82 protein-coding genes, 1 tRNA gene and 2 pseudogenes are annotated in these 92,838 nt (G+C 59.5%); 43 read left to right on the top strand and 42 right to left on the bottom strand.

The window, feature by feature from the left end; translation table 11 throughout:
* Positions 1 to 82: 82 nt before the first annotated feature.
* Positions 83 to 817 carry a ComF family protein gene (locus tag HU739_RS26645; protein WP_186550841.1) on the bottom strand — a complete coding sequence of 245 codons (735 nt, stop codon included), beginning with the start codon at positions 815 to 817 and terminating at the stop codon, positions 83 to 85.
* 90 nt (positions 818 to 907) lie between these two features.
* Between HU739_RS26645 and bioB the strand changes: the two genes are divergently transcribed.
* The 10 genes from bioB to HU739_RS26595 all read left to right on the top strand — a co-directional run bounded on the left by bioB (position 908) and on the right by HU739_RS26595 (position 13,311).
* Positions 908 to 1,963, top strand: coding sequence for a biotin synthase BioB (gene bioB, locus HU739_RS26640; RefSeq protein WP_186550843.1), 1,056 nt, complete (start codon positions 908 to 910; stop codon positions 1,961 to 1,963).
* Between the two features lie 72 nt (positions 1,964 to 2,035).
* On the top strand, positions 2,036 to 3,214 hold the full coding sequence (gene bioF, locus HU739_RS26635; RefSeq protein WP_186550845.1) for an 8-amino-7-oxononanoate synthase: 1,179 nt from the start codon (positions 2,036 to 2,038) through the stop codon (positions 3,212 to 3,214).
* On the top strand, positions 3,207 to 3,938 hold the full coding sequence (locus HU739_RS26630; protein ID WP_186550847.1) for an alpha/beta fold hydrolase: 732 nt from the start codon (positions 3,207 to 3,209) through the stop codon (positions 3,936 to 3,938). Before bioF ends, HU739_RS26630 begins: the two co-directional genes overlap by 8 nt.
* Positions 3,931 to 4,740 carry a malonyl-ACP O-methyltransferase BioC gene (bioC, locus tag HU739_RS26625; RefSeq protein WP_186550849.1) on the top strand — a complete coding sequence of 270 codons (810 nt, stop codon included), beginning with the start codon at positions 3,931 to 3,933 and terminating at the stop codon, positions 4,738 to 4,740. Before HU739_RS26630 ends, bioC begins: the two co-directional genes overlap by 8 nt.
* Positions 4,737 to 5,417, top strand: coding sequence for a dethiobiotin synthase (gene bioD / locus HU739_RS26620; RefSeq protein WP_186550851.1), 681 nt, complete (start codon positions 4,737 to 4,739; stop codon positions 5,415 to 5,417). Before bioC ends, bioD begins: the two co-directional genes overlap by 4 nt.
* A 108-nt stretch (positions 5,418 to 5,525) precedes the next feature.
* On the top strand, positions 5,526 to 5,822 hold the full coding sequence (locus HU739_RS26615; protein WP_186550853.1) for a pyrroloquinoline quinone biosynthesis protein PqqE: 297 nt from the start codon (positions 5,526 to 5,528) through the stop codon (positions 5,820 to 5,822).
* 274 nt (positions 5,823 to 6,096) lie between these two features.
* Positions 6,097 to 7,902 carry a phenylacyl-CoA dehydrogenase gene (locus tag HU739_RS26610; protein ID WP_186550855.1) on the top strand — a complete coding sequence of 602 codons (1,806 nt, stop codon included), beginning with the start codon at positions 6,097 to 6,099 and terminating at the stop codon, positions 7,900 to 7,902.
* A gap of 192 nt (positions 7,903 to 8,094) precedes the next feature.
* Positions 8,095 to 9,384 (top strand): GGDEF domain-containing protein, encoded by a 1,290-nt coding sequence (locus HU739_RS26605; protein WP_186550857.1) that lies wholly within the window; start codon positions 8,095 to 8,097, stop codon positions 9,382 to 9,384.
* A gap of 90 nt (positions 9,385 to 9,474) precedes the next feature.
* Positions 9,475 to 11,271 carry an acyl-CoA dehydrogenase C-terminal domain-containing protein gene (locus HU739_RS26600; protein ID WP_186550859.1) on the top strand — a complete coding sequence of 599 codons (1,797 nt, stop codon included), beginning with the start codon at positions 9,475 to 9,477 and terminating at the stop codon, positions 11,269 to 11,271.
* 261 nt (positions 11,272 to 11,532) lie between these two features.
* Positions 11,533 to 13,311: an acyl-CoA dehydrogenase C-terminal domain-containing protein gene (locus HU739_RS26595; protein ID WP_186550861.1), complete on the top strand. Its 1,779-nt coding sequence runs from the start codon at positions 11,533 to 11,535 to the stop codon at positions 13,309 to 13,311.
* Between the two features lie 228 nt (positions 13,312 to 13,539).
* Here the strand turns inward: HU739_RS26595 and HU739_RS26590 are convergent, their stop codons facing one another.
* Positions 13,540 to 14,454 (bottom strand): LysR family transcriptional regulator, encoded by a 915-nt coding sequence (locus tag HU739_RS26590; protein ID WP_186550863.1) that lies wholly within the window; start codon positions 14,452 to 14,454, stop codon positions 13,540 to 13,542.
* A gap of 169 nt (positions 14,455 to 14,623) precedes the next feature.
* Between HU739_RS26590 and HU739_RS26585 the strand changes: the two genes are divergently transcribed.
* The 4 genes from HU739_RS26585 (at position 14,624) to HU739_RS26570 (ending at position 16,800) form a co-directional block, all read left to right on the top strand.
* Positions 14,624 to 15,907 (top strand): aspartate aminotransferase family protein, encoded by a 1,284-nt coding sequence (locus tag HU739_RS26585; RefSeq protein ID WP_186550866.1) that lies wholly within the window; start codon positions 14,624 to 14,626, stop codon positions 15,905 to 15,907.
* 104 nt (positions 15,908 to 16,011) lie between these two features.
* A complete protein-coding gene (locus HU739_RS26580) occupies positions 16,012 to 16,248 on the top strand; it encodes a type II toxin-antitoxin system RelE/ParE family toxin (protein ID WP_186550868.1) in 237 nt (78 codons plus the stop codon).
* Complete coding sequence (locus HU739_RS26575; protein ID WP_186550870.1) at positions 16,226 to 16,546, top strand: helix-turn-helix domain-containing protein; 321 nt, start codon at positions 16,226 to 16,228, stop codon at positions 16,544 to 16,546. Before HU739_RS26580 ends, HU739_RS26575 begins: the two co-directional genes overlap by 23 nt.
* A gap of 95 nt (positions 16,547 to 16,641) precedes the next feature.
* Positions 16,642 to 16,800, top strand: a complete 159-nt coding sequence (locus tag HU739_RS26570) for a YqaE/Pmp3 family membrane protein (RefSeq protein ID WP_003228885.1) — start codon at positions 16,642 to 16,644, stop codon at positions 16,798 to 16,800.
* Between the two features lie 110 nt (positions 16,801 to 16,910).
* Here HU739_RS26570 and HU739_RS26565 read toward each other — a convergent pair whose 3' ends face one another.
* The 12 genes from HU739_RS26565 to HU739_RS26510 all read right to left on the bottom strand — a co-directional run bounded on the left by HU739_RS26565 (position 16,911) and on the right by HU739_RS26510 (position 29,869).
* Positions 16,911 to 18,719, bottom strand: a complete 1,809-nt coding sequence (locus HU739_RS26565; RefSeq protein WP_186550872.1) for a S9 family peptidase — start codon at positions 18,717 to 18,719, stop codon at positions 16,911 to 16,913.
* Positions 18,685 to 19,845 (bottom strand): pyrroloquinoline quinone biosynthesis protein PqqE, encoded by a 1,161-nt coding sequence (pqqE, locus tag HU739_RS26560; protein WP_186550874.1) that lies wholly within the window; start codon positions 19,843 to 19,845, stop codon positions 18,685 to 18,687. Before pqqE ends, HU739_RS26565 begins: the two co-directional genes overlap by 35 nt.
* Positions 19,817 to 20,092 carry a pyrroloquinoline quinone biosynthesis peptide chaperone PqqD gene (gene pqqD, locus HU739_RS26555; RefSeq protein ID WP_186550876.1) on the bottom strand — a complete coding sequence of 92 codons (276 nt, stop codon included), beginning with the start codon at positions 20,090 to 20,092 and terminating at the stop codon, positions 19,817 to 19,819. Before pqqD ends, pqqE begins: the two co-directional genes overlap by 29 nt.
* Positions 20,089 to 20,841 (bottom strand): pyrroloquinoline-quinone synthase PqqC, encoded by a 753-nt coding sequence (gene pqqC, locus HU739_RS26550; RefSeq protein ID WP_042606685.1) that lies wholly within the window; start codon positions 20,839 to 20,841, stop codon positions 20,089 to 20,091. The genes pqqD and pqqC overlap by 4 nt, the downstream gene beginning before the upstream one ends.
* A 138-nt stretch (positions 20,842 to 20,979) precedes the next feature.
* Positions 20,980 to 21,891, bottom strand: a complete 912-nt coding sequence (gene pqqB / locus HU739_RS26545; RefSeq protein ID WP_186550878.1) for a pyrroloquinoline quinone biosynthesis protein PqqB — start codon at positions 21,889 to 21,891, stop codon at positions 20,980 to 20,982.
* A gap of 81 nt (positions 21,892 to 21,972) precedes the next feature.
* On the bottom strand, positions 21,973 to 22,047 hold the full coding sequence (gene pqqA, locus HU739_RS26540) for a pyrroloquinoline quinone precursor peptide PqqA (RefSeq protein ID WP_003444522.1): 75 nt from the start codon (positions 22,045 to 22,047) through the stop codon (positions 21,973 to 21,975).
* Between the two features lie 156 nt (positions 22,048 to 22,203).
* Positions 22,204 to 24,615, bottom strand: a complete 2,412-nt coding sequence (gene pqqF, locus HU739_RS26535; RefSeq protein WP_186550880.1) for a pyrroloquinoline quinone biosynthesis protein PqqF — start codon at positions 24,613 to 24,615, stop codon at positions 22,204 to 22,206.
* Positions 24,616 to 24,653: 38 nt separating this feature from the next.
* Positions 24,654 to 25,448 carry a carbon-nitrogen hydrolase family protein gene (locus HU739_RS26530; protein WP_186550882.1) on the bottom strand — a complete coding sequence of 265 codons (795 nt, stop codon included), beginning with the start codon at positions 25,446 to 25,448 and terminating at the stop codon, positions 24,654 to 24,656.
* Between the two features lie 12 nt (positions 25,449 to 25,460).
* Positions 25,461 to 27,143, bottom strand: coding sequence for a flavin monoamine oxidase family protein (locus HU739_RS26525; protein ID WP_186550884.1), 1,683 nt, complete (start codon positions 27,141 to 27,143; stop codon positions 25,461 to 25,463).
* A 226-nt stretch (positions 27,144 to 27,369) separates the two neighbouring features.
* Positions 27,370 to 27,831, bottom strand: a complete 462-nt coding sequence (locus HU739_RS26520; protein WP_186550886.1) for an Lrp/AsnC family transcriptional regulator — start codon at positions 27,829 to 27,831, stop codon at positions 27,370 to 27,372.
* Between the two features lie 162 nt (positions 27,832 to 27,993).
* Positions 27,994 to 28,734 carry a hypothetical protein gene (locus HU739_RS26515; RefSeq protein WP_186550888.1) on the bottom strand — a complete coding sequence of 247 codons (741 nt, stop codon included), beginning with the start codon at positions 28,732 to 28,734 and terminating at the stop codon, positions 27,994 to 27,996.
* A gap of 373 nt (positions 28,735 to 29,107) precedes the next feature.
* On the bottom strand, positions 29,108 to 29,869 hold the full coding sequence (locus tag HU739_RS26510) for a hypothetical protein (protein WP_186550890.1): 762 nt from the start codon (positions 29,867 to 29,869) through the stop codon (positions 29,108 to 29,110).
* A gap of 426 nt (positions 29,870 to 30,295) precedes the next feature.
* On the opposite strand from HU739_RS26510, the gene HU739_RS26505 reads away from it, so the two are divergent.
* From HU739_RS26505 to HU739_RS26825, 4 genes and pseudogenes are all read left to right on the top strand, one after another.
* Positions 30,296 to 30,604 carry a type II toxin-antitoxin system TacA family antitoxin gene (locus tag HU739_RS26505; protein ID WP_186550892.1) on the top strand — a complete coding sequence of 103 codons (309 nt, stop codon included), beginning with the start codon at positions 30,296 to 30,298 and terminating at the stop codon, positions 30,602 to 30,604.
* Positions 30,562 to 31,080 (top strand): GNAT family N-acetyltransferase, encoded by a 519-nt coding sequence (locus tag HU739_RS26500; RefSeq protein WP_186550894.1) that lies wholly within the window; start codon positions 30,562 to 30,564, stop codon positions 31,078 to 31,080. Before HU739_RS26505 ends, HU739_RS26500 begins: the two co-directional genes overlap by 43 nt.
* A gap of 592 nt (positions 31,081 to 31,672) precedes the next feature.
* Positions 31,673 to 31,795 (top strand): annotated as a pseudogene (locus HU739_RS26830) (lysozyme); the annotation flags it as partial.
* Between the two features lie 63 nt (positions 31,796 to 31,858).
* Positions 31,859 to 32,076: pseudogene (locus HU739_RS26825) on the top strand (tyrosine-type recombinase/integrase); the annotation flags it as partial.
* A 120-nt stretch (positions 32,077 to 32,196) separates the two neighbouring features.
* Here HU739_RS26825 and HU739_RS26495 read toward each other — a convergent pair.
* The 5 genes from HU739_RS26495 to rpsU form a co-directional block, all read right to left on the bottom strand.
* Positions 32,197 to 32,273: transfer RNA gene (locus tag HU739_RS26495), tRNA-Ile, on the bottom strand.
* Positions 32,274 to 32,288: 15 nt separating this feature from the next.
* Positions 32,289 to 36,035, bottom strand: a complete 3,747-nt coding sequence (locus HU739_RS26490) for a bifunctional diguanylate cyclase/phosphodiesterase (protein WP_186550896.1) — start codon at positions 36,033 to 36,035, stop codon at positions 32,289 to 32,291.
* Positions 36,036 to 36,161: 126 nt separating this feature from the next.
* Positions 36,162 to 38,006: an RNA polymerase sigma factor RpoD gene (rpoD, locus tag HU739_RS26485; protein WP_186550898.1), complete on the bottom strand. Its 1,845-nt coding sequence runs from the start codon at positions 38,004 to 38,006 to the stop codon at positions 36,162 to 36,164.
* A 67-nt stretch (positions 38,007 to 38,073) separates the two neighbouring features.
* Complete coding sequence (dnaG, locus tag HU739_RS26480; protein ID WP_186550949.1) at positions 38,074 to 40,038, bottom strand: DNA primase; 1,965 nt, start codon at positions 40,036 to 40,038, stop codon at positions 38,074 to 38,076.
* A gap of 486 nt (positions 40,039 to 40,524) precedes the next feature.
* On the bottom strand, positions 40,525 to 40,740 hold the full coding sequence (rpsU, locus tag HU739_RS26475; protein WP_002551877.1) for a 30S ribosomal protein S21: 216 nt from the start codon (positions 40,738 to 40,740) through the stop codon (positions 40,525 to 40,527).
* Between the two features lie 199 nt (positions 40,741 to 40,939).
* Here rpsU and tsaD point away from each other — a divergent pair, with 199 nt between their 5' ends.
* The gene (gene tsaD, locus HU739_RS26470) at positions 40,940 to 41,965 is read left to right on the top strand and encodes a tRNA (adenosine(37)-N6)-threonylcarbamoyltransferase complex transferase subunit TsaD (protein ID WP_186550900.1); all 1,026 of its coding nucleotides are present in this window, start codon (positions 40,940 to 40,942) and stop codon (positions 41,963 to 41,965) included.
* A 23-nt stretch (positions 41,966 to 41,988) separates the two neighbouring features.
* Here tsaD and plsY read toward each other — a convergent pair whose 3' ends face one another.
* The gene (plsY, locus tag HU739_RS26465) at positions 41,989 to 42,558 is read right to left on the bottom strand and encodes a glycerol-3-phosphate 1-O-acyltransferase PlsY (RefSeq protein ID WP_186550902.1); all 570 of its coding nucleotides are present in this window, start codon (positions 42,556 to 42,558) and stop codon (positions 41,989 to 41,991) included.
* Positions 42,559 to 42,632: 74 nt separating this feature from the next.
* Here plsY and folB point away from each other — a divergent pair, with 74 nt between their 5' ends.
* The gene (folB, locus tag HU739_RS26460; protein WP_186550904.1) at positions 42,633 to 42,989 is read left to right on the top strand and encodes a dihydroneopterin aldolase; all 357 of its coding nucleotides are present in this window, start codon (positions 42,633 to 42,635) and stop codon (positions 42,987 to 42,989) included.
* Positions 42,980 to 43,498, top strand: coding sequence for a 2-amino-4-hydroxy-6-hydroxymethyldihydropteridine diphosphokinase (folK, locus tag HU739_RS26455; RefSeq protein WP_186550906.1), 519 nt, complete (start codon positions 42,980 to 42,982; stop codon positions 43,496 to 43,498). Before folB ends, folK begins: the two co-directional genes overlap by 10 nt.
* A gap of 84 nt (positions 43,499 to 43,582) precedes the next feature.
* Here folK and HU739_RS26450 read toward each other — a convergent pair whose 3' ends face one another.
* The 11 genes from HU739_RS26450 to HU739_RS26400 all read right to left on the bottom strand — a co-directional run bounded on the left by HU739_RS26450 (position 43,583) and on the right by HU739_RS26400 (position 57,700).
* A complete protein-coding gene (locus HU739_RS26450) occupies positions 43,583 to 44,812 on the bottom strand; it encodes a multifunctional CCA addition/repair protein (protein WP_186550908.1) in 1,230 nt (409 codons plus the stop codon).
* Between the two features lie 63 nt (positions 44,813 to 44,875).
* Entirely contained in the window at positions 44,876 to 46,438 is a 1,563-nt protein-coding gene (locus tag HU739_RS26445) for a SpoVR family protein (RefSeq protein WP_186550910.1), read from the bottom strand.
* Complete coding sequence (locus HU739_RS26440) at positions 46,435 to 47,706, bottom strand: YeaH/YhbH family protein (protein WP_186550912.1); 1,272 nt, start codon at positions 47,704 to 47,706, stop codon at positions 46,435 to 46,437. The genes HU739_RS26445 and HU739_RS26440 overlap by 4 nt, the downstream gene beginning before the upstream one ends.
* Positions 47,707 to 47,826: 120 nt before the next feature.
* A complete protein-coding gene (locus HU739_RS26435) occupies positions 47,827 to 49,749 on the bottom strand; it encodes a PrkA family serine protein kinase (protein WP_186550914.1) in 1,923 nt (640 codons plus the stop codon).
* 296 nt (positions 49,750 to 50,045) lie between these two features.
* Positions 50,046 to 50,375 carry a thiosulfate sulfurtransferase GlpE gene (gene glpE / locus HU739_RS26430; protein ID WP_186550915.1) on the bottom strand — a complete coding sequence of 110 codons (330 nt, stop codon included), beginning with the start codon at positions 50,373 to 50,375 and terminating at the stop codon, positions 50,046 to 50,048.
* Between the two features lie 33 nt (positions 50,376 to 50,408).
* Positions 50,409 to 51,290 carry a symmetrical bis(5'-nucleosyl)-tetraphosphatase gene (locus HU739_RS26425; protein WP_186550916.1) on the bottom strand — a complete coding sequence of 294 codons (882 nt, stop codon included), beginning with the start codon at positions 51,288 to 51,290 and terminating at the stop codon, positions 50,409 to 50,411.
* A complete protein-coding gene (apaG, locus tag HU739_RS26420) occupies positions 51,290 to 51,670 on the bottom strand; it encodes a Co2+/Mg2+ efflux protein ApaG (RefSeq protein WP_186550917.1) in 381 nt (126 codons plus the stop codon). The genes HU739_RS26425 and apaG overlap by 1 nt, the downstream gene beginning before the upstream one ends.
* 112 nt (positions 51,671 to 51,782) lie before the next feature.
* A complete protein-coding gene (gene rsmA, locus HU739_RS26415; RefSeq protein ID WP_186550918.1) occupies positions 51,783 to 52,601 on the bottom strand; it encodes a 16S rRNA (adenine(1518)-N(6)/adenine(1519)-N(6))-dimethyltransferase RsmA in 819 nt (272 codons plus the stop codon).
* Positions 52,598 to 53,587: a 4-hydroxythreonine-4-phosphate dehydrogenase PdxA gene (pdxA, locus tag HU739_RS26410; protein WP_186550919.1), complete on the bottom strand. Its 990-nt coding sequence runs from the start codon at positions 53,585 to 53,587 to the stop codon at positions 52,598 to 52,600. Before pdxA ends, rsmA begins: the two co-directional genes overlap by 4 nt.
* Complete coding sequence (surA, locus tag HU739_RS26405) at positions 53,584 to 54,906, bottom strand: peptidylprolyl isomerase SurA (protein WP_186550920.1); 1,323 nt, start codon at positions 54,904 to 54,906, stop codon at positions 53,584 to 53,586. Before surA ends, pdxA begins: the two co-directional genes overlap by 4 nt.
* The gene (locus HU739_RS26400) at positions 54,881 to 57,700 is read right to left on the bottom strand and encodes an LPS-assembly protein LptD (protein WP_186550921.1); all 2,820 of its coding nucleotides are present in this window, start codon (positions 57,698 to 57,700) and stop codon (positions 54,881 to 54,883) included. Before HU739_RS26400 ends, surA begins: the two co-directional genes overlap by 26 nt.
* A 130-nt stretch (positions 57,701 to 57,830) precedes the next feature.
* On the opposite strand from HU739_RS26400, the gene HU739_RS26395 reads away from it, so the two are divergent.
* Genes HU739_RS26395 through HU739_RS26385 form a run of 3 tightly spaced genes read left to right on the top strand, consistent with a single transcriptional unit; the run spans position 57,831 to position 60,287 of the window.
* Complete coding sequence (locus HU739_RS26395) at positions 57,831 to 58,850, top strand: aminoglycoside phosphotransferase family protein (RefSeq protein WP_186550922.1); 1,020 nt, start codon at positions 57,831 to 57,833, stop codon at positions 58,848 to 58,850.
* Positions 58,847 to 59,518: an N-acetylmuramate alpha-1-phosphate uridylyltransferase MurU gene (gene murU, locus HU739_RS26390; RefSeq protein ID WP_186550923.1), complete on the top strand. Its 672-nt coding sequence runs from the start codon at positions 58,847 to 58,849 to the stop codon at positions 59,516 to 59,518. Before HU739_RS26395 ends, murU begins: the two co-directional genes overlap by 4 nt.
* A gap of 1 nt (position 59,519) precedes the next feature.
* Positions 59,520 to 60,287 carry a TerB family tellurite resistance protein gene (locus tag HU739_RS26385; protein ID WP_186550924.1) on the top strand — a complete coding sequence of 256 codons (768 nt, stop codon included), beginning with the start codon at positions 59,520 to 59,522 and terminating at the stop codon, positions 60,285 to 60,287.
* Positions 60,288 to 60,410: 123 nt separating this feature from the next.
* On the opposite strand, the gene HU739_RS26380 is transcribed toward HU739_RS26385, so the two are convergent.
* Entirely contained in the window at positions 60,411 to 61,400 is a 990-nt protein-coding gene (locus tag HU739_RS26380; protein WP_186550925.1) for an alpha/beta hydrolase family protein, read from the bottom strand.
* A 74-nt stretch (positions 61,401 to 61,474) separates the two neighbouring features.
* Between HU739_RS26380 and HU739_RS26375 the strand changes: the two genes are divergently transcribed.
* The 10 genes from HU739_RS26375 (at position 61,475) to trpE (ending at position 74,017) form a co-directional block, all read left to right on the top strand.
* The gene (locus HU739_RS26375; protein WP_186550926.1) at positions 61,475 to 63,871 is read left to right on the top strand and encodes a PAS domain-containing sensor histidine kinase; all 2,397 of its coding nucleotides are present in this window, start codon (positions 61,475 to 61,477) and stop codon (positions 63,869 to 63,871) included.
* An 84-nt stretch (positions 63,872 to 63,955) separates the two neighbouring features.
* Positions 63,956 to 64,585 (top strand): response regulator, encoded by a 630-nt coding sequence (locus tag HU739_RS26370; RefSeq protein ID WP_064390776.1) that lies wholly within the window; start codon positions 63,956 to 63,958, stop codon positions 64,583 to 64,585.
* 338 nt (positions 64,586 to 64,923) lie between these two features.
* Entirely contained in the window at positions 64,924 to 66,048 is a 1,125-nt protein-coding gene (locus HU739_RS26365) for an ABC transporter ATP-binding protein (RefSeq protein ID WP_186550927.1), read from the top strand.
* A 48-nt stretch (positions 66,049 to 66,096) separates the two neighbouring features.
* Entirely contained in the window at positions 66,097 to 67,140 is a 1,044-nt protein-coding gene (locus HU739_RS26360) for an ABC transporter substrate-binding protein (RefSeq protein WP_186550928.1), read from the top strand.
* A gap of 260 nt (positions 67,141 to 67,400) precedes the next feature.
* A complete protein-coding gene (locus HU739_RS26355) occupies positions 67,401 to 68,648 on the top strand; it encodes an ABC transporter permease (RefSeq protein ID WP_186550929.1) in 1,248 nt (415 codons plus the stop codon).
* A gap of 12 nt (positions 68,649 to 68,660) precedes the next feature.
* Positions 68,661 to 69,485 carry an ABC transporter permease gene (locus tag HU739_RS26350; protein WP_186550930.1) on the top strand — a complete coding sequence of 275 codons (825 nt, stop codon included), beginning with the start codon at positions 68,661 to 68,663 and terminating at the stop codon, positions 69,483 to 69,485.
* 228 nt (positions 69,486 to 69,713) lie between these two features.
* Positions 69,714 to 70,862 carry an iron-containing alcohol dehydrogenase gene (locus tag HU739_RS26345; RefSeq protein ID WP_186550931.1) on the top strand — a complete coding sequence of 383 codons (1,149 nt, stop codon included), beginning with the start codon at positions 69,714 to 69,716 and terminating at the stop codon, positions 70,860 to 70,862.
* 114 nt (positions 70,863 to 70,976) lie between these two features.
* Entirely contained in the window at positions 70,977 to 71,651 is a 675-nt protein-coding gene (rpe, locus tag HU739_RS26340) for a ribulose-phosphate 3-epimerase (protein ID WP_007918813.1), read from the top strand.
* Positions 71,648 to 72,466 carry a phosphoglycolate phosphatase gene (locus tag HU739_RS26335; protein ID WP_186550932.1) on the top strand — a complete coding sequence of 273 codons (819 nt, stop codon included), beginning with the start codon at positions 71,648 to 71,650 and terminating at the stop codon, positions 72,464 to 72,466. The genes rpe and HU739_RS26335 overlap by 4 nt, the downstream gene beginning before the upstream one ends.
* A 69-nt stretch (positions 72,467 to 72,535) precedes the next feature.
* On the top strand, positions 72,536 to 74,017 hold the full coding sequence (trpE, locus tag HU739_RS26330) for an anthranilate synthase component I (protein WP_186550933.1): 1,482 nt from the start codon (positions 72,536 to 72,538) through the stop codon (positions 74,015 to 74,017).
* A 171-nt stretch (positions 74,018 to 74,188) separates the two neighbouring features.
* On the opposite strand, the gene estP is transcribed toward trpE, so the two are convergent.
* The gene (gene estP / locus HU739_RS26325) at positions 74,189 to 76,096 is read right to left on the bottom strand and encodes an esterase EstP (RefSeq protein ID WP_186550934.1); all 1,908 of its coding nucleotides are present in this window, start codon (positions 76,094 to 76,096) and stop codon (positions 74,189 to 74,191) included.
* Between the two features lie 408 nt (positions 76,097 to 76,504).
* Between estP and HU739_RS26320 the strand changes: the two genes are divergently transcribed.
* The 4 genes from HU739_RS26320 (at position 76,505) to HU739_RS26305 (ending at position 79,816) form a co-directional block, all read left to right on the top strand.
* Entirely contained in the window at positions 76,505 to 77,098 is a 594-nt protein-coding gene (locus tag HU739_RS26320; RefSeq protein WP_186550935.1) for an aminodeoxychorismate/anthranilate synthase component II, read from the top strand.
* A gap of 9 nt (positions 77,099 to 77,107) precedes the next feature.
* Positions 77,108 to 78,157 carry an anthranilate phosphoribosyltransferase gene (gene trpD / locus HU739_RS26315; RefSeq protein WP_186550936.1) on the top strand — a complete coding sequence of 350 codons (1,050 nt, stop codon included), beginning with the start codon at positions 77,108 to 77,110 and terminating at the stop codon, positions 78,155 to 78,157.
* Positions 78,154 to 78,993 carry an indole-3-glycerol phosphate synthase TrpC gene (gene trpC / locus HU739_RS26310; RefSeq protein ID WP_186550937.1) on the top strand — a complete coding sequence of 280 codons (840 nt, stop codon included), beginning with the start codon at positions 78,154 to 78,156 and terminating at the stop codon, positions 78,991 to 78,993. Before trpD ends, trpC begins: the two co-directional genes overlap by 4 nt.
* Before the next feature lie 121 nt (positions 78,994 to 79,114).
* Complete coding sequence (locus HU739_RS26305; RefSeq protein ID WP_186550938.1) at positions 79,115 to 79,816, top strand: lipoate--protein ligase family protein; 702 nt, start codon at positions 79,115 to 79,117, stop codon at positions 79,814 to 79,816.
* Here HU739_RS26305 and crp read toward each other — a convergent pair.
* Positions 79,813 to 80,457 (bottom strand): cAMP-activated global transcriptional regulator CRP, encoded by a 645-nt coding sequence (gene crp / locus HU739_RS26300; protein WP_186550939.1) that lies wholly within the window; start codon positions 80,455 to 80,457, stop codon positions 79,813 to 79,815. The genes HU739_RS26305 and crp overlap by 4 nt on opposite strands.
* A gap of 236 nt (positions 80,458 to 80,693) precedes the next feature.
* Here crp and HU739_RS26295 point away from each other — a divergent pair, with 236 nt between their 5' ends.
* Both HU739_RS26295 and speD read left to right on the top strand, forming a co-directional pair.
* Positions 80,694 to 81,116: an OsmC family protein gene (locus HU739_RS26295; protein WP_003228794.1), complete on the top strand. Its 423-nt coding sequence runs from the start codon at positions 80,694 to 80,696 to the stop codon at positions 81,114 to 81,116.
* Positions 81,117 to 81,353: 237 nt separating this feature from the next.
* A complete protein-coding gene (speD, locus tag HU739_RS26290; protein ID WP_034155105.1) occupies positions 81,354 to 82,148 on the top strand; it encodes an adenosylmethionine decarboxylase in 795 nt (264 codons plus the stop codon).
* 117 nt (positions 82,149 to 82,265) lie between these two features.
* Here the strand turns inward: speD and coq7 are convergent, their stop codons facing one another.
* From coq7 to hemJ, 6 genes are all read right to left on the bottom strand, one after another.
* Entirely contained in the window at positions 82,266 to 82,913 is a 648-nt protein-coding gene (coq7, locus tag HU739_RS26285) for a 2-polyprenyl-3-methyl-6-methoxy-1,4-benzoquinone monooxygenase (RefSeq protein WP_186550940.1), read from the bottom strand.
* Positions 82,914 to 83,108: 195 nt separating this feature from the next.
* On the bottom strand, positions 83,109 to 83,447 hold the full coding sequence (locus HU739_RS26280; protein ID WP_016772924.1) for a histidine triad nucleotide-binding protein: 339 nt from the start codon (positions 83,445 to 83,447) through the stop codon (positions 83,109 to 83,111).
* 80 nt (positions 83,448 to 83,527) lie between these two features.
* Positions 83,528 to 84,316 (bottom strand): SDR family NAD(P)-dependent oxidoreductase, encoded by a 789-nt coding sequence (locus HU739_RS26275; protein WP_186550941.1) that lies wholly within the window; start codon positions 84,314 to 84,316, stop codon positions 83,528 to 83,530.
* Between the two features lie 61 nt (positions 84,317 to 84,377).
* Positions 84,378 to 85,328 (bottom strand): DUF805 domain-containing protein, encoded by a 951-nt coding sequence (locus tag HU739_RS26270; RefSeq protein WP_186550942.1) that lies wholly within the window; start codon positions 85,326 to 85,328, stop codon positions 84,378 to 84,380.
* 76 nt (positions 85,329 to 85,404) lie between these two features.
* Positions 85,405 to 86,373: an NAD(P)H-dependent flavin oxidoreductase gene (locus HU739_RS26265; protein ID WP_186550943.1), complete on the bottom strand. Its 969-nt coding sequence runs from the start codon at positions 86,371 to 86,373 to the stop codon at positions 85,405 to 85,407.
* Between the two features lie 33 nt (positions 86,374 to 86,406).
* On the bottom strand, positions 86,407 to 86,835 hold the full coding sequence (gene hemJ / locus HU739_RS26260; protein WP_186550944.1) for a protoporphyrinogen oxidase HemJ: 429 nt from the start codon (positions 86,833 to 86,835) through the stop codon (positions 86,407 to 86,409).
* A 134-nt stretch (positions 86,836 to 86,969) separates the two neighbouring features.
* Between hemJ and argC the strand changes: the two genes are divergently transcribed.
* The gene (gene argC, locus HU739_RS26255) at positions 86,970 to 88,004 is read left to right on the top strand and encodes an N-acetyl-gamma-glutamyl-phosphate reductase (protein WP_186550945.1); all 1,035 of its coding nucleotides are present in this window, start codon (positions 86,970 to 86,972) and stop codon (positions 88,002 to 88,004) included.
* A 168-nt stretch (positions 88,005 to 88,172) separates the two neighbouring features.
* The gene (erpA, locus tag HU739_RS26250) at positions 88,173 to 88,523 is read left to right on the top strand and encodes an iron-sulfur cluster insertion protein ErpA (RefSeq protein ID WP_007918905.1); all 351 of its coding nucleotides are present in this window, start codon (positions 88,173 to 88,175) and stop codon (positions 88,521 to 88,523) included.
* Between the two features lie 69 nt (positions 88,524 to 88,592).
* On the opposite strand, the gene HU739_RS26245 is transcribed toward erpA, so the two are convergent.
* Together HU739_RS26245 and HU739_RS26240 are read right to left on the bottom strand one after the other, a co-directional pair.
* Positions 88,593 to 89,684: an anhydro-N-acetylmuramic acid kinase gene (locus tag HU739_RS26245; RefSeq protein ID WP_186550946.1), complete on the bottom strand. Its 1,092-nt coding sequence runs from the start codon at positions 89,682 to 89,684 to the stop codon at positions 88,593 to 88,595.
* Positions 89,685 to 89,687: 3 nt separating this feature from the next.
* Positions 89,688 to 91,112, bottom strand: coding sequence for a peptidoglycan DD-metalloendopeptidase family protein (locus HU739_RS26240; protein ID WP_186550947.1), 1,425 nt, complete (start codon positions 91,110 to 91,112; stop codon positions 89,688 to 89,690).
* 212 nt (positions 91,113 to 91,324) lie between these two features.
* On the opposite strand from HU739_RS26240, the gene tyrS reads away from it, so the two are divergent.
* Positions 91,325 to 92,524 carry a tyrosine--tRNA ligase gene (tyrS, locus tag HU739_RS26235; protein WP_186550948.1) on the top strand — a complete coding sequence of 400 codons (1,200 nt, stop codon included), beginning with the start codon at positions 91,325 to 91,327 and terminating at the stop codon, positions 92,522 to 92,524.
* Positions 92,525 to 92,838 lie beyond the last annotated feature (314 nt).

Here is a 92,838-nt window from a genome sequence, read left to right as displayed (position 1 = left end):
AAGGGTGGATCAGTCAGCATAGATGTAAGCAGTGCGGACGCTATCGCGAGCAGGCTCACTCCTACACGGGATATTTTGGGCTTCAGGCGCCGGGTTTCGGCGTGCGGGCGAGGCAATACACATCTACCCGCGCCGCACCTGCATCCATCAACAACCGCGCCAGCGCCTGAGCAGTCGCACCGGTGGTCAGCACATCATCCACCAACGCCCAATGCCGCCCCTTCACATCGGCATCAGGCGCCAACGCAAAGGCGTTGCGCAAATTGCGTTGGCGCGCCTTGGCATCCAGATCCTGCTGGGCATCGGTGTCCACGATCCGCCGCAAAATCTGCTCTTCATACGGCAAGTCCAGCGAAACACTCAACCAGCGCGCCAGCATCGCCGCCTGGTTGAAGCCGCGTTGACGCAGGCGTTTACGCGCCAGCGGCACCGGCAATAACCCGTCAGGACGAGGCAGGCCTTCATCGAAGCGATGTTGCAGGTATTGCCCGAGAACGTCGGCGAGCAAGTGACCAAACGGCCATTTCGCGTTGTGTTTAAAGCGTGTGATCAGGCTGTCCACCGGGAAGCCATAAACCCAAGGCGCGGCGACCTGCTCAAAGGCCGGCGGCTCTAGCAGGCACGCTCCGCATGTCATCCCCTCTGCGGCCAACGGTAAAGCGCAGCTCTGGCAATGGTTACCGAGCCAGGGCAGTTCGCTTTCACACGCCACACACATTGGCATTTGTGCTTCGGCGGGCTCATCGCAGAGCAAGCAGGTCTGTATGTTTTTTAAACAGATGTAAACCGTACCTTCGTAACGTGGTTGACAGTGCATGCGTCTTCCTTAAATATGCCGAACATCCGTGTAGCGCCTGTGGGTATTCCATTCCCGCAGCGCCAGCCAAGCATAACCAAGGAACTCCCCATGAGCGCGAGCACCACCGCCACCCTGCGTCACGACTGGTCACTGGCCGAAGTCAAAGCACTCTTCGTACAGCCATTCAACGACTTGCTGTTCCAGGCGCAAACGGTGCATCGGGCCCATTTCAACGCCAACCGCGTGCAGGTCTCGACCTTGCTGTCGATCAAGACCGGTGCCTGCCCCGAAGACTGCAAGTACTGCCCGCAGTCCGGGCACTACAACACCGGTCTGGAAAAAGAGAAGTTGATGGAAGTGCAGAAGGTCCTTGAAGAGGCGGCACGCGCCAAGGCCATCGGCTCGACGCGCTTCTGCATGGGCGCGGCGTGGAAACATCCGTCAGCCAAAGACATGCCGTATGTGTTGAAAATGGTTGAGGGCGTCAAAGCCCTGGGCCTGGAAACCTGCATGACCCTCGGTCGCCTCGATCAGGAACAGACCGAAGCGCTGGCCAGGGCCGGTCTCGATTACTACAACCACAACCTCGACACCTCGCCGGAGTTCTACGGCAGCATCATCACTACCCGCACGTACAGCGAGCGCCTGCAGACGCTGGCTTATGTACGTGAGTCAGGGATGAAAATCTGCTCCGGCGGCATTCTCGGCATGGGCGAATCGCTGGATGACCGCGCCAACCTGCTGATCCAGTTGGCCAACCTGCCCGAGCACCCGGAATCGGTGCCGATCAACATGCTGGTGAAAGTCGCCGGAACGCCGCTGGAAAACGCCGACGACGTCGATCCGTTCGACTTTATCCGCATGCTCGCCGTGGCGCGCATTCTCATGCCGCAATCCCACGTGCGCCTGTCCGCCGGCCGCGAGGCGATGAACGAGCAGATGCAGGCCCTGGCGTTTTTTGCTGGCGCCAACTCGATTTTCTACGGCGATAAATTGCTGACCACCGCCAACCCGCAGGCGGACAAGGACATGCAGCTGTTCGCACGTCTGGGCATCCAGCCGGAAGCTCGCGAAGAACACGCCGATGAGGTTCACCAGGCCGCGATCGAGCAGGCACTGGTCGAGCAGAAGAGTAGCGAGCAGTTCTATAACGCTGCGGTTTAAGAACTGCGCGGATTCCTCTGAAGGAATGCAAAACCCCTGTGGGATATGTGTCATTTGAACATCGAGGCCTGCATGTCTTTCGATCTCGCCGCACGCCTTGCTGCCCGCCGCGCGGAAAATCTCTATCGCCAGCGTCCGCTGCTCGAGTCCCCTCAAGGACCCGAAGTGGTAGTCGACGGTAAGCCGTTGCTCGCCTTTTGCAACAACGACTATCTGGGCCTGGCCAATCATCCGCAGGTGATCGAAGCCTGGCGCGCTGGCGCCGAGCGTTGGGGCGTCGGCGGTGGCGCGTCGCACCTGGTGATCGGCCACAGCAGCCCCCATCATGCACTGGAAGAAGCGCTCGCCGATCTCACCGGCCGGCCCCGTGCGCTGCTGTTCACCACCGGTTACATGGCCAACCTCGGCGCGGTCACGGCGCTGGTCGGGCAGGGCGATACGGTGCTGGAAGACCGCCTCAATCACGCCTCGTTGCTTGACGCCGGTCTGTTGTCCGGGGCGCGTTTCAATCGCTATCTGCACAACGACGCGACAAGCCTGGCCAAGCGCCTGGAGAAAGCCACAGGCAACACGCTGGTGGTCACCGACGGTGTGTTCAGCATGGACGGAAACCTCGCCGACTTGCCGTCGCTGGCGCGAGAGGCCAAGGCCAAAGGCGCGTGGCTGATGGTCGACGATGCCCATGGCTTCGGCCCGTTGGGCGCCAACGGAGGTGGCATCGTCGAGCATTTCGGCTTAAGCCGGGACGATGTACCGGTGCTGGTCGGCACCCTCGGCAAAGCCTTCGGTACGGCCGGAGCGTTTGTGGCCGGCAGCGAAGAACTCATCGAAAGCCTGATCCAGTTTGCCCGCCCATACATCTACACCACCAGCCAGCCGCCCGCGCTGGCCTGTGCGACGCTGAAAAGCCTCGAACTGCTGCGCACTGAACACTGGCGTCGTGAGCACTTGCAGACACTGATCCGTCAGTTCCGCCAAGGCGCCGAGCAGATCGGGCTTGCGCTGATGGACAGCTTCACGCCGATCCAGCCGATCCTGGTCGGCGACGCGGGCCGTGCGCTGCGGTTGTCGCAAATGCTGCGCGCGCGCGGGCTGATGGTCACGGCCATTCGTCCACCGACCGTGCCCGCCGGCAGCGCACGGTTACGGGTGACCCTGACCGCCGCCCACAGCGAGGCGCAGGTGCAGCTATTGTTAGAAGGACTGGCCGATTGCTTTGCCCAACTGTCATCGGAGCCCTGCCATGCGTAATCGCCTGATTCTGCTGCCCGGCTGGGGCCTCGGTGTCTCGCCGATGGAACCCTTGGCGGCGGCGCTGCGGGGACTCGATGAACATCTGCAGGTCGACATCGAACCGTTGCCGGAGCTGGACTCCAGTGACCTGCAGGACTGGCTCGATGAACTCGATGAGCGCATCCCTCAGGATGTCTGGCTCGGTGGCTGGTCGCTGGGCGGCATGCTCGCGTCAGGTCTGGCGGCGCGGCGCGGCGAACGCTGCTGCGGCGTGGTGACGCTGGCGAGTAATCCGTCCTTCGTCGCTCATGAACAGTGGCCGAACGCGATGTCCGGGGCGACATTCGAGGCGTTTCTCGCCGGGTGCAGCGCCGATCCTCGGTTGACCCTCAAACGTTTTGCGTTGCTGTGCACCCAAGGTGCGGAAGACCCGCGGGGCTTGTCGCGCTTGCTCCTCGGCGGCGCTCCGAACACCACGGCAAATGTGCTGCTGGCGGGGTTGGAACTGCTTGCGCAACTCGACACCCGTGCAGCCTTGCAGGGCTTTCGCGGCCCGCAGTTTCATCTGTTCGCCGGCCTCGATGCGCTGGTGCCGGCCGAGGCGGCGGCGGCGTTGTTCGCCTTGTTGCCCGATATCGAAATCGGTCTGATCGAACAGGCCAGTCATGCGTTTCTCCTGGAGGACCCACACGGAGTGGCGGGTGCGATCCAGGCTTTTCTACACGAGTGCGGTGATGACTGATTTGTCTTTTGGACAACCGGGTGGCTTGCCTGACAAGCGCCAGGTAGCGGCTTCCTTTTCCCGCGCGGCGGGCAGTTACGACAGCGTCGCCGAGTTGCAGCGTGACGTCGGTACCCAGTTGCTGCAGCGTCTGCCGGCGGCATTGCAACCGTCGCGCTGGCTGGATCTGGGCTGTGGCACCGGTTATTTCACCCGCACGCTGGCCTCGCTTTTTGTCCAGGGTCACGGTTTGGCGCTGGATATTGCCGAGGGCATGCTCAGGCATGCGCGGCCTTTCGGCGGTGCCGAGCATTTTATCGCCGGGGATGCCGAGCGATTGCCGTTGCGGGACTCGACCTGCGATTTGGTTTTCTCCAGCCTCGCGGTGCAGTGGTGCGAGGATTTCGAGGCGGTACTCGGCGAAGCGTTTCGCGTGCTGAAACCGGGCGGGATCTTTGCCTTTACCAGTCTCTGTACGGGGACGCTGATTGAGTTGCGCGATAGCTGGCGGCAGGTCGATGGGCGGGTGCACGTCAACCGCTTTCGTGAATTCGCTCGCTATGAGCAACTGTGTGCGGCCAGCGGCTTGCGCACGCTGAAACTGGATAATCAGCCTCACGTGTTGCACTACCCGGACGTGCGCAGCCTGACCCATGAATTGAAAGCCTTGGGCGCGCACAATCTGAATCCGGGGCGGCCGGGCGGGTTGACGGGGCGAGCGCGAATTCTCGGTCTGGTCGAGGCTTATGAACGTTTCCGTGAGGCGTCGGGATTGCCGGCGACTTACCAGGTGGTCTACGCCGTGTTGGAGAAACCGCTATGAGCGCAGCCTGGTTCATCACTGGCACTGATACCGATGTCGGCAAGACCACCGTCGCCGCCGGGTTGCTGCACGCCGCGCGTGCGGCAGGATTGAGTACCGCAGCGGGCAAACCGGTGGCCTCCGGTTGTGACGTCACGCCAAAAGGCCTGCGCAATGCCGATGCGCTGGCGCTGCTGGCCGAATGTTCGATCCCGCTGACTTATCAACAGGTCAATCCGGTGGCGTTCGAACCGGCGATCGCTCCCCATCTGGCGGCGCGGGAAGCGGGCGTGGCGCTGACCGTGCAATCGCTGCTGGCGCCGATGCGCGCGATTCTCGCGATGAATGCCGATTTCACCCTGATTGAAGGCGCGGGGGGCTGGCGGGTGCCGTTGGCGGACCAGGACAATCTCTCGGACCTGGCGATTGCGCTGAAGCTGCCGGTGATTTTGGTGGTAGGCGTCAGGCTGGGCTGTATCAGTCATGCGTTGCTGACGGCCGAGGCGATTGCCCGCGACGGCCTGCAATTGGCGGGATGGGTGGCGAACATCATCGATCCGAAGACGTCGCGGTTGGAGGAAAACCTTGCGACTCTGGCCGAGCGCATTCCCGCACCTTGCCTGGGCCGGGTGCCGAAACTCAAGGCGCCGAGTGCCGAAGCGGTGGCCGAGTATTTGCAGCTGGATCTGCTCGACTAAGGTTTTCGCTATGAACAGGCACTGTGCCATTAGTGTTTTTGACGGGTGTTTTTCTGGCGCGTCTGCTTCAATGGCCGCCAGTGATCCTTTACAGGGATGAGAGCGACGATGGAAATCTCCGGCAACACCGCTTTTTATGCAGGGCTGAGCTCGATTCAGTCGGGACAGAACCGCGTCGATCAGGCCGCCAGCCAGATTGCCAACAACACCATCGAACGCTCGGTGACCAGCCAGTCGTCCGAAGTTCAGGTCGATCGCCTGCGCGGTGTAGATCGCGCGCAACAGTCAGACCTGGCCAGCAGCGTGATCGAGATGTCCCAAGGCAAGCTTCAGGCGGAGCTGGGTGTCAAAGTCGTCAAAGCCTCTGACGAAGTGCTGGGTACGATCATCGATACGTTTGCCTGACGTTTCGTCTGCTGCTGATTGAACGCCGCGCCTTGTCGCGGCGTTTTTCGTGGTAAGTCCTTCTTGCTCAACTAATCTTCTCTCTGCGCCCGTGGCTCGTCCGAGCCTGCGGCGGTTTGCTGTGTCCGGCGTTTGAAAAAGGCGAAGACGAACGGCAAAAGATCGACGCTTGACAAGATTTCGGCGTAAACGTATGTTTCAAACAACTGTTTGACCGTCACAACAAATCAACGCGGTCGTTCATTCCCGGTTACATCAGCAGAGGTTTATCGCTATGCCTGACTACAAGGCCCCCTTGCGTGATATTCGCTTCGTTCGTGACGAACTGCTCGGCTACGAAGCGCACTATCAGAGCCTTCCGGCTTGCGCAGACGCAACTCCGGACATGGTTGACGCCATTCTCGAAGAAGGCGCCAAGTTTTGTGAGCAGGTACTGGCACCGCTGAACCGCGTGGGCGACCTTGAGGGTTGCACCTGGAGCGAGTCCGGCGTGAAAACCCCGACTGGCTTCAAAGAGGCTTACAAGCAATTCGTCGAAGGCGGCTGGCCAAGCCTGGCGCACGACGTCGAGCACGGCGGTCAAGGCTTGCCCGAGTCGCTGGGCCTGGCCGTCAGCGAAATGGTTGGCGAAGCCAACTGGTCGTGGGGCATGTACCCAGGCCTGTCGCACGGCGCGATGAACACTATTTCCGAGCACGGCACCCCTGAGCAGCAGGAAGCCTATCTGACCAAGCTGGTTTCCGGCGAATGGACCGGCACCATGTGCCTGACTGAACCGCACTGCGGCACCGACCTGGGCATGCTGCGCACCAAGGCCGAACCTCAGGCCGACGGTTCCTACAAAGTCTCCGGTACCAAAATCTTCATTTCGGCCGGTGAACACGACATGGCCGACAACATCGTCCACATCGTACTGGCGCGCCTGCCGGATGCACCGGCCGGCACCAAAGGGATTTCGCTGTTCATCGTTCCCAAGTTCCTGCCGAATGCTGACGGTACCGTTGGCGCACGCAATGCTGTGACCTGCGGTTCGCTGGAACACAAGATGGGCATCCACGGCAACGCCACGTGCGTGATGAACTTCGACGGCGCCACCGGTTACCTGATCGGCCCGGCGAACAAAGGCCTGAACTGCATGTTCACCTTTATGAACACCGCACGTCTGGGCACCGCGCTGCAAGGTCTGGCTCACGCCGAAATCGGTTTCCAGGGTGGCCTGAAATACGCTCGCGATCGCCTGCAAATGCGCTCGCTGACAGGCCCGAAAGCGCCGGACAAGGCCGCTGACCCGATCATTGTGCACCCTGATGTGCGCCGCATGCTGTTGACCATGAAGGCGTTCGCCGAAGGCAACCGCGCAATGGTGTACTTCACCGCCAAGCTGGTCGACATCGTCAAATACGGCGTCGACGAAGAAGAGAAAAAGAAAGCCGACGCACTGCTGGCGTTCATGACGCCGATCGCCAAGGCGTTCATGACCGAAGTCGGTTTCGAAGCCGCCAACCACGGCGTGCAGATCTACGGCGGCCACGGCTTTATCGCCGAGTGGGGCATGGAGCAGAACGTTCGCGACAGCCGCATTTCGATGCTGTACGAAGGCACCACCGGCATCCAGGCACTCGACCTGCTGGGCCGTAAAGTGCTGATGACCCAGGGCGAGGCTCTGAAAGGCTTCACCAAGATCGTCCACAAGTTCTGCCAGACCAACGAAGGCAACGAAGCCGTTCAGGAATTCGTCGCGCCGCTGGCTGCACTGAACAAGGAGTGGGGCGAGCTGACCATGAAGGTCGGCATGGCGGCCATGAAAGATCGCGAAGAAGTCGGCGCGGCCTCCGTGGACTACCTGATGTACTCCGGCTATGCCTGCCTGGCTTATTTCTGGGCCGACATGGCGCGTGTGGCAGCCGAGAAGCTGGCAGAAGGCACAGGCGACGCGGCGTTCTACACCGCCAAGCTGCAGACCGCGCGCTTCTACTTCCAGCGCATCCTGCCACGCACCCGTACTCACGTGGCCACTATGCTGTCGGGCGCCAATAACCTGATGGACATGAAGGAAGAAGACTTCGCACTGGGCTACTAAGCCTTAGCGCTGTCTCATGAAAACCGCTGCTCCCACTGGGGGCAGCGGTTTTTTTTTGTTGATGAATCGCTCAGATAGTCAGCTTTTCGGCCGTTAAAGAGGCTGCATGTGATCTGCATCACATTGTGTGTGCTTAACTGCGCTTTGCAGGCACAATGCCATCTCTTTGATATGACGGGTCGGAGCTTACCCTTGCCGCGTTCTTCCGCTGTACGTTTCAGCCATTTCCTACCATCGCTGCTGTTGTTGCTCGCGGGGCTGGCGGCTGCGTACGTCAAAGACCTCAGCGTGTTTTTCACCTCTCTATTCAACGTGCTGCCGACGCTGGTATTGCTGCTGGGTGGTGCGTATTGCGCGGTCTACCGACGTCAGCGCGAACTGTTTCTGATGCTTACGGTGTACATCGCCTATTTCTTGCTCGACACACAGACCGACTTTTATCGCGATCACGGCAAGGTCCGCGAAGACGCGGCGGTGGTTTTTCATCTGGTCTGCCTGCTGTTGCCGTTATTGTTTGGCTTGTTCGCGGCATGGCAGGAACGCACGCATCTGTTCCAGGACATGGTCGCGCGGTTCGCTGTGCTGTTGGCATTCGGCAGCGTTGCGTTGGGACTCGAGCAAAGTTACCCGCAGGCGTTGCTGCTCTGGCTCTCGGAGATTCGCTGGCCGGCGCTGCATGGGGCGTGGATGAGCCTGATCCAACTTTCCTATCCGGTGTTCATTTCGGCATTTCTGCTGTTGGCCTGGCAATACTGGCGCAACCCGCGCCCCCTGCATGCAGCCCAACTGGTGGGCTTGCTCGGGGTGTTCTGGATGCTGCCGAAAACCTTCATCCTGCCGTTCACCCTGAACATCATGTGCAGCCAGGTGATGTTGATGATCGCGGCGGCCGTGGCGCACGAAGCCTACCAAATGGCCTTCCGCGACGAGCTCACCGGTCTGCCGGGACGTCGCGCCCTCAACGAGCGTATGCAGCGCCTGGGTCGCAACTATGTGCTGGCGATGAGCGACGTCGACCACTTCAAGAAATTCAACGACACCCACGGCCACGATGTCGGCGATCAGGTCCTGCGTCTGGTCGCCAGCAAGCTGTCGAAAATCAGCGGTGGCGGTAGGGCGTATCGCTATGGCGGCGAGGAATTTGCCCTGGTCTTTGCAGGCAAAACTCTTGAGGAGTGTATGCCGCATCTGGAAGTGATTCGTGAGTCGATTGCGTCCTACAGCATTCAGCTGCGTAATCAGGAAAACCGCCCGCAGGATGACCTGCAAGGACGCGCGCGCCGCAGTGGCAGCGGGGCCAGCGCCGTGTCGGTGACGGTCAGCATTGGCGTTGCCGAACGCGTCGAGCAGCGCACTCCGGAAGAAGTGCTCAAGTCAGCCGATCAGGCGTTGTACAGCGCCAAGGGTGCCGGGCGAAACTGCGTGATGGCCTTCGGGCAGAACCGCCGCGGCGCGGTACGCATGGACACCGCTGCGGGTTGAGTGATGACGGCGCATTCAGCGTCCGCACAGTGATTGTGGCGCGTGGTGGCCGGCAGTAGGTTGGAAAAATCTGCTGACGGAGACTCCACCATGCCCGAGTACAAAGCGCCTCTGCGCGACATGCGTTTTCTGATCGATCACGTCTTCGATTTCCACGCCAACTACGCCAATCTGGGCGCGCATGACGCCAGCCCGGACATGATCAGCGCGATCCTCGAAGAGGGCGCGAAGTTCTGCGAGAACGTTCTGGCACCTATCAATCGCAGTGGTGACGAGGAAGGCTGCCATTTCGACAACGGTGTGGTGACAACGCCTACAGGCTTCAAACAAGCCTTCGCACAATACGTCGAGGGCGGCTGGCACGGCCTGGCCGCTGATCCGACCTACGGCGGTCAGGGCCTGCCGAGTTCGCTGGGGCTGGTGATCAGCGAAATGGTCGGCTCCAGCAATACCTCATGGGGCATGTATCCGGGCCTGACCCATGGCGCGATGTCGGCGATTCACGCCCACGGCACCGCCGAGCAGAAAGACACCTACCTGAGCAAACTCACCGCCGGACAATGGACCGGCACCATGTGCCTGACCGAAGCCCATTGCGGCACCGATCTGGGCATTATCAAAACCCGCGCGGTACCACGGGCCGATGGCAGCTACGCGATCACCGGCAGCAAGATTTTCATCTCGGCCGGCGAACATGATCTGAGTGACAACATCATCCATCTGGTGCTGGCCAAGCTGCCGGACGCGCCGGCAGGAACCAAGGGCATTTCCCTGTTCATCGTGCCGAAATTCTTGCCGGATGCGGCAGGCGAAGCGGGCGAGCGCAACGGCGTTTCCTGTGGCTCGATCGAGCACAAAATGGGCATCAAGGCTTCGGCCACCTGCGTGTTGAATTTCGATGCCGCCACCGGTTATTTGATCGGCGAGCCGAACAAAGGCCTCAACTGCATGTTCACCATGATGAACCACGCGCGGCTCGGCACCGGCATGCAGGGGCTGTGTTTGGGCGAGGCGAGTTTTCAGGGCGCAGTCAGATACGCCAACGACCGCCTGCAGATGCGCTCGCTGACTGGCGCCAAGGCTCCGGATAAACCCGCCGACCCGATCATCGTCCACCCGGACGTGCGCCGGATGTTGCTGACGATGAAAGCTTTCAACGAAGGCAACCGCGCACTGACCTACTTCACTGCGCAAATGCTCGATGTCGCCCATTTAAATGCAGATGCCGAGGCGCGTCAGGACGCTGAAGACCTGTTGGCGTTCCTCACGCCGATCTGCAAGGCGTTCATGACCGACACCGGGCTGGAAGTGACCAACCTCGGCATGCAGATTTTCGGTGGCCACGGTTTCATTCGCGAATGGGGCATGGAGCAACTGGTACGAGATTGCCGCATTGCGCCGATCTATGAAGGCACCAACGGTATTCAGGCACTGGACTTGCTCGGACGCAAAGTGCTGGGCAGTCAAGGCAAGTTGCTGCGTGGCTTTACCAAAATCGTTCACAACTTCTGCGCGGCTAATGCCGGACATCCGCAACTGGGCAGCTTCGTTGCGCAGCTTGATACGCTGAATCAGCAGTGGGGCGACCTGACAATGAAGGTCGGCATGGCGGCCATGAAGAACCCGGACGAAGTCGGCGCCGCGTCGGTGGATTACCTGATGTACAGCGGCTACATCATCCTCGGGTATTTGTGGCTGCGCATGGCGCTGGTGGCACAGGTTCAGTTGGAGACAGGCGAGGGGGAGGCGGATTATCTGCGCGGTAAATTGGCGACCTGCGAGTTTTACTTCAAGCGCTTGTTGCCGCGTACGGCTGCCCATCGGGCCGCGATCGAGGCGGGAAGTGATTGCTTGATGACTCTGCCGGCGGAGTCGTTTGCGCTCTGACACCGCTTTTTGTGGCGAGGGAGTTGCTCCCGCTTGAGTGCGCAGCGCTCACCGGTTGGCAGCTGCTACGCATCCGAGCGGGAGCAAGCTCCCTTGTCACAGGTTTCCTTGCAGCACTTCAATGTCGCTTAAGGTTGATGACTAAAAATAACAAATCAGTCACCGGTTGACCCTATGTGTCGCAAAAGTTGTTGGGGTACACTCAGGCTCAACGAAAATATCATTCCACGAACTACCTGTTTAGATCTTGCGAGGTTTGCCATGGCTGACTACAAAGCGCCGCTGCGTGATATGCGCTTCGTCCTCAATGAAGTGTTCGAAGTCGCCAAACTCTGGGCCGAATTGCCGGCGCTGGCCGAGACGGTCGATGCCGAAACCGTTGAAGCGATTCTCGAAGAAGCCGGCAAGGTCACCAGTAAAAGCATCGCGCCTTTAAGCCGCGCCGCTGACGAAGAAGGCTGTCACTGGGCCGACGGCGCCGTCACCACGCCGACCGGTTTCCCACAGGCTTATCAGACGTATGCCGAAGGCGGCTGGGTCGGCGTTGGCGGCGATCCGGCCTACGGCGGTATGGGCATGCCCAAAGCCGTGTCGGCGCAGGTCGAAGAAATGGTCAACTCCGCCAGCCTGGCCTTCGGTCTCTATCCGATGCTGACCGCAGGCGCCTGCCTGTCGATCAACGCCCACGCCAGCGAAGAACTGAAAGCGGCGTATCTGCCAAACATGTACGCCGGCGTCTGGGCCGGTTCCATGTGCCTGACCGAGCCGCACGCCGGCACCGATCTTGGCATCATCCGCACCAAGGCCGAACCTCAGGCTGACGGTTCCTACAAGGTCAGCGGCACCAAAATCTTCATCACCGGCGGCGAACACGATCTCACCGAAAACATCATTCATCTGGTACTGGCCAAGCTGCCGGACGCCCCGGCCGGTCCGAAGGGCATTTCGCTGTTCCTGGTGCCGAAGTTCATGGTCAATGCCGATGGCAGCCTGGGCGCGCGCAACCCGGCCAATTGCGGTTCGATCGAACACAAGATGGGCATCCAGGCTTCGGCGACCTGCGTGATGAATTTCGACGAAGCGGTCGGTTATCTGGTCGGCGAGCCGAACAAAGGCCTGGCTGCGATGTTCACCATGATGAACTACGAGCGTTTGGGCGTCGGCATTCAGGGCCTGGCAACCGGCGAGCGCTCTTATCAGAACGCCGTCGAATACGCGCGCGACCGTCTGCAAAGCCGTTCGCCGACCGGTGCGCAAAACAAGGACAAGGTCGCTGACCCGATCATCGTCCACCCGGACGTACGGCGCATGTTGTTGACCATGAAAGCCTCGAACGAAGGCGGCCGTGCGTTCTCCACGTATGTGGCGATGCAGCTCGACACCGCGAAGTTCAGCGAAGACCCGACCACCCGCAAGCGTGCCGAGGATCTGGTGGCATTGCTGACGCCCGTCGCCAAGGCATTCCTGACCGATCTGGGACTGGAAACCACGGTTCACGGTCAGCAGATCTTTGGCGGCCACGGTTACATTCGCGAGTGGGGCCAGGAGCAACTGGTGCGTGACGTGCGCATCACGCAGATCTACGAAGGCACCAACGGCATCCAGGCGCTGGACCTGGTCGGGCGCAAGATCGTCGGCAGCGGCGGTGCGTTCTACAAGCTGTTCGCCGATGAGATCCGCCACTTCACCGCAACCGCCAGTGCCGATCTGGGCGAGTTCACCAAGCCGCTGAACGACGCTGTCGATACCCTCGACGAGCTGACCGCATGGCTGCTGGACCGGGCGAAAAACAATCCGAACGAAATCGGCGCGGCATCGGTCGAATATTTGCAAGCGTTCGGCTACACCGCCTACGCCTATATGTGGGCGTTGATGGCCAAGGCTTCGCTGGGCAAGGAAACCCAAGACGATTTCTACGCCAGCAAGCTAGGCACCGCGCGCTTCTATTTCGCCCGTCTGCTGCCGCGCATCCACTCCTTGAGCGCGTCGGTAAAGGCTGGTAGCGAATCCCTGTTCCTGCTGGATGCGGCGCAGTTCTGAACCCGTGCGCGCCGTGTAAGCATTTTCTTACACGACGTGCTGCTGTTCTCCCATAGGCGAGGATTGGATCCAGAGCTACTCTACATTTCATGGACGTCGCGCAGGAAGCGCAAAGTAACAACACGGACACGTAGGATTCTGCCAGGGTGGCGGAGTGAAATGGATGTCAGGGAAACAGTCTGCAAAGCCCCGCTTCGGCGGGGTTTTCTTTTGTCTGGAAAAAAGTGTTCAGACCCGTGGATCAAGCGCCGGCTTCACTTCGCGGCTCATCACTTCTTCGAGTAACGTGCGCAGCAGTGCCAACGAGACCTGCTGGCGTTGTACGTCGCGGCACACCAGGCCGACTTGCAGCGGCACCCGTGGCTCGCTCAGCGGTTTCCACAGCAGCGCCTGATCGTCGTACTCCTTTTGCGAGCGTCCCGGCAGCACGGTCGCCAGTTTGGTGTGCGGCAAACTGTCGAGAATCCCCAGCATGTTATTCAGCTCCGCCTGCACTTGCGGGCGACGCCCGAGGCTGCTCAGTTGCGCCTGCCAGATCTGACGGATCTGGAATTCTTCACCCAGCAACAACATCGGCAGTTCCGCCGCCTGGCGCATCGAGACTTTCTTGAATTCGCGCAAAGGATGATCGGCCGGGATGACGAGTGTCAGTTCGTCTTCGTAGAGCTGCACGCCATGCAGACCCGGTTGGCGCGGCGGCAGATAGCTGATGCCGATGTCCAGTGAACCGTTGAGCAAACGCCGCTCGATCTCCAGCCCGGTCAGTTCATAGATCTGCACCACCAGATGCGGCTGCGCCTTGCGCACGCGTTCAAGCATCTGCGGCACGAGGCTGGTGTGCACCGTTTGCAGCACACCGATCGCCAACGTGCGCAGTGCCTGCCCCTTGAAATTGCCCAACGCCTCGCGCGCTCGCTGCAAGCCATCAAGCAGTGGCAACGCGTGGTTGTACAACGTGTGCGCGGCGAGGGTCGGCAAGAGGCGCTTGCTGCTGCGTTCGAACAGACTGACATCGAGGTTTTGTTCGAGTTGGCGGATCTGCTGTGACAGCGCCGGTTGCGAGATCGACAGGCGTTCTGCGGCGCGGCCGACATGACCTTCCTCGTAGACCGCGACGAAATAACGCAGTTGCTTGAAATCCATAAGTAAGGCTTATCGAAAATGCTGGGAAATCGAAATGGCCTGAAGCCGCCCGTGAGCCTAGTCTAAACGCATTCGTAAGGCTTACAGGGCCAGAAAGCGCGATGAATAGCGTTCGCATACCGAGTCTTTACATAGGCAGTTCAAAAAACCTCAAGCGAGGTTTTTATCCATGAATCTGTTCAGTTTGCGGCGTCAGGCGCCGAGTCTTGATGACCTCGCCAGCGAGGTTGCGCAATTGGCAGACAGCGATACGCTGAGCGCCGAGCGGCTGATGCCCAGCGTCGAACGTCCCCGGCAGGTCTTCGTTCGCGGGCAGGGCTCCTGGCTGTGGGACAGTCACGACCGTGCCTATCTGGATTTCTCTCAGGCCGGCGGTGCGAACAGCCTTGGCCATAGCCCTTCGGCACTGGTCAAGGCGATCGCCAGCCAGGCTCAGGCGCTGATCAATCCCGGTTTCAATCTGCACAATCGCGGCATGCTCAGCCTGGCCGAACGCCTGTGCGCCAGCACCGCCAGCGATCAGGCGTATCTGCTCAACAGTGGCAGCGAAGCCTGTGAAGCCGCGATCAAACTGGCGCGAAAATGGGGGCAACTGCACCGCGGCGGTGCCTCGCGCATCATCGTCGCGAAGCAAGGTTGCCATGGGCGCAGCCTGGCGACGCTCTCGGCATCGGACAGCGACAATCTGCACAATCGCTTTGCGCCGTTGCTACCGGGTTTCGATCCGGTGCCCTTCAACGACTTGCCAGCACTGCATGCGGCGGTCGATGCGCAGACTGTTGCGATCATGCTCGAGCCGATCCAGAGCGATGCCGGCGTTGTACCGGCGACCGAGCACTACCTCAAAGGCGTCGAGAGACTGTGTCGCGAGTTGGGCATTCTGTTGATACTCGACGAAGTGCAGACCGGTATCGGGCGTTGCGGCAGCCTGCTCGCCGAGCAGTCCTATGGCGTACGCGCCGATATCGTCGTGCTCGGCAAAGGCCTGGGCGGCGGTGTGCCGTTGGCGGCACTGTTGGCCCGCGGCAAGGCCTGTTGCTTCGCCGTCGGCGAACTGGGCGGCACGCATCACGGCAACGCACTGATAACCGCGGCCGGCCTGGTGGTGCTCGACAGCGTGCACGACCGTAGCTTCCTCCAGCAGATCAACGACCAAGGCCAGCATCTGCGCGCGGGCCTCGCGCGATTGGCGCAGCGCTACGGCCATGGCGAATTGCGCGGCCAGGGCCTGTTTTATGGACTGACCCTGTCCGAAGACTGCGCCGAGGCGGTCGTCCACGCCGCGCTGCACGAAGGCCTGATACTCAGCGCCGCACAAGCCGATTGCCTGCGCTTCACTCCGGCCCTCACCGTCAGCAAAGCCAACATCGATGAAATGCTTCTGCGGTTGGGTCGCGCTTTCTCCCGCGTACGCACGGCACAGATGCAATGCCGCAAGGGGATAGCCGTCTGAGCTGGCAAGCACTGCCGAACTGAAAGAACCGTCTCGCGGTATAACGCACGCCCCACGCCTGATTCTTTTGGCGTGGGGCGTTTTTTTGTGGCCGGGTTTTGCAGATGGGATTTAGAGCTGCTAACCGTCACCGTTCGATTGTCTTGGCAAAGGGCGGGCATTATTGGATCTATCAGGTACTGTTCGCCAAACAGGATCAGAGCAATATCACCCCAATTGAATTAAGGGATTTACGTAAGTTGGCGAAGGTCTATGCGCAACTGACCGAAGAGCAAATCGGAGATTTGTTGGCGATGAAGGAATTTGTGGAGATATTTCATGAGCAAGAAATTCAAAAGTGAAGTCTTTGAATCGATACACGGATCAGCCGGTGCGTTACTTGCTGTCGGAGCCATTAGCAAGGCAACGATGCGGGAGTTCGATGAGTCCTGTCTGGCATCGGTACCTGCAGCGATCCCGGCCGAGGAAATAAAGGCACTCCGCGAGCGCAACAAAGTCAGCCAACCGGTGTTTGCACGGTATCTGAACACCAGTGCATCGACAGTAAAACAATGGGAGTCGGGTGACAAACATCCCAGCGGAATGGCTCTGAAGTTGCTGAGCATCGTGCAGAAACATGGACTGAAAATTCTGGCTTGAGTCTGGTGCAGCTATTGCAGTGAACCCTGACGAACGGCGCTGGTCGATTAGCTTGTATGGCTCAGGCGAGCCAACCCCCATTCAGGAGCTGCCCCATGGATTTCATTCGCATCATCATCGCTATTCTGTTGCCGCCACTGGGCGTGTTTTTGCAGGTCGGGTTTGGCGGGGCGTTCTGGTTGAACATTTTGCTGACGTTGTGTGGCTACATTCCGGGCATCGTGCATGCGGTGTATATCATTGCCAAGCGCTAAGTTCGGCAGCGTCGATTAGATAGCTTTCGCGAGCAGGCTCGCTCCCACACTGGATCTGTGTTGTACATAAGTCCTATGTGGGAGCGAGCCTGCTCGCGAATGAGGCACCGCTAATTCTGAGCAAGCTCTGATCCCATTACCCGCCGATAAAATGTCCACTCCTGTTCCAGCGCATGCGCCTGATTGGTCGCGCGGCGAAAGCCGTGGCGTTCGTCGGGGTAGTAATGCGCTTCGACGCCAATACCGTTTTGCTCGAGCGCCGCAACCATGTCGCGGGTCTGTTGTGGCACGACCACGGCATCCAGCTCACCTTGAAAGAAAATCACCGGCACGCGAATGTTGTTCGCATGCAACAGCGGAGTGCGGGCGGCGTAGCGTTCGGCGTCCTGCCCGGGATCGCCGATCAGCCAGTCCAGGTAATCGCCTTCGAACTTGTGCGTGGCCCGGGCCAATGCGACCGGGTCGCTGACGCCGTAGAGGCTGGCGCCTGCGCGGAAAACCTGCCTGAACGCCAGTGCGCACAAAGTCGTATAGCCGCCTGCGCTGCCACCACGAATAAACGCGCAGTTGCCGTCGATCAGACCCTGTTCCGCCAGGTAGCCGACCACCGCGCAAGCATCCTCGACATCCACCTCGCCCCAGCGCAGGTGCAATGCTTGGCGGTATTCGCGGCCATAACCGCTGCTGCCGCGATAGTTGAGGTCGGCGACGGCGAAGCCACGTTGTGTCCAGTACTGAATGCGCGGATCGAGTATCGGGTAGCAGGCCGACGTCGGGCCGCCGTGGATGAACACCACCAGCGGCGGTTTTGGCTCATCGCTCATGGCCGGATAAAAGAAGCCGTGCGCCTCGCCCGAACCGCTGGGATAGCGCAAGGTTTGCGGGCGGCTGATGCGTTCGTCGGGCAATGGAGCCACGCCACCCGCCAAAACATTCACTGCGCCCGTCGCTCGATCAATGGCAATCACCGCAGAAGGGCTGAGCGGTGACGCGGCGATGCAGTAGATGAACTGCTCATCCAGCGCCAGATGGCGGAAGCGGCTGTAATCGCCGGTGAAGTCCCGATTGCCGAGAGTCAAACGCCCAAAGCCATCTTCGATCCAACTGGCTAGAACGCAATCGCCGACAGGTAACCAGGTGCAGCCGCCCAGTTGCCACGGCGCGGGTGCATGATCGGCTGTGGCACTGGACAGCGCTTGCAGTCCGTCGCACGTTTCGCCCCACGGTTGCCAGAATCCGCCACGATCAGTGAGGCAATACAAACGGCCATGGGCGTCAAAACGCGGCTGCTGGATCGACTCTTCTATCTGGTCGCCGGCGACACAGCGAGGCACGGAAAAATCACCGACAGCGATCATCAGGCGTGTCGAGGTCCACGGCTGATGCGGCCGGCTCCACTCGACCCATGCCAGACGCTGGCCATCCGGGCTGAGCGTCGGCGCCGCATAAAAATCGGCGCCCTCGGCCAGGACCTGCCGTGCGCCGCTCACCAAATCGATTGCCACCAGGCGATGCTGATCCTGCTGCTCTTCGACCGCCAGGATCCGACCATTGGCGAAATGCAGATCGCCATAACGGCAATCAGCCGAAGTCAGCGCTTGCGGCTCACTCTCCAGCGTCTGCCGATACAGCTGTTGATCCGCTTCATTGACGAAAACCACACCGTCAGGCGTCAGACAAAACGCTCCACCGCCGTATTCGTACACACGGCTGCGTACGCTGAAACCATCGGGTGTCAGACGTTTCGCCACGCCGTCGCGCCAATGCCAGATGCGGCAGGCCGCATCCTCGGGGCGATATTCATTCCAGAACAAGCCGTGGGCGCCAAGCTGCAATTCGGCGAAGTCGGTCCCGGCGGCGACGGCCTGGGCGGCGCTGAAAGGCTCAGCCCTTGGCGATGAGGCGCGAGTTTCGTTCATTGCGAAAGGCCAGTTGTTCAATGGTTTGAGTGGCGGTCTCGGCTTCTTCGCGGGCCTTGAGGATCACGCCGTGATGTTCGGACTTGCTGCACACCGGGTCGGCATTGCTGGCATCGCCGGTGAGCATGAAGGCCTGGCAGCGGCAGCCGCCGAAATCTTTTTCTTTCTCGTCGCACGAGCGGCACGGCTCCGGCATCCAGTCGTAACCGCGGAAGCGGTTGAAGCCGAACGAGTCGTACCAGATGTGTTGCATGCTGTGATCGCGCACGTTGGGAAATTGCACCGGCAACTGACGGGCGCCATGGCAGGGCAGGGCGGTGCCGTCCGGGGTCACGGTCAGGAAGATACTGCCCCAGCCGTTCATGCAGGCTTTCGGGCGTTCTTCGTAGTAGTCCGGAGTGACGAAAATCAGCTTGCACGGATGCCCTTCGGCTTCCAGTTTCGCCCGGTATTCGTTGGTGATGCGTTCGGCGCGGACCAATTGTTCCTGGGTCGGCAACAAGCCGACTCGATTGAGCTGCGCCCAGCCGTAGAACTGGCAGGTGGCGAGTTCGACGAAGTCGGCTTCCAGCGCAATGCACAGCTCGATGATGCGGTCGATCTTGTCGATGTTGTGCCGATGGGTGACGAAGTTCAGCACCATCGGATAGCCGTGGGCCTTTACCGCCCGGGCCATTTCCAGCTTCTGCGCGAAGGCTTTTTTCGAACCGGCGAGCAGGTTGTTCACTTGCTCGTCACTGGCCTGGAAGCTGATCTGAATGTGATCGAGCCCGGCCTTTTTGAAATCGCTGATTTTCTGCTCGGTCAGACCGATACCAGAGGTGATCAGATTGGTGTAGAAACCCAACTGCCGCGCTTCGCGAATCAGCTCGGCGAGGTCCTGGCGCACCAACGGTTCGCCACCGGAAAAGCCCAGTTGCGCGGCGCCCATCTCCCGCGCTTCACGGAAAACCTTGATCCACTGCTCGGTGCTCAGCTCTTTGCCTTGCTCGGCGAAATCCAGTGGATTGGAGCAGTATGGGCATTGCAGCGGGCAGCGGTAAGTCAGCTCGGCGAGCAGCCACAGCGGCAGGCCGACTTCAGGTTTTGCCGGCAGATCAGTCAAGGGTGATCCAGTGCTCTGCACGGGCAACCTCCATGAATTGCTCGATGTCATCACCAAGCTCAGGCACGTCGGGGAACTGCTCTTCGAGCTTGGCGATGACTGCGGCAACATCGCGTTCGCCATCAATCAAGCCACCGATCAGCGCGGCGCTGTCGTTCAGTTTGATCATGCCCTCCGGATACAACAGCACATGGCCTTTCTGCGCCGGTTCGTACTGAAACCGGTAGCCGGGGCGCCATTTCGGTGTCCAGGTGCGGTCGAAACTCATAAGGTGATTCCTTTATGCCAGACCCGTTGTTCGGTCACGCTGTGATACGGCGGTCGGTTCAGTTCGTAGGCCATGCTCATGGCATCGAGCATGCTCCAAAGAATGTCCAGTTTGAACTGGAGAATTTCCAGCATGCGCTCCTGGCCTTCGCGGGTCTTGTAATGCTCCAGCGTGATCGCCAGCCCATGTTCGACGTCACGGCGCGCCTGGCCGAGGCGGGTGCGGAAATATTCGTAACCGGCCGGATCGATCCACGGGTAATGCTGCGGCCAACTGTCGAGGCGCGACTGGTGGATCTGCGGCGCGAACAGCTCGGTCAGCGAGCTGCTGGCCGCTTCCTGCCAACTGGCGCGGCGGGCGAAGTTGACGTAGGCATCGACGGCGAAACGCACGCCGGGCAGCACCAGCTCTTGCGAGCGCAATTGATCTGGATCGAGGCCGACAGCCTGGCCCAGACGCAGCCAGGCTTCGATACCGCCGTCTTCACCGGGCGCGCCGTCGTGGTCGAGCAAGCGCTGAATCCACTCGCGGCGGATTTCCCGATCCGGGCAGTTGGCGAGAATCGCCGCGTCTTTCAGGGGGATGTTCACCTGATAGTAGAAACGGTTGGCGACCCAGCCCTGAATCTGCTCGCGGGTCGCCCGGCCTTCGTACATCGCCACGTGGTAGGGGTGGTAGATGTGGTAATAGGCGCCTTTGGCGCGCAGGGCCGCTTCGAATTCGGCGGGGGACAGCGGGGTGTCGGTCATTGCGGTTCTCCGGGGAACAACCGTTGAAATCCTGGGTGTCTATTCGGGCGCTTTCGCGAGCAAGCTCGCTCCCACATTGGATCTGCGGCGTACACAAAACCCCCGTGGGAGCGAGCCTGCTCGCGAAGGGGTCATGCGCTACAGCACAATACTCATGCCATCAAACGCCACCTCAACATTACGCCGAGCCAACTCCGCGCGCTGCGGCGAATCCTCGTCAAGAATCGGGTTGGTGTTGTTGATGTGGATAAGCACCTTGCGCTGCTCGGGCAACTGCTCCAGAACTTCGAGCATGCCGCCGGGGCCGTTCTGCGCCAGGTGGCCCATTTCGCGACCGGTGCGGGTGCCGACGCCACGGCGCTGCATTTCGTCGTCGTCCCACAGCGTGCCGTCGACCAACAGGCAATCGCTGCCCGCCATGATTTCCAGCAGCGGCGCATCGACCTTGCCCAATCCCGGCGCGTAGAACAGCTTGCCACCTGTGTTGAGGTCTTCGACGATCAAACCGATGTTGTCACCCGGATGCGGATCGAAACGATGCGGCGAATAGGGCGGTGCGGCGCTGCGCAATGGCAGTGGGGTGAAGCGCAGGTTCGGGCATGCTGCGACGGCGAAGCTCTGATCGAGTTCGATACGGTTCCAGTTCAAGCCGCCGTTCCAGTGCGTGAGCATCTTGAACAGGGGGAAACCGGTGTTCAGGTCTTCGTGGACCATGTCTGTGCACCAGACCTGATGCGGGCAGCCTTCGCGCAGGCTGAGCAGGCCGGTGGTGTGGTCGATCTGGCTGTCCATCAGGATGATCGCGCTGATGCCGGTGTCGCGCAGGGCGCGGCCCGGTTGCATCGGGGCAAAGCTTTGCAGTTGCGCGCGGATGTCCGGCGAGGCGTTGCACAACACCCAGTTCACGCCGTCATCGGAAAGGGCGATGGACGATTGGGTGCGGGCCTTGGCATTCAGGCTGCCGTCGCGAAAGCCTGTGCAGTTGACGCAGTTGCAGTTCCACTGCGGAAAACCGCCACCGGCGGCCGAACCCAGAATCTGGACGAACATGAACGCTCCATCATTTCAACGCGGAAAATAAAACGCCCCGGCGAGCCGAGGCGTTGCACTGCAATTCTACGTAAGCAGAACTCAGCGGCTGGCGAAGTACATGGTGACTTCGAAGCCGATACGCAGGTCGGTGTAAGCAGGTTTGGTCCAGGCCATGAGGTGTCTCCTTCTGTGGGTTGGGATAGCGCTATCCATAGGTATAGTCCACGGCAGCGCGACGATGTTCCAATTAGTTAGGCGGCTATGTTACTCAAAATTTCAGCGCGATGACCCCTGAATCTTTGAGAAAGCTCTTTGCGGCCTCGGTAATGATCAGTTTGCCGCTTGCCATGGGGCGTCCGGCATCGATTCATTGGCCAGGCAATGCCAACCGCCCTCGGCATTAATCAGACGTTGCGCAGCATCGAGCAAAGCCTGGCGATTCAGCTGCTGGATCGCCGCGACCAACTGCTCACGGTAATCCGACGAATGGCCAGCGAGTTTGCCCTGCCACAGCAACTCGGCAGCATCCTTAGTGGAAAGCGTGGCGTCGTCGAACTGATCGGCGAGGCTTTGGCGCTGCTGCTTGACGCTTGCTTCATCGAGCGTTTCGATCAACGCGGGAATGCCGTTGAAAAACTCCTGAATGTATTCGAGCAACTTGCCCGCCGCAGTCGTCGGCGATTGCCCGCCAAAGACAATCGCAGTCTTGCCGTACAACTGGCGCAGCGCGCTGAATACGGCGTAACCCAATTGCAGTTCGACACGCAGGCGCTGATAAAAAGGCGTCTGGCACAACTGAGCCAGAAGGCGCCATGCTGCTTCATCAGCGATGTCGCGGCTGGCAGTCGGGCAGATCAGCAGCAAGGCGTGTTCGCTGGAGGCCGTGTTGATCTGGCTCCATTGGTACTGGCCTTGGGTGATCGGTGTCACCGGTAGCTGAGTGTCCGGCGTGCCGGGAATGCGGCTCAGCGCCAGACCCATGGCTGACTGGGTCTGTTGATTTAGCCCTAGAGCGAGGCCGTCCCAGCGCGAAGTTGTCCACAGCTGATTGGCGTCATCGCTGGTTTCAATCGTGGGCAGGCATTTTTCCGGCAACGCTTCGAGTAGTTGGCGGATCGGCATCGACGGTATCTGTAGCTCATCGCGCGGCGAAACGGCTTCGATCATCGTCAGACATTTCAGCGCATGCTCAAGGATGCTAGGCATCGGTTCCTGAAGTCCGGTCATCTTCAGCAGCCATTGGTTACCTGCGGCGCTGAAAGACAACTCCACGCCGGCTTCGGACGCGTCTTGCCGGGTTTGCTGCAGACTGCGCTGTAATCTTGAACGCAGATCGACGCTGGCTGCCGCCTCGACCTGCCAACGCAGATAAATCGCGCCTTCATCGCCGCAGTCCGGCAGCGCCTGGCTGAACTGCATAGGCGACCGTTCGCGACGGCTGCGCGAGCGATCCTGGGCGAAGGTGCGCAGGCCACGGTGGGCGCTGGTCTGGCCGCGAATCAGCCCGGCGTTGGCCAGCGGTTCACTGGCGCGCAAGAAAGGATTGGCTGCGGGCAGGTGCCACTGATCGTTGAAGTTATCCACAACGCCGATTTCCCGCAGGATGCGCTCAAGCGCGGCGGCAGCCGATTCGGACAGGCCGAATGCATGCTGCTCGACGTCGATTCGCGCCAGTTGCAACGCGCCGCGGACTTGCTGCTGGCGCTGAAGCAGGGCGGCGTATTCCTCGCGCAACGGCGTCCAGTCCTGACGGGCGAAGAAGCTCAGCCAATCCAGCAGCTGTTCGTGAATGGCGTTCAAGTGCTCGCCGTCGGCATGGAATTGAAGATGCAGCAGCGCTTGCCCGGCAAACTGGTAGAGCGGCGTGGCTTTCAAACCATCGGCCAGTTTTTGCTGGCGCAAGTGCGCGAGCAATCCACCGGTTTTGGCGCTGTTCAACCAATGGCAGAGAAAGGCCATCGCCTCGGCGGATGACTGGGGCAAAGCCTCGAAAGCGAATAACAGGTTCGCGTGAGCGCCAACCTGTTGATAACTTTTCACCGTCAGCGGTGGCGGTGCGGTCTGGGCCACTTTATCCCCAACCGGCAACACCGCTGCGAATTGCCGCGCCAACTCCCGCAATTCATCAATACTCTGCGGACCGACCAGACTGAGGCTCATTTGCCCGGTTCGATAAAACCGCTGATGGAAATCTTTCAGCGCCGACTGAAACCCAGGCGATTCGACCTGCAAGCTGTCCCGATTGCCCGCATGAAAACCGCGCAACGGATGCTCCGCTGGTAAACCTTCATACAAGGCAAACTGCTGTTGCGCTGTCGGATCCTGCGACCAGGCGACGAATTCGGCCTGCAGCACTTCCCGTTCACGCAGTTGATCGTCCAGATTCATACGTGGCCGGGCGAGCATGTCTGACAGACGCTCGAGCCCCGCGCTGAAGGACGACACAGGCAACTCGAAGAAAAAATCCGTGGTGCGTTCGCGGGTGCTGGCATTCACCTGCCCGCCGTGACGTTGCACGTAGGCCATCAGCCCTTCGTCTGTGGGAAAACGCTCGGTGCCGAGGAACAGCAAGTGCTCAAGAAAATGCGCCAGCCCCGGCCATGCCAGCGACACGTCGTGACTGCCAGCGGCCACCCGCAATGCGGCGGCACTGCGCTTGAGGCCCGGCACATGGCGCAGGGTCACGCGCAGGCCGTTGGCCAGGGTTTCAATGTGGGGGCGGGGGTGAGTCGGCGCAGGCATGGGCACTTCCAGAACAGTGAAGTGCCCATGCTAGCGGATTAGCGCCGGTTGAGCGCGTCGTAAAGCTCTGGACGGCGATCGCTGAGATAGCGGTTGGCCTGGCGTGAATCGTTCATCAGTTGTCGGTCCAGTTCGCCAACGATCAACGCTTCGTCCAGACCTGCCAGAGCGATACGGCTGCCGTCCGGCGCGGCGAGGCTGCTTTGCCCGCAGTACTGAATATCGCCTTCATGCCCGCAGTAATTGGCGTAAGCCACATAGCACTGGTTTTCGAAGGCGCGGGCACGCACGGTGACATCGGCGACAAAGTCGAACGGAATCATGTTTGCTGTCGGCACCACAATCAGCTCGGCGCCGGCCAAGGCCAGACGACGAGTGTTTTCCGGAAATTCCAGGTCGTAGCAGATCAGGAACCCAAGCTTCCAGCCGTTCAGTTCAACCACCGGCAACTCCGCATCGCCGGGGCTGAACATAGACCGGTCAAGATCGCCGAACAGATGCGATTTGCGGTAATTGCACAGGCGCTCGCCGTGCGCGTCGATCAGTTGCACAGCGTTGTAAATCTGCCCGTCAGCGGTGCGCTCGGGGTAACCGTAAACGATCGCCAAGCCGGCAGCCTTGGCGATCCGGCCGATCTGCTGCGCCCATTCACCGTTGTAGACCTCGGCCAGGGTGCTGACCGCTTCGGCGCCGATGTTGTAGCCGGTCATGAACATCTCCGGCAGCACCAGCAGATCAGCGCCTTTGGCCTCCATCGCCACTTGATGCAGGCGATGCAGGTTGGCGACGGGGTCGAGTGGTAACGGCGGACATTGGTAAACGGCTACACGCATCAGGGATTCCTCTTACTCGGGCAGGGCGATAGGGCCGATGTCTTTGAACACATCACCCGGGCCGGGGTTCTCTTTATGTGTGGACCCGCCGAAGTGGTTCATGATTCCCCATACCGCATTGAGCGAAGTCTGCACCGCGCCTTCGACCCACGCCGGCGTCCACGACACATCGTCGCCGGCGATGAAAATCCCGCGCTGCTCGGCCGGCATCTCGTCCTGCATGAAGTGCGCGTACATGCGCTGGTTGTAGCGGTAATGGCCCGGCAGCGCGCCTTTGAAGGCACCGAGGAAATAAGGATCGGCCTCCCATGACACGGTGATCGGATCGCCGATGATGCGCGCGGCGATGTCGACTTTCGGGTAGATCTTTTTCAACGCGTTCAACGCCAGCTCAACGCGTTTCTCCACCGGATGCGGGAGCATTTTCAACGCGTCGCTCATCCATGAATACGACAGGCAAATCACCCCCGGCTTGTCGTCGCCGTTGTCGAACAGGTAGGTGCCACGGGTCAGGCGATCGGTGAGGGTCATGCTCATCAGGTCGCGGCCGGTCTCCGGGTCCTTATCCTTCCAGAATGGCCGATCGACCATCACGAAAGTCTTCGACGACTGCATGTAGCGCGTGCGGTCGAGAGCCATCCACATCTTCTGCGAGAACAGGGTTTCGTCGCATTCGATCTGCGTGGTCAGCAGCCAGCTCTGGCAGGTGGTCAGCACGGCGGCGTATTCGCGGGTGTCACCGTTGTTGTCGGTAACGGCGAAGCGGCCACCCGGGGCATGGGCAATTTTTTTCACACCGGAACGCGGTGCGCCACGGTGCAGGGATTTCAGGCTGGTACCCGCGGGCCAATGCACGCAGCGCTCCGGCACATGCCGCCAGATGCCTTGTGGCACCTGCTCGACGCCGCCGACCACCAGGTGTTGGTGATCGTCGCAGTTGGTCATCACTACGCGGAAAATTTCCAGCATGGAGTTGGGAAAATCAGAATCCCAGCCGCCGGTGCCGAAGCCCACTTGGCCGAACACTTCACGGTGCTGGAACGACAATTTGGCGAAGGCTTTCGAGGTCGCGACAAAGTCGTAAAAGGTCCGGTCGTCCCACAGCGGCACAAGCTTGTTCCACAACTCTTTCAGGCGCGGCACATCGCGGTCGCGAATGGCTTGCTGGATGTCGGAGAACTGCGAACCGGCCTCCAGCGCATCCGCCCAAGCGTCTGCCACTTCCTGAAACAATGCTGGAAGATCCTTCAGGCTTTCTGCGTAATAGGTCTCGCCTTCCAGGTCGATCACGGTGCTGCCTGAAGCACCCGTCAGCGGGTTCGGGAAAGGTTTGGTTTCCAGACCGAGCTTGTCGACGTAGTGATAGAACGCCGTGGAAGACACCGGGAAACGCATGCCGCCGAGCTCCGCGACGATGGCGTCGGTGCCGTTGAAGGCTTGCGAGCGCAGACGGCCGCCGAGCTTCGATGCCTCGTACACCACCGGTTTCAAACCGAGTTTCATCAGTTCATAAGCAGCCACCAGACCGGCAATGCCCGCGCCGACAATTGCCACTTCAGCGCCATGGTTATGCTCAGGAATACTGCCCAGGCCGGCGGGGTGCTCGATCCAGTCGTCAAACGCGAAAGGAAAGTCCGGGCCGAAAATCGTGATTGGTTTCTTGCCGTCTGCAGGATGGCGATTGTTCTTGTTCATTGGCTGACCTTACTGGCGACCCGACGCAGGATTCGCGTCTGAGTATAGGAAAAGATGCCAGCCATTCTAGGGAGCGCGGAACACGTTAATAAGACGCAAAGTGTCGTCGTATTGCCGCTCAATCATTCAATTTGACGATCGCTGACTGCACACCGACCAGAATTGTGGGAGCGAGCCTGCTCGCGAACAGGCCTTGTCTCACAGCCAGGATGCTACGGTGAATGCTTCAGACCGGCTGCCCCCGATCAATCTTGCTACTCAAAATAATCGAAGTCGTGGTCTTCTCCACCCCATCGACACTGCCAATCTGATCCAGCAACTGATCGAGCTGTTCTGGCGAATCCGTACGTAGCCAAGCCACATAATCAAACTCGCCACTCACCGCACAGAGCTGTTGCACCTGCGCCATCGCACTCAAGCGCCGCAGCACTTCCTTGCCGGAGCGCGGCTGCACCTTGATCCCGACGTACGCCTGCAAGCCACCGTCGACCACGCGCTGGCCGAGGCGTACGCCGTAACCGGTAATCACTTTGGCTTTTTCCAGGCGTGCCAGACGCGAAGTGACCGTGGTGCGAGCAATCCCCAGTTGCCGAGCGAGCATGGCCACGCTTTCGCGGGCATTGATTTGCAGAGCGGCGATCAACTGGCGGTCGATTTCGTCGAGGATGGGGGGGCGGGTGTCTGGCAAGGAAGGCTCCATAGGGCGCGGATCTTGGAGCGAGCATTGTTACACGCTCAACCGGCTATACGCTTGTGGGCGGTAATCGAATGTTTTGCCAGATTAGGAGAGCGAAGAGTCGAAACGAAAAAGCAGTCTAATTGCGCTGCTTTACATGATTTGAATTGCCCGTTATCTCGCCATTCTGCGTAACGCCTGATCGATAAGCTCAATCTGAAAGCGGTATCGCAGATTTACATGTTTGAGCAATACCGCTCCAATCGAAAGACCCAGTACCGCAGCAATGATCATCAACAGGGCGCTATTTCCCCAGTTCCCGCTCACAGGTCCGGCCAACAAGGTCTTACTGATCCAGGGCAAACCGCCGAATTTTTCCGCGCAAACGTAGGCCGTTCCCAGCAAAGCAAGAGCTGCAGCTTTTTCTCCAAAAAACAGGGCAACACGTGCTTCCGCTCGATTGATTCTGAGTTCCAGCCAGTATTTTGCGTCTAAAAGTGCCACTTCCGGATGAGGTTGAAGTGAATCTACTAACGCACTCTCGTGTTTGGCATCGGCAATCATGCTTTTCAAAGTGATGGTCTCCCATCGGAAGAGCGTATAGATCAGTGCCAGGATAGGAGTAAGCAGCGACAGCAAAGTAGATATTGTCGAGGCGAGCAGAAGAAAGAGAGCCAGATATCTGGCGCCCTCTGGCAGCGGAGTCTGCGATGTATGCCAGTAGGCCATGCAGGCAGCGATGGCCATCCCGGCACCGCCAAGAACTAGGCACCAATTGGCAAATTTCTCAGCATTCACTTCGAGCCTGCTACGTCTTGCAGATGCCTTCAGGGGCCTGCACGTACTCAAGTGCTCAAGAACTTTGATGGTGTCGTCGATCTGTATTTCTGGAAGTTCCTTTTCCATTACGCTCATTGCGTGCTCCGTTGCGATTTGATTTTACGTATGTCCCGCATGCACCACCGACATCCAAGTGGATGGGTTCGGCTGTTGGCTCACGAAACACAAAAACAAAAAAAGCCTATGCCATCAAGTATAAGCCTTTATTTGTTTGGGGGGCCACACGGACTCGAACCGTGGACCAAAGGATTATGAGCCCGAGTAAAAGCCCAAGGTCCATTGCTTAAAGCCAGTAAACTCGTCATTGCTGGAGCGTGTATGTGCATATGTGCAGGATAAATTTGCGCCCGTTTTGGACGGATGTTGGACGGACATATCAGAAGTCGATGGTAGGCATTTTCCTGCGACTGACATGGATCTCCGTCTTGATACCGCTGAATCTCGAGTCCTAGTTTGTGTCTTCGGTAAGAGGGATGGTTATTGCTACCTCCGGGTCATCGAACGCTATAAACGTCCCAAATTTATATCTTTCTGACTGCGCTCGTAATTCCTCGGTGTCGCTTTCGAACATGGTGAACCTGTATTTTTTCGAGTACGAAGCCGATCCAGGTTCGGCCGTAACCGTCAGTGACACCGCGTATTCGCCTGGCTCCAGATTGAAAAATTTGGTGAACATTTCCATGAATGGAGCAACAGCATCAGGGTCGGCTTCAACCCACTCCTTGCTTCCTGGAGGTTGAGCATCCAGCTTGTGACGGATGTCAGCTTTCAGACGCGAAATGCAAGACCGATAGTTTTTTTCCGTCTGTCGATCAAACGGATTGAAAAAGCCGACACCGTGCGACCAGCTTTCGTTGGGTTGTAATAAAAACGGAACGAACAAGACGCTGGAGGTTGACGAAGGGGTCTCGAAGTAAGACAGGCACGGCAAAGAGGCAAACGGGTGTCCGTCTCGCGTTATGTCAGCGCGCATCGATCTGATCCTCAGCGCGCGTCCCCCCGAATTGGTAATACCCACTAAGAGCCCTACGTTGGCGTTACCGACTCGATGCATCAGCTGAATTCGACTATGCACCTCAACATCTAAGCGACGTGGACGAATGAGCAAGTGGATCGGCGGCATTTGCGAAAGGACTATCGCGGCGAACGATACGGCGAAAGACCAAAATTTCCAGTCCAGGTAAAAGGGAACAGTGAGGTCGGCCGTCAAGTATCACTCCTTCGCGCTCCAGGGCGCTGCCATAGCCAGATTTTTTCTGACCTTCTTCCATCTCAGGTTAGCGGCCCGCGGGCCACTCTCAAAGCTAGTTCATGAAACGGCCTAAGTGTTCTCGGAACGTTGAAAAATAAGGCATAGGGTAGGAGACACGTTTCTCTTACATCTCCAAAAAACCCGCAATCCGATCCGCATTACTCAATGCTTCCTTTCTCCGGCCACCGCTCGTCGTAGGCTGTGTATCTATGTGCGTTACGTGTAGACATCTCATACACATGATGACAGTATAGATCTTAGGGAATGTCCCCTAACTAGAAGCGTGAGGCTATGCCATGAATCGTCCAACCAGCCGAGTAACGGAAATATGAAAATCGCTGAGGTGAACCAGACCTAAAAAACCGTGAAAACAAAGGAAAGACCATGACCAGATCTCTATTGCGTGCGGAGTCCGCAGCAGCAGAAAAAACAAAACCCGTCCCGATCAACATGCGGGTCGATTTTAGGAAACGAGACTTGATCGATGTGGCCGCTGCCATGTCGGGAAGCGACCGAACCAGCTTCATCCTGGATGCTGCTTGTAAAAAGGCAGAGGAAGTCATCCTTGATCAGCGCCTGTTTGTCCTTGCCGACGATGACTTCGACGCCTTTGAACAAGCCTTACAGAACAATCCCGTAAGGAGTAATAAATGCTTAGAGAGACTGCTGCAAAGGCCATCTCGCTGGAGTTGAGCGCTCCAGTAAAACTGACTGAAACCCATGATTTGGATACGTTCGAATGTGGTGAGGACTCTATCAACGAGTTCTTGAAGAAAAAAGCGATCAAGGCCCAGATCGCAAAGACCGCCACGGTGCTTGTTGTTTGCATCAAGGATACGAATACCGTCGTCGGTTACTACACGTTGTCGAACGGTACGATCATGCGAGCAGACGTCGTACCCAAAAAGGCGCAGCGCAACTCCCCCGACCAGCACCCGATCACGATCTTGGGGCGTATGGGAGTATGTAAGACGCTCCAAGGTACTGGGCTGTCGCTCGATCTGATTCAGGACGCGGTGCTTCGTGCGCTTACAGCCTCGGAAGAAGTCGCCTCGACCGCACTCGTTGTGCATCCGCTGAATGAGAACTTGGTGGGTCTTTACGAGAAGGCAGGGTTCATTCGCTGTCCGCAGCTGTCCTCAATCACGATGATGCTTCCTTTCACCTGATTGGGAGTGCACGGAAAACTGGCCGCAGCTGCGGCCAGTTAGATCTCTTTCCGATTGTTCACTTCTTCGCAATGAAGGAGGCTGAACAAAAGCCTCGATTGTTGACTACTCATCGTCGAGTTCTTCCGGCATTGCCCGGATTATCGTCGCGCACTCTCCATCTAGCCGAACCGAAACACCTTCTGGGCTCAGGGTTCCGACAACCGTCCCATAACGCTCTCCCGCGGGCGAGGCTGATTGACCTTCTCTCGGGGTACGCTTACCCGCTTGCCATGTCGAAGCTTTGTAAAATCCAAAGCGCTCCCGCGTCGTAGAATGAAAACAAAGCCTATCCTACCTCGAACAGAAAAATGAAAATCTCCGTCAGGCCTACAACCCGCGCCCCACTGGGGCGTTGGCGGATTTATAGATGCTGGTCTTTTCGTAAATCCCACTGAAATTTGAACCGTTTTAAATCTGAAAACTTGTATTAGAGGGTGTTTTTAACCGTGGGTCCCACCAACCGTGGCATTCAGATTGACGGATAGCACTCACCCGACCGTGAGCGCCTGTGTAGATCCGCTTCATTTCCTTTCTTAAGTTTTCATTGTGCGCAAAGGCACCGGACGGCAAGACGGCGGTGTGGGCGTATGTGACCGACGCGCAGGGCCGCAAGCACTTCGTTCAAGGCCTGCACAACCGCCGCCTGGCTGAAGTGGAGGTTTGTCTGAAATGACGATTCCACCGCTACGGCTCGCGCTGATCGTGATGCTGATTACTGCCCTGTGCCTGGGGGGCCGATGGACAGATGACACATGTCTTGCGGCACACCTTCGCATCCCGTTACATGATGAACGGCGGCGACATCCTGGCGCTTCAAAGGTGCTTGGGCATGCGACGTTGGCCATGACTCAAAAGTACGCACACTTTAGCCCTGAGACTTTGGCCAAGGTCGTCAATCTGAATCCGCTGGCCACACTTTTGGAGGCGAAACCAGCGGTCGCCGAGGTAGGGTAAATGTCCGTCCAAAATTGAAATTGGACGAATTTTGGACGGAACGCATTTTTTGCAGTCCAGCTGACTGACTTTTTCGAATGCCATAAACGCCGAAAACCACGTAATACGCGGCTTTCAATTTGGTGGGCCCACACGGACTCGAACCGTGGACCAAAGGATTATGAGTCCTCTGCTCTAACCAACTGAGCTATAGGCCCTCAGTAGGCCGCGGATTATAGCGACGGTTTCGCGGCTGTGCTATCCGAAAAATCCGATACGGTTACTTGCAGAAACGTTGCGGCGAATTCGTCCGGTGGTAGCGGCAGGCTGACGATGTAGCCCTGGATCTGTTCACAGCCCTCAGTGGCGAGGAATTGCTGTTGTGCCTGGGTTTCGACGCCTTCGGCAATGACGGTGAATTGCATGCTCCGTCCCAGCGCAATGATGGCGCGCACAATCGCTGCGTCGTGGGGGTCGTCGGGCAGGCCGCGGACGAAAGACTGGTCGATTTTCAGGATGTCCAGGGGCAGGCGCTTGAGGTAACTCAACGAGGAGTAGCCGGTGCCGAAGTCGTCGATTGCCAGTTGTACGCCGAGGCGTTTGAGTTGATGCAGGACCGCCAGTGCCTCTTCGGCCTGACTCATGATGAAATTCTCGGTAATTTCCAGTTGCAGTAATTCCGGCTGCAGGCGGTTGTCGCTGAGCAGTTGCTCGATGCGCCCGAGCAAATTCGGCTGGCGCAATTGCGCACCCGCGAGATTCACCGAGAGCGGGCCGAGACTGTCGTAGACCTGGTTCCACTCAAACATCTGCCGGCACGCGGTTTCGAGGACCCAGTCGCCGATCTGCATGATCATGCCGTTTTCTTCGGCCAACGCAATGAAGTGCTCCGGCGGGACCTCGCCGAACGTTGGATGCCGCCAGCGGATCAAGGCTTCGGCGCCGACCAGGCGGTGGTCGATGAGGCTGATTTTTGGCTGGTAATAGAGGAACAGTTCATCACGCTCGATTGCCCGGCGCAGTTCGTGTTCCAGGGCGACGCGTTCACTGGCCTGGGCGGTGAGGTCGCGGGTGTAGCTTTCGACGCGGTTACGGCCCTTGGCTTTGGAGCGGTACATCGCCGCGTCCGCATTCTTCACCAGAGTAGCGACATCGCAGCCATCGCGAGGATAGAGGCTGGTGCCAATGCTGGCGCTGATGAAAAACTCATGTTCACCAGCCTGGAACGGTGCGCTGAAGCAATTGAGCAGTTTGGTCGCGATGTTGTCGGCATCGCTGGCCTGTTGCAGACCGGGCAGCAGGATGATGAATTCGTCACCGCCCAGTCGAGCGACCGTGTCGATGTCACGCAATTGCTCTTTCAAGCGCACCGCGATGCCTTTGAGCAGCAGGTCGCCAACCGGATGGCCAAGGCTGTCGTTGATGTGCTTGAAGCGGTCCAGATCCAGAAACAGCACGGCGCCCTGGCTGCCGTTTTCCTGTTGGCTGTTCAGTGCCGTCAACAAGCGGCTTTCAAACAGCGTACGGTTCGGCAGGCCGGTGAGCGGGTCATGGTGGGCCTGATAGTCGAGCCTGGCCTGGGCATGTTTGAGGCTGGAGATGTCGGCGAACACCGCGACAAAGTGAGTGATGAACTTGTCACGGTTGCGCACGGCGCTGATGGTCAGCCAGCTCGGGTACAGCTCGCCGTTCTTGCGCCGGTTGGAAATCTCGCCCTGCCAGTGACCCTCGTCGGTCAATTGATGCCACATCGCAGCGTAAAACGCGCTGTCATGCAGGCCTGAGGCGAGCAGGCGGGGCGTGTGTCCAAGCGCTTCGCTTTCGCTGTAGCCGGTAATCTCGGTAAACGCCCGGTTGACCGCGCTGATGTGTTGCTGGGTGTCGGTAATCAGCACGCCTTCGGCGGTGCTCTCGAACACGGTGGCGGCCTGTTGCAGTTTTTCCTGCATCAAGTGGCGTTCAGTGATATCGCGAGCGATGGTCAGCATGCAGTCTTCGTCGCCGATCGGCAGCGGGCGGCTGGAGACTTCGCACAGGCGAATCTGCCCGTCGCTGCGGCGGATATGGCAACTGAAGTCTCGAACGAAACCGTCGCGCTGCAGCAGGTCGAGCATCTGTTTGCGTTCGTTGAGGTTGACCCAGATGCCCAGGTCAAGCGTCGAGCGATCTACCGACATGGCGCTGTTGAACCCGGTGATGCGACTGAAACCTTCGTTGACCTCAAGCAGCAGGCCGTCACTCTGGCGCGACAGCAGCAAGCCGTCCGGTGAGGCGTGGAAGGCCTTGGCGAACTTTTCTTCGGAGGTTTGCAGCTGTTGCTGGGTTTCCTTGAGTTGGCTGATGTCGCGCACCACAACCACTAGCGCCGGCGTGGTGTCGAGGTCGAATGGCTCGGCGGAAATCAGCCCGGTGAACAATTGGCCGTTGTTACGGCGAAAGGGCATTTCCAGATTGCGGATGCTGCCCGCCTGCAAGCGTTGCAACAGCCCCGGCCCGACCCCGGGAATCCCCCAGATATTCAGGTTGGTGGCGGTTTGGCCAACTACTTGCTCAGCCGTGAGGCCGATCTGCTCTTCGAAAGCCTCGTTGACCTCCAGCAAACAGCCGTCGGACAAACGCGCAATAACCAGAATGTCCGGACATTGCTGGAAGACCGAAGCGAACTTCTGCTCCGACAGTCGCAGTGCCTCTTCCGTGCGCTTGATTTCGCTGATGTCGATCATCAGCCCGCGCATCACCGGCTCGTGACCATGCTCGATCAGGCTGACGATGTCGCGCACCCACAGGCAGCGGCCATCGGCGGTAATGACGCGATAGTCGACGATATGATCGCGCCCCTCGCTCAAGGCTTGCTTGCAGTAATTCTGCGTGCGGGTCAGGTCGGCCGGGTGGATGATGTTGTGCCAGAAGCCTGGAATCAGCCAATGGGATTGTGGATAACCAAGCAGATTTTCCGCGTGGGGCGAAACGTAGCTGTAGGTGAAGTCACTCATGCGCGCTTCCCAGGCGATGGCCGAGAGGCTCTCGACCAGGCCTCGATAGTGATATTCGCTGCTGCGCAATTCCTGTTCGAGGTCGATGCGTCGGGTTATTTCCGAGCTCAGACGACGGTTGATGCGAATCACCACGGCAAGGATGGTCATCAGCAGCAATAGACCTGGCAGGCCATAAATCAATAGATCCGACCAGAACGTACGGTGGTCGAGGACATTGCCGACCCAGTGCTCCTGAATACTGCTGATTTCGGCGGGGGTCATGTCGGCGAGGACTTTGTCGAGAATCCCCACCAGTACTTTGTTGTCGCGGGGCACGGCCATCGCCAGTTGATAGCGATACGGGGTTTCGCCGCTGACGTACAACCCGTCGAGTTTGAGCTGGCGCAGGCTCCAGACGCTGGAGGCAAGGTCGCCGACGACAGCGTCCACTTCGTCGGTGGCCAGTGCCTGCAAGGCCGAGCTGACGTTGGGCATCGCTACCAGATTCAGATCCGGATGGTGCGTGCGCAGCAATTCGTGGGGTGCGTAGTTTTCCACCACGGCAATTTTCAAACCGTACAGATCATCGAGTTTGCGCGGCTGTGCCCCGCCGACATGGGCAAGAATGACGATCGGAAAGTCGAGATAGGGGCGGGTAAACGCCAGGTAGTTCTGGCGCTCCGGGGTGGACATGATGCCGGGCAGCAAGTCGATCTTGCCCTTCTTGACCTGCTCCAGCACCACCGTCCAGCTCACCGGTTCGATAGGGGTGAGCCTGATCGCCAGGCGTTCGCGGATCACGTCGATGTAGTCGGCGGCCAGGCCTTGATAGCGATTCTGGTCATCACGGAACTCAAACGGTGGCCACGACGCGTCCACACCCAGGCGCAGGTCAGGATGGGCCGCCAGCCAGCTGCGTTCTTCATCGGTCAGAGTCAGCGCGTCAGCCGTTGCGGTCCAGATCATCAATGACAGCAGAAAAAGCGCAGGCGCCAGTCTGTGCATAACGCTCTCGTTATGGCTTTTGGAGGGTTGTTTCGAGTGTAGACGGGGTAATCGGCGGGGAGGGTGGTGCGCGGTATTTAATCTGCCACAAAACAAAACCCCCGGCCTGGGCCGGGGGTTCTGGTATCACTCGTCGAGGAAGGAGCGCAGATGCTCGCTTCGCGTCGGGTGGCGCAGCTTGCGCAGCGCCTTGGCTTCGATCTGACGGATCCGCTCACGCGTTACGTCAAACTGTTTGCCCACTTCTTCGAGTGTGTGGTCGGTGTTCATGTCGATACCGAAACGCATGCGCAGTACCTTGGCTTCACGGGCAGTGAGGCCGGACAGCACTTCGCGAGTCGCTTCTTTCAGACTTTCCACCGTGGCGACATCGATTGGCGACTGCATGGTCGAGTCTTCGATGAAGTCGCCCAGATGGGAGTCTTCGTCATCACCAATCGGGGTTTCCATGGAGATCGGCTCTTTGGCGATCTTCAGTACCTTGCGGATCTTGTCCTCAGGCATTTCCATGCGTTCGCCCAGCTCTTCCGGGGTCGGTTCGCGACCCATTTCCTGCAGCATCTGCCGGGAAATACGGTTGAGCTTGTTGATCGTCTCGATCATGTGCACCGGAATACGGATGGTGCGGGCCTGGTCGGCGATCGAGCGAGTGATCGCCTGACGGATCCACCAGGTGGCATAAGTCGAGAACTTGTAACCGCGACGGTATTCGAACTTGTCCACCGCTTTCATCAGGCCGATGTTGCCTTCCTGAATCAGGTCGAGGAACTGCAGGCCGCGGTTGGTGTACTTCTTGGCGATCGAAATCACCAGACGCAGGTTGGCTTCAACCATCTCTTTCTTCGCGCGGCGGGCCTTGGCCTCACCGATCGACATGCGACGGTTGATGTCCTTGATTTCTGCGATGGTCAGGCCGGTCTCGGTTTCCAGCGCGATCAGTTTCTGCTGGCAACGGATGATGTCCGGCTGCACGCGGCCGATGGCTTCGGCGTACTTGCTCTTGCCTTTGGCCAGGGCGTCGGACCAGCTTTCGTCGACTTCGTTGCCCGGGAACTGACGCAGGAAATCGGCGCGTGGCATACGTGCATCACGTACGCACAGCTGCATGATCGCGCGCTCTTGCTGACGCAGACGGTCCAAGGCACTGCGCACACGCTCGACCAAGGCTTCGAATTGCTTCGGCACCAGTTTGATCGGCATGAACAGCTCGGCCAGGGCCAGCAACTCGGCAACCGCTGCCTTGTTGTGACGACCGTGCTTTTTCAGGGCCTTGCGGGTGATTTCCATCTGATCGGCCACGGCGCCGAAGCGCTGCGCAGCGATGACCGGGTCCGGACCGCTTTCGGCTTCTTCTTCGTCATCGGAAGATTCGGCTTCATCGTCTTCGGTTTCGTCGTCGGCTTTAGCGACTTTCGCTTCGACAGGCGGCGGCACTTCGGCAGGCGGCGCGATGCCGTCGTCCGGGTCGATATAACCGCTGAGGACGTCGGACAGGCGACCACCTTCGGTGGTGACGCGGGTGTACTCGGAGAGAATGTGGTCAACCGTGCCAGGGAAGTGCGCAATTGCGCTCATCACTTCACGAATGCCTTCTTCGATCCGCTTGGCGATTTCGATTTCGCCTTCACGGGTCAGAAGCTCGACCGTACCCATTTCACGCATGTACATGCGCACCGGGTCAGTGGTGCGACCGATATCGGTCTCCACCGCCGCCAACGCAGCGGCTGCTTCTTCCGCAGCGGCCTCGTCGGTATCGGCGTCGGCCAACATAAGGGCGTCCGCATCCGGAGCACTCTCGTGTACGGGGATCCCCATGTCGTTAATCATGCGGATGATGTCTTCCACCTGCTCAGGATCTGAAATATCCTCGGGCAGGTGGTCGTTGACCTCGGCGTAAGTCAGATACTTCTGCTCACGACCCAGTTTGATCAACTCAATAATACGAGACTGCTGTTGCGCTTTTCCGGACATAACACCCTATCCACTGAAGGTCTTGGCGGGCAAAAAACAAGCCGAGGATTATACCTGAGCTATGACCTCACGCGCCAGTTGAGGTCGGGTTTGATGCGGAAACATTGCGACTTAAAAGGTCGCGCAGTTGATTTTTCTCTTCCAGGCTCAGTTCGCTTTGTCGCGCTTTCCTGAGCAACTGTTCCAGATTTCGCTCGCGTTGGCGGGCTGACAAGCTAGTAATGGTGTCGAAAAACTGTTGTTCAAGGTTATCTCCGTCAATCAGCCACTCCTTTTCTGCCAGTGCCTTGAGCAAGCGACCCTGTTCGGTGCCGTGCCATCGTGCGATCAACTGAAATGAGTTTAGCTGGGGATTCTTCTGTACGGCTTCCAGCAACGCCACAAGCAACTGGGCGTTGGTCTGATTTTCATCGGCAATGTGCCCGGCGTCTTCGACGCGCCTGGCCAGTTGCGGGTGATGAAGCAATGTTCTCAGGGCTGTCAGGGTTGGCGATTCGACGCCGATCGGCGTGCGCGGGCGTTGCTGATCGCGATCGCCGCCACGCTTGCCATTCTTGTCCCAGGGTTTTTTGTCCCACTTCTTGCCGCCGGCGCCGGGTTTCTTCGGTGTCCATTCCTGCTGCGGCACATACATGTCCTGTGCCTGCGGCTGATGGTAGTCGCCGTAATCCGGCATGGCATCGTAATCGATGCCCGGATCGTAGGCGGGCGGTGCTTCCTGCGGCGCACTCTGGGCAAGCTGACTGACGGTCTCGCTGCTCAGGCCGGTGATTTCGGTCAGGCGCTGGCGCATCAGGATACGCAGGTTTGCCCCGGGTACCTTGTCGATCAGCGGCGCCGCGAGGGTGGCCATGTGGGCCTTGCCTTCGAGCGAGCGCGGATCGGCTTCTTCGGTCAGTTGCTGGAAAAAATAATCGGCCAGCGGTTGCGCATGTTGATTGATGCGCGCCTTGAAGGCATCGGTGCCTTCGGCACGAACCAGGGTGTCCGGGTCTTCGCCCTCGGGCAGAAACAGGAATCGCGCGCGGCGCCCGTCCTGAAGGCACGGCAGTGTCGCTTCCAGCGCACGCCACGCGGCATTGCGGCCGGCCTGGTCGCCGTCGAAGCAGAACAGCACGTTGGGCACGACGCGAAACAGGCGCTTCAAATGTTCTTCGCTGGTCGCGGTGCCCAGCGTGGCGACGGCATTCTTCAAGCCTTGCTGGGCGAGGGCGATGACGTCCATATAGCCCTCGACGACAATAATTTCGTCGAGGTTGCGGTTGTTCTTGCGCGCTTCATAAAGGCCGTAGAGTTCCTGGCCTTTATGGAATACCGGGGTTTCCGGTGAGTTCAGGTACTTGGGCTTGTCGTCGCCCAGTACGCGGCCACCGAAAGCGATGATGCGCCCCCGGGTGTCGCGGATCGGGAACATCACGCGATCACGGAAGCGGTCGTAGCGCTTGCCGGTTTCGGCGTTCTCGATCAGCAGGCCGGCCTCGATCATCGCCTTCTGCTGCAGTGTATCGCTGCTCAGATGCTTGAGCAGGTTGTCCCAGCCCGGTGGCGCAAAACCCAGGCCAAAATCCCGGGCGATCTCGCCAGTCAGGCCGCGGCCCTTGAGGTAGTCCACCGCGGCCTTGCGCGACGGATGGCTTTTGAGTGCCTGCCGGTAAAAGTCGGCGGCGGCGGTAAGCAGCGGATACAGCGGCGAGTCGGTCGGCTGGCGTGGCTTGCGTTCGCGGCCGCTTTCTTCGCGGGGAATTTCCATGCCGGCGGCTTTCGCCAGGTCTTCGACAGCCTGGGGGAAGTCCAGGTTGTCGTGATCCATGAGAAAGCCGAGGGCGTTGCCGCCAGCGCCGCAGCCGAAGCAGTAGTAGAACTGCTTGTCCGGGCTGACGCTGAAGGACGGGGTTTTCTCTTTATGGAACGGGCAACAGGCGGTGTAGTTCTTGCCGGCCTTCTTCAATTGCACGCGCGAGCTGACCACGTCGACGATGTCGGTGCGGTTCAGCAGGTCGTCAATGAAGCTCTGGGGAATCAGCCCGGCCATGGCGTTCTCGTCTTCTGCGCTGCAATAAGTCCGTTGCGACAGGCTGTAGGACGCGGGCGATTGTTGGAAACGCACAAAAAGTGCGGCTCGACCGGTGTCGTCTGCGTGATCGCTGTCGGGAAGTGTATCTGCCGAAAATCCACTGACGTTAGTACCTATCAGTCTTCGACTATTTGAAAGTGTTGCGCTGAATCCGCTGACGGCCGGTTGCAGGCCTCGGATAGCTCAATAAAACGGGCACGCATGCAGGTGCCTTGGGCTGATCGTCGTAAGAGGAATCAGTGGGTGTGCTCGTCAGTAGCCTTGAAAGGCTCGTCAGAAAAGACGTGCACCGCTGGCAAAAGAGCCAGGCCTGACGCGGTGAAGCAGATTTGTCTCGGTCGCATCGGCGGCTTCGACGGTGAAGCATCAAGCGTTTTACGCAAATGCCATTAGCCCGGCTGAGGGCCGGGCTTAGGCAAGAAGCTTGCTACGAACGTCTGTGTATTAGTACAGACGAACGGCGCGGCGCTGTTCGCGCTGAACTTTCTTTGCGTGACGCTTGACAGCAGCTGCTGCCTTGCGCTTACGCTCAGAAGTTGGCTTCTCGTAAAATTCGCGGCTACGAACTTCAGCCAGTACACCGGCTTTTTCGCAGGAGCGCTTGAAACGACGCAGAGCTACGTCGAAGGGTTCGTTCTCTTTTACTTTGACGGCTGGCATCCAGAGCTACCTTCATTCATTACCGGGGTCAACATCCTCGCGGCAAAAGAGCACTTGAAGACGTCGGTTTTTAAGGGTTGCGGATGTTAACCCCTCATCGCTCGGAATGCAAAGCCTCTGATCGAAAACCGCTGGTCGGGGCATCACGTGGCGACTATTATGCGCGCCTTCGAATTCAGCCTAAACAAGGCGCAAACCCATGCTAGTACTGGGATTAGAAACCTCCTGCGACGAAACCGGCGTCGCTTTATACGATAGCGAGCGCGGCCTGCTGGCCGATGCGCTGTTCAGCCAGATCGACTTGCACCGCGTCTATGGCGGTGTGGTGCCGGAGCTGGCCTCGCGTGACCACGTCAAACGCATGCTGCCCTTGATCCGTCAGGTGTTGGCCGAGGCCGACTGCGTGCCGACCGAGATCGATGCGATCGCCTATACCGCCGGTCCCGGCCTGGTCGGCGCGCTGCTGGTCGGTGCGTCCTGCGCGCAGGCACTGGCGTTTGCCTGGGGGATTCCGGCGCTCGGTGTGCACCACATGGAAGGCCACTTGCTGGCGCCGATGCTTGAGCCGAAACCGCCTGAATTCCCGTTCGTCGCTTTGTTGGTTTCGGGTGGTCATACGCAGCTCGTTCAGGTCGATGGCATCGGTCAATACAGCCTGCTCGGCGAAACCCTTGACGACGCGGCCGGCGAAGCCTTCGACAAAACCGCGAAGATGATGGGCCTCAATTATCCGGGCGGGCCGGAAATCGCCAAACTGGCCGAGAAGGGCGTCGCTGGACGTTTCACCTTTCCGCGGCCGATGTGCGACCGTCCTGGCCTGGATTTCAGCTTCAGCGGCTTGAAAACCTTTGCCCTCAACACCTGGCAGCAATGTGTCAGCGCCGGGGACGACGGCGAACAAGCCCGTTGCGACATCGCGCTGGCGTTCCAGCAGGCCGTGGTGGAGACTTTGACCATCAAGTGCAAGCGCGCCCTGAAACAAGCGGGCATGAAGCGCCTGGTGATTGCTGGCGGCGTCAGCGCCAATAAGGCGCTGCGTGTGTCGCTGGAGAAAATGCTGGGCGATCTGAAAGGCGATGTGTTCTACGCGCGTCCCGAGTTCTGCACCGACAACGGCGCGATGATTGCCTTCGCCGGTTGCCAGCGTCTGCAGGCCGGTCAGCAGGAAAGCCTGGCGATCAGCGTGCAGGCGCGCTGGCCAATGGAGCAATTGTCGGCCTTGTAAAAGACGGCGCCCGTGAACGGTATTTAAAAATGCCGTTCGCGCCCGGCAAACAGGTCGCGTAGATTGCCGCGGTGACGCCAGACGATCAGCAATGTCAGCGCGCTCATCGGCAACAGCGCCTCCGGTTCCTGCCAGGCCAGCAATGGCAGGGTCAGCGGCGTGGCGATCAATGCCGCCAGCGAGCTGGTCCGCGTCAGGTAGAACGTCAGCAGCCAGGCGCATACGGCCAGTAGCGCAGCGGGCGGATACAGGCCCAGCAGCATGCCGGCGGCGGTGGCAACGCCCTTGCCGCCCCGAAAGCGGAAGTACAGCGGGAACAGGTGACCGATCACGGCGCATACGCCGATCCAGGCCTGATCCTGCAACGAAAGGCCCGCGGCTGCGGCGATCAGCACCGGCAGCAGGCCTTTGCACAAATCACCGAGCAGGGTCAGGATCGCCAGTTTGCGACCGGCCAGGCGCAGCATGTTGGTGGCGCCGGCATTACCCGAGCCACTCATTCGCGGATCCGGATGTCCGGTCAGGCGGCTGAGCAAAATGGCGAAGGACAGCGAGCCGAGCAGGTAGGCGAGAGTCGCCAGTAACCAAAACATGCTAACTATTCCGGGCGAGGACGCCCTGATTCTAACGGCGCATTGCGCCCTTGTCGTGCAGCGGAGAGAAGTGCTTGGACAGAGTGTTTATCGAGGGCCTGGAAGTCGACACCGTGATCGGTGCCTACGACTGGGAGCGCGACATCCGACAGTGCCTGCGTCTTGATCTGAGCTTCGCCTGGGACAATCGCCCGGCCGCGGCCGGTGACGACCTGACTCTGGCGCTCGATTACGCCAGTGTCTCCATGCGTATCCAGGCGTTTGCCGAACAGGCCCGGTTTCAACTGGTCGAGACGTTTGCCGAGCGTCTGGTTGAAGTGCTGATGAGTGAGTTCAAGATCACCTGGGTGCGCCTGAAACTGACCAAGCCCGGTGCCGTGCCGGCTGCGAAGGGCGGCGTGGGTGTGGAGATCGAGCGCGGATGTCGCTGACTCAGGTCTATCTCGGGCTCGGTAGCAATATCGAGCGCGAAACCCATTTGCGCGCCGGTCTCGATGCGCTGGCCACGTTTCTGGTGGATATCCGCTGTTCGGCGGTGTTTGAAAGCCAGCCGGTGGGGATCAAGAGCGGGCCGTTCTTCAATTTCGTGGTCTCGGCGTACACCGACCTGCCGTTGATGGAGCTGGATCGGCGGCTTAAATTCATCGAGGCGGATAACGGTCGTTACGCGCCGGACCGCAAGGGCTTGCCGCTGGATATCGACGTGCTGCTGTACGGCGATCTGGTGGGAAACTTCGATGGATTGATTTTGCCGCGGGCGGAAATCCTGAAGAACGCTTTTGTCTTGTGGCCGCTGTCGTTGATCGCGCCGGATCGGGTGCATCCGGGCGTGGGAAAGAGCTTCGCGACATTATGGGCCGAGGCGAAGATCGATCAGGTGTTGGCGCCGGTTGCATTCGAATGGCGGGGTGTGCAACTGACACCTTTGGATTCGCGGTGATCTCTAGGGCGCCATCGCGAGCAGGCTCACTCCTACACTTGGAGTGCATTCCCCTGTAGGAGTGAGCCTGCTCGCGATGCTTTTTTAAATCGACGCCGCTTCTTTGTAAGCCTTCAAAGCCTTGAGCCGTTCACGCTTCAGCGCTTCACCCAGCTCAGGCCCCTTGAATCCCTTTTCCAGTAACGGCTGCACCGCAACCCCGCGCGCTGCGACGGCGGCTCCGCGCAAATAATCCGCCTGTGGATAACTGCGCTGCTCCAAACCCTTACGGCCACGAGCGTCCATCTCGCACGCGGCGATAAATTCCTCGAAGCGCTGCGGCCGACGATAGACATCGAAACTCTGCAGCAACTCCAGCAACGTCGAGGCCTTCAATTCCAGCGCCCGATGACCGTGGGTGTGATATTTCCCGACCAGCAGCGCCAGTTCCTGACAATCCTTGGGAGCCTTGAAGCGTTCGTTGACCGCTTTGATCAGCCTCAATCCGGTGTGTTCATGGGCGATGTGCCGCGGCCATTGTTCTTCGGGTGTCAGGCCTTTACCCAGATCATGCAGAAGGCAGGCCCAGCGCACGGTCAGCGGCTGCTTGTGCAAGGCGGACTGCTCCAGCACGCTTAACGTATGCACGCCTGTGTCGATTTCCGGGTGATGCGTCTCCGGCTGCGGCACACCGAACAAGGCGTCGACTTCCGGCATCAGCACTTTTAACGCACCACAGTCGCGCAACACCTCGACGAATACCTGCGGATGATTCTCCATCAGTGCCCGGGAAATTTCCTTCCAACTGCGTTCGGCGGTCAGCGCTTGCAGTTCGCTGGACTCGCTGAGCTGGCGCATCAGTTCCATTGTCTCGTCGGCGACCGTAAAGCCCAGCCCGGCGTAACGCGCTGCGAAGCGGGCAACGCGCAACACCCGCAAGGGATCTTCGGCGAACGCCGGAGAAACGTGGCGCAGGATGCGAGCTTCCAGATCGCGCTGGCCATGGTACGGATCGGTCAGATTGAGCTCATCGTCCTCGGCCATGGCGTTGATGGTCAGGTCGCGGCGGATCAGGTCTTCTTCCAGCGTGACTTGCGGGCTGGCGTAAAAAGTGAAACCACCGTAGCCGCGACCGCTTTTGCGCTCCGTGCGGGCGAGGGCGTACTCCTCTCCGGTTTTTGGGTGCAGAAACACCGGGAAATCTGCACCGACCGGCCGATATCCGAGGGCGAGCATTTCTTCCGTGGTGGCGCCGACCACGACCCGGTCCACGTCAGTGACCGGTAATCCCAACAGACGGTCACGTACCGCGCCGCCAACCTTGTAAACCTGCATAAAAAACCTCCGTCAGTCCGACAGGATAACCCTTGCGTCAGACTTTCGGAGGCCGGAACCTGCTCAAAGATGAATCACGGCGAGGTCGAGCCGGCCGTAATCCCCCTCGCTGTGTTCACTGCGCGGCGGCACGTGATGGGTTTTCATGATCTGGTCGCCCTGCAGGGTTTCCAGATGAATGTCGAAGCCCCACAAGCGGTGCAGGTGTTTGAGTACCTCGTCAGTAGAGTCTCCCAACGGCTTGCGGTCGTGCTGCTGGTGCCGCAAGGTCAAAGAGCGGTCGCCGCGCCGGTCGATGCTGTAGATCTGCACGTTCGGCTCACGATTGCCGAGGTTGTACTGCGCCGCCAAGGTTTCGCGGATGATCCGGTAGCCGGTTTCATCATGGATTGCCGGCACCAGCAGGTCATCTTTCTGGTCGTCGTCGAGAATGCTGAACAGCTTCAGGTCGCGAATCACTTTGGGCGACAGGTACTGCAGGATGAAGCTTTCATCCTTGAAGCTGCTCATGGCGAACTTGATGGTCGACAGCCAGTCGGAGCCGGCGATGTCGGGGAACCAGTGGCGGTCTTCCTCGGTGGGCTCTTCGCACATGCGCCGAATATCGCGGTACATGGCAAAGCCCAGCGCGTAGGGGTTGATGCCGCTGTAGTAAGGACTGTCGAACCCCGGCTGGAATACCACGCTGGTATGCGACGTGAGGAACTCCATCATGAAGCCGTCAGTGACCAGTCCCTCGTCATACAGGTCATTCATCAGCGTGTAATGCCAGAACGTTGCCCAGCCTTCGTTCATCACCTGGGTCTGGCGCTGTGGATAGAAATACTGGGCGATCTTGCGCACGATCCGCACGATCTCGCGCTGCCACGGCTCCAGCAGCGGCGCGTGCTTTTCGATGAAGTACAGGATGTTTTCCTGCGGCTCGGCCGGGAAACGGGCGTTGTCCTTGTCGCTGTATTTGTCGGCACCCTTTGGGATGGTGCGCCACAGGTCATTGATCTGCTTCTGCAGATGTTCCTCGCGATCCTTTTGCCGCCGACGTTCTTCCTCGGCGGAGATCGGATACGGCCGCTTGTAGCGGTCGACACCGTAATTCATCAGCGCATGGCAGGAGTCGAGCAGGTCTTCCACCGCGTCAATGCCGTGGCGCTCTTCGCACTGCATGATGTACTGCTTGGCAAACACCAGGTAGTCGATGATCGAGCTGGCGTCCGTCCAGGTGCGAAACAGGTAATTACCCTTGAAAAAGCTGTTATGGCCATAGCAGGCGTGGGCCACCACCAACGCCTGCATGCAGATGGTGTTTTCCTCCATCAGGTAGGCGATGCACGGATCGGAGTTGATCACGATTTCGTACGCCAGCCCCATCTGCCCGCGGCTGTAGGATTTTTCGGTGCTGAGGAAGTGCTTGCCGTAGGACCAGTGGTGATAGCCCAGCGGCATGCCCACCGAGGCGTAGGCGTCCATCATTTGCTCGGCGGTGATCACTTCGATCTGGTTGGGATAGGTATCCAGCGCATAACGGGCCGCGATACGGGCAATTTCACGGTCGTAGGTCTGGATCAGCTCGAACGTCCATTCGGAGCCGGTGGAGATGGGTTGGCGCTTCTGCTCTTTGGCGGTCATGTCACTAACCTGCGCTGGAAGAGTTCACGGAAGACCGGATAGATATCTCCGGCCGAGACCAGTTGCTGCTGGGCAAAAGTGTCAGAGAAGGCTTCGGCGATGCGTTCGTATTCGTACCACAACGCCTGGTGTTCGCGCGGGGTAATCTCCACATAAGTGTAGTACTGGACAAACGGCATGATCTGGTTGATGAGGATATCGCGGCAGATCGGCGAGTCGTCGTTCCAGTTGTCGCCGTCGGAGGCCTGCGCGGCGTAGATGTTCCACTCGTTGCTCGGGTAGCGCTCGGCCATGATCTCCTGCATCAGCTTCAGGGCACTGGAAACGATGGTGCCGCCGGTCTCCCGCGAGTAGAAAAATTCCTCTTCGTCGACTTCCCGGGCGCTGGTGTGGTGGCGGATGAATACCACGTCGATTTTGTCGTAATTGCGCTTGAGGAACAGGTACAACAGGATGAAAAAACGCTTGGCGATGTCTTTGGTCGCCTGGGTCATCGAGCCGGAAACGTCCATCAGGCAGAACATCACCGCTTTGGAGCTGGGATTGGGCTGCTTGACCAACAAGTTGTATTTCAGATCGAAGGTGTCGAGAAACGGCACCCGGTGAATACGCGCGCTGAGTTTTTCTATTTCAGTTTCCAGTTCCTGAATATCGCCGAAGTTGTCTGGCTCTTCGCGTTTGAGGCGAGCCAGTTCTTCCTTGGCTTCACGCAGTTTTGCCCGGCTGCTGCCAGACAGGGCGATACGGCGCGCGTGGGCGGAACGCAAGGTCCGGATGATATTGATACGAGACGGGTTGCCCTCGTTGCTGATCCCGGCACGCACGGTCTTGAAAGTGTCCGTTCCGGTGAGGTTGCGTTTGACCAGATTCGGCAGTTCCAGGTCCTCGAACATGAATTCGAGAAATTCCTCCTGGGTGATCTGGAAGACGAACTCGTCCATGCCTTCGCCGGAATTGCCGGCCTTGCCCGGACCTCGCCCGCCGCCACCACCCGGTGGCCGCGCGATGTGTTCGCCGGCAGTGAATTCCTTGTTGCCGGGATGAACCACGGTCTGCTTGCCGCCGCGGCCATGGTGCAACACCGGTTCGTCGATGTCGCGACCGGGAATGCTGATCTGTTCACCGTGTTCCATGTCGGTAATGGAACGCCGGCTGACCGCCTCTTCGACGGCCTTCTTGATGTGGTCACGATAACGCCGCAGGAAACGCTGGCGGTTCACCGTGCTCTTGTTCTTGCCATTGAGGCGTCGGTCGATCACATAGCTCATAGGTGGCCCTCCGGGCAGCTTCAAGTTGTGAGCTGCAAGCTGCAAGTAAAAGCGAAGTCCCCTGAATCCGGGGTTGAGCGCTTGTTTCTTGCAGCTTGTGGCTTATAGCTTGCAGCTGCCTCACTGCGACTTGCGGACCCGCAGGTACCATTCGGACAGAAGTCGTACCTGTTTGTCGGTGTAGCCACGTTCGACCATGCGTGTAACGAAGTCGTTGTGTTTCTGTTGATCCTCTTTGCTGGCCTTGGCGTTGAAGCTGATGACTGGCAGCAGGTCCTCGGTGTTCGAGAACATTTTCTTCTCGATGACCACCCGCAGTTTTTCGTAGCTGAGCCAGGTCGGGTTCTTGCCGTTGTTGTTGGCTCGGGCGCGCAGCACGAAGTTGACGATTTCGTTGCGGAAATCCTTCGGATTGCTGATGCCGGCCGGTTTTTCGATTTTTTCCAGTTCTTCGTTCAGGGCCACGCGGTTGAGGATTTCGCCGGTTTCCGGATCGCGGTATTCCTGATCCTGAATCCAGAAGTCCGCGTACAGCACGTAACGATCGAAAATATTCTGGCCGTACTCGCTGTAGGATTCCAGGTACGCGGTCTGGATTTCCTTGCCGATGAACTCGATGTAGCGCGGTGCCAGGTATTCTTTCAGATAGCGCAGATAACGTTCACGGGTCTCGGCCTGGAACTGTTCCTGTTCGATTTGCTGCTCCAGCACATAGAGCAGGTGCACCGGGTTGGCGGCGATTTCGTGCGGGTCAAAGTTGAAGACCTTGGACAGAATCTTGAAGGCGAAGCGGGTCGACAGACCGTTCATGCCCTCGTCGACGCCGGCCGAGTCGCGGTATTCCTGAATCGACTTGGCTTTCGGATCGGTGTCCTTGAGGTTTTCGCCGTCGTAGACGCGCATCTTCGAATAGATGTTGGAGTTGTCCGGCTCCTTGAGGCGTGACAGCACGGTGAACTGCGCCAGCATCTTCAGGGTGTCCGGCGCGCAATGGGCCTTGGACAGCGAGCTGTTGAAGAGCAGTTTGTCGTAGATCTTCACTTCATCGCTGACGCGCAGGCAGTACGGCACCTTGACGATGTAGATCCGGTCGATGAACGCTTCGTTGTTCTTGTTGTTGCGGAAGGTGTGCCACTCCGATTCGTTGGAGTGAGCCAGCAGGATCCCGGTGAACGGAATCGCGCCGAGGCCTTCGGTACTGTTGTAGTTGCCCTCTTGGGTGGCGGTCAGCAATGGGTGCAGCACCTTGATCGGTGCCTTGAACATTTCGACGAACTCCATCAGGCCCTGGTTGGCCCGGCACAGCGCACCGGAGTAGCTGTAGGCGTCGGCGTCGTTCTGTGGGAATTCCTCGAGTTTACGAATATCGACCTTGCCGACCAGCGCCGAGATGTCCTGGTTGTTTTCGTCGCCCGGCTCGGTCTTGGCCACGGCAATCTGGTTCAGGATCGACGGATACAGCTTGACCACGCGGAACTGGCTGATGTCGCCGCCGAATTCGGCCAGGCGCTTGGTCGCCCAAGGCGACATGATGGTATTGAGATAGCGCCGGGGAATGCCGAAGTCTTCCTCGAGGATCGCGCCATCTTCGGTGGCGTTGAACAGACCCAGGGGCGACTCGAAGACCGGCGAGCCCTTGATTGCGTAGAAGGGTACTTTTTCCATCAACTGTTTCAGCTTCTCGGCCAGGGACGATTTACCGCCACCGACGGGGCCGAGCAGATAAAGAATCTGTTTCTTCTCTTCCAGGCCCTGGGCGGCGTGGCGGAAATACGAGACGATCTGGTCGATGCATTCTTCCATCCCGTGGAAGTCTTCAAAGGCCGGATAGCGGCGGATCACCTTGTTGGAGAAGATGCGCGACAGCCTCGAATTGGTCGAAGTGTCGAGCAGTTCCGGTTCGCCGATCGCCATCAATAGACGCTCGGCGGCGGATACGTAGGCGCTGCGATCCTGCTTGCACAGCTCCAGGTACTCTTGCAGCGAGAGTTCCTCCTGGCGCGTGGACTCGAAGCGTTGTTGGAAGTGGCTAAAGATACTCATGACGTCACCTCGCTCGATACGTGGAGCCGACGCCGGATCAGTCAGTCGATGCTGGCAGCAGTCGCTGTGGCAGCTGCTGTTTACCCCCCAGAATTCTCCCACGGTCGACAAACCGCGAAAGCTACTCCCGATGACCCGTGCGCCGGTGTACCGGCTCTCCCCTGATTTGGATGGCCTGCGCTTAAGGATAGTTGGGAATTTGAGAGGTAAAGGCGAGATACGTAATTAGTTGTGGCAGACCGTTCGTCTGCTCCGCGCAGGCCCGCGGGAGCCGGGGCCTTCGCGTGACAAAAAAATTATTCGGCAGCTTCTTGCGCGGTTTCCGACGGATAAGTCGCACGCCACAGCTCGAAGCCGCCGTCCATGCTGTAGACGTCGGTGAAGCCTTGGCTGATCAGGTAGCCGGCAGCGCTCTGGCTGGAATTGCCGTGATAGCAGACCACTACTACCGGTGCATCAAGGTCGGCGTTGCGGATAAAGTCGGCGATCGAATGGTTGTCCAGGTGGTGAGATCCGGGAATGTGATTCGCGGCATAGGTCTGAGGGTCACGAACGTCAACTACCACAGCCCCTTTCTCACGCAGGGCCTGGGCCTGTTCTGGAGGGATTCGTTTGAATTCGGTCATTGCGTATTCCTGTTGCTCAACTGAAAGTGCAGTCTAACGCGGCGCGCCGACTGGCGAAGATTCGGGGATAAGTGGTGCGACGGAGGACGCAAGCCCACCATGCTCGTCGCATTTGCACGACAGGCGTTCGCCACTGTCGACGTTCATCAAGGTAAGGCTGCCACCCCATACGCATCCGGTGTCCAGCGCCGAAATACCCGGCTCGTGAATATTGCCCTCGAGCGCTGCCCAGTGACCGAAGATGATGCGCAGGCCGCGGGTCTTGCGCTCCTTGTGCTGAAACCACGGCTTGTAGCCGGGCGGGGCGCTGTCGAGGCCTTCCTTGCTTTTGAGATCAAGCTTGCCCTCGGCGGTGCAAAAGCGCATGCGCGTGAAGTAATTGGTGATTACACGCAGACGCTCGATGCCTTTGAGGTCGTTGTCCCATTTCGTCGGCTCGTTGCCATACATGCCGTCGAGGTAAGCGGGGAACACATTATCGTCGCGCAGTGCGGTCTCGACTTCGGCGGCGCACTTCAAGGCACGGCGCAGCGACCATTGCGGCGGGATGCCAGCGTGGACCATGGCGACATCGCGCATTTCGTCGTAATGCATCAGCTTTTGCTGGCGCAACCATTCCATCAGCACCGGGCCGTCGGGCGCCTCGATGATCTCGCGCAAAGTGTCGCTTTTTTTCAAGCGCTCGATGTTCTTCGCTGCGGCCAGCAGGTGCAGGTCGTGGTTGCCGAGCACGCACACCAGAGACCCGCGCATGCCATAGAGAAAGCGCAGGGTTTCCAGCGACTGCGGGCCACGGTTGACCAGATCGCCGACCAGCCACAGCTGATCGAGCGCCGGGTCGAAGGCGACTTGCTTGAGCAGGCACTTGAGCGGTTCGAGGCAGCCCTGCAGGTCACCGACAGCGTACGTCGCCATCAGTGCAGGGCCCCAGGCACAGCGAGGCGAAACGGTTTGATGATCGCGTCGAAACGTTTTCCGTCGTCGGCGAGCATTTGATAGGTGCCCTGCATGGTGCCGACCTTGGAGGTCATCACCGTGCCGCTGGTATACGTGTGGCTCTCGCCAGCGGCGATCAGTGGCTGCTGACCGACGACACCTTCACCGCGTACTTCTTCGACATGGCCGTCACCATCGGTAATCACCCAATGCCGCGACAACAGCTTGGCCGGGAGCTGGCCGTTGTTCTGCACGGTGATGGTGTAGGCGAAGGCGAAGCGGCTGTGCTCGGGTTGCGATTGTTCGGTCAGATAGCGGGTAACGACGCTGACATCGACCTGGTAACGGGAATCGGACATGCAAAAGGCCTTAACGAAGCGGAACGCGGGGCGTAGCTGATGGAGAATCAGTCTAGGCAAGTATCGGGCAGTAAACCAGAGTGGCGTCCTGCCCGATAGCGTTCATCGTCTGTCAGTCGGCGGCAGGGGCAGCCGGGACTTGTATCGCGAGCTGGTCGGCCAGGCGCACGAACGCGGCCAGGTCCAGCTGTTCCGGACGCAGGCTGCCATCAACGCCGGCGGCTTCGATCTCGGCATTGCTGAGCAATTGCTTGAGGGTGTTGCGCAGGGTTTTGCGCCGCTGGTTGAACGCCTCGCGTACAACGCGCTCCAGCAACTTGTGGTCCTTGGCCGGGTGCGGCAGCACCGCGTGCGGCACCAGACGAACGATCGCCGAGTCGACCTTCGGCGGCGGGTTGAATGCGCCCGGCCCGACGTTGAACAGATGCTCAACGCGGCAATGGTACTGAACCATGATCGACAGGCGACCCCAGTCACCGCCACCCGGGCCTGCGGCCAGCCGCTCGACCACTTCTTTCTGCAGCATGAAGTGCATGTCGCGGATGATCCCGGCGTTGTTCAGCAGATGGAAAATCAGCGGCGTGGAAATGTTGTACGGCAGGTTGCCCACCACGCGCAGGCTGTTCGGTGCGGCGTTGAGCGTGTTGAAGTCAAACTTCAGTGCATCGCCCTGATGCAGGTTGAAGTTGTTCATGCCGGCAAATTGCTGATTGAGGATCGGGATCAGATCCTTGTCCAGTTCCACCACGTCAAGTTGTGCGCCGGAGCCGAGCAAGCCTTGGGTCAGTGCACCTTGGCCTGGACCGATTTCCAGCAGGCGGTCGTCAGGCTTGGCGTGGATGGAGCGCAGGATGCGGTCGATAACGCCGGCATCGTGCAGGAAATTCTGGCCAAAGCGTTTGCGCGCCTTGTGTTGGTATTGCTCGGTCATAAACGGGTCTCGGCCATCTGGTAGGCGGTTTCCAGGGCGACTTGCAGGCTGCCGGTGTCGATCTTGCCGCTGCCGGCCAGATCCAGGGCAGTGCCATGGTCGACGGACGTGCGGATGATCGGCAGGCCCAGCGTCACGTTGACCGCAGCGCCGAAGCCTTTGTATTTGAGCACGGGCAAGCCCTGGTCGTGGTACATCGCCAGCACTGCGTCGCAGTGCTCCAGATATTTGGGGGTAAACAGAGTGTCGGCAGGCAGCGGGCCACGGAGGTCCATGCCCTCGCCGCGCAGGCGCTCTAATGTCGGTTCGATGATGTCGATTTCTTCATGGCCCAGGTGTCCGCCTTCGCCAGCGTGCGGGTTGAGGCCGCAGACCAGAATGCGGGGCCGGGCGATGCCGAATTTGTTTTGCAGGTCTGCGTGCAGAATCCGCGTGACTCGTTCCAGTCGCTCTGGCGTGATCGCGTCGGCAATCTCGCGCAAGGGCAGGTGGGTGGTGACCAGGGCCACGCGCAAACCGCGGGTCGCAAGCATCATCACCACTTGGGCGGTGTGGGTCAGGTCAGCGAGAAATTCGGTGTGACCGGAGAAGGCGATGCCGGACTCGTTGATCACGCCTTTATGGACGGGCGCGGTGATCATCCCGGCGAAGTCGCCGTTCAGGCAGCCATTGCCGGCGCGAGTCAGGGTTTCGAGGACGAAAGCCGCGTTGGCCTTGTCCAGTTGCCCAGCGACGACCGGTGCGCTGAGCAATGTATCCCAGACGTAAAGACTGTTGGCCGGTGCCGGAGCGTCCGGCCAGCGGTCCGGCCCGACATCCAGCAAATTGACGGCCAGTCCCAGCTGCGCGGCCCGCTCAAGAAGCAGGTCGCGGCTGGTGATGGCAATCAGGGGATGAGGCTGGGCTTGCGAGGCGAGCAGCAGGCACAGGTCGGGACCGATGCCGGCCGGTTCGCCGGGTGTCAGCGCGAAACGCTTGGGTTTCACTGCGCTGCCTGGTCTGCACCAGGGAGTTTGATCTCTACGTACGCTTCGTCACGGATCTGACGCAGCCAGGTTTGCAGCTCTTCGTCGTATTTGCGGTTACGCAGTACGGTCATTGCCTGCTGCTCACGGGCCTGTTCAGTGCTGTCGGTGGCGCGACGGCCAAGGACTTCCAGCACGTGCCAGCCGTATTGGGTCTGGAAGGGCCTGGACAGCTGACCTTGCGGGGTCGAGGCCATCACTTCGCGGAATTCCGGCACCAGCACGTTCGGGTCGATCCAGTTCAGGTCGCCGCCGTTGAGGGCAGAACCCGGATCTTCCGAGTAGTTTTTCGCCAGCTCGGCAAAATCTTCACCAGCGGTGATGCGGTCATACAGCGACTGCACCAGCGCCTTGGTCTTGGCTTCATCGCGAATCGGACTTGGCTTGACCAGGATGTGGCGTACATGCACTTCATCGCGCATCTGCGCTTCGCCGCCACGCTTGCCCAGCAGCTTCAGAATGATGAAACCGCCCGGCGTACGTGCAGGCTGAGTGATGTCGCCAACGGCCATGCTGCTCAGCTCGCGATCGAACGGCGGTGGCAGTTGTGCGGCTTTACGCCAGCCCATGTCGCCGCCTTCCAGCGCATTGTCGCTGCCGGATTTGGCAACGGCCATCTGACCGAAGTCGGCGCCTTGCTTGAGCTGCTGGTAAACCTCCATGGCCTGACGCGCGGCGCTCTGAATGGCATCAGAGTTGGCGCTTTCCGGTGTCGGAATCAGGATGTTGGCCAGGTGCAGTTCTTCGGACAGTTGCATCTTGCCCAGGTCAGAGGCGAGGAAGTTTTTCACTTCCTGCTCGGAGACCTGAATGCGTTCTGCCACGCGACGCTGACGCACACGGCTGATGATCATTTCGCGCTTGATCTGGTCGCGGGCGTCGTCATAGTTCAGGCCATCGCGAGCCAGCGCAGCACGAAACTGATCAACCGTCATGTTGTTGCGCTGCGCGATGGTGCCGACAGCCTGGTTCAGTTCTTCATCGGTGATGCGGATGCCGGAACGCTCGCCGATCTGCAGTTGCAGGTTTTCAACGATCAGGCGCTCGAGCACCTGTTGATCCAGCACGCCCGGAGGCGGCAAGCCGCCACCGCGCTTGGCGATGGTTTGCTGAACTTCATGAACGCGCTGGTCCAGTTGGCTCTGCATGACCACGTCGTTGTCGACGATCGCTACCACTTTGTCGATGGACTGTACGGCGGCGTTGGCCGCCGTACCCAGGAACAGCGCGCCCAGCAGCACCGGGCGCAGACAATCAGAAAGCTTGGTCTTCACGTTCACGATAACCTTGAATGCCTTTGTCGAGGAAGCTCTCTACTTTGGCGCCAGTCAGGCCGCCGAGTCCCTTCAGAACAATTTGGAGGAAGACGCCATGGTCGCCTTTTTCGTTTTGCGGAGCGTCCTGGCTGAACTCGTCATAGGAAACCCAGTAACGGTTGATCAGGCGCAGTTTCCAGCAGCAGTTGTCGTACTCGAAACCACCGAAGGCTTCCAGCGTACGGTTGCGGTTGTAGTCGTACTGCCAGCGGCTGATTGCGTTCCACTGCGGAACGATCGGCCAGATGACCGAGAAGTCATGCTGCTTGATCTTGTAGTAGTCCTTCACGTAGTCGGCCGAGCCCGGGGTGCCATAGTCGCCACCCATTTGCCATTTGCCCGTCGTCTGGTCATAACGGATCTGGTCGTTGCGATAGCGATAACCGGCGTTGATGACCTTGTTCGGGTTGTCTTCAGGCTGGTAATGGAACATCGCACTGCCAGAGCGTGGGCTGTGGCTGTCCGGATCCCAGTTGTAGTCGGCGGTGGTGCGCCAGTCGCGGTTCCAGCGGTATTCGTATTCGAGTGCGTAAGGCGAAACGTTGGACTTGGCGTCGTCACGATCATCAAACACGATGCCTGGCAGTTGAACCTTGCGATCCTTGAAGTACAGGGCCTGGCCGACGCTGACGCGTTGACGTTCAAAGCCGTCGTCTTCGATCCAGCGGCTGGTCACGCCCAGCGACAGTTTGTTCTCGTCACCGACACGGTCGGAGCCAGCGAAGCGGTTGTCACGGAACAGCGACGCATAGTTAAAGGTGTATTCGCTGGTGTCGAACACAGGAATATCGTTCTGGTCTTTCTCTGGGACATAGAGGTAGAACAGGCGCGGTTCCAGGGTCTGACGATAGTTCTTGCCAAAGAACGACGTGTTGCGGTCGAAGTACAGGCCGCTGTCGATGCTGGCAATGGGAACCCCACGGTTCTGCGAACTGCTGAACGACTCGCCCAGTGCGGAAGCACCGTTGCGGTTCTTCACGAGGTCGTCTTTGCCCTGAGCATCGAGGTCCAGGTCGTACTGGGTGTACTGGTATTTGAGCGAGGGCTTCAGGAACCCGTAGGTCCAGTTCATCGGCAGGCTGACACCTGGTTTCAGATTCAAGCGGTTGCCATTGGCACGCGCAAGGCCTGAAACGTTGGTGTCCAGACGCGGCGTGCCGACTGTGCCGTCTGCATTGACCGGGCCGCCGTTTTCGTCGAGGAAATTGCCGGTTCTCAGATCGCGATCAAACCGCACGATCTCGGTTTCATAATCGAAATCCAGACCTTCCGGGTGGTACGGCAGCTGACCGTTGAAAGTGATTTGCGGCAAGCGGCCATACGGGGTAATGCTCGAAACGGTGGCCAATTGGTACTGCTGAGCATTCAAGCGAGCGGTGTAGCTGTCGCCGCGATAGGAGATCGCGCCCTGCTGGTTAACGAAGTCGCTGCTTTTCACGCCTATCTGATCGGTCTGCAGATCCTGGAAGTAATACGGATCGCTGATCTTGGTGTAGTCAACTTCTGTGAACACACGGGAGTCGAGACCGCCCTTGTGCTGCCAGTTGTACATGTAGCGAGTCTCGCTGTAATCCGACTGGCGCTTGCGATCATCGTCCTCGTCATTGAGGTACGCCGCACCAAACTGACCTTCACTCGACTTGGTCAGGTAACGGAACTCGCCTTCCACCAACATGCCGCGCTTGCTCATGTAACGTGGATACAACGTGGCGTCGTAGTTCGGTGCCAGGTTGAAGTAATAAGGCGTGACCAGCATGAAGCCGGTGTCTGTGCCCGAACCGATGGTCGGCGGCAGGAAGCCCGACTGGCGACGGTCGTCGATCGGGAAGTAAATGTACGGCGTGTACAGAATCGGAATGTCTTTGACGCGCAAGGTCACGTTGGTCGCGGTACCGAAACCGGTGGCCGGGTTCAACGTGATGTTGTTGCCTTTGAGCTGCCACGCATTGCTGTTCGGTTCGCACGTGGTGTACGTGCCGTCCTTCAAGCGGATGATCGCGTTTTCGGCGCGCTTGGCGTACAGCGCGCTACCGCGGATGCGCGATTTGTGCATCACGTATTCGGCGTTGTCGACCTTGGCTTCACCGGTGTCGAGCTGGACATCGGCGTGGTCGCCGACGATCAGCGCGCCGTTGTCGCGGATGCGCACGTCACCGTTGAGCTCGGCGCGGCTCTCGGCCTGGTACAGGCTGGCCTCGTCGGATTCGACCTGCATGCTGCCTTGGCGCAGGACGACGTCGCCGGCCAGCGTACCGACTTGATCATCGGTGTTATAGCGCGAGGCTTTTGCGCCGATAAAGGTCGGAGCATCGCTTTTGTTCGTCTTGTCATTCATGCCAGGACGAACCGGTTCGATATAGGCACCGGAGCAATAAGGACCGGTCTCGGCCAGTTGGGCGGCGGTGAGCTTCTCGCGCGGAACCCAGTCGAGGTGACTGTAGTCTTCGCTACGGGATTTCAGGCCACGGCCCTTGGCTTCGGTGACCAGCGCCGTTTTCGGCCCTGTGTCGGCAACCGAGCCGCTGTCGGCTGGAGCCTCGCCAGTGGAACTGATCGCACTGCCGTCATGCACCGGACGCGGCGGCAACGCCGCGGCGGGTGATTTGGGTGCACAGTCCCAGCCACCCGTCGCCGAGACGGAGCAGTCATACTGCTCGGCGGCAACAACGAATGGACTGGCCAGAGGTTGCATAGCCAGCAGACTGCCGGTTACCAACAACGGAAATTTTTTACGAAACGCGGGGGATTTCAATGCCATCTTATTAGTCCGGGCTTCCTGCGTGCCATCTGCCCGCGGTGTGGGCCGCACGCCTCTCGATGGTCTGAAAAAGATGCTGGATAATAAAGCATGACCCGCTTGACGGCTAGCGCCGTCGGAGACCCTTGCAATGCCTGACCAAGATGTACGCTTGCAACACCTGAAAGTTTGGCTCGATGAGCAGTTGGCAAAGTTGTTTGCCGAGCAGGGCTGGGGCCCCGTGCCCCCGGCCACGTTGACCGCGGCCAGCAGCGACGCGAGTTTCCGCCGCTACTTCCGCTGGGAGGGCGACGGTCGCAGCTTCGTCGTGATGGACGCGCCGCCACCGCAGGAAAACTGCAAACCGTTCGTGGATATCGCCTTTTTGCTGGCGAAATCCGGAATTAATGTGCCGAAAATTTACGCCGAAGACCTCGATCGCGGATTTCTTTTGCTCAATGACCTGGGCAACAAGACGTATCTGGACGTGATCGACGGCGAAAATGCCGACGCGTTATTTCACGATGCCCTGCAAGCGCTGTTGGCTTTTCAGCAATTGCCGATGGTAGCGCCGCTGCCCGGTTATGACGTTGCCTTGCTGCGTCGCGAGCTGGAGCTGTTTCCCGAGTGGTACGTCAAGCGCGAGCTGGGCGTCGAGTTCGATACGACCCAACAGCAACAGTGGCAGCGCATCAGTGAGCTGTTGATCAACAGCGCCCTGGCGCAGCCCAAAGTGCTGGTGCACCGCGACTACATGCCGCGCAACCTGATGATCAGCGAGCCGAACCCCGGCGTGCTGGATTTTCAGGACGCGGTCTATGGTCCGGTGACTTATGACGTGACCTGCCTGTTCAAGGACGCCTTCCTCAGTTGGCCTGAAGAACGTGTGCGCGGCTGGCTGGAAAGTTATTGGCAGCAAGCGTCGGCGCTGGATATTCCCGTGCAGGCGGATTTCGAAGACTTCCTGCGCGCCAGCGATTTGATGGGCGTGCAGCGCCATCTGAAAGTCATCGGTATCTTCGCGCGCATCTGCCACCGCGACGGCAAGCCACGCTATCTGGCGGACGTGCCGCGCTTCTTCTCTTATATAGAAGCGGTGATCGCCCGGCGTCCCGAACTGGCGGAACTGCAAGCGTTGTTCAGCAGCTTGCGTGCTGGAGCGACGGCATGAAGGCAATGATCCTGGCGGCGGGCAAAGGCGAGCGCATGCGCCCGCTGACCCTGACCACGCCGAAACCACTGGTGCGTGCCGGTGGCGTGCCGTTGATTGAATATCACCTGCGGGCCCTCGCGGCCGCAGGCTTCAACGACATCGTGATCAACCACGCCTGGCTGGGTCAGCAGATCGAGGATTACCTCGGTGATGGCTCGCGGTTTGGCCTGAGCATTCAGTACTCACCCGAAGGCGAGCCGCTGGAAACCGGCGGCGGAATCTTCCGGGCGTTGCCGTTGCTCGGTGACGATGCGTTTGTGGTGGTCAACGGCGACATCTGGACCGATTACGACTTCAGCGTGTTGCACCAGCCGATCAACAGCCTGGCGCATCTGGTGCTGGCGGATAATCCGGCGCATCACCCGAACGGTGATTTCACGCTGTTCGACGGCAAAGTGCAGGACGGCGAGCCTGATGCACAGACCCTGACCTACAGCGGCATCGCCGTGCTCCACCCGCAGTTGTTCGATGGCTGCAGCGACGGCGCCTTCAAACTCGCGCCGTTATTGCGCAAGGCCATGGCCGACGGCGAAGTGACAGGCGAGCGGCTGAAAGGTCACTGGGTGGATGTCGGTACGCATGAGCGTCTGGCCGAAGCCGAAGCCCTGATAGAAGCGAGTCGCTGACATGTTGTGGCCAGGGACTCTGATTGGAGCCGGAGCGGGTTTTGCCATTGCCAGCATTCCGGGGGCCATGCTTGGGGCATTGTTGGGGCAGGCGCTGGACCGGCGCCTGCACCTGCAGAGCTGGGGGCATTTGCGGGAAAGACTCGGCGGTCGGCCGATGCTGCGCAACGACGAATTGTTGTTCGTGTTGCTTGGGCGTCTGGCCAAGAGCGACGGACGCGTCACCGATGGGCACATTCAGCAGGCGCGCAATGAGATGCGCGCGCTGGAAATGAGCGAGCCGGCGACACGTCGGGCGATCGCCGCGTTCAATCGTGGCAAGTCAGGCAGCGATCATTTGCGAGGTTATCTGCGCCGCCTGAGTGCACAGCCCCACGCGGCGGAAGGCGTGTTGCGCGCTTGTTGGCGGATGGTCTGGGCCGACGGTCGTGCCGGGGTCAGCGAGCGGGAGTTGCTGGCGCAGTGGGGCAAGTGGCTGGGCTGGACGCCGCAGCAGGTGCAAGCGCTGGCCAGCGATTACGAGCCGGGTAAACGGCCCATCCTCAGCGCGGCGGTGAGTTATCAGGAAGCGCTGAAACTGCTCGGGGTGTCGGCGGGCAGTGAGCCGGCGCAGATCAAGCGGGCGTATCGGCGTCTGCTCAGTCGCCATCACCCCGACAAGATTGCCGGCAGTGGCGCGACGGCGGCGCAGGTGCGCGAGGCGACGGAGCGTACGCGCGAATTGCATAACGCCTATACGCTGATTCGGGAGCGGCGGGATTTTCGTTAGGCGGTAGATGGATATCGTTTGTGCTGGCCCCTTCGCGAGCAAGCTCGCTCCCACATTGGATCTATGTACACAATTCAATGTGGGAGCGAGCTTGCTCGCGAAGCAGGCGACTCGGTCTGAAAGTCAGTCAACAGCTTGAGGACTCAACCAGCCCCGCACCCGCCGAAACAATTGCTCCTGCTCAGCGTTCTTGTCCGGCAACACCTTCAGCGCCACCTGGCTGAATGCCGAGGTCTTCAAGCGCTTGCTCGCCTGCATGCGCTCCAGCGCCGCGTTGCGATCCAGCGCTTTGTCCATGTAGAAAATATCCACCGTCGGCAGCTTCAATGTCGGCGTCAGTTCCGCCAGCGGCGGCAGGGCCTTGGCCGGCGTCTGTGCATCGACCATGACCAGTTTTTCCACCTGCGCAGTTTGCCGTTCGCTCAAAAAGCGCGCCGCCCAATAGGCCCCGGTGCCATGACCGAGCACGACGATGCTGCGCGCACTCTGCTGTTCGGCGTAGGCGATGGCCGCATCGATCCGCGCAAAAATGCGCTCGGCATCGGCTTTGGCGTGTTCCTCGACAGTTTCGGCCACCACCTGTTCGGCGACTTCCGCTTCACCGCCAGCGGCTTGTTCGATCGGCTGCGCGGTGGTGGCGTCCTTGCTTGCGGTTTCCGGGGCTTTCGGCGCGGCGGCGGGTTCGACCACGCGCGGGGCGATGGCGTCGCCTTGCACGTCAGGCAGGGTGATGCTCAGGCTGCTCCACTGCGCGTTCGGCAGTTTTTGCCGCAACGGGCCGATAGCCTGCGGCCAGTCAGCGGTTTCGCCGGCACCGGGGACGATGATCACCGCGCCTTTCGGTTCGGCGGTGTTGGCCTGCTTCCACAGGGCCAGAAACGTCTCGCTGCCTGCTTGCAGTTGTTGCTGTTCCTGCGCCGGCACCTTACGTTGCAGTGCCGCCGCTTCTTCCTGACTACGCTCAAGCAGTGGCTGACGTTCGACGGGTTGTTCTTCGGCGGGTTTTTCCGCCGCGGGGGCAGGTGCCGGATCAGCGGCGCTGACGGAAAACGCACAAGGCAGGATCAGCGACAGGCACAATGCTGGCATTGCCAGGCGATAGACAGAGGGCATCGGTTATTCCAGGCCAGAAATGTATCCCGGCAGCCTAATGGGTTGGTCAGAATTTGTCAGTGTACGAGACTTCAATGAAGCGATTTTGCTGCCTGTGGGTTATCGGCTGTTTGTGGCTTCCCTTGATGGGCTGGGCGGCGCCTGCGCCACCGGCACATGTCGCGCAACTGACGCCAGACCAGCAGCAATGGCTGGCGCAGCACCCTGAGTTGCGCGTCGGCCTGGTCTTGCAGGCGCCCTACGCGACTTACGATCGACGCTTGCAGCGATTGTCCGGGGCCAACGTCGAGCTGATGAAATTGCTCGCCAGAACCCTGGGCGTGGAACTGAGCTGGCGCAACTTTCAGGATCTCGGGCAACTGGAGGCCGCTTTGCGCGAAGGCGAAATCGACATCGCCCCGGGTCTGAGCCAGACCCCGGGCGCGCTGCGCCTCTGGCAGTTTTCCGATCCGTACATGCGCGTGCCGCAACTGGTGGTCAGCGACCAGAAAAGCAGTGGCACGGTCGATCTGGAAAAACTCGACAGCCAGACCCGCGTCGCCGTGCGCATGCCGAGCACCACCGCCGATTATCTGCGCAGTAACTATCCGCATCTGAATCTGCAAGGCGTGCCGCTGGAACGCCAGGCGTTGCAATTGCTGTTGAGTCAGCAGGCGGCGTACGCGGTGGTCGACGAAGCGCAGTTGGGGCGCCTGTCGGTAGAGCCGGAATTCGCCGAACTGGTGGTGGTCGGTGATATCGGCCTGCCGCAATTGCTGCGTGTGGCCTCGCGGCGCGACTGGCCGGAGTTGGCCGGCATCGTCCAGAGTGCCTTGCGCGCAATCCCGGCCAAGGATCTGGAGCAACTGCATAACCAATGGCTACAGCCGAAATACCCACGGCTCGCCGAATCACCGGGATTCTGGCAAAACCTCAGCCTGTTGTTCGCGGTGATGCTCCTCAGTTGCGTGGCGATCGTGTTCTGGCAGCGGCGCCAGCAGCACAGTCTCGAGCAGCGCTTGCTCAGTGCACGCGAAGACATTGCGCTACGGGCGGCCAGCGAAGAGGCGTTGCGGCTGACGCAGTTTTCCATCGATCAAAGCACTGTCGGCATCCTTTGGGTCAACTGGGACAGTCATGTGCGCTACGCCAATCGGGCGGCGGAAAACATGCTCGGTTATCCCTCGGGCGGGTTGATCGAGCGGCCGCTGATCGACTTCGAACCCGGCCTGCACATGGACCGCTGGCTCAATCTCTGGAAGCGTGCGCGGGCCAGTGAAGAGGGGCCGCTGAGCTTCGAAACCAGTTGCCTGCGCGCCGATGGCAGCGTCTTGCCAGCGGACGTATCCCTGAGCTTTCTGCGTTTTCGCGACAGCGAATACCTGGTGGTCTACCTCACCGACGTCACCGACCGCCGACGCGCACTTGCCGCATTGCAGGAAAGTGAAGCGCGGCTGCAAGGCATCGCCGCCAACGTCCCCGGCCTGGTGTTTCGACTGGAGCGGGCGCCGGTCACCGGACAGATCGATTTTGCCTACATCAGCGAAGGCAGCGAAAGTCTGGTCGGCTACGCGCCCGCAGTCATCGCCCATCGTGACATGGGCCTGCGCAGTCTGGTGCACCCCGACGACAAGGCCAGTTATCACCGCACCCAGGATCAGGCACTGGACACCGACAGCGACTGGTCGTGGCAGGGCCGCATCGTCACGAGCCATGGCGAACAGCGCTGGGCCGAGATCAAGGCGATCACCCGGCAGCTGGAAGATGGCGCTTACGTGTGGGACGGCATCGTCTGGGACATCAGCGAAAGCAAACGCATCGAACTGGAGCTGGCCGCCTCGCGCGAGCAATTGCGCGAGCTGTCGGCGCACCTTGAGAGCGTGCGCGAAGAAGAGAAGGCGCGCATCGCTCGCGAGGTCCATGATGAACTGGGGCAGATGCTGACCGTGCTGAAACTGGAAACGTCGATGTGCGAACTGGCTTACGCGCAACTCGATCCGGGTCTGAACGAACGGCTCAACAGCATGAAGCGCCTGATCGCGCAGCTGTTTCAGTTGGTCCGTGATGTAGCAACGGCATTGCGTCCGCCGATTCTCGATGCCGGGATTGCCTCGGCAATCGAGTGGCAGGCGCGTCGTTTTGAAGCGCGCACGCAGATTCCGTGTCTGGTGCGGGTGCCGGATAACCTGCCGGCGCTTAGCGATGCCAAAGCGGTGGGGCTGTTCCGGATCCTGCAGGAGGCGCTGACCAATGTGATGCGTCATGCCCAGGCGCATACCGTGGAATTGACGCTGGAGCTTGCGGGCGATGAATTGTGCCTGACGGTCAGCGACGATGGCGTAGGATTTGTCGTTGCCGAGGGGCGGCCGACGTCGTTTGGATTGGTTGGCATGCGTGAGCGGGTGTTGATCATGGGCGGGCGGCTGGAGCTTGTGAGTGAGCCGGGGGAGGGCACCAGTCTGGTGGTGCGGGTGCCGGTGAGTGAGGTCTGAAAGTCTGTGGTGTTTGGGCTGACGCTATCGCGAGCAGGCTCACTCCTACAGGAATGGGTGTGTACCTGAAATCTGGAGAAGACTGTGATCCGTGTACTGGTAGCCGAAGACCACACCATCGTTCGCGAGGGCATCAAGCAATTGATTGGCCTGGCCAAGGACCTGCAAGTGGTGGGTGAGGCGAGCAATGGTGAGCAACTGCTCGAAACCCTGCGCAGCGTGCCTTGTGAAGTGGTGTTGCTGGACATCTCCATGCCTGGGGTCAATGGTTTGGAAGCGATTCCGCGCATCCGCGCACTGAACAACCCGCCGGCGATTCTGGTGTTGTCGATGCATGACGAAGCGCAGATGGCCGCGCGCGCATTAAAGGTCGGCGCGGCCGGGTATGCGACTAAAGACAGCGATCCGGCGCTGTTGCTCACAGCCATTCGTAAAGTGGCGGCAGGCGGGCGTTACATCGATCCGGATCTGGCCGATCGCATGGTCTTCGAAGTCGGGTTGACCGATACCCGGCCACTGCATTCGCTGTTGTCCGAGCGCGAGTTCTCGGTGTTCGAACGCCTGGCCCAGGGCGCCAACGTCAACGACATCGCCCAGCAACTGGCTCTGAGCAGCAAGACCATCAGCACGCACAAGGCAAGGCTGATGCAGAAGCTCAACATCACTTCACTGGCCGAACTGGTCAAATATGCGATGGAACATAAACTCCTCTGAGCATCACCGCGATCAAATTGTAGGAGTGAGCCTGCTCGCGATAGCGTCCTTTCTGAAAACAATTCAGCGACTGACCTACCGCTATCGCGAGCAGGCTCACTCCTACAGGGGATTTGCGTGCGGGCATATCCATTCACGACAGACGCTTTTGCCCTTGCTTGCGGCTTGCAGCTCGCCACTCGCCACTGCCTTATCCATTAGCGCCATCCTTGTAGGGCAATCCCTACCCCCAATCTTCCATCGCGCTTAAGCGATTCTCTCCTGCGCCCCGATTTGCGTGGCCGCTGCCAGCCACTAGGCTTGATGAACAAGCAGTCATCAACAACAAAGGTGCGGGTATGAGCCAGGTCGATTCAAACGCAGGGGCCAGTGATGTGCTGGTCAGCTTTCGTGGAGTGCAGAAGAGCTACGACGGCGAGAACCTGATCGTCAAAGACCTCAACCTGGACATTCGCAAAGGCGAGTTCCTTACCCTGCTCGGGCCGTCCGGTTCCGGCAAGACCACCAGCCTGATGATGCTCGCCGGTTTCGAAACGCCAACTGCCGGGGAAATCCTCCTGGCCGGGCGCTCGATCAACAACGTGCCACCGCACAAGCGCGACATCGGCATGGTGTTTCAGAACTACGCATTGTTCCCGCACATGACCGTGGCCGAGAACCTCGCCTTCCCGCTGACCGTCCGTGGCCTGAACAAAAGCGACGTCAGCGACCGGGTGAAGAAAGTCCTCAGCATGGTCCAGCTCGACGCGTTCGCTTCGCGCTATCCGGCGCAGTTGTCCGGTGGGCAGCAGCAACGTGTGGCGCTGGCCCGTGCGCTGGTGTTCGAACCGCAACTGGTGTTGATGGACGAACCGTTGGGCGCGCTCGACAAACAACTGCGCGAACACATGCAGATGGAGATCAAACACCTGCACCAGCGCCTCGGCGTAACCGTGGTCTATGTGACCCACGACCAGGGTGAAGCGCTGACCATGTCGGATCGTGTCGCGGTGTTCCATCAGGGCGAGATCCAGCAGATTGCGCCGCCGCGCACGCTTTACGAAGAACCGAAAAACACCTTCGTCGCCAATTTCATCGGCGAGAACAATCGCCTCAACGGGCGCCTGCTCAGCCAGAGCGGCGAGCGCTGCGTGGTCGAGTTGGGCCGCGGCGAAAAGGTCGAGGCGCTGGCGGTCAACGTCGGCCAGACCGGTGAGCCAGTCACGCTGTCGATTCGTCCTGAACGCGTCAGCCTCAACGGCTCCAGCGATCAATGTGTCAACCGCTTCTCAGGGAGGGTGGCGGAATTCATCTATCTGGGCGACCACGTCCGGGTGCGCCTGGAAGTCTGCGGCAAGACCGACTTCTTCGTGAAACAACCGATTGCCGAGCTCGATCCAGCGCTCAGCGTCGGTGACGTGGTTCCGCTTGGCTGGCAGGTCGAGCACGTTCGCGCGCTCGATCCTCTTTTAGAGGCGCACTAAGCGCCCCGGCAATACCAACACCAACCCTGCACGTGGAGAGAACAATAAATGTTGAGATCCCTGAAGTTCACCGCCCTGACTCTGGGCCTGATGGGTGCGACCGGCGCGATGGCCGCCGGCCCGGATTTGACCGTGGTGTCGTTTGGCGGGGCGAACAAGGCGGCGCAAGTCAAAGCCTTCTATGCCCCGTGGGAAGCAGCAGGCAATGGGAAGATTGTTGCCGGCGAGTACAACGGCGAAATGGCCAAGGTCAAAGCCATGGTCGACACCAAGAGCGTGTCCTGGGACTTGGTAGAAGTTGAATCGCCAGAGCTGTCCCGTGGTTGCGACGAAGACATGTTCGAGCAACTCGACCCAGCCCTGTTCGGCAAGACCGAAGACTACGTCAAAGGCGCGATTCAGCCGTGCGGCGTGGGTTTCTTCGTCTGGTCGACTGTGCTTGCTTACAACGCCGACAAGCTGAAAACCGCACCGACCAGTTGGGCGGATTTCTGGGACACCAAGCAATTCCCGGGCAAGCGTGGCCTGCGTAAAGGCGCCAAGTACACCCTTGAATTCGCGTTGATGGCCGATGGCGTGGCGCCAAAAGACGTCTACAAGGTGCTGGCCGGCAAGGACGGTCAGGATCGCGCGTTCAAAAAACTCGATGAACTCAAGCCAAGCATTCAATGGTGGGAAGCCGGCGCGCAACCGCCGCAATACCTCGCTTCTGGTGATGTGGTCATGAGCTCGGCCTATAACGGTCGTATCGCCGCCGTGCAGAAAGAATCCAACCTGAAAGTGGTGTGGAACGGCGGCATCTACGACTTCGACGCCTGGGCGATCCCTAAAGGCCTGGACGCCAAGCGCGCCGAAGCGGCGAAGAAATTCATCGCCTTCTCGGTGCAGCCGCAGCAGCAGAAGACCTATTCGGAAAACATCGCCTACGGCCCGGCCAACACTCAGGCAGTGCCGCTGCTGGCCAAGGATGTTCTGAAAGACATGCCGACCACCCCGGAAAACATCGCCAACCAGGTGCAGATCGACGTCAGCTTCTGGGCTGACAACGGCGAGCAGCTGGAACAGCGCTTTAATTCCTGGGCTGCGAAATAACCACTTTCTTACCTGTACGGGAAATGGCAAGGGTGAATGTGTGGCGAGGGGATTTATCCCCGTCGGGTTGCGAAGCAGCCCCAAAGCCATACCCGCTCGGTGGGTCAGATAAACCGCATTCTCAGGTTTTACGACTGCTGCGCAGCCGAACGGGGATAAATCCCCTCGCCACAAGGCTCGCTCCCACAGTTAGCGGTGTTTCAATACAACAGAGGTGGCTCGCCACCTCTGTAACGATCAAAAGATTTGCGGAGTACGTCATGGCCATCGCCGTTCCCCTGAACGAGGGCGCCAGCCCCACCTTGAAGCAGAAGCTCAAGCACGCCGAGCGGGTCAACCGCTGGAAAGCGCAGGCGCTGATTGCGCCGCTGGTGCTGTTTCTGTTGCTGGTGTTTCTGGTGCCGATCGTGGCGCTGCTCTATAAAAGCGTCGGCAACCCGGAAGTGGTCGGCGGCATGCCGCGCACCGTTACGGCCATCGCGGGTTGGGACGGCCGCGGTCTGCCCGCCGAACCGGTGTACAAGGCTGCCAGCGAAGACCTCGCCGAAGCCCGCAAAAACCAGACGCTGGGCGATCTGTCCAAGCGCTTGAACATGGAGTTGGCCGGCTACCGCAGCCTGCTGACCAAAACCGCTCGTGCGCTGCCGTTCGCCAGCGAACCGGCCTCCTATAAAGAAGCGCTCGAAGCGCTGGACGAGCGTTGGGGCGATCCGGCCTACTGGCAAGCGGTCAAGCGCAACACCAATAGCATCACCCCGTATTACTTGCTCGCGGCGGTCGACCACCGAATCGATGACCTCGGCGAGCTCGCCCCGGCGACCCCGGACCAGGCAATCTACCTCGACATCTTTGCCCGCACCTTCTGGATGGGGCTGGTCATCACCGTGATCTGCCTGTTGCTGGCTTATCCATTGGCGTACCTGCTGGCGAACCTGCCATCGCGACAGAGCAACCTGCTGATGATTCTGGTGTTGCTGCCGTTCTGGACTTCGATTCTGGTGCGCGTTGCCGCGTGGATCGTGTTGCTGCAATCCGGCGGTCTGATCAACAGCGCATTGCTGGCGATGGGCATCATTGATAAGCCGCTGGAGTTGGTGTTCAACCGTACCGGCGTCTACATCTCGATGGTGCACATTCTGCTGCCGTTCATGATTCTGCCGATCTACAGCGTGATGAAAGGCATCTCGCCAACCTACATGCGCGCGGCGATTTCCCTCGGCTGCCATCCGTTCGCCAGTTTCTGGCGGGTGTACTTCCCGCAGACCTACGCCGGCGTCGGCGCCGGGTGCCTGTTGGTGTTCATCCTCGCCATCGGCTACTACATCACCCCGGCGCTGCTCGGCAGCCCGAACGACCAAATGGTCAGCTACTTCGTCGCCTTCTACACCAACACCAGCATCAACTGGGGCATGGCCACCGCGCTGGGCGGTCTGCTCTTGCTGGCGACCGTGGTGCTTTATCTGATCTACAGCTGGCTGGTGGGCGCCAGTCGCCTGCGCCTGAGCTAAGGGGAATTTGCAATGCTGAGTCCTTACATGTCGCCCGTTGAACGGGTGTGGTTCTACAGCCTGCGGATCCTCTGCGGCCTGATCCTGTTGTTCCTGATTCTGCCGGTGCTGGTGATCGTGCCGCTGTCGTTCAACTCGGGAAGTTTTCTGGTCTACCCCCTGCAGGGTTTTTCGCTGCAGTGGTACCACGACTTCTTTGCCTCGGCGGAATGGATGCGCGCCCTGAAGAACAGCATCATCGTTGCTCCGGCCGCGACCGTGCTGGCGATGATTTTCGGCACCCTGGCGGCCATCGGCCTGACTCGCGGGGACTTCCCGGGCAAATCGCTGGTGATGGCGCTGGTGATTTCGCCGATGGTGGTACCGGTAGTGATCATCGGTGTGGCGAGTTATCTGTTCTTCGCGCCGCTGGGCCTTGGCAATAGTTTCTTCTCGCTAATCGTCGTGCACGCGGTACTGGGTGTGCCGTTTGTGATCATCACCGTGTCGGCGACGTTGCAGGGCTTTAATCACAATCTGGTGCGAGCGGCTGCCAGCCTTGGGGCTTCGCCGCTGACCGCGTTTCGCCGGGTGACCTTGCCGCTGATCGCGCCGGGGGTGATTTCCGGGGCGCTGTTTGCCTTTGCCACTTCGTTTGATGAAGTGGTGGTGACGCTGTTTCTGGCAGGGCCCGAGCAGGCGACCTTGCCTCGGCAGATGTTCAGCGGGATTCGCGAGAACCTCAGTCCGACTATCGCCGCTGCCGCGACGTTGCTGATTGCCTTCTCGGTGATCTTGCTGCTGACCCTGGAATGGCTGCGTGGCCGAAGCGAGAAACTGCGTACCGCCCAAATCTGACGCTGATCGTTCCCACGCTCCGCGTGGGAATGCCTCTCGGGACGCTCCGCGTTCCAGCTCGTGGATGGGACGCAGAGCGTCCCCGGCTGCGTTACCACGCGGAGCGTGGGAACGATCAGTGAGCGGAGTAGTGAACGTTCTCGGTCATTCACACCCTGAATAGCAGACAACCCCAAATCCCCAGCTAATCTTGTGCCCAGCTCCCCTATCTATAAGAGGCTGCGCACCATGAGTCTGTCCCAGTTCAAAATCGCTCACAAACTGATCACCGGCGCCGCAGCCATCGAACAACTGGCGGCAGAGCTCACCCGGCTGGACATCGACAACCCGCTGATCGTCACCGACGCCGCGCTGGTCAAGTCCGGCACCGTCGAGCTGGCGCTGGTACAACTCGGTGGGCGCGAGTACGAGATTTTCGACCGCGTGCTGCCCGACCCGGAGATCGCCATCGTCGAGGACTGCATGCGCGCCTACCGCGAAGGCGGGCATGACGGTTTGATCGGCCTCGGTGGCGGCAGCGCCATCGACATCGCCAAAAGTGTCGCCGCGTACGCCGGTTACCACGGCGCACTTGAGGACCTGTTCGGCGTCGATCAGGTGCCGCGCAAAGGCCCGCCGCTGATCGCCATCCCGACCACCGCCGGCACCGGCTCGGAGGTGACCAACGTCGCGATTCTTTCGGACAAGGTTGCGCAACTGAAGAAAGGCATCGTCAGCGATTTCCTGCTGCCGGACGTCGCACTGGTCAGCCCGCAAATGACCCTGACCTGTCCGCGCAGCGTCACCGCGGCCAGTGGCGTCGATGCGCTGGTGCACGCCATCGAATCCTATCTGTCGGTGAATGCCTCGCCGATCACCGATTCCCTCGCCATTGGTGCGATCAAACTGATTGCCAGCGCCTTGCCCAAGGCTTACGCCAACGGCGCCAACCTGCAAGCGCGCGAAGACATGGCCACCGCCAGCCTGATGGCCGGCATGGCGTTCGGCAACGCCGGGGTGGGTGCAGTGCATGCGTTGGCCTATCCGCTGGGCGGGCGTTTCAACATTGCCCACGGCGTCAGTAACGCCTTGCTGCTGCCCTATGTCATGACCTGGAACAAAATGGCCTGCGTCGAACGCATGCAGGATATTGCCGAAGCCATGGGCGTGAAGACCGCTCATCTGAGCGCGAACGAGGCGGCGGACAAAGCCGTGCAGGCGATGACGGACTTGTGCGCGGCGGTAGAAATCCCCGCCGGGCTGCGCAGCTTCGGCGTGCCGGAAGAGGCGATCCCGGCGATGGCCGTGGAAGCCGCCGGGATCGAGCGCCTGATGCGCAACAATCCGCGCAAGCTCAGCGCCGCCGACATCGAGAAGATCTACCGCGCGGCCTACTGAGGCACAGTCGCTGAGGACTCATGGCACAACCCAATCATCGCGGTCACGGTGCGTGCGCACAAACTTGAGGTATACAATGCGCGCCATCGTGATTTAGCTCAGCACAGGTGCGTCATGCAGCCCTTCGTAATTGCTCCGTCGATCCTCTCCGCCGACTTCGCCCGCCTCGGCGAGGAAGTGGACAACGTTCTCGCCGCCGGCGCCGACTTCGTCCATTTCGACGTCATGGACAACCACTACGTGCCGAACCTGACCATCGGCCCGATGGTCTGCGCCGCACTGCGCAAGTACGGCGTCACCGCGCCGATCGACGCGCACCTGATGGTCAGCCCGGTGGATCGCATCGTTGGCGATTTCATCGAGGCCGGCGCGACGTACATCACCTTTCACCCGGAAGCCACGCTGCACGTCGACCGCTCGCTGCAACTGATCCGTGAAGGTGGCTGCAAGTCCGGCCTGGTGTTCAACCCGGCGACCCCGCTGGACGTGCTCAAGTACGTGATCGACAAGGTCGACATGGTTTTGCTGATGAGCGTCAACCCAGGCTTCGGCGGGCAGAAGTTCATTCCCGGCACCCTCGACAAACTGCGTGAAGCGCGGGCGATCATCGACGCTTCGGGCCGTGACATCCGCCTGGAAATCGACGGCGGCGTCAACGTCAACAACATCCGCGAAATCGCTGCCGCTGGCGCTGACACCTTTGTCGCCGGTTCGGCCATTTTCAACGCGCCAAACTATCAGGAAGTCATCGACAAGATGCGTTCCGAACTGGCACTGGCGCGGCCATGAGCGGTTTTGAGCAGTTGTTCCCAGGGCAGCTGCCACGGTTGGTGATGTTCGATCTGGATGGCACCCTGATCGATTCTGTTCCCGATCTGGCGGTGGCGGTGGATCGCATGCTGCTCACCCTCGGCCGCCCGCCTGCGGGCATCGCGGCGGTGCGCGAATGGGTTGGCAATGGCGCACCGGTGCTGGTGCGTCGCGCGCTGGCCGGTGGCATCGATCACACGGCGGTGGATGACACCGAGGCCGAGCGTGCGCTGGAGATTTTCATGGAGGCCTACGGCGCCAGCCATGAGCTGACCGTGGTGTATCCCGGTGTGCGCGACACCCTCAAGTGGCTGCACAAACAAGGCGTGGCCATGGCGTTGATCACCAACAAGCCGGAGCGTTTCGTCGCGCCGCTGCTGGATCAGATGAAAATCGGCCGTTACTTCAAGTGGATCATCGGCGGCGACACCCTGCCGCAGAAGAAACCTGACCCGGCCGCGCTGTTCTTCGTGATGAAAATGGCCAACATTCCGGCCTCGCAATCCTTGTTCGTCGGTGACTCGCGCAGTGACGTGCTGGCGGCGAAAGCGGCGGGGGTCAAGTGTGTGGCACTGAGTTACGGCTATAACCATGGCCGGCCAATTGCCGAGGAATCGCCGGCACTGGTGATCGACGATCTGCGCAAACTAATTCCCGGTTGCCTCGTCACGGCCGCTGAGATAACGTTGCCCGACGCTGCTCAACCCCCTTCTGGAAACGCCATCGTGGTGGTCACCCGCAAACTCTGGATGAAAGTCATCAAGGCCCTGGCCCGCTGGCGTTGGCGCGCCTGACTGATTCTGGCCGGCCTGCCGGCGCGTTTGCCTGACTGACTGATTGCACCTCACACCACGAGGCACCTTATGATCCGCGAAGAATTCCTGCGTCTGGCCGCTGACGGCTACAACCGCATCCCGCTGGCCTGCGAAACCCTGGCCGACTTCGACACGCCGCTGTCGATCTACCTGAAACTGGCCGACCAGCCCAACTCCTACCTGCTCGAATCGGTGCAGGGCGGCGAGAAATGGGGCCGTTACTCGATCATCGGTTTGCCGTGCCGCACCGTGCTGCGGGTCCACGACCATCACGTGAGCATCACCGTTGATGGCGTCGAGACCGAAAGTCACGATGTCGATGATCCGCTGGCCTTTGTCGAAACCTTCAAGGCGCGCTACAACGTGCCGACCATCGCCGGTCTGCCGCGCTTCAATGGTGGTCTGGTCGGTTACTTCGGTTACGACTGCGTGCGGTATGTCGAGAAGCGCCTGGGCACGTGCCCGAACCCGGATCCGCTGGGCGTTCCGGATATTCTGCTCATGGTGTCCGACGCGGTCGTGGTGTTCGACAACCTCGCCGGCAAGATGCACGCAATCGTCCTCGCCGATCCGGCCCAGGCCGATGCCTTCGAGCAGGGGCAGGCGCAACTGCAGACGCTGTTGGAAAAACTGCGCCAGCCGATCACCCCGCGTCGTGGCCTGGATTTCAGCAAGCAGCAGTCGGCCGATCCGGTGTTTCGTTCGAGTTTCACTCAGGACGATTACGAAAAAGCCGTCGACACCATCAAGGAATACATCCTTGCCGGTGACTGCATGCAGGTGGTGCCGTCGCAGCGCATGTCGATCGATTTCAAGGCAGCGCCGATCGATCTGTACCGTGCCCTGCGTTGCTTCAACCCGACGCCATACATGTACTTCTTCAACTTCGGCGATTTCCACGTCGTCGGCAGTTCGCCGGAAGTGCTGGTGCGGGTCGAAGACAACCTGATCACCGTGCGTCCGATTGCCGGTACGCGCCCGCGTGGCGCCACCGAAGAAGCCGATGTGGCGCTGGAACAAGACTTGCTGTCGGACGACAAAGAGATCGCCGAGCATTTAATGCTGATCGACCTGGGCCGCAACGACACCGGGCGCGTCTCGGAAATCGGCTCGGTGAAGCTCACCGAGAAGATGGTCATTGAGCGTTATTCCAACGTGATGCACATCGTCTCCAACGTCACCGGCCAGTTGAAGGCCGGCCTGACTGCGATGGACGCGCTGCGGGCGATTCTGCCGGCGGGCACTTTGTCCGGCGCGCCGAAGATTCGCGCGATGGAAATCATCGACGAACTCGAGCCGGTCAAGCGTGGCGTGTATGGCGGCGCAGTCGGTTACTTCGCCTGGAACGGCAACATGGACACGGCCATTGCGATCCGCACGGCGGTGATCAAGAACGGTGAACTGCACGTGCAGGCCGGTGGCGGCATCGTCGCCGACTCGGTGCCGGCGCTGGAATGGGAAGAAACCCTGAACAAGCGCCGCGCGATGTTCCGCGCCGTGGCCCTTGCCGAACAAACCCCGCAAGCCTGAGCCAACACAAAACCCTTGTAGGAGTGAGCCTGCTCGCGATTGCGGACTAATATTCAACATATTCGTTGACTGACCCACCGCAATCGCGAGCAGGCTCACTCCTACATTTGGATTGTGTCGGGGCAAAAAAAAGCGGCGCCTGTGAGGGCGCCGCTTTTTTGCGTCTGCAACTCAGAAATCCAGCACAACCCCGACATTCAAGCCCTGCTGCTTGAAGTCATCGTCCTTGCGCAGCGTATAACCAGCGCGCAACGCCAGATCCGTCGTCAGCTTGTGACTGACTCCCAGGCTCAAGCGGTTCAGGTGGCTCGCCGGTGTGTAGCCTTCAAGCGTGAAGTCATTGGCCGGCAAAGTGTTAAGCGCGATGTTGACCTTCTGCACGTCATCTTCGTACTCCCGCTCATGCGCGTATTCGCCGTACACCTGGGTTTGCGCGGTGAAGTTGTACTTGCCCTGAATACCCAGGCCCAGGCGTTTCGAATCGCGACTCTGGTCATCGAAGCTCAGCGCGGTGGCGCGATTGCTCTTTTCCGAGTAACCGTCGACATCGACGCTGGCGTAGTCGGCGCTGACGAACGGCGACAGGTGCCATTCGCTGCCCGGCTGGGCAATGTCATAACCGATACGGGTGCTGAACGCCCACAGGCTGCCGTCGGTATCGCCTTTCTCCGCACCCTCGCTGGCGCCGAGGTCAAACTTGCGCTTGAGGTTGTCGTAGTCGAGTTTGCCGCCGGTCAGTGCGGCATCAGCCCACCAGCGGTTCTGCTGGAACTGGGCGAATGCGGTGCCCATGTAGCTGTTGAGTTTGTAGTCCGAGTCGTTGTGCCCGGCCTCCAGGTTCTGCCGGTAGAAACCTGCTGCCACGCCCACACGCCAGGCATCGTTGAGGCGATAGCTGCCGCCGACGTTGAGGTTATAACCGCTGCCATCGGCGCTGGCGCCGCTGCTTTGGCTGTCGACATCCAGGTGCTGGCCGCCTGCAGAGACAAGGGCGCGCCATTGGCCGACCGCTTGCCAGTTCTCCCAGTCCGCCTGCCACTGGTTACGCAATTCATCCTGATGTGCACGCACGGTGCCGTGGGCCATTTCCGTCAGCAGGCTTAATTCCCACGGCGCTGCCAGCAAGGAATAAGCGTAATCGGCGATCAGCTTCTGCCCGGACTCGGTTGGGTGCACGCCGTCGTTGTAGATCAACTTGGTCGGATCCGGCGTGGCACTGTTGATCCCGTAACGGGCGTTTTCGGGGCAGCCGTTGCCGCTGAAACAGGTCGCGGTGAGGTTCTGGTCAGTGGCCAGGCCAAAGCGTCCCGGATCGGCAAAAGCCTCCGAGAGCAGCGCCGGAATATTCAACGGGATGATTTCGGCGTCGATGCCTTGCAGACGCGTCACCAACTGGCTGTTGAACTGGTTGGCGAGGGTACTGCTGAATGCCTGCAGCGGCGTGCCGTTCAGGGCCGGGGTCAAGCCAACGTCGGGCAACAGCCAGACCATCACGTATTTGGCGCCGGCGGTTTGCAGGGTTTGCACGCTGTCAGCCAGGCGATCGGCAGCGGCACTGGCCTGGGGCAGACTGAGGACACGGCCTTGCAGGAAGTCGTTGCCGCCGCCGGAAATGTAATAGAGGGCGTTCGGGTCGGCACGCAAACCGTTCGACGGCAAGTAGCCGGCGCGGGTACGTTCGCCCGTGGCCGATTGCGTAGTGATCGAGTCGAGAATCTGGTCGGTGCGATAACCGCCGACCGCCCAGTTGCTGCCGTCGACCTGGCCGTTGTCGGCGCGCACGGCTGAACTCGACGACGCTGTCTGATCCGCCGTGAAGCCCAGGCGGCCGCCCAGCAGTTGGGTGGAATTCAACGAATACAGTTCGCCGCTGCCATCCTGATACAGCGGCCCGGTGCGGTTGGTGTAACGCTCGGTGGCGCCTGCCGGCCCGCCGCTGTCGGCGAACGTCCCGGCGTCATTGAGGCTGTCGCCAAACACAATGAAATTCGAATAGGGGTTGGGCGCCGCATTCGCCTGGGCGCAGGCCAGCGCGAGCAGGCAGCCGGCCATGGGTGCAAACAACGTCTTTTTATTCATGAGCAAGTCCGTTTATTTATTGTTGTAGGTGAACGAAACGACAGTACCAAAAACTTCCGGCCTTTTGCCATCGATCGCCAATCCCTGTCTGGTTTTATCCCTTGCAGCCAAGGTCATATTGCACGCTCTGCCCAGCTAAGTTACTGTGCCGGAACGTATGAACGAGACCTTCCCCGTGTTGATCACCAGCAAACTTCTGGATCAAGTCATCAAGGCACACGCCCGCTGGCGTTGGCGCGCCTGAATCTTTTCCGCCGGCCCCGCCGGATCTGTATCGCTTTGCCTTCCTTGTCTGTTTGAAATGCCGCTGTGTCGCCGTCTGTTCCGGCGTCCGACATCGTGCAGCGCCCTGCGGGCAAGTCATCTGAAGGCTGTCTCCAAGTCAGAATTCAAGAGGTTCGAAACGCCATGTTGCTGATGATCGACAACTACGACTCCTTTACTTACAACGTTGTGCAATACCTCGGCGAGCTGGGGGCCGAGGTCAAAGTCGTGCGCAACGATGAATTGACGATTGCTCAGATCGAAGCGCTCAACCCTGAGCGCATCGTGGTGTCCCCCGGTCCTCGCACGCCGACCGAAGCCGGCGTCTCCATCGACGCGATCAAATACTTCGCCGGCAAACTGCCGATCCTCGGCGTCTGCCTGGGCCATCAGTCGATCGGCCAGGCCTTTGGTGGCGATGTCGTACGCGCGCGTCAAGTGATGCACGGTAAGACTAGCCCGGTATTCCACGAGGACAAGGGCGTTTTTGCCGGCCTCAATCATCCGCTGACCGTCACCCGCTACCACTCGCTGATCGTCAAGCACCAGACTTTGCCCGATTGCCTGGAGCTGACCGCGTGGACGCAACACGACGACGGCTCGGTCGATGAGATCATGGGCCTGCGTCACAAAACCCTGAACATCGAGGGCGTACAGTTTCATCCCGAGTCGATCCTCACCGAGCAGGGCCATGAACTGTTTGCCAATTTCCTCAAACAAACCGGCGGCACGCGCTAAGGACTTTCCATGAATATCAAGACAGCCCTGAGCCGTATCGTCGATCACCTCGACCTCAGCACCGATGAAATGCGTGATGTAATGCGCGAAATCATGACCGGCCAATGCAGCGACGCGCAGATCGGTGCGTTCATGATGGCCATGCGCATGAAGAGCGAGAGCATCGACGAAATCGTCGGCGCCGTGTCGGTGATGCGCGAGCTGGCCGATCAGGTCGAGCTGAAAACCCTCGACGGCGTGGTCGACGTGGTCGGCACCGGCGGCGACGGCGCGAACATCTTCAACGTGTCGACCGCTTCCTCTTTTGTTGTCGCTGCGGCCGGTTGCACCGTGGCCAAGCACGGCAACCGCGCAGTCTCCGGCAAGAGCGGCAGTGCCGATTTGCTGGAAGCCGCCGGCATCTACCTGAACCTGACCCCGGTTCAGGTTGCCCGTTGTATCGACAACGTCGGCATCGGTTTCATGTTCGCCCAGACCCATCACAAAGCCATGAAGTACGCCGCCGGCCCGCGCCGCGACCTGGGCCTGCGGACACTGTTCAACATGCTTGGCCCGCTTACGAATCCGGCCGGTGTGAAACATCAGGTGGTGGGCGTGTTCACCCAGGCGCTGTGCCGGCCATTGGCCGAAGTCTTGCAGCGATTGGGCAGCAAACATGTGCTGGTGGTGCATTCGAAGGACGGCCTGGACGAGTTCAGCCTCGCCGCGCCGACCTTCGTCGCCGAGCTGAAGAATAACGAGATCACTGAATATTGGGTCGAGCCGGAAGATCTGGGCATGAAAAGCCAGAGCCTGCACGGCCTGTCGGTCGAAGGGCCGGAAGCGTCGCTGGCGTTGATCCGCGATGCGCTGGGCAAGCGCAAGACCGAAAACGGCCAGAAAGCGGCCGAGATGATTGTGCTTAACGCCGGTGCCGCGCTGTATGCCGCCGACATGACGAACAGTTTGAAACAGGGCGTAGAGCTTGCGCACGATGCCCTGCACACCGGCCTCGCTCGGGAAAAACTCGAGGAGCTGGGTGCCTTTACCGCGGTATTCAAAGTGGAGAATGAGGGATGAGCGTACCGACGGTTCTGGAGAAGATCCTTGCGCGCAAAGTCGAGGAAGTTGCCGAGCGCAGTGCCCGTGTAAGCCTCAGTGAGCTGGAAAACCTGGCCCGGGCGGCCGATGCGCCCCGTGGTTTTGCTCAAGCGTTGCTGGCGCAGGCGAAGAAAAAACAGCCTGCGGTGATTGCCGAAATCAAAAAGGCCTCACCGAGCAAAGGCGTGATCCGCGAGGATTTCGTACCCGCCGACCTCGCCAAAAGCTACGAGAAGGGCGGGGCGACCTGCCTGTCCGTGCTGACCGATGTCGATTACTTCCAGGGCGCCGATGCTTACCTGCAACAGGCCCGTGCCGCGTGCAAACTGCCGGTCATCCGCAAGGATTTCATGATCAATCCGTACCAGATCGTTGAAGCCCGAGCCTTGGGCGCCGATTGCGTGCTGTTGATCGTCTCCGCACTCGACGATGTGAAAATGGCCGAGCTGGCAGCCGTGGCCAAAGGCGTCGGTCTCGATGTGCTGGTGGAAGTGCACGACGGCGACGAACTTGAGCGCGCGTTGAAAACCCTCGACACGCCGCTGGTCGGGGTTAACAACCGTAATCTGCACACCTTCGATGTCAGCCTGGAGACCACCCTCGACCTGCTGCCGCGAATTCCGCGGGATCGATTGGTAATCACCGAAAGCGGCATTCTCAATCGCGCCGATGTCGAGTTGATGGAAATCAGCGACGTCTACGCGTTCCTGGTCGGCGAAGCGTTCATGCGCGCGGAAAACCCGGGCATTGAATTGCAGCGCCTGTTCTTCCCGGAGCGCGGCGGTCCGGTGATAAGCGGGTCGACCCTCGACTGAGTCGACGCCATCGCGAGCAGGCTCACTCCTACATTTGAAACGCGTTCCCCCTGTAGGAGTGAGCCTGCTCGCGATGAGGCCTTCAAAATCCCTAAAGATCGAAAATCTGCCGGAGCCCTCCATGTCGCTGCCAACCCCCCTGACCATCGAATCCGGCCTGCAAGCCGAACAAGACTTGTTGGCCTCGATCTGCGCCGGCGACGCCGAATTCGGCCTGCTGTTCTGGCAACCCACCGATCGCGCGCTGGTCATGCCGCGCCGCCTCAATCGCCTCCCTGAATTCGACCACGCCTGCGAAGTCTCCGCCGCCGCCGGTTGGCCGGTACTGCTGCGCGAAACCGGCGGTGAGCCGGTGCCGCAGTCCGCTTCAACGATCAATATTGCCTTGGTGTATGCGCCGCCGCGCAGCGAAGGCGACTTGAATCGCATCGAAACCGGCTACCGCCGTCTCTGCGATCCGATCTGTCAGTTACTGGATGAATTGGGCGGCACCTCGTCGGTGGGCGAAGTCGACGGCGCCTTTTGCGACGGTCGTTTCAACGTCAATCTGGACGGGCGCAAGATGGTCGGCACCGCCCAGCGCTGGCGCCAGAGTCAGGGCGGTCAGCGTCCGGTCGGGCTGGTGCACGGTGCGATGTTGATCGATGACGAGCGCCAGGCATTGGTCGCAGCGGTCAATCGCTTCAATGAGGCCTGCGGTCTGGAGCAGCGGGTGAGGGCTGAAAGCCACATCGCCCTGCATGAGAAATTCAACGCGCCACAGGCCTTGGCGCGTCTGGATGAATTATTTCGCTTGATGCTGGCGCGGATCTACAGCGCTTAGCGTGTCCCGTAGACCACCATGGTCTTGCCTTTCACGTCGACCAGGTTGCGTTCCTCAAGATCCTTGAGCACGCGACCGACCATCTCTCGCGAACAACCGACGATCCGGCCGATTTCCTGACGGGTCACTTTGATCTGCATGCCGTCCGGGTGAGTCATGGCGTCCGGCTGTTTGCACAGTTCCAGCAGGCAGCGAGCGACTCGACCGGTGACGTCGAAGAACGCCAGATCGCCGACCTTGCGCGTGGTGTTGCGCAGGCGCTGTGCGATTTGTCCGCTGAGGACGTAAAGAATGTCTGGATCCTGCTGCGACAGTTCGCGGAACTTGGTGTAACTGATTTCCGCCGTTTCGCATTCGACCTTGGCCCGTACCCAGGCACTGCGTTGTTGTTCCTGGCCCGCCTGTTCGAACAGGCCCAGCTCACCGAAGAAATCACCGGCGTTCAGGTACGCAATGATCATTTCGCGGCCATCGTCGTCTTCGATCAGGATGGTGACCGAGCCCTTGATAATGAAGTACAGCGTATCGGAGCGGTCACCGGCGCAGATAATGTTGCTCTTGGCCGCATGGCGACGGCGCTGGCAATGCATCAACAGCTTGTCGAGATTCTTGATTTTGGATGTGGGGGTAATAGCAACCATGGTTGTATCCCGAAAAAACTGCACGGTGATGTTTGATTTTTTTATGAGGCGCCGTAGGCGGTCGTGACGCTGACTGACAGGTGCGCCAGCGAATTGGCGCCAGCTTACCAGACACTTCGTCGGAAATTCGAGAAATTACCTACAGCTTAGAGGTAGCGGTCCTAGGACGTCGGTCGCTGTCAGGCCAAGCCGCTGTGCTAAGCTGGCGACCCTTTTTTTACAGTGGAGTCTGGGCGATGAAGGCACGCATCCAATGGGCTGGCGAAGCCATGTTCCTCGGCGAATCCGGTAGCGGTCATGTCGTGGTGATGGATGGTCCGCCGGACGCCGGTGGCCGTAACCTTGGGGTTCGCCCGATGGAAATGTTGCTGCTGGGCGTCGGCGGTTGCAGCAACTTCGACGTGGTCAGCATTCTGAAGAAGTCCCGCCAAGCCGTTGAAAGCTGTGAAGCCTTCCTCGAAGCCGAGCGTGCGACTGAAGATCCGAAGGTGTTTACCAAGATCCACATGCACTTTGTGGTCAAGGGCCGCGGTCTGAAAGAAGCTCAGGTCAAACGCGCCATCGAGCTGTCCGCCGAGAAGTATTGCTCGGCCTCGATCATGCTCGGCGCGGCTGGCGTGGCGATCACCCACGACTACGAAATCGTCGAACTCGGTTGATCCGACATTCAACTATCATAAAAGCAGTGCAGACTCTGGCGATCCCCCGCTGACGTCTGCATAATGCGCCACTTTTTTCAGGGCAGTGATCGGTCAGCCGACGGGTCATTCGCCTGAACAGATAACCAAAATCGCCATCGCGAAGAGGTGTTAACCGTCCTACGCAGGTGCGTTGTTCGCATTTGACGGGCATGCTTGATCACGCGGCCGCGCCGCATACATAGAGAGTTTTTAACGGTGAAAAGCAAACTCAAGCTCCACGGGTTCAATAACCTGACAAAGACCTTGAGCTTCAACATCTATGACATCTGCTACGCGGAAACCCCGCAAGACCAGCAGGCCTACGTCGAGTACATCAATCAAGAGTACAACGCGAAACGCCTGACGCAGATTCTCACAGAAGTTGTCGAGATCATTGGTGCCAACATCCTGAACATCGCCAGTCAGGACTATGAACCCCAGGGCGCCAGCGTCACGATTCTGATTTCGGAAGAGCCGGTAACCCCGACCGAAAGCCAGATCGAAGAATCGCCGGGCCCGTTGCCCGAAATTATCCTGGCCCACCTCGACAAGAGCCACATCACGGTGCACACCTACCCGGAAATCCATCCGGACGACGGTATCGCAACCTTCCGTGTGGATATCGACGTGTCGACCTGTGGTGTCATTTCACCGCTCAAGGCGCTCAACTTCCTCATTCACCAGTTCGATTCGGACATCGTGACCGTGGATTACCGTGTGCGCGGCTTTACCCGTGACGTTGAAGGCAACAAGCACTTCATCGACCACGAGATCAACTCGATCCAGAACTACCTGTCCGAAGACACCCGCGACGCGTACCAGATGACCGACGTGAACGTGTACCAGGAAAACCTGTTCCACACCAAAATGCTGCTGAAGAACTTTGAACTGGATAACTACCTGTTCGGCGACGCCACCAGCAATCTGTCCTCTGAGCAGCGTGCTCAGGTAACTGATCGTGTGAAACACGAAATGCTCGAAATCTTCTACGCGCGCAACATGCCGACTTAAGATTCCAGGCACAAAAAAGGCGACTCCCTCACGGCAGTCGCCTTTTTTATTGCTCCAACACAGACCCCTGTAGGAGCGAGCCTGCTCGCGAAGAGGCCATTTATAGCAATCGAGATCTCAGATCCGATAAGTACTCTTGGTCATCACCTTCGCCAACAAACTCATCCCGAATTTCACCGGCGCCGGAAAACGAAAACCGCCTGCATCCAGTGCACTTTCCGCATGATGTTCTTCATCGATGCGCATCTGCTCCAGAATCGCCCGGGACTTCTCATCCTCGGCGGGCAATTGCTCCAGATGTTCATTCAGGTGCTTGCACACCTGATGCTCGGTCGCCGCGACAAACCCCAGACTGACCTTGTCGCTGATCAGTCCCGCCACCGCGCCAATCCCGAACGACATGCCGTAAAACAGCGGATTCAAGACACTGGTATGGCTGCCCAACTGATGGATGCGCTGTTCGCACCAGACCAGATGATCGATTTCTTCTTCGGCCGCATGTTCCATGGCCTCGCGCACCTGGGGCAGCTTGGCGGTCAGCGCCTGCCCCTGATACAGCGCCTGGGCGCAGACTTCACCGGTATGGTTGATGCGCATCAGGCCAGCGACGTGACGGGTGTCTTCATCGCTCATCGGCGTGTCCGGCTGCAGGATGGCGGGCGACGGGCGGTACGGCTGGCCGCTGAAGGGCAACAGGGTGCGCATCGCGGCATCGGCTTGCAGCAGAAGACGGTCAATGGGCGAATAGTGACGTTGGGTAGTCATGCTGACCTCCGGGAGATATCTCGGTGGCCAGTTTAACCGAATCGGCCGACGAGGGTTTGCGTTGGGTCATTGGTCGCGGTGTCATGCTTTTTTGTGGGAGCGAGCTTGCTCGCGAAAGCGGAGTGTCAGGCAATGGAGGTTTCGAATCTGCCGACGCCTTCGCGAGCAAGCTCGCTCCCACAGTTTTGCCGTGAATCAGCCCGGCGGCCAGTTCATCTGGCGCTGACCCAGCACGTGCATATGAATGTGATAGACGGTCTGTCCACCAAGTTCATTGCAGTTCATCACCACGCGGAAGCCTTCCTCGCAGCCCAGCTCCAGCGCGAGACGCTGCGCCGTGAACAGGATGTGCCCGGCCAATGCCTTGTCGTCCTCGGTCAGGTCATTGAGAGTACGCACAGGTTTCTTCGGGATCACCAGGAAATGCACCGGTGCCTGAGGGGCGATATCGTGGAAGGCCAGAACCTGGTCGTCCTCGTAAATGATGTTGGCCGGGATTTCCCGGTTGATGATCTTGGTGAACAGAGTATCCACTGCTGTTTTCTCCGTTGTTTGGACTGGCTTGAGTGTACCCACGGGAGATCAACCCTCCCAGTGTTTTGCTGTAGGGCGATTCAGCGCGGGCAGTAAGACTTGTTAGCCATGCCGGCGAGGGTCCGATTGAGCCAGCGCGAGCCGAATCGCGAGACGAAGGCGACCCAACGATTGCGTCGACCCGGGATAATGATTGCGCGGTTTTTGTCGAGGGCGCGTACGGTATACAGCGCGACTTCTTCGGGACTCATCAGTTTGTGGCTGTCGTTGAGTTTGTCGCTGTCCATTTGCGCGGTGCGGAAAAATGCCGTGCGTGTCGGGCCAGGGCACAGCACCGAGACCTTGACCGCACATTTTTTCAGCTCGATCCGCAACGCTTCGGAAAAATGCAGCACATAGGCCTTGCTGGCGTGATAGGTGCTCATCCACGGCCCCGGATTGAACGCCGCCATCGAGGCGACATTGAGAATCTGCCCGCCGCCTTGCAGTGCCATGCTGTTGCCGATGGCATGGCACAGGCGGGTGAGGGCGAGAATGTTCACTTCGATCAGATCCTGCTCGGTCATCCAGTCCTGCGCCAGAAAAGGGCCGCAGGTGCCGATACCGGCACAATTGACCAACAGATCGATCTGCCGGTCGCCTTCTTCCAGTTCCAGCAGGAACCCGGACAAACGCAAGGGCTCGCCCAGATCGCAGGCGCGAAACAGTACCTCGACGTCGAAGCGCTGGGTCAGTTCGATGGCAATACTTTCCAGCTGATCACGCTGTCGTGCCACCAGAATCAGGCTGCGGCCACGCCGGGCCAGCGCTTCGGCCATGGCCAGGCCGATGCCGCTGGAAGCGCCAGTGATCAGAGCGTAACGGGTCATGCAATTCTCCATCGCAACAGCTCCGCGCCGGCGACGCGGGTGTCACGGCGGGGAGCGCTGTTCATTCTTTCGCAGAGTCTACAGGGGCCTGCGCCGCTTCGGCTGCATCGTCGGCGGAATTCACCGGCGGTTCGACTTCGATCTCGATTTCATCAGTGCTCACCGCGCCACTGTCATAGCTGCTTTCCAGGCTGCTTTCGTATTCCTCCTGAACGGCCGTGAAGCCACCGAGTAATCCGCCGGCAAAGATCAGTGCGAAAAACACAATCCACAACGAACACAGCACTTTTACCGCCGTGCTGTTGGGTGGAGGTGGCGGGCCATAGCGGTTGGCGCCGGTATTGCCCGGGACGACCATGATGACCAGAGGAAAGAAGCTGCCCACGAACGGCACCAGGTTCAACAGCCAGAGCCAGCCCGACCAGCCGATATCGTGCAGACGTTGAACGCTGAACAGAATGCTGACGATCAGGAAGCCGATAAACAGGAAGCACGCGAGAATCGCGCCGATAATCAGCCCGGTGGTCGAGTCGCCGCTGACCAGCCCAAGGGCCAGCAGGGCGAACACGCCGACGATGGGCAAGGTCACCAGGCTCAAGACCATGGTCCAGGCAAGAAAGCGCAGGCGTCCGATCCGGCCTTCGACACTCAATGGTTTGAGCGTCGCGAATTCAGGAAGGCTTTCACCGACGCTGGCGCGCGGTGGTGCATAAGGTGAGTCTGGTTCGGCCACGGCGGCGGTGTTTTCGTGAACATCCGCCAGGTTCAGTTCAATGGCTGTTTGCGTTTCGATCCGTGCAGCGATCCCGGTTTTGCTCAGCGCTTGCAGATAGGTCTGGGCGTCGCTGTGTGACAGGTCACGCTTGAGGGCGACCGCACGGCCATTGAACAGGCGCTCGATGGCGGCGACATCGGTTTTGAACAGATCGGCCAGGTTGAGCTTGGCGGTAGCGAGGTCGACACCGGGCTGTAAAGCTCCGTCGAATACGATCTTGTAGCGGGGTTCGCTCATGGCCGGGGCATCCTTGTCGCGAGTAGATTCAAAGGGAGTCAGTGTCAGGCCGATCCAGGCAATCGGCCTGGCATGATTAACGTGGCCAGCGTTGCGGCAATTGCGCTGCGCGTTCCTGCGCCTGGCGGTACTCGGCATCGAGGCGAGCGATCAATTGATCCACGCTTGGCAGATCACTAATCTGCCCGACGCCTTGGCCAGCTGACCATACTGTCTTCCAGGCTTTGGCTTCGTCGTTGATCGGTTTGAGCTTGTCGCCGAAATTCACTTCGCCCTTGCCTTGCAGCGCGGCCATGTCGAACCCCGCGGCCTCCAGGCTCTGGCGCATGAAACTGGCCGGAACCCCTGACACCGCCGGAGTATGAATGATGTCCGCCGCCTTGGCTGTCAGCAGCATTTCTTTATAGGCGTCAGGCGCATGGCTTTCGCGGGTGCCGATAAAGCGTGTACCGAAGTAGGCCAAATCTGCGCCGAGCAGTTGCGCGGCGAGAATCTCGTGGCCGTGGTTCAAACATCCGGCAAGCAATAAGGTCTTGTCGAAGAATTCACGGATTTCGGCAATCAGTGCGAACGGGCTCCAGGTGCCGGCATGGCCACCAGCGCCGGCGGCGACCGCGATCAAACCATCGACACCGGCCTCGGCGGCTTTTTCGGCGTGCCGGCGCGTGGTTACATCGTGGAACACCAGACCACCGTAGCTATGAACTGCATCGACCAGCTCTTTCACCGCACCGAGGCTGGTAATCACGATCGGTACACGGTGCTCGACGCAGATCTCCAGATCCGCCTGCAAGCGCGGGTTGCTGTGGTGCACGATCAGGTTCACGGCATAAGGCGCCGGATTGTCCAGCGTCGCCAGCCCCGCCTCGATCTGTTCCAGCCATGCCTTGAAACCGCTGCTTTCGCGTTGGTTCAGCGCCGGAAAGCTGCCGACCACGCCGTTACGGCAGCAGGCGAGCACCAGCTCGGGATTGGAAATCAGGAACATCGGCGCGGCCACCACAGGCAAACGCAGACGTTGTTCGAGCAGAGCGGGCAGCGACATGATGGACACCCCAGAGATCTGTACGTATTGAAGTTAGAACGGCTTGACCACGACCAGAATTACGATAGCCAGCAATAGCAGAACCGGCACCTCATTGAACCAGCGATAAAAGACATGGCTGCGGGTGTTCTCGCCACGGGCGAAACGTTTTACCTGTGCACCACACATGTGGTGGTAGCCGATCAGCAAGACGACGAGAATCAGCTTGGCGTGTATCCAGCCGCCCTGGCTGAAAATGCTCGGGTTCAGGTAGATCAGCCAGCCACCGAAGATCAGCGTGGCGATCATCGCCGGCCCCATGATCCCGCGATACAGTTTGCGCTCCATGATGCTGAAGCGTTCCTTACTGATCGAGTCTTCGCTTTGTGCGTGGTAAACGAACAGTCGCGGCAGGTAGAACAGCCCGGCGAACCAGCACACGACGCTGACGATATGAAACGCTTTGAGCCATAGATAGAGCATTTTTGGTTATTCCCTCATTCACGGTAGCCAGATAGTAGAGGCTTGAGCGTCCGCGCGTCACCTTGACGGTTGTCGCAGCCGCGCGCGGCCCCTATTATCGACGGCTTTCCAGTGGGTTCGTTGAGGGCAGGTTTATGGTCAAGGTCGGTATTGTCGGCGGCACGGGTTACACCGGTGTCGAACTGCTGCGTCTGTTGGCACAACATCCGCAGGCAGAGGTGGTGGTCATCACTTCCCGATCCGAGGCCGGTCTGGCCGTGGCTGACATGTACCCGAACCTGCGTGGCCACTATGACGGTCTGGCCTTCAGCGTGCCGGACATCAAGACCCTGGGCGCTTGCGATGTGGTGTTCTTCGCTACACCGCATGGCGTCGCTCATGCTTTGGCCGGCGAACTGTTGGCAGCAGGCACCAAGGTGATCGACCTGTCAGCCGATTTCCGCCTGCAAGACGCCGAAGAGTGGGCCAAGTGGTACGGCCAGCCGCATGGCGCGCCGGAGCTGCTGGATGAAGCTGTTTATGGTCTGCCGGAAGTCAATCGCGAACAGATTCGCCAAGCGCGCCTGATCGCTGTCCCGGGTTGCTATCCAACCGCTACGCAATTGGGCTTCCTGCCTTTGCTCGAAGCCGGTCTGGCGGATACTTCGCGTCTGATCGCCGATTGCAAATCCGGCGTCAGCGGTGCCGGTCGCGGTGCGGCTGTGGGCTCGTTGTACTCCGAGACGTCGGAAAGCATGAAGGCCTACGCGGTGAAGGGTCACCGTCACCTGCCGGAAATTCGCCAGGGCTTGCGTCGTGCGGCGGGCAAGGACGTAGGGCTGACTTTCGTGCCACACCTGACGCCAATGATTCGTGGCATTCACTCCACGCTCTACACAACCGTCACCGATCGTTCGGTGGACCTGCAGGCGCTGTTTGAAAAACGTTATGCCAACGAACCGTTCGTCGACGTAATGCCAGCGGGCAGCCACCCGGAAACCCGGAGTGTGCGTGGCGCCAACGTCTGCCGTATTGCCGTGCATCGGCCGCAGGATGGCGATCTGGTGGTGGTGCTCTCGGTGATCGACAATCTGGTCAAGGGCGCCTCAGGGCAGGCGGTGCAGAACATGAACATTCTGTTCGGGCTGGACGAGCGCTTTGGTCTGTCCCACGCCGGCATGCTTCCTTAGAAGCAGCAACGAGCTTCAAGCCACAAGCTACAAGAGATCAGTCGCAAGCTTGAAGCTCACCGCTTGAAGCTTGCCGCTGCTTTTCTAATAGTTGACCAATTTTCTAGGACAAGCGGATAATGCGCGTCATCACGCATTATGGCGGCGTAACGCCGGGAGATAGTCAGCATGAGCGTCGAATCCTTCACCCCCACGGCTTTGCAATTCACTCAAGGTGCTGCGCACAAGGTGAAGAGCCTGGTCGATGAAGAGGGGAATGATCGCTTGAAGCTGCGCGTATTCGTTACGGGCGGCGGTTGTTCAGGGTTTCAGTACGGTTTTACCTTCGATGAAGACGTGGCCGATGACGACACTATCGTCGAACGGGAAGGTGTAAGTCTGGTGGTCGACCCGATGAGCTTCCAGTACCTGGCCGGTGCCGAGGTGGATTATCAGGAAGGTCTGGAAGGTTCGCGCTTCGTGATCAAGAACCCGAACGCCACCACGACGTGTGGTTGCGGGTCGTCATTCTCGATCTGAACGCATTCCACCGCAGATAACAAAACGCCGCAGAGCCTTACGGTTCTGCGGCGTTTTTGTGTCTGGCGATTATGCCGGGTAGATGGCGCCGAGTACGCGCAGGCCGCGAGCGCCGGTGACGCTTGGTCGATTAGCGGCAATGCCTTCGAGGCAGCAATGGGCGAGCCAGGCAAAGGCCATGGCTTCGACCCAGTCAGGATCAACGCCGTGGGTGGCCGTGCTGGCGACTTTGGTATTGGGCAGTAGCTGCCCCAGACGCGTCATCAGTGTGGCGTTATGCGCGCCGCCGCCACAGACCAGCAGTTCCTGTGTGTCCGACTGAGCACTCTGCAGCGACTCGACGATGGTCAGCGCAGTCAGCTCGAGCAGCGTGGCTTGCACGTCTTCGGCCGAAAACATCGGCAGGCGCGAGAGATGGCGTTTCAGCCAAGGCAGATTGAAGACTTCACGGCCGGTACTCTTCGGGCCCGTGGTAACGAAGAACGGGTCGCTGAGCAGTGCCTTTAGCAGGATTGGCTGAGCGGTGCCTGTCGCAGCCCATTGCCCGTCCCGGTCATAATTTTCGCCGCGGTTCTGGTGAATCCAGGCATCCATCAGAACATTTCCCGGGCCGCAGTCGAAACCGGCTACAGGTTTGTTCGGCTCAATCAGGCTGAGATTGCTGAAACCGCCGACATTCAAGACTGCCTGGTTGCCGGTACGCTCTTCAAACAAGGCTTCATGAAAGGCTGGGACCAGAGGGGCGCCTTGACCGCCCGCCGCGACATCGCGGCTGCGAAAGTCGCTGACAACGGTAATGCCGGTCAACTCTGTCAGCAGGGCCGGATTGCCGATCTGCACGGTGAAACCGCGCGCCGGCTCATGGCGAATGGTCTGGCCGTGACTGCCGATAGCGCGGATAGCTTCGGGTTGGAGCTGTTGCTGAGCGAGGAGGGAATGAATACCTGAAGCGGCGAGCTCGACCCAGTGTTGCTGGGCAATAGCCGAGCGGGCGATCTCGTCGGAGCCGCTCGCGCACAAGCCAAGCAGCTCGGCGCGCAGGGAATCGGGCATTGGCAGGTAATGAGTGGCGATCAGTTTGATCGCCGAGGTCTGCTCGATCAGGGCAATGTCCAGCCCGTCGAGACTGGTTCCGGACATTACGCCGATATACAGGGCCATGGCTTAGCGCTTGCTCGAAGCCAGCAAGGTGGCCTTCTCTTGGTCCATGCGCGCCATCAACGGCTGGCTCTGCGCCAGGAAGCGCGCTCGTTCCGACTTGGCGATTGGATCGGCCATCGGCAGCTTCTGGCCCAGCGGATCGACGTGAACGCCGTTGACCTGGAACTCGTAATGCAGATGCGGGCCGGTGGACAGGCCCGTAGTACCGATGTAGCCAATGACTTGACCTTGCTTGACGGTACCGCCGGTTTTCACGCCTTTGGCGAAACCCTGCATGTGACCGTAGAGCGTGCGATAAGTGTTGCCGTGCTGAATGATCACAGTGTTGCCGTAACCACCACGACGGCCGGCCAACAGCACTTTTCCGTCACCGGCAGCCTTGATCGGCGTGCCCCGTGGCGCTGCGTAATCGACGCCTTTGTGGGCGCGGATCTTGTTGAGGATCGGGTGTTTGCGGCCCATGGAGAACTTCGAGCTGATGCGGGCGAAGTCAACCGGCGTACGGATGAAGGCCTTGCGCATGCTGTTGCCATCGGCAGTGTAATAGCTGCTGTTGCCTTGTTTGTTGGTATAGCGAACGGCGGTGTAGGTCTTGCCGCGGTTGGTGAAGCGAGCGGACAGGATCGGGCCGGTGCCGACTGCTTTGCCGTTGATGACTTTCTGCTCGTAGATCACATCGAATTCGTCACCCTGACGAATGTCTTGAGCGAAGTCGACGTCGTAGCCGAAGACGCTGGCCATATCCATCGTCAGGCTGTGAGAGAGGCCGGCGCGCGCAGCGGACTGCGACAGCGAGCTGTTGATAACGCCGTGGACGTAAGCAGTGCGAACAGTTGGCTTGGCGGTCACACGGTTGAACGAATAACCCTTGTCGTTCTTGGTCAGGGTGATGGTTTCAACGTCGCTGACTTTGCTGTGCAGGCTGGTCAACTGGCCTTCAGGGCTCAGTTCGAATTCGAGTTTCTGACCGCGTTTGAGCTGGCTGAATTGCTTGGCCTGCTTATCGCTTGCCAGCACTTCATGGACGGACGCCGCTGGCAGGCCGACCTTTTCAAACAGGGTGGACAGCGTATCGCCTTTGGAAACGACTACTTCGCGATGGCCTGGCTCTTTCGGCTTTTCTGCAAGCGCAGCAGGTGCCGGCGCGGTTTCAGCGGTTTGCGCGGCGTTTTCGTCGCTGTTTTCGATTTGTGCGAACGGTGACGTTGCGGGTTCGTTTGTGGCTTGGGCTGCGTCGGCAGCGTCTTGGTCTTGTGTCAGTTGTTCAGCAGGACTTTCCAGCTCAAGACTCAGAGTCGTCTTTTTGGCTTCGACATCGCTAGAGGGAAATACCAGCAGCGCCAGGCTGAGAAGGGCGGCGATTCCACTTGCGGCAAGCAGGTGGGTCTTCGGGTAAAGCGGAGGCGCTTTAGACGGTTCTGTGGTCATAGGTAATTTTGACTTTGAAAAAAGATGAATTGGAAAAGATGAATGACATGATGAAGATGAAATAACTGTATAAAATATAACCAAATCATCTCTGAAGCAAGTCTACAGACCTCCTGTCTGTGGATTGGTGTCCGCGCGCCGGGCAAAACTTGTAATTGGTGCGCGATCTTGTATGGTTGGGTCCCTTTGAATCTGAGCCTTGCGGGTCTGTTATGAAGTCGGTTGAAGAGCAGCTAGCGCTGATTAAACGTGGTGCGGAAGAACTATTGGTCGAGTCCGAGCTGATCGAGAAGCTCAAGCGCGGCCAGCCGCTGCGTATCAAGGCTGGTTTCGATCCAACCGCACCGGATCTGCACCTGGGGCATACCGTGCTTATTAATAAGCTGCGCCAGTTCCAGGACTTGGGGCATCAGGTGATCTTCCTTATAGGTGACTTCACCGGGATGATCGGTGATCCCAGTGGCAAAAGCGCCACGCGTCCTCCGTTGACTCGCGAGCAGGTGCTCGAAAACGCCGAGACCTACAAGACCCAGGTGTTCAAGATTCTTGATCCGGCGAAAACCGAAGTTGCGTTCAATTCGACCTGGATGGACCAGATGGGGCCGGCGGACTTCATTCGCCTGACTTCGCAGTACACCGTCGCGCGCATGCTGGAGCGCGATGACTTCGACAAGCGTTACACCACAAATCAGCCCATCGCTATCCATGAGTTCCTCTATCCGCTGGTGCAGGGTTATGACTCGGTCGCTCTGCGTGCGGATGTCGAGTTGGGTGGTACCGATCAGAAGTTCAATCTGCTGATGGGGCGTGAGCTTCAGCGTGGTTATGGTCAAGAGGCTCAGTGCATTCTGACCATGCCATTGCTTGAAGGGTTGGATGGCGTCAAGAAGATGTCCAAATCCCTGGGTAACTACGTCGGTATTCAGGAAGCTCCGGGCGTCATGTACAGCAAGCTGGTTTCGATTCCGGATGCGCTGATGTGGCGTTACTTCGAATTGCTCAGCTTCCGCTCGATGGATGAGATCAATGCGTTCCGGGCTGACGTTGAGGCGGGTGCCAATCCCCGTGACATCAAAATCAAGCTGGCTGAAGAGATCGTTGCCCGTTTCCATGGCGAGGAGGCTGCGGCCAACGCTCACCGTGGTGCGGGTAACCGGATGAAGGATGGCGAGCTGCCGGATGACTTGCCAGAGATCGAGCTGGCTTCGACTGAAGATATGCCGATTGCGGCTGTCCTTAATAAAGCAGGCTTGGTGAAGAACTCGGCAGCGGCACGTGATCTGCTGGCTGCGGGTGGTGTGCGTGTTGATGGTGAAGTGGTTGATCGCTCCTTTATATATGTACTGGGCGCGACTCATGTTTGCCAGGCTGGCAAGAAGGCTTTTGCCCGTATCACATTGAAATCCGAATAAAGTTGAAAATAGGGGTTGACGGCAGATTCTGGAAGTCTATAATTCGCCCCACTTCCGGCGCAGTCGAAACGGAAAACTCCTTGATATTCAAAGAGTTACGCAGTTTTCGACAGCGGCTTGCTTCAGATCATCGAAGCCTGGAAGGAGTTGGAATCGCAGTGATGTATAGCGCTTTCAACGGTTCGATCTTCTCGGTCGAAAGCGGAGAAAAAGAGGTGTTGACAGCAGCGAGTAACGCTGTAGAATTCGCCTCCCGCTAACGAGAGATCGGAAGCGCAAGTGGTTGAAGTTGTTGAAGAATTCTTCGAAAACTT

The organism is Pseudomonas hamedanensis (genome assembly GCF_014268595.2).
GTDB lineage: Bacteria > Pseudomonadota > Gammaproteobacteria > Pseudomonadales > Pseudomonadaceae > Aquipseudomonas > Aquipseudomonas hamedanensis.
The sequence above is the reverse complement of the archived record's forward strand: the minus strand, read 5'-3'. Positions and strand labels throughout refer to the sequence as shown.

What these genes read in the sequence shown, in the direction of transcription:
- HU739_RS26425 (WP_186550916.1), bottom strand. Translation starts at nt 51,290, where the DNA reads ATGGCGACGTACGCTGTCGGTGACCTGCAGGGCTGCCTCGAACCGCTC.
- HU739_RS26505 (WP_186550892.1), top strand. Translation starts at nt 30,296, where the DNA reads ATGACCAGATCTCTATTGCGTGCGGAGTCCGCAGCAGCAGAAAAAACA.
- bioF (WP_186550845.1), top strand. Translation starts at nt 2,036, where the DNA reads ATGTCTTTCGATCTCGCCGCACGCCTTGCTGCCCGCCGCGCGGAAAAT.
- HU739_RS26500 (WP_186550894.1), top strand. Translation starts at nt 30,562, where the DNA reads ATGCTTAGAGAGACTGCTGCAAAGGCCATCTCGCTGGAGTTGAGCGCT.
- HU739_RS26360 (WP_186550928.1), top strand. Translation starts at nt 66,097, where the DNA reads ATGTTGAGATCCCTGAAGTTCACCGCCCTGACTCTGGGCCTGATGGGT.
- bioD (WP_186550851.1), top strand. Translation starts at nt 4,737, where the DNA reads ATGAGCGCAGCCTGGTTCATCACTGGCACTGATACCGATGTCGGCAAG.
- HU739_RS26645 (WP_186550841.1), bottom strand. Translation starts at nt 817, where the DNA reads ATGCACTGTCAACCACGTTACGAAGGTACGGTTTACATCTGTTTAAAA.
- HU739_RS26240 (WP_186550947.1), bottom strand. Translation starts at nt 91,112, where the DNA reads ATGACCACAGAACCGTCTAAAGCGCCTCCGCTTTACCCGAAGACCCAC.
- HU739_RS26565 (WP_186550872.1), bottom strand. Translation starts at nt 18,719, where the DNA reads ATGAACGAAACTCGCGCCTCATCGCCAAGGGCTGAGCCTTTCAGCGCC.
- tsaD (WP_186550900.1), top strand. Translation starts at nt 40,940, where the DNA reads ATGCTAGTACTGGGATTAGAAACCTCCTGCGACGAAACCGGCGTCGCT.
- HU739_RS26575 (WP_186550870.1), top strand. Translation starts at nt 16,226, where the DNA reads ATGAGCAAGAAATTCAAAAGTGAAGTCTTTGAATCGATACACGGATCA.
- HU739_RS26385 (WP_186550924.1), top strand. Translation starts at nt 59,520, where the DNA reads ATGTTGTGGCCAGGGACTCTGATTGGAGCCGGAGCGGGTTTTGCCATT.
- HU739_RS26445 (WP_186550910.1), bottom strand. Translation starts at nt 46,438, where the DNA reads ATGACCGCCAAAGAGCAGAAGCGCCAACCCATCTCCACCGGCTCCGAA.
- HU739_RS26350 (WP_186550930.1), top strand. Translation starts at nt 68,661, where the DNA reads ATGCTGAGTCCTTACATGTCGCCCGTTGAACGGGTGTGGTTCTACAGC.
- HU739_RS26525 (WP_186550884.1), bottom strand. Translation starts at nt 27,143, where the DNA reads ATGAACAAGAACAATCGCCATCCTGCAGACGGCAAGAAACCAATCACG.
- HU739_RS26275 (WP_186550941.1), bottom strand. Translation starts at nt 84,316, where the DNA reads ATGACCCGTTACGCTCTGATCACTGGCGCTTCCAGCGGCATCGGCCTG.
- HU739_RS26435 (WP_186550914.1), bottom strand. Translation starts at nt 49,749, where the DNA reads ATGAGTATCTTTAGCCACTTCCAACAACGCTTCGAGTCCACGCGCCAG.
- bioC (WP_186550849.1), top strand. Translation starts at nt 3,931, where the DNA reads ATGACTGATTTGTCTTTTGGACAACCGGGTGGCTTGCCTGACAAGCGC.
- HU739_RS26570 (WP_003228885.1), top strand. Translation starts at nt 16,642, where the DNA reads ATGGATTTCATTCGCATCATCATCGCTATTCTGTTGCCGCCACTGGGC.
- plsY (WP_186550902.1), bottom strand. Translation starts at nt 42,558, where the DNA reads ATGTTTTGGTTACTGGCGACTCTCGCCTACCTGCTCGGCTCGCTGTCC.
- argC (WP_186550945.1), top strand. Translation starts at nt 86,970, where the DNA reads ATGGTCAAGGTCGGTATTGTCGGCGGCACGGGTTACACCGGTGTCGAA.
- dnaG (WP_186550949.1), bottom strand. Translation starts at nt 40,038, where the DNA reads ATGGCCGGGCTGATTCCCCAGAGCTTCATTGACGACCTGCTGAACCGC.
- murU (WP_186550923.1), top strand. Translation starts at nt 58,847, where the DNA reads ATGAAGGCAATGATCCTGGCGGCGGGCAAAGGCGAGCGCATGCGCCCG.
- pqqB (WP_186550878.1), bottom strand. Translation starts at nt 21,891, where the DNA reads ATGTTCGTCCAGATTCTGGGTTCGGCCGCCGGTGGCGGTTTTCCGCAG.
- HU739_RS26305 (WP_186550938.1), top strand. Translation starts at nt 79,115, where the DNA reads ATGTCGCTGCCAACCCCCCTGACCATCGAATCCGGCCTGCAAGCCGAA.
- bioB (WP_186550843.1), top strand. Translation starts at nt 908, where the DNA reads ATGAGCGCGAGCACCACCGCCACCCTGCGTCACGACTGGTCACTGGCC.
- pqqD (WP_186550876.1), bottom strand. Translation starts at nt 20,092, where the DNA reads ATGAGTTTCGACCGCACCTGGACACCGAAATGGCGCCCCGGCTACCGG.
- HU739_RS26375 (WP_186550926.1), top strand. Translation starts at nt 61,475, where the DNA reads ATGAAGCGATTTTGCTGCCTGTGGGTTATCGGCTGTTTGTGGCTTCCC.
- HU739_RS26380 (WP_186550925.1), bottom strand. Translation starts at nt 61,400, where the DNA reads ATGCCCTCTGTCTATCGCCTGGCAATGCCAGCATTGTGCCTGTCGCTG.
- HU739_RS26355 (WP_186550929.1), top strand. Translation starts at nt 67,401, where the DNA reads ATGGCCATCGCCGTTCCCCTGAACGAGGGCGCCAGCCCCACCTTGAAG.
- rsmA (WP_186550918.1), bottom strand. Translation starts at nt 52,601, where the DNA reads ATGACCGAGCAATACCAACACAAGGCGCGCAAACGCTTTGGCCAGAAT.
- trpC (WP_186550937.1), top strand. Translation starts at nt 78,154, where the DNA reads ATGAGCGTACCGACGGTTCTGGAGAAGATCCTTGCGCGCAAAGTCGAG.
- rpe (WP_007918813.1), top strand. Translation starts at nt 70,977, where the DNA reads ATGCAGCCCTTCGTAATTGCTCCGTCGATCCTCTCCGCCGACTTCGCC.
- HU739_RS26400 (WP_186550921.1), bottom strand. Translation starts at nt 57,700, where the DNA reads ATGGCATTGAAATCCCCCGCGTTTCGTAAAAAATTTCCGTTGTTGGTA.
- rpsU (WP_002551877.1), bottom strand. Translation starts at nt 40,740, where the DNA reads ATGCCAGCCGTCAAAGTAAAAGAGAACGAACCCTTCGACGTAGCTCTG.
- HU739_RS26590 (WP_186550863.1), bottom strand. Translation starts at nt 14,454, where the DNA reads ATGGATTTCAAGCAACTGCGTTATTTCGTCGCGGTCTACGAGGAAGGT.
- HU739_RS26450 (WP_186550908.1), bottom strand. Translation starts at nt 44,812, where the DNA reads ATGCAGGTTTACAAGGTTGGCGGCGCGGTACGTGACCGTCTGTTGGGA.
- HU739_RS26395 (WP_186550922.1), top strand. Translation starts at nt 57,831, where the DNA reads ATGCCTGACCAAGATGTACGCTTGCAACACCTGAAAGTTTGGCTCGAT.
- HU739_RS26320 (WP_186550935.1), top strand. Translation starts at nt 76,505, where the DNA reads ATGTTGCTGATGATCGACAACTACGACTCCTTTACTTACAACGTTGTG.
- tyrS (WP_186550948.1), top strand. Translation starts at nt 91,325, where the DNA reads ATGAAGTCGGTTGAAGAGCAGCTAGCGCTGATTAAACGTGGTGCGGAA.
- pqqC (WP_042606685.1), bottom strand. Translation starts at nt 20,841, where the DNA reads ATGACCGACACCCCGCTGTCCCCCGCCGAATTCGAAGCGGCCCTGCGC.
- HU739_RS26595 (WP_186550861.1), top strand. Translation starts at nt 11,533, where the DNA reads ATGGCTGACTACAAAGCGCCGCTGCGTGATATGCGCTTCGTCCTCAAT.
- HU739_RS26580 (WP_186550868.1), top strand. Translation starts at nt 16,012, where the DNA reads ATGGGATTTAGAGCTGCTAACCGTCACCGTTCGATTGTCTTGGCAAAG.
- HU739_RS26610 (WP_186550855.1), top strand. Translation starts at nt 6,097, where the DNA reads ATGCCTGACTACAAGGCCCCCTTGCGTGATATTCGCTTCGTTCGTGAC.
- HU739_RS26265 (WP_186550943.1), bottom strand. Translation starts at nt 86,373, where the DNA reads ATGTCGCTGCCCGCTCTGCTCGAACAACGTCTGCGTTTGCCTGTGGTG.
- HU739_RS26365 (WP_186550927.1), top strand. Translation starts at nt 64,924, where the DNA reads ATGAGCCAGGTCGATTCAAACGCAGGGGCCAGTGATGTGCTGGTCAGC.
- rpoD (WP_186550898.1), bottom strand. Translation starts at nt 38,006, where the DNA reads ATGTCCGGAAAAGCGCAACAGCAGTCTCGTATTATTGAGTTGATCAAA.
- pqqF (WP_186550880.1), bottom strand. Translation starts at nt 24,615, where the DNA reads ATGCCTGCGCCGACTCACCCCCGCCCCCACATTGAAACCCTGGCCAAC.
- hemJ (WP_186550944.1), bottom strand. Translation starts at nt 86,835, where the DNA reads ATGCTCTATCTATGGCTCAAAGCGTTTCATATCGTCAGCGTCGTGTGC.
- trpE (WP_186550933.1), top strand. Translation starts at nt 72,536, where the DNA reads ATGATCCGCGAAGAATTCCTGCGTCTGGCCGCTGACGGCTACAACCGC.
- HU739_RS26270 (WP_186550942.1), bottom strand. Translation starts at nt 85,328, where the DNA reads ATGAGCGAACCCCGCTACAAGATCGTATTCGACGGAGCTTTACAGCCC.
- HU739_RS26615 (WP_186550853.1), top strand. Translation starts at nt 5,526, where the DNA reads ATGGAAATCTCCGGCAACACCGCTTTTTATGCAGGGCTGAGCTCGATT.
- estP (WP_186550934.1), bottom strand. Translation starts at nt 76,096, where the DNA reads ATGAATAAAAAGACGTTGTTTGCACCCATGGCCGGCTGCCTGCTCGCG.
- HU739_RS26600 (WP_186550859.1), top strand. Translation starts at nt 9,475, where the DNA reads ATGCCCGAGTACAAAGCGCCTCTGCGCGACATGCGTTTTCTGATCGAT.
- trpD (WP_186550936.1), top strand. Translation starts at nt 77,108, where the DNA reads ATGAATATCAAGACAGCCCTGAGCCGTATCGTCGATCACCTCGACCTC.
- coq7 (WP_186550940.1), bottom strand. Translation starts at nt 82,913, where the DNA reads ATGACTACCCAACGTCACTATTCGCCCATTGACCGTCTTCTGCTGCAA.
- HU739_RS26345 (WP_186550931.1), top strand. Translation starts at nt 69,714, where the DNA reads ATGAGTCTGTCCCAGTTCAAAATCGCTCACAAACTGATCACCGGCGCC.
- HU739_RS26515 (WP_186550888.1), bottom strand. Translation starts at nt 28,734, where the DNA reads ATGAGCGTAATGGAAAAGGAACTTCCAGAAATACAGATCGACGACACC.
- HU739_RS26245 (WP_186550946.1), bottom strand. Translation starts at nt 89,684, where the DNA reads ATGGCCCTGTATATCGGCGTAATGTCCGGAACCAGTCTCGACGGGCTG.
- HU739_RS26335 (WP_186550932.1), top strand. Translation starts at nt 71,648, where the DNA reads ATGAGCGGTTTTGAGCAGTTGTTCCCAGGGCAGCTGCCACGGTTGGTG.
- HU739_RS26630 (WP_186550847.1), top strand. Translation starts at nt 3,207, where the DNA reads ATGCGTAATCGCCTGATTCTGCTGCCCGGCTGGGGCCTCGGTGTCTCG.
- HU739_RS26530 (WP_186550882.1), bottom strand. Translation starts at nt 25,448, where the DNA reads ATGCGTGTAGCCGTTTACCAATGTCCGCCGTTACCACTCGACCCCGTC.
- erpA (WP_007918905.1), top strand. Translation starts at nt 88,173, where the DNA reads ATGAGCGTCGAATCCTTCACCCCCACGGCTTTGCAATTCACTCAAGGT.
- folK (WP_186550906.1), top strand. Translation starts at nt 42,980, where the DNA reads ATGTCGCTGACTCAGGTCTATCTCGGGCTCGGTAGCAATATCGAGCGC.
- HU739_RS26440 (WP_186550912.1), bottom strand. Translation starts at nt 47,706, where the DNA reads ATGAGCTATGTGATCGACCGACGCCTCAATGGCAAGAACAAGAGCACG.
- HU739_RS26585 (WP_186550866.1), top strand. Translation starts at nt 14,624, where the DNA reads ATGAATCTGTTCAGTTTGCGGCGTCAGGCGCCGAGTCTTGATGACCTC.
- HU739_RS26490 (WP_186550896.1), bottom strand. Translation starts at nt 36,035, where the DNA reads ATGCACAGACTGGCGCCTGCGCTTTTTCTGCTGTCATTGATGATCTGG.
- crp (WP_186550939.1), bottom strand. Translation starts at nt 80,457, where the DNA reads ATGGTTGCTATTACCCCCACATCCAAAATCAAGAATCTCGACAAGCTG.
- HU739_RS26295 (WP_003228794.1), top strand. Translation starts at nt 80,694, where the DNA reads ATGAAGGCACGCATCCAATGGGCTGGCGAAGCCATGTTCCTCGGCGAA.
- apaG (WP_186550917.1), bottom strand. Translation starts at nt 51,670, where the DNA reads ATGTCCGATTCCCGTTACCAGGTCGATGTCAGCGTCGTTACCCGCTAT.
- glpE (WP_186550915.1), bottom strand. Translation starts at nt 50,375, where the DNA reads ATGACCGAATTCAAACGAATCCCTCCAGAACAGGCCCAGGCCCTGCGT.